We start from the raw sequence: 115343 nt of genomic DNA on the forward strand, positions 1-115343 counted from the left end.
TAAGCGCGAAACCCACCACAAGATGAGATTTCTTTAAAGGGTTGTGGAAGATTACCACGTTGATAGGCTATAGGTGTAAAGGCAGTAATGTCATAGCCAAGTAGTACTAATAACCCATAGGCTTATGTAGAAGTCTTGCGCTCGAAAGAGCGCAAGCACCAACTCTTTTGATTATTTACGATATAATTTTTACCAATATGTTAACTTATACAGTTGAAATATACTGAAACATTTTAAGGTGATTATCGCAATGGGGCTCACCTCTTTCCATCCCGAACAGAGAAGTTAAGCCCATTTGCGCCGATGGTACTGCCAATGGTGGGAGAGTAGGTCGTTGCCTTTCTTTGAAACCTCAATCTTTATAGATTGAGGTTTTTTTTGTGCCTTACTTTTTTTAATTTTCTCCCCTTTTTTTCTCAATAATAATTATGCTTGATCCTTTATTATACCAAAGCGCTAATTTTGTTCTAGCGACATCTTTCCCTGTTCTGGTTTCAAACACAGATTTTAAACCCTGCGATAAATCGTATGCTTTTTTTATCTCGGGATATAATTCAAATAAAATAACAGCTCTTTCTTTTTAATTCTTCGTCCACTTTTCTTGTGATTTAAAAAGTGTAAACCTGCTTCTCGCTAGTAGCTGACGCTTGGTTTCGCCATTTTCAAGAATTTCAGGTTTGTAAATAGTACTTGTGTTTTTTAATTTTGAAATTGCCTCATTTTCTACATCGATAATTTCTCATCTTAAACGAATTCGAACTTCTTGTATCGCTTCAGAAGCAAGCTTTTCAATATGAAATCTATCGGTTACTATTTCCGTTTTAGGAAAGCTTTTTTTGGCGATTAAATTCATTGCACCAGCCATATCCACTGTAACTTCCTTGACCATATTCCTTTAACAATCGCTATAATAGATCCTTTTTTTCCCTTTGCTGATTTATTCGTTAGAATCGTATAAAGTTCTCCATTAGATACACTTGTTTCATCTAAACTCAAATAATTACCTAGATTTTTACCAAACAATAACCAATCTTCGGCATGTTTTTTTTTGATGTCAACTTTTAAAATCACTTAGTTTATTTTTGTAAAGATATTGTAGTCTTTTTCCGTTAAACTTATAATAATCCCCGAATTTACTAGCGCTTACGGCATTTATATTAAGAGATATCTTTTAAAAAATCGGCAAACTCGTTGGTTATTCGAGTGCCTTTTACTATTAAAATCCAATCTCTTTTTATTTTTTTTTGCTTAAAAATAAGAAATCGCATTCGTCAACTTGAATTTATTTCAGGTTTGCATCCTGATTTGCCGTAGTTATTCTTTTACGTTGATTAATTTTATACTAAAAAAGTTCTCGATACAATTTTTTTAAGGAAAAAAATCACTCGAACTGACAGTTTATTTAATTTCTAAACAGGCTCTTAGAATTATAAAAATATAATACCATACTTTATCTCCAAGTTTTCTGCTACTTGATCCGTGACTGGATTTCATAAATAAAAACTAATTTATGAATTTACCGAAACTAAATAAATAGACTTAGCCCTGATTGAAGCAATTGTTTGAGCTCTTTTTTTGATTTTTCTTCAAAAAAAAGCGAGTGCGGAAAGCAGGTAATAGCTTCAAATAAAAAATAAACTATTCTTGTATCCTACAAAATAATCCTATAAAACAAAAAACCCCTAAACAATAATGTAATTGTTTAGGGGAAATAATTTTAATAGCAAGTATATTATAACATACTTACTTTTCCACTGCTAATATGATAAACGCCACCAACAATCTTAATTTCGCCGTTTTGCTCCATTTCTTTTAAAATAGGACTCTTTTCTCTAATTCGATCAATAGTTAATTTTACATTGTTTTCAATCGTTTTATTCAAAAATTCAGTATTAGATGAATTATATTCTCCTGAAATTTCAGACTCAGACTTTTTAACTGCCGGCTGAATATTCGATAACATCGAGGTAATATTACCTAACTCAACATGATCACACGCCGCCTTTACAGCTCCACAACTTTCATGTCCTAACACAAAAACTAACTTACTTCCTGCAACTTTACAAGAATATTCCATACTTCCTAAAATATCCGTGTTCTCAAAATTTCCAGCAACTCTAGCTACAAAAATATCACCAATAGTCTGATCAAAAATTAACTCAACAGGAACTCGAGAATCAATACAAGAAAGAACAATAGCTTTAGGATGCTGACTATCTGTGGTTTGAGTGATTAATGCTTTATGGTCAATGCTATGAACTTCATCTCTTATAAAACGAGAATTACCCTCAATAAAATCTTGTAACACAATCATTGGTGTTAATTTATCTTGAGCATCTTTGGTTATTGCTTTATTTCTGTATGGCATATTTTTTAGTTTTTAAATTCATCTTTTATATTTTCTTTTACCCATCTTACACACGAATCAAATGATGTAAATATGTGCTCTCGTGGAATGAAATCAGGAATGATATCAATTCTTTCCATCATGTATTTTGGTTGTTCTAGTAGATTCACAAATAAAACATCTATATTTTTAGTTTTTAAATCTTGTAACATATCTTCCATAGCGTACAATCCTGATTGATCCATATATTGCATTCTCCCTAAACGCATAATTACTGTTGAAGCTGTATCTGGAATTTGCAATGAAAGTGCTTGAAAATTACTGGTAGAACCAAAAAATAATGGCCCTTTAATATGTTTGATAAAAACTTCTTCCTTTAAATTTTGAGGGAAATTTATTTCATCTTCCCAAACTTCTTCATTTAATGATTTTACATCAGAACGTTCTGAAGTTAAATCACCAATTTTTTTCATAAACATTAAAGAAGCGATAATTAAACCTATTCCAACCGCATATACTAAGTTCCAAAAAGTAGAAAGTAACATAACAACAAGCATAATAATTACTTCTGAGCTAATTTTAAAAGGACCTATTTTAGCATCACGAGGTAAAAAAGGAATTGCTTTTAAACCTTTGTAATCCATCACTCCGATACCGACGGTAATTAAAATACCCGCTAATACTGCCGCAGGAATCATAGAAGCAATAGGACCTAATCCTAATAAAACAACTAATAACATTACACCAGCAACCATCCCCGATAACTTAGTTTTACCGCCAGAATTGATATTTACAACCGTACGAATTGTAGCTCCAGCTCCAGGAAGTCCTCCAAAAATAGCAGCAATACTATTTCCAATTCCCTGACCAATCAATTCTTTATTTGGTTTATGTTTTGTTTTGGTCATATTATCGGCAACTACCGATGTTAATAAGGAATCAATCGCTCCTAATAATGATAATGTTAATGCCGTAAAAATATAAGGAGTTATGCTTGATAAACTAAAACTAGTAAAAATTCCTAAATTTGGAATTGGAAATCCTCCAGGAATTTCTTCAATAGGACGATAATTTAAACCAAAACCTAAGGCAATACCTGTCATCACGACTAAAGCAACAAGTGTACTTGGTACTGCTGTGGTAATTTTTTTAAATCCGTAGATTATAAAAATAGTTCCTAAAGCGAGGATTAACTCTAGCCAATTAATATTTTCTAAAGCTCTTGGTAATACTTTTATCGTTCCTAAAACTCCTGAAGCTTCTTTTCCTGCAAGGGTTTTACTTTCCTTTAAAATATCAGCTTGTGTTGTTTTTTCAGATCGATTAATGGTTTCTTTAAAGTTTTCTAGTACCAAAATACCTTGACCAGCTTCATCTTTTAAGATGTTTTTTAAGATTAATTCTTCGGCTTGTGGTTTAAATTGCGCGACGAATTGAGTATCTTCTTTCGCATAATAACCAACTGCTGGTAAAATTTGTGTTACTAAAATGATAACTCCAATAGCGGTCATAAAACCAGAAACTACGGGATATGGAATATAGCGAATATATTTACCGAGTCCTAAAACTCCTAAGGCGATTTGAAACAATCCTGCAAGCAAAAATACGGTTAAAATAGCGGGTAATGCTTTGGATACATCTCCATCATTACTAGCGATAATACCAGCAATAATAATCATACTTACAGCAGTCATAGGAGCTGTTGGTCCTGAAATTTGAGTATCAGTACCTCCAAATAGTGCGGCAAAAAATGAAATAAAAATAGCTCCATATAAACCAGCACTTGGTCCTAAACCAGAAGAAACCCCGAATGCTAACGCTAATGGAAGGGCTACAATTCCAGCAGTAATACCACCAAATAAATCTCCTTTAAAATTTGAGAATAATTTTTTCATAAGTTAAATGTAATAAATTGTTTTATCTTTTTTAAAGCTTTAAAAAAATAAGCTAAAAAAAGATTTTAAAATGTTTGCAACCTGCACAAAATAGATTGCTTATATAAGGGTAAATATAAGAAAATTAGATACTTGTAAAATATAAAATTTTATAGAAATTCGGGAGGCTGTGTAGTAAGTTCCAAGTATTGAATACTATATTTTTTGAAGATGGCACTATAATTATTGCTTGCTTTATTTTGATAAAAATGATAGTTTGTAACTAAAATTTGATTAATTTCTTGATGTTCGTCTAATTCTTTTTCAAGTTCATTTTCTAATTGATTCTCGAGTTGATTTTCAGACTTATTGTCATTTTTATCGTTACTTTTATTTTGGTTTTCTTCTTGATTTTGATGTCTTAGTTTCTCTTTAGGATCCGTATTATTAATCTTTAATTGAGAATCGGTAAGAGAATTTTCGAGAGAATTTTCAAAGGTATTATCTAGTATCTGTAAGTTATTGGCAATACAAGAAACACCTTTAAGTATTAAAAATACGAAAAGAAAATAGTTAAAATAATTGTGTTTTAATTGTTTTGTCATTGCCCTACACTAGGATTGCTAAAATACCGAAATTTAAACTTTTTATGTTATCTTTTATCTTGTTTTTTATGTTATAATTGTTTTATTTTTTGGGCTACTACCCAACCAGTTTTTCCGTCTGCTAGTTTAATTTTATTCCAAGAATCTACGGTATCTAAAATTTGAACTTTTGTTCCTTCATGCAATATAAATAATTGTTCGGCATCCTGTGTAGGTGCATTTTTAACGTCAATTTTTTCTGAAAAAATAATAGCTTCCAGCATGTTTTTGGTTTGATTATATTGCTGATATGTAATAAGTAAACAACTAATCAACAGTAAAAAAGAAATGATGCTACTAGTAAAAAATAGCTTTTTTTTAGTCGGATTTCCAGAAAAATAATATCCTAAAAAAAGCATCGCCATTAAAAAAGAAAAGATAATTGTGAAGAATGCCCAAGTATTATAGTTAAATTTTTGCAAGAAATTTTCATTTATTTTTTGGCTTAAAGAACTTGGTAATTTTTCAATTCTATCTAAGGTGAGTTTTTTTGCGATACTTAAATTATTTTGTGCATCTTGATGTAGCGGATTTAACTGCAATGCTTTTTCATAATTATAAATTGCGGGTGCGACTTTATGCAATTTGTAGTAGGCGTTTGCGAGGTTAAAATATACATCTGCCGATACATTTTGTGTTTTTTCGATATCTTGATATAATTTTATAGCCTCTGTATAATTGCCTTTTTTATAGGAATTATTTGCGTTAATAAAAAGTTCTTCAGCAGTTTGTGCTAGCAGAATATTTGTTATTAAAAACAATAATAATACGCTAAATTGTTTCATCATAACTTATTATTTATTTATTATTTTGATTGCTTAATTGCTTGTCTAATAGGGTAATAATTTCTATTGCTTTTTCGTATTCTTCGGTCATTTGTAGGTTTGTGATTGGCGTATATCGTGCAAAATCACAATCTGTTAAAACAGTTGTAAAGCGTTGAATTGTGGCTGTATCCACTTTTTTTTCTTGAAGTAATGTTGTTATTTTATCATTATTAATATCAGATGTTTCAATTTTTAATTTGGCTTTTAAGAAGTTGTGCAAAGCATTTTCCAGTGCTTCATAAAAGGTTTCTTTGTTTCCGAGTTCTTTTTTTGCTTCGGATAAATATTTTTTAGCTAATCTATCGGCTTTACGTTGTTTATTTCCTGAAAAATCTTGTAATTGTTTTTCTTTTTTCTTGCTGATAAAAATAGCGATAGGCATACTTATAATCGGCAATAACAGCAATACATAAAACCAAAAAGATTTAAAAAAGTTTTTATTTTTTATTGTTTGAAAGTTTGTAGAAGTTTGAATATATTTAAAATCATCGCCTATAATTTGAACTTCTTTTTTTAGATTATTGCTTGATTTTTCAGAAATTGCTAGGGTTTTCCCTTCTAAAACGTCGACAAAAATATCTTTTGTGGTAATTGTTTTATAGGTTTTTTCTTTAGGGTTAAAGTAAGAAAAACTTGTTTTAGGGATTTTATATTTTCCTTTATATTCAGGAACTACGGTATATTTATCGGTAATTTTTCCTGTTAATCCGTTAGCGGTGATGCGCACATTTTCTTTTCTTTCAGGTTGATATACTTCAAGTTCTTTGGGTGTTATTATTTCTGGGATTTCAAATAATTTGAGATTTCCATTTCCGCTAACGGTTACATTTATTTCTGCGGATTCGTTTGCTTTTAGGGTATTTTTATTCAGTGCAATATCAAAGGAGAATGTCCCGACAGCTCCTGTAAAACTTTCAGGTTTATTGGCAATAGGCAATGATTTTGCTTGTATTGTTTTTTTAGCGGATGAAAATTCTCGTTGAATTTGTTTGGTGATTACGTTTCCAAAAAAGTCTGCACGTCCTGTTGGAACGGCTACAATAATATCCATTTTCATTGGATCAATTGTTAAGCGACCTTCTTTTGTTGGGACTAAAAGTGCTTTATGTAATGTTGCATATCGATAATTTTCGCCATTATATAGTCCTATTTTTACTTCAGGATTATTGGTTTTAATTTCTTGATTCCAGAAGCCATTATACTGCGGATTTTGTGTAATTGCATTGTCATAAATTCCTACATTTTGGCTAAAATACAGGCGATATTCTACATAAATTGCTTCACCAACATAGGGTTGTGATTTTGATATTTGAGCAACTAAATGAATATTTTGTTGTGCAATATAATTTGGATCATTCGGATTTTTAGGAATAGCACTTGCTTTTAGCACAATAATTTTGATGGGTTTTGATTGAATTATTTCGCCATCAATTTCAATACTTGCTGCTGGAATATTAAATTCACCTTCTTTTTTGGGCTGAATAATATAGGTATATGTTTTATTAAAGCTTCGTTTTCCGTTAATCCAGGATTGACTTACCGATTGACTTGGTCCTCCTACGATTTTAAAATTTTTAAAATTGGGTGGTTTAAAATTATCAGCACCTTGTTTACTGATTGAAAAATCGAGTCTTAATCGCTGATTCACGCCTAATTTATTTTTACTCACACTTGCTTTCAAAACATTTTTTTGTGTGTCTTGTGCATTAATTGTGTGTGTTATAAAACAGCATAGCAGTAGTAGGATGTATAATTTTAACTTCATATTTATTTTCAAAAAATGTAAAATTAGTAAGTGTTTAAAATCAGAAATATATAGTGTAATAGGTGTATTACCAATCTTTTTCTTGTTTTATTTTTCTTCCTTTTGCTTTTTTGGCGTTCATTTTCTTTTGTGTTTTTTTCTCTTCATTGTTCAAGCTTTCGAGTAATTGTTTCATTTGTTCTGGCGACATTTTTGCTTGATTTGGTTTTGATTTTTGGTCTTTTTTATCTTGATTTTCTGGATTTTCTTTTTTGTCGTCGCTTTTTTGGTCGTCTTTTTTATCCTGATTTTTTTTATCGTCTTTTTTATTTTTATCGCTGTCTTTTTTATCTTTATTTTTTTGGTCGTCTTTTTTGTCTTGATCGCCGTTTTTCTTATTATCTTTCTTATTATTTTTATCGTCTTTTTTATCTTTATTTTGTTGTTCTTTTTTAAGATTTTTTTGAGCGACGGCTAAATTATACCTTGTTTCATCATCTTTTGGATTTTTACGCAAGGCATTTTTGTAGGCATTTACGGCTTGTTGATATTGTTTTTGTTCGAGCATTGCATTTCCGATATTATGATATGCGTTTGCTTTTTCAAATTTATCGGAAGCTGTTTTTGTGGTGATTTCAAATTGGGTTACAGCTTCTTTATATTTTTTTTGTTGATAGAGTGTATTCCCAAAATTGTAACTTGCTTTTTTGTAGTTACTATTTTTGTCTAAGGCTTTTCGATATAGAATGCTTGCTTGTTCGAATTTTTCTTTGTTGTATAATTTATTTCCTTGACGCAATAAAGTTCTGGCTTCTCGTTGTAATTTCAGGGTATCTATTTGCGCTGTTATTTTTACAGATACCAGAAATAAGCTGATTAATAGAATATTTTTGAATGTTTTCATTTTGATAAACTAGCTTCTAGGTTTCTTTTTCGTTAAATAAATCTGCTTTTTTGATCCATTTTGTTTTTCTTTCAAGCAAGAATAAATCGATACTTAAAAATAGCAATCCAATTGCTAAAAACCATTGAAATTGGTCTTTATAATCGGAAAATTGTTTGGTTTCAAATTCACTTTTTTGAGCGTTTGTTATAATTTTTTCGATAGCTTTCACAGGGTTTTCGGTTCTGTTTCCGTCTATATATTTTCCATTGGAAGCGCTTGCGATTCCTTTTAAAACGTCTTCATTTCGTTTTGTGATAACAGTTTGTTCTTTGTTATCTTTTTTATATCCGATAAGCGAGCCATTTACTTTGATAGGAATTGGCGCTCCTTTTTGAGTTCCAACCCCGATGGTATATATTTTCACGCCATCATTTGCAATATTTTGGGCAATTTGTTTTGTTTCTTCTTGATGATCTTCTCCATCAGAAATTATAATTAAAAATCGGTTTGTTTGTTCGTCGTTATTGTAGTATGTTTTGGCTAAATTTAATGCTTGATTAATTGCTGTTCCTTGGCTTGAAACCATATCAGGATTGGCATTTTGTAAAAACATTTTAGCGGCTGCATGGTCGGTTGTAATTGGTAATAATGGATATGCATTTCCAGCATATACAATAATTCCGACTCTATCACTTCCAAGTTTATCGATAATTTTATCAATAATTTGTTTTGATTTTTCCAATCTATTTGGGGCAATATCTTCAGCGAGCATACTTTTGGAAACATCTAAGGCAAAGACGACATCTACGCCTTCTCTTTTTACGGTTTTTAGTTTTGTTCCCATTTTTGGATTTACTAATGAGATAATTAAAAAAGAGATTCCAACGAGTAAAAAAATCAATTTTAAAACAGCTTTAAAGTTAGAAGAGTTTGGTGCTATTTTCGCTAACATTTTAGCGTTTGTAAATTTTTTTTGCGTTTGTTTTTTCCACCATAAAGCTGATAAAAAAGTAATAATTATCAGAGGAATACTTGCAAAAAGGTAAAAATATATAGGTTCTTCTAGTTGATATAACATTTTATATAAAACTTTTAAATAGGGTATTTTTCAATAGGAATTCGAGTAGTAAAAGTACACCTGCGATTAGTACTAATAGTCGATATTTTTCGGTATAATTATAGTATTTAAATTCTTCTATTTTTGTTTTTTCTAGTTTATCAATTTCGCTATAAATTGCTTTTAGTTTAGCGTTATCGGTTGCTCTAAAATACTTTCCATCGGTTTGTTTGGCGATGTGTTTGAGTAATTTTTCATCAATTTCTACTTGTTGATTTCTAAAAGAAATTTCTCCAGTTCTTGGGTCTTTAGCCCAAGGAAACGGTGCCATTCCGTTGGTTCCAATTCCGATAGTATATACTTTTATGTTGTTTCCTTTAGCGAGTTCTGTGGCTGTTTTTGGATCTACAAATCCTGCATTATTTACGCCATCGGTTAAAAGAATGATTACTTTACTTTTTGCGTTGCTTTCTTTGAGTCGATTTACAGCTGATCCGAGTCCCATTCCGATGGCTGTTCCACCTTCTAATTGTCCCCATTTGATTTCAGAAAGTGTTCTTTTTATGATTGATTTATCACTGGTAATGGGTGTTTTGGTAAAGCTTTCTCCAGCATAAGCGACAATTCCTATTCGGTCATTTGGTCGGCTATTTACAAATTCGATAGCTACTTTTTTCAGCGCTTCTAATCGGTTTGGTTTGAGGTCTTTTGCCAACATACTTGCCGATACATCGATTGCCATGACAATATCAATTCCTTTATTTGATTTTGTTTTTTTGCTCACAGCTACATTTCTTGGTCTTGCCAAAGCGATAATCAAACACGTTAAAGCGGTTAATCGCAGTACATATAAAAGCGGTTTTAATTTGGGTAAAATTTGAGTATTTACTTTAAAACCTTTTACGCTAGATATCGTTAATTGTGCGGTATCTTTTTTTCGAGTATAGAAATTCCAAAAAGCGAACAACGGTATTAATAGTAGCAACCATAAAAATTCAGGACTATAAAATTCAAAATTATTCCACATCTTCTTCTGCGATTTCTTTTTTAGGTTTTAAATTATCGATGATATTTTCAGCATCTTTTCGGTCTTGTTCAATTTGGTGTGCAATAGGTTTCGATTTTGCAAATTTCACTAAATCAGATTCTTCTAATAATTTTTTTAATGTATGAATGGTTTTATCATCGGTTTGAATTGAGTTGATATTTTTAAAATCATTTAAAACGCTGATTAATTCGTTTGTAGTTACTTCTAGCGCTGGAATTTTCAATTCTTTTTCGATATAGTTTCGTACGATTTCGGTTAATTCGCTATAATATTTTTTAGTTTGATTATTTTGCCATAATAATTTTTCATCTAGTTCGTGTAATTTTTGAACGGCTTCTTGATAGGCAGGAATTTCAGGCTGATAATTTTCTTCAGGAAGTATTTTTTTCTTTCTACTTCTAAAATAATAAATACTACTTGCGATTAAAAGTAAGGCAATAATTGCCCACCAGATATAGTGTTTAAAATCATTATATTGATACGGTTCTTTTAGGATACTTTTTATCGGAAATTTTTTAATTTTTGTAGTATCGACAGCAATTGTAGCGACATTAACAAGCAGACTATCGGTTAAATAGGCTTGATTTTTAATGAAAATTTGTTGTTGTGGAATGTAAAAAGCACCGCTATCAAAACCTGTTAAAATATATTTTTTGACTAGTTTATTATTGATATTCGTTATTTTTACAGAATCAACAATTTCGAGTCCTTTTAAGTTTTCTAGTTTCGGGATGATAACATTTTCTGTTTCATTGACTGAAATTTTATATTGAAATTGTTCACCAATACGGATGTTTGTGGTATCAATTTCAACGTATATTTTGTTGGATTGTGCAATGGCAACATTATAAATCAGTAAGAATATATAAAATAATTTTGATATTTTAGTTTTCATTTTACGCAATCATATTATTTAAGATAGTATTTTGATGTTATCAATTTAAAATAGGCAATTTTATTTTTGTTTAAAATAGCCTAATAATTTTTTGACATAATTTTCATCAACTCGAGTATTGATAGTTCCTGCACCGCTTTTTTTAAAGGATGTTTCAAAATAATCTGCCAATCGTAAAGCGTTTGCTTTGTATTGATTTCGTACTGATTTAGCACTTGTATTCACTAAAAAAGTTTCGCCAGTTTCGGCGTCTGTCATGGGCACCATTCCTAGATTAGGAATTTCGGCATCATGTTTATCGTACACACGAATTCCTGTTAGGTCGTGTTTATTTCCCACTAATTTCAGTGTTTTTTGATACGTATCATCTAAGAAATCAGAAAGCACAAAAACAATAGCTTTCTTTTTGATTACGTTGGATAAAAATTTTAAAGCTTCTTGAATATTTGTTTGTTTACTTTCGGGTTTAAATTCGATTAATTCTCTAATAATTCTTAAAACGTGGCTTTTTCCTTTTTTGGGTGGAATATAAAGTTCCATTTTATCAGAAAACAGGATTAACCCAACATTATCATTATTTTGAATGGCAGAAAAGGCGAGTGTTGCAGCTATTTCTGTTAGGGTATCTTTTTTAAATTGATGCGAAGTACCGAAAGATTCTGAGCCAGAAACATCAACTAAAAGCATCATTGTTAGTTCTCTTTCTTCTTCAAAAACTTTGATATGTGGTTCATTATAGCGTGCGGTTACATTCCAATCAATGGCTTTTACATCGTCTCCGTATTGATATTTTCGCACTTCGGAAAAGGTCATTCCACGTCCTTTGAAGGTGGAATGATATTCTCCGCCAAAAATATGATTTGACAAACGACGTGTTTTTATTTCTATTTTACGAACTTTTTTTAACAATTCTTTCGTGTCCATCGTGTCTATTCTATTTTTCGTATGTTTCGGTGTCTTTTTTAAGGATTTAATTTGATAAAACCATAAAATTAAGGCACTTGTACTTCATTAATTATCGATGCAATAATATCAAGTGATGTAATATTTTCAGCTTCTGCTTCGTAGGTAATTCCGATTCTATGACGTAATACATCATTTACAATTGCTCGAACATCTTCGGGTATTACATAGCCTCTTCTTTTGATAAAAGCGTAACATTTTGCTGCTTTAGCTAAGTTAATACTTCCACGAGGCGACGCTCCAAAACTAATTAATGGTTTTAATTTTTCTAAATTATATCTTTCAGGATAACGGGTTGCAAATACAATGTCAAGAATATATTTTTCAATTTTTTCATCCATATATACTTCGTTGACAATCTCTCTAGCTTTTATAATTTCTTCGAGAGAAATTACAGGATTTACGGTTCCAAAAGTTCCGTTTAAGTTCTGACGCATAATTATTTGTTCGTCTTCAAGCTTTGGATAATCAATTACTGTTTTTAGCATAAAACGGTCCATTTGTGCTTCGGGAAGTGGATATGTTCCTTCTTGTTCTACGGGGTTTTGCGTTGCCATTACAAGGAATGGTTCTTGTAATTTAAAGGTAGTATCTCCAATGGTAATTTGACGTTCTTGCATTGCCTCTAATAATGCCGATTGCACTTTTGCGGGCGCACGGTTAATTTCATCGGCAAGTACGAAGTTCGCAAAAATAGGACCTTTTTTGATAGTGAAATCATTTTCTTTTACGTTGTAAATCATGGTACCGACAATATCTGCGGGTAATAAATCGGGCGTAAACTGTACACGACTAAAACTACCTTGTACGGCTTTTGATAACGTATTGATAGCGAGTGTTTTTGCAAGACCAGGAACTCCTTCTAGTAAAATATGTCCATTTCCAAGAAGTCCGATAAGTAAGCGATCAATCATATGTTTTTGACCAACGATTACTTTGTTCATTTCGTTTGTTAATATGTCAACAAAAGCACTTTCTCTTGCTACTTTTTCATTAATAGCTCTTACATCTACATCCATAGTAATTGAAATATGATTATAATTTATGAAACAAAGCTACAATAATAAGGAAATAATAGCTGTTAAAATATGGTTAAAGCTAAAAACTATACAGATGTTGTATAATTATTAATTTTAAAACAGATAAATAAATTTTTGTAGTTGTTTATCTTAAAAAAATAGTATTATTGTGAAAAAATTAACTTTTTTAATATGAATAAAAGAATTACGTTACCACGCTATTTAAAAGCACAAAAACTACAAATTTTCAGTTGTTTTTTATTGATGTTTTTTACTTCTATAGCATCAATTATTGGACAAACGATTAAAGGAAAGGTGGTTGATCAAAGTGGATTTGGAATTCCTTTTGTAAGCGTTTTAAAACAAGACACCGTAAACGGAGTAAGTACTAATGAGCAAGGAGAATTTTCATTAGATGTCGAAAAAATGCCTATTAGCTTGGTTTTTTCATCGGTAGGATTTACCACGTTAACCAAAAAAATCACTAAAAATACCTATATAACAGTTATTTTAAAAGAAGGAAATGTTTTAAATGAAATTATTTTAACAGGAAATCGTTCAAAACCACGAACAATTTTAGATTCAGCTGTACCAATCGATAATGTAAGTGTACGAGAATTACAAGCAACAGGGCAAACAAATATTGACCAAATGTTAATGTATGCAATTCCGTCTTATAATGCGAGTAGCCAAACCGTTTCAGATGGAACAGCCCATTTTGATCCAGCCGATTTAAGAGGTTTAGGACCAAGTAGAACCTTGGTTTTAGTAAACGGAAAACGTAAAAATCAAAGTGCTTTGGTGTATGTAAACGATACGCCTGGAAAAGGTGAAGTTGGGGTAGATATGAAAAGTATTCCAACTACAGCCATTGAACGAGTAGAGGTTTTACGAGATGGCGCATCGGCACAATACGGTTCAGATGCGGTTGCGGGAGTTATCAATATTATTTTAAAGAAAAACATCAAATTTACACAGGTAAATTTTACGTCAGGAATAACCAGTAAAGCCGATGGAGCAAATGCTTCCTTAGATGCAAATCATACGTTTACTTTTGGTGAAGGCGGTTTTGTAAATGCGTCGCTTGATTTGAGTTATCAAGATAAAACAAACAGAGCTGGCGAACCAGGAAAAGATGATTTATTTGAAGTAAATAATCAATGGACAAAAGACAATCCTGCTTTAGGAATGACTATCGGACAGGCAGAAATGAAAAAAGCGGCAATTTTTTTAAATGCCGAATATCCTTTAAATGAAAATACCAAATTATATGCTTTTGGAGGTTTTAACGCTAGGCAAGGAACAAGTTTTGCTTTGTATCGTCCGCCATATTGGATTACCAACGATTTTGGTTTATTAACACCAAAAGGAAAAACATACACAGGTTTTCAACCTACTTTTGAAACAGGAATTCAAGATGTTTTACTTACCGCAGGAAGCAAATTTAAGTTAGGCGAATTTAATGCCGATGCAAGTGCGAGTTACGGTAAAAACTCGGTAGATTACACCATCGGAAACACCATTAATGTCGATTTAGGCGCAAAAAGCCCTACTTCTTTTGATGCAGGAGCCTATGCTTTTAGCAATATTATTGGAAATTTTGACGTAAGCCGTTCATTTGGAACTGTAAGTGTAGGCTTTGGATTTGAAGGTCGTCAAGAAAAATTTGAAGTTATTCAAGGAGAAGAAGCTTCTTATTATAAAAGTGGCGCACAATCTTTTCCAGGATTACAACCAAGCAATGCTTTAAGCGAAACAAGAACAAATATTGGCGGATACACTACTTTAGACTGGGATATTTCAGATGATTTTTTAATTGGAGGAGCCGTTCGTTATGAAGATTATTCAGATTTTGGCGGAAACACTTCTTGGAAAGTGAACTCAAGATATAAATTAGGAAGCGCAATCGTTTTACGAGCATCTTACGGAACAGGATTTAGAGCGCCCTCATTACACCAAGTATATTTAAGCAATGTACAAACCTTAATTTCTGATGGAAAAATTTCTAACCAAGGAACTTTTAACAATGTAAGTTCTGTAATTAAAGACTTAGGCGTTGCTTCATTATTTGCAGAAACTTCTAAAAGTATTTCGGCAGGTTTAACAGTAAAAGCAGCTAAAGATTTCACTATTTCGTTAGATTATTACAATGTTAAAGTAGCAGACAGAGTTGTTTTTTCAGGAGAAATTGGCGGAAAAGATGACAACGGAAACCCAAATGCAGCAGTACAAAAAGTTTTAGAAGATAATAAAGTAACAAGTATCAAATTTTTTATCAACGCGGCATCAACCGAAACTTCAGGTTTTGATTACACGATGCGTTATAAAAATATTGATTTTGCCTCAGGGAAATTAGCTTTAAATTTAGCTTTAAACGTGAATAAAACCAAATTAGAAGGCGAAGTAAAAACACCGACTAAATTATCAAATTATAAAACGGCTATTTTTAATAGAAAAGAGCAATCAAGAATTATTAGCGCCCGACCAAACACGAAAGTTTCTTTTGGAACAAATTATAAATTAGATAAATTTAATGCCACCATAAACAACACGTATTTTGGCGAAGTAACTTGGCAACACGCTTCAGATGCTCAAAAAGACCAAACCTTTGGTGGTAAAGTTTTAACCGATTTATCTTTAGGATATGAGTTTTCTAAAGTAATTTCATTAACAGCACAAGTAAATAATTTATTCAACATTTACCCAGACACTATTGACACAAAAGGCGATGTTGTAACAAATTTAGGCGGTCGTTTTAAATATCCTTGGGAAGTAAATCAGTTTGGATTTAGCGGAACAATTTTTAAAGCAGGCGTAACTTTCAAGTTTTAGAACTTATTTAAATTAAGATTTTATATATATGTAAAAAGCACCTTTAAAAAAGGTGCTTTTTTGCTTTTTACGATAGTCTTATTTATATTCTTTTAACGATAATTTTTCATGTTCAAAAACAGCGTAAGTAAAATATTTAACCCAATCGCCTGTATTTATATACATACTTTTTTCTTCGGATGTTTCTTCGGATACTTTTTTAGATACATCAATTTCTAACGGAAGATGACGGTGTCCGAAAACAAAATAATCGTAATGTTTTGTTTCAAGTTTACGCTTGCAATATTGCACTAGCCATTCTTTGTCGTTGCCTAAAAATTTGGCATCATCATCACCAGAAATCATTTTATTTTTAACCGACATATATTGCCCAATACGAACGCCAATATCAGGATGCAACCATTTAAACATAAATTTAAACATGGGAAAAGTAAACACTTTTTTCATTCGTTTATAGCCTTTATCGTGCGGTCCTAAACCATCGCCATGCCCAATAAAAACTGTTTTTCCGTTGATGTTAAACACTTGCGGTTTATGATATACAGGAATGTTTAATTCTTTTTCAAAATAATCGACCATCCATAAATCATGATTTCCTACAAAAAAATAAATAGGAATTCCGCTGTCTTTAATTTCGGCAAGTTTCCCTAAAATACGCACAAATCCTTTAGGAACAACGGTTTTATATTCAAACCAAAAATCAAATAAATCGCCTAATAAAAAAATAGCTTCGGCATCTTGTTTCACTTCGTTTAACCAACGTAAAAATTTTTGTTCTCTAGGAAAACTGTTTTCAGGAGTTGGCGCACCCAAATGCTGATCGGAAGCAAAATAGACTTTTTTATTTGGAGTAGTGTTTATAGAAATCAAAATCGTAATTTTTGGTAAAAATAACTAATTTGAGCTACTTTTGTTAAAAACGCTACGAATACCATGGAAATAAATCCTTTTGATGATACTTATTTTATGAAACAAGCTTTACAAGAAGCTCAAACAGCTTTCGATAAAGGCGAAGTTCCTGTGGGTGCTGTTATTGTTTTTAAAGATAAAATAATTGCCCGTGCGCATAATTTAACAGAAATGTTAACCGATGTAACAGCACATGCAGAAATGCAAGCTTTTACGGCTGCATCTGATTTTTTAGGCGGAAAATATTTAAAAGAATGTATTTTGTATGTTACTTTAGAGCCTTGTCAGATGTGTGCAGGCGCAAGTTATTGGGCACAAATTGGTAAGATTGTGTACGGAGCTAGTGAGCCAAAATTAGGTTTTTCTGTTTTACAAACCAAGTTACATCCTAAAACTAAAGTTATATCGGGGGTTTTAGAGGAGGAATGTGGTTTTTTATTGAAGAAATTTTTTGCTGAAAAACGAAATTTGAATTAGTGGGTTGAGACGCGAATTTCACGGATTTTCGCTAATTTTTTTGAGGTTCGCATCTTTATTTGCCGTATTTCTCCTGTTGATGCGATGCTGAAATAAATTCAGCATGACGTTTATTTGCTTTGAAGCAACTATTTCCTAGCCCCGATTGAAGCAATTGTTTGAGCTCCTTTTTTGATTTTTCTTCAAAAAAGAGCGAGTGCTGAAAGCGGGAAATAGCTTCAAATATTAAAATAAGCTTTGCTGTTTATAATCACTTTCGTGTTCTAGAAGCCATTTTTTACGCCATAAACCGCCAGCATAGCCTGTTAATGAACCGTCTGAACCGATAACTCGATGACATGGAATTAATATCCAAATAGGATTTTTTCCGTTTGCCGATGCAACTGCTCGTATTGCTTTCGAGTTTCCTAATTGTTTTGATTGCTGTAAATAAGTGGTGCTTTTTCCGAACGGAATATTTAATAATTCTGCCCAAACTTTTTGTTGAAAATCTGTTCCTTGCGGATTTAATTTTAAATCAAAAGTTGTTCGTGTTCCTGCAAAATATTCGGATAATTGGGTAACACATTTTTGTAAATAAATCGGAATTTCAGTTGAAGAATTAATTTGTTCATCTACAACTGAAACCGATTGAATTCCGTTTTGGTTGCCAACAATTTTGGCAGTTCCTATGGGAGTTTTGTAATATGTGATTTGTGTGTTAGACACTAAAAATATCTTTAGAATTTTGAGTTGTAATTTCTGAAACTTCATCAAAAGTTAACCCATAAATGTCTACTAATTTATCAACAACATTGGTTATGTACGAACTTTCGTTACGTTTTCCTCGGTAAGGTGTTGGTGCTAAATATGGAGAATCGGTTTCTAAAACAATATCTTTTATGTCGATTTCATTTAAAAATTTATCAATTTTACCCTTTTTAAAAGTTGCAACTCCGCCAATTCCTAATTTCATATTATACGAAATGGCTAGTTTTGCTTGTTCTAAAGTTCCTGTGAAACAATGAAAAATCCCGAATAAATCATTGCTTTTTTCAGCTTCTAATACTTCAAAAACTTCATCAAAAGCATCTCGGCAATGAATTACAATCGGTAATTTTTTCTCTTTTGCCCACTGAATTTGTGTTCTAAAAGCTTCCTGTTGTTGGGTTACAAAGGTTTTATCCCAGTATAAATCAATCCCGATTTCACCGATGGCATAAAAAGGACGTTTGTCTATCCATTTTTTTACGTGTGCTAGTTCTTCTTTATAATTTTCTTTTACATAGGTTGGATGTAAACCCATCATTAAAAAAACATCGTTCGGGAAGTTTTTTTCTAAATCGAACATTCTTTCTGTGGATGAACTGTCAATCGCAGGAATAAAAAAACGAGAAACGCCTGCATCTTTTGCACGCTGTATCATTTCGGTTCTGTCTTGGTCAAATTCTTCGGAATATAAATGGGTGTGTGTATCGGTAATCATTTATGTATATTTACAATTAGCAAAACCACAAAAGTACGAGAAATGGCAAGTTTGAAGAAGATATTAAAGAAAAAGAAGTATTCAAAAATAAAACTCCGCAAAAAAGAAACGAATCACTTAGAATTAACTGCAAAAATAAACGGCATAAAAGGAACGTTTATTTTAGATACAGGCGCTTCAAATTCGTGTGTCGGTTTAGATTTGGTAAATCGTTTTAAATTGGTATCGGAAGAAAGCGAAGTGAAAGCAGCAGGAGCAGGCGCAATTGATATGGAAACTCGAGTTTCAGAAAATAATGTGTTGAAAATAGGGAAGTGGAAAACCACAAAATCTAACTTGGTTTTGTTTGATTTGGTGCATGTAAATACGGCGTTAATTCAACACGATGCTACAGAGGTTGATGGTATTATCGGGGCTGATATTTTAGAAAGTGGCAAGGCTTTGATTGATTATGATAAAAGTGTTTTATATCTGAAGAAAATTAATGAAAAGAAGCTCAAAAAATCAGCGAAAAAAGCTGCGAAAAAACAACGTAAAAAATTATTTAAAGTTCCGTTTTAAAAAACTAAACTTATTTATTGAAAAAAAGGAATCATTAAATTGATGTAATTGATTACTTCTAAAATAATAAGTCCAAAAGTTATAAAAACGCTATACAAAGAGATAGTTTCTAAGTAGTTATTTTTTCTTTTTTTAACGGGAATTACTTTTGATATAAAGAATAAAATATAAGATACAAAACCTCCTAGGATTGGTAAATAATAAATAATAGTTTGTCCTTCTCCTAAAAATTGCGATAGGTTTATCGAACTTCCAAAAATGTAAACAAATATCCAATTAACAGCAAAAAATAATATTTGGAGTATTAAAATACTCAAAATAGAAGTTGGAAAATCTTGTTTTTCGGTTTCATTATTGGAGTTTATATATATCAAAACATAAAAAGGCATAAAAGAATGTAATAATAATCGTATCCAAAAATTGATTTCTAATACGGGGAAATGAATCGTTAAAAATTGATAAGAAGATAGTATATCAAAAAAACTTAAAATAAATAAGGTTATTATACTTAAAGCAAGCATCGGAAAAAAGATAAATCCCATAATATTACCTTCCATTCCTTTTAAATAAGCACGTAAAGTAAACGCTGTTACGAACCAAGTAATTATCGAAATAAATATGTTTTTAGGAACAAAAACTTCCCAAAAATTAAAATCGACAAAAAAATTACATAGGTAAGTTATACTAAGTATAATTGTTAGGTATCCAACAGAAAAAAGTAGGTAAGGTTTTACTTTAAGTTTAGTAACATTGGTTTCTTCTTTGGTGAAAAAATACGCTTCTTTTTTAGATGAAAGTAGTATAAATACTAAAAACGAAAAAGGATTTAAAAGTATATTAATAATAGAAAGTAGTATTTGTAATATCAATTGAATAAGGCTTTAAATGTTCTGAATTAGAATGATGTAAAGTAGGTTTAAAAGATTTTAAAAACAAAAAAAGGCTCGTAATTTAAAATTACGAGCCTTTTTAATAATAAGAAATTTTGAGAAAATATTAAGCTAATACTTCTTTAATTCTTCTAACAGCTTCACGTAATTGTAATTCAGAAGCAGCGTATGACATACGAATACAAGCAGGTGCACCAAAAGCTTCACCAGTTACAGTTGCTACATTAGCTTCTTCTAATAATAACATAGAAAAATCACTTGCGTTGTTAATTTCTTTTCCTTTAATTGTTTTTCCGAAGTAAGCAGATACATCAGGGAAAATATAAAACGCTCCTTCAGGAATGTTTAATTTAATTCCTTCAACATCACTTAATAAATCTAAAACTAAATCTCTACGAGTTTTAAATTCATCAACCATGTATTGTATTTTACTTGGTTCAGCTAAAACAGCTGTAATTGCAGCACGTTGAGCAATACAGTTTGTTCCTGAAGTAATTTGCCCTTGCATTTTAGTACAAGCTTTAGCAATCCATTGTGGAGCACCAATAAAACCAATTCTCCAACCTGTCATAGCAAAAGCTTTTGCTAATCCGTTTACGGTAATAGTACGATCGAACATGTTTTCGATAGCAGCAAAACTAAAGTGTTTTGTACCATAGTTAATGTGTTCGTAAATTTCGTCAGATAAAATATAAATATTTGGGTGATTTTCTAATACTTTCGCTAAAGCTCTGTATTCTGCCTCTGTATAAATAGTACCACTTGGGTTATTTGGCGAGTTAAAGAAAATCATTTTTGTTTTAGGCGTAATTGCCGCTTCTAATTGCTCTGGAGTAATTTTAAAATCAGTATCAATAGAAGAAGGAATTTCAACAAATTTAGCTTCACATAAAGTAGCGATTGCTGAATAACTTACCCAATAAGGAGCAGGTAATAAAACTTCGTCACCTGGGTTTAATAAAACTTGTGCAATATTTGCAATAGATTGTTTTGCACCTGTTGATACTACAATCTGATTTGGTGCGTAGGTTAAATTATTATCACGCTTAAACTTTATACAGATAGCTTCTTTTAACTCTACATATCCATCAACTGGCGTGTATGAATTATAGTCTTGATTAATTGCTTCGATAGCGGCATCTTTAATAAAATCAGGTGTATTAAAGTCAGGCTCTCCTAAGCTTAAACTGATAATATCTTTTCCTTCAGATTTCAATTCTCTTGCTTTAGCAGCCATCGCCAAAGTTTGAGATATTGGTAAACTGTTAATTCTGTTTGATAATGCGTTTGACATTGATTATATTATTAAGGTGCATTTTGTTAAAATGCGTGTTGTTAAAGTATTTCTTATTTTGTAACTATTAAATGACGCATTATTTTAAGCAGCTTGTGGTTTTTCTCCTAAACTTCCTAATTGTTTAAAATGTTCGATGAACGCTTTTGTCATTGTTTTGTATTCGTTGTATGGCAGGTCAAATTCAGCGGCAGTTTCCTTGACTATTTTTGCTATTTTGTTATAATGAACGTGCGAAATATGCGGAAAAATATGGTGTTCTACTTGATGATTTAATCCACCAGTATAAAAATTAACCAACCAGTTTGTAGGTGCAAAATTAGAGGTCGTATATAATTGATGAACCGCCCAAGTGTGTTCTAAATTTCCATCTTTATCAGGCAATGGCATTTCGGTATTTGGAACTACGTGTGCCAATTGAAAAACAACGCTTAAAATCATCCCTGCGGTGTAGTGCATTATAAAAAAACCTAGTAAAACCTTCCACCAAGCGATGTCTAAAATCAATAATGGCAATACAATCCATAATGAATAATAAACAACTTTAGAAATGACTAATTTTGTCCATTCTACCTTCGGATTAGGGAATTTACCGTACGATAACTTACGTTTTAAATAACTACTCATTTGTTTTATATCAGTAGTAATAGCCCAGTTAATAGTTAATAATCCATATAAAAATATTGAATAAAACTTTTGAAATTGATGTACAGGCAACCATTTTGAATGTTTCGAAAAACGGATAATTCTCCCCGCGTCAATATCTTCATCATGTCCTTTAATATTGGTAAAAGTATGGTGCAATACGTTGTGCTGAACTTTCCAGTTATACACATTTCCTGCTAAAATATAAATACTGCTTCCCATTAATTTATTCAACCAATTTTTGCTTGAAAAAGAATCATGGTTTGCATCGTGCATTACGTTCATACCAACACCCGCCATACCAATACCTGTAACGATAACAAGTAAAAGCATCACCCATTGTGGCATCGGAATTGTTAAAATCAATATAAAAGGCACTAAAAAAAGCGAAAACATAATAATCGCTTTAGAATATAATTTCCAATTTCCCGTACGCTTAATATTATTTTCTTTAAAATAGGTGTTTACCTTTTTATTTAGAGTTCGAAAGAACTTTACGTTATTTGTTCTCGAGAAGTTTATTGTCTTCATGTGATTATGTGTTATATACAACAAAAATAAACTTTTTTGCGCTATGGTTATTGATTAGAAATTACTTTTTAACAAGAAACATATCTTTTGTTAGATAAATGCGTATTCCCGATTAGTTTTTTACTTTTGCACTGAAAAATATACTCAATCTCAATTTCAATTTTGATAGCAATGGAACTTATAAAAAAATACTTTACCGATTTAACGGAAACACAATTAGCACAGTTTTCAAAACTACAAGAATTGTATGAAGATTGGAATTTAAAAATTAACGTGGTTTCTCGTAAAGATATTGATGAATTGTATTTACGTCATGTTTTACATTCTTTGGGTATCGCAAAAGTAGTCGCTTTTAAACCAGGTTCAAAAGTCTTAGATGTTGGTACAGGTGGCGGTTTTCCTGGGATTCCATTAGCTATTTTATTTCCTGAAACCCAGTTTCATTTGGTAGATTCTATCGGAAAAAAAATAAAAGTAGTGAATGAAGTAGTGGCAGGTTTAGGTTTAGAAAACGTAAAAACGACCAACGGACGTGTGGAAGAAGTAAAAGATACCTACGATTTTATTGTAAGTAGAGCAGTGGCTCAAATGGAAACTTTCGTCGGATGGACAAAAGGAAGAATCGCTAAAAAGCAAAATCACGATTTAAAAAACGGAATTTTATATTTAAAAGGAGGCGATTTAAAAGAAGAATTAGAAAAATATACCTCGGCAACTATTTATGATTTACCTGATTTTTTTGAAGAAGACTTCTATGAAACCAAGAAAGTAGTGCATTTAGGGATGAAATTTAAGTCATAATTTTTTATAATTAAAGATTTATAAAAATTAAAAAATGCTGTTTTTAGAACATTTTAGTATGTTTCAAAAACAGCATTTTTTTATGATTTTTTTAGTGCTTAAAATTGTTTAACAACATCCAGAATTAGGAGCACAACTTGTTGATGCTTCTGCTATTTTTACTTTTGGTTTTTCAGGAATACCACATTTATCTTTATCTAAACAATCCGTTAGCGTGCTTGTTAATAGGAAATTCGTTCCGTCAAAATCTAAGCCATATTTCCCGATTGTTGTTCCTTGATATTCTACTTCAATATCTAAATCAGCAATATGTAGTACTTTTTCAGAAAGTTCAATAATATTCATTAATTTTTCAGGATGTAATCTGTGGTCATAATCATTGGCTTCCCATAATTGAAAATTAGCAATTTCTTCATTTCGAACTGTTCCACCACAATCAATAAAATTTTTAGTAACTCTTCCAACCTCGGTAACGTGAAAATGATTCGGTACAAGTTCACCGTTAGGTAATTTAAAACTAATATTTTCTAATGATGATAAATGCTTTTTAATTTCTGATAATTTCATGACTTTTTTAATTTTTAATCGTTTTATTACGATTGATTGTGATAATTTTTTTTAAGAGTATTGTTTTTTAACAACAATTACTGTTATTATTTTTTGAATTACAATTTTCTAAATTTATATTTTCGGAATTGGTATCATCAAGATTTAAAAACCCGTTTAATAGGTTTTTAATTTTCGTCCAATTTTCTTTATCGATGCAGTAGCAAACGCTTGTTCCTTCAATGCTTCCTTTGATTAATTTAGCATTTTTCAAGGCTTTTAAATGTTGTGAAATGGTTGCTTGCGCCAATCCGATTTCGTTTACTAAATCACCACAAACACAGGAATCAATTTTAAAAAGATGTTGAATAATAGCAATACGTGCAGGATGTCCAAGTACTTTTGCAATATTGGCAAGATCGTTTTGTGCTGTTGTAAATATTTCTGATTTAGTAAGTCCCATATATAATTATTGTATTGTAATATTACGATTAATATTACAAAAAAACAAGAGAACAGATATTTTTTTTAAAAAAACAGCAAAATAAGATTAAAAAATCATTAACAAATAATCAATATAACATTAAATAATACTACTTATAAAATAGCTTTTGTACCAGTTTCGGCTACTTCAAAATCATTTTGTACGGTACTGCCACTTACACCAATAGCGCCAATAATAATTCCGTCTTTATTTTTGATAGGCACGCCTCCTGCAAATGTAATCAGTCCGTTATTTGAATGTTCGATATTATATAAAGCTTCTCCAGGTTGCGATAATTTACCAAGAATATCGGTGTTTTTTCCGAACAGCGCTGCCGTTTTAGCTTTTTTCATAGCGATATCAATAGGACCAATAAAAGCGCCATCCATGCGTTCGAAAGCAACTAAATTAGCGCCCGAATCTACAATTGAAATACTCATTTTAGTGTTTAAAGCGTTTGCTTTTAAAGTTGCAGCAGCAAGTATTTTTTTTGCTTCGGATAAAGTGATATTCATAATTTAGGTTTTAACTTTTAGTTTTTCGGGTGATAATCAAAAATAAAAAAACCTTTCAATATCCCTTTTAAGGTGATATATTGAAAGGTTTTTTTAGATAATGATAAAATATATTTATTAATACCAACGTTTTTTCTTCTTTTTAGAAGCCTCAGACTTACGTCCTTTTTTATTGGTGCTAATCGTATTTGGTTGCTTTATATGTTTTGGTTTTACCAATAAAAAAGGGTGATCTTCAATAATTTTTATTGGGCGTTTTAAAACTTCTTGAATACTTTTAATATAGCTAGTTTCATCGGCACCACAGAATGAAAATGCAATTCCTGCTTTTCCAGCTCTACCAGTTCTACCGATTCTGTGAACGTAAGTTTCAGGAACATTAGGAATATCAACATTAATTACGGCATCAATTTTATGAATATCAATACCACGAGCGGCAACATCGGTAGCAATTAAAATATTCGCTTTATTGCTTTTAAAATCCTCAATGGCTTGGTTACGTAAAATTTGAGTTTTATCTCCGTGAATACTCGTTACTTTGTATCCGTTTTTGATAAGAGTTTGCTCTAATTTATCAACGCCAAATTTGGTGCGTCTAAAGATAAGAATACGTCCTTGTATGGTGTTTTTCAATAGGTATAAACATAAATCGACTTTATGTTTTTTAGGCGTGTAATATAATAATTGACCAATTTTATTAACGGTATTATCGGTAGGAATAACATTAACAACTTCGGGCTTATAAAGCATTTGTTTTGCCAAATCGCTCACTTTTTCGGGCATGGTTGCCGAGCATAAAAGTGTTTGTTTTTTACGAGGACAAAGTGCTTCAATCTTTTTTACATCGTGGATAAAACCCATGTCTAACATTAAATCGGCTTCATCTAAAACAAAGGTTTTTAGGTTGCTTAAATCAACAGATCCTTGTTCGTGTAAATCGATTAAACGCCCTGGTGTTGCTACTAAAACATCAATTCCTTTTGCTAAAACTTCTTTTTGTGCTTTGGTTGATATTCCTCCGTAAACAACTCCTGCAAGTATGTTTGTGTGTGCTGCGTAGGTACTAAAACTTTCTTGAATTTGTATGGCCAATTCTCTGGTTGGGCTTACAACTAAAGCTTTTATTTTTTTAGGGCCTCTTTCAGGAACAAGCGCTAATTCTTGCGCTAAATTATGGATAATCGGCAATGCAAAAGCTGCTGTTTTACCCGATCCTGTTTGTGATCCAACAATTACATCTTTTTTATCTAGTACTAACGGAATTACTTTTTGTTGTACTAACGTAGCTGTGTGATATTTTTCTTCACTAAGTGCTTTTAAAATATCGGTATTAAGATGTAAATCTGTAAACTTCATTGATTATTTTTTTTGCAAAGATACTGTAATTCAAACTTACATGAAATTTATAAGTTTTTTTGAGGGTTGGTTTTTTAAGCAAAGAATTTTAGCGATTATTTAAATTTCTTTAATCCCTATTTTTTTAAAATAATTCCAAGTTTCATTATAAAATAATTCGGGTCTGGTATGGTCTATTTCAGATCCATTTGGAAGGTAAATAATCATTCCTTGTCTAGCTCTGGTTAAGAGAACTCTGTAGGTGTTTTTAAGATATTCTTTGCTTATTTCTTGATTTATATTTTGCCATTTACTTCCTTTGAAATTTTGAAAACACCAGGCTTCATTTTTAATATAAAAGTTAGCTCCCCATGCCAAACAAGCCCAATCAATTTCTAAGCCTTGAATGTCAAATTCAGTAGCAATTTCTTCTAAAAAATAAGAAGACCTAATATCTTCTCTAGAGTTTAAGAACCAATTAGGCGCTTTTATTTCATTTTTGACATCAATTCCTAGCGGTTTTAATCTTCTTGCACCAGAAGAAGCAATTAAACCAGTTCTTTCAGAGCCTTTTGCTTTTTCTCTTAGCCATTTTTTTGCTTTAGATAAATCTCTGGTAACATATATAGGAAAATCATCTTTGATTTCTTTATATAAATTACGAGTTTCAGTGGTCTTTAATTCTAAAAGTTTATGAACAAAATCAGCTAATTTTTCAGATCTAAAAGACCTAACAGAAACGGCTAAATGTAATTCCATTTCAGAATTTGCATTTGCTTCAAGCCATTGTTTTTGATTGACTGTTTTTATATAATTTTGACTGTTCGTTATTAGGTTCGAATAATGAATATTCCAATCAGAATAATTATTTTTAAGCGCATTAATCCATTCATCAAGCCCTGCCTCTCCTGTATTTATTTCTTGACCACCGCCAATAAGACAAATAATCGTACACCAGTTTTTATGCCTATTCATTACATCAATCAAAAATTCAGGCTCTGACATGTTAAAATTTTCAATATTTTTTTTACGCTTCATAAAAGCACTGGCTTGTTTTTTATTCCAAGCTCTTTGAGCTTCATCAAATACAACAACTTTTTCTGTTGGTTGACTGCTTATTTTTAAGTATTCATCTCTAAAATGATGTATGTTTTGAATAAACGCATTGGTTTCTCTTTTGGCATTTTCTTTTGTTATTGCTTTTCCATTTTCTTTTGAGGTTTTAACTAAATCACGCGCTAAAGCTTCCCTAAGAACATCAACTAAAGGCCCATTTCCTGAAAGAAATACAGCGTGTTCATCTTCATCAATTTTCATTCTTTGATTGGCTATATTTAGTCCGGCCAGCGTTTTTCCTGCGCCTGGTACACCGGTTACAAAACAAATAGTTTTTTTGTTATTTATTTTGGCATTTTCAATTATTTTATTTAAACAATTTGTTGTTTTTGATAAATTTATAGTTCCGGAATCAGACCTTGATATTTCTTGTACATTATGACCTTTGTATAAAGCTTGTGCGGCTTCAATAATAGTTGGAGTCGGTTTATAAATGGAATTTTCCCAAGCATTAGAATCAACAATACTGTTAGCTTGGTTTAAAAACTTTTTTAAGACATCTTTTAAACTACTTTTATTCGTTTTTGCTACATCTTTAAGTTCGATTATTTGATGTATTTGCGGATCCTGACTTTCTGCGTTGGTAGCAACTAAAACAGGAATTAATTTCGCATTATGGCTGCCTTGATGAAAATTTTTTAAGTCGAGAGTGTAATCAAGTACTTGCGTTTTTGCATAACTTTCAAAACCTCCATCACCAACTTTAAATTCAACAACAAATATGGTGTCTTCAATAATAAGAATAGTATCAACTCGTTTACCCATTCTCGGAATGGCAAATTCAAAATAAATAAATCCCTCAAAATTGATTAGTTGATCTTTTAATATTTCAATTTGCTTAACCCAGGCATTTTTCTGTAAATCTTCTAAGTGTCTGTTGGAATGATTTAGACTTAATTTACCTAAAATGGAGTTTTTATCCTCTGTAATAAAATTTGAAATCGAATTTTTATAATACGCTCTATTCATTTTTATTGTGGTTTTTAAAATGCTTAAATATTAATTTATTGAGAGTTAAAATTAGTTTAAAAAAAGTAACCTCATTTTTCAGATTGCTTTTAATTATAAAATGCGCTATTCATAATTTATAGCAACTTATTTTTACAAACTAAATTCATATTTAAGCTTATCGAAGTTAACTGAAACTCTCCCAAAAACCCCAATCTAAAAAATCGACTGCTCCGACATTGTCGTAAAAGCCTCTAAAAATTTCATTCCTTTGTAAGAATTTCCTTTTTCATTTAATTTTGGACTCCAAACAGCAATACTATATTGATTAGGATATATGGCAATAATTCCACCACTAACACCACTTTTTCCAGCCAAACCGACTTTAAATGCAAATTGACCAGATTCATCATAAAAACCGCAAGTTTGCATCAAGGCATTAATTCTTTTTGATTGACTTTTGGTTAGTATTTGCTTGTTATTATGTGGAGCTTTACCGCTATTGGCTAAAAATAAAAATAATTCAGATAGATGCTCACAACTTAATTCTAACGAGCATAAATCAAAATAAAAATCGAGAACATCACTAGGTTCATTTTCAATATTTCCAAAAGATTTTATAAAATTACAAAGTGCTACATTTCTATAACCTACCGATTTTTCAGAAGCTGCAATTTTAGCCGAATAATGAATATCATTATTACCAGAAAGACTTCTAATAAAGGTTAATAAATCTTCTTTAGGATTTTTTAAATTACTGATAAGAACATCTGAAATTACAATTGCACCTGCATTAATAAAAGGATTTCGTGGTATTCCGTTATCATTTTCTAGTTGAAGTAACGAATTAAATGGATTTCCTGAAGGTTCAACACCAAGCCTTTTCCATAAATCTCCATCAAGGATTTTATACGCCAAACAAAGCGATAAAACTTTTGCAATACTTTGAATGGAAAATTTTTCCTGATAATTGCCTAATCCACACTTTATAGTAGATGTCGTAACAATATGAACACCAAATTTATCAGGATTTGAACTTGCTAATTCAGGAATATAAGAAGCTAAATTACCTTTGTTTTCAATAGCATCAACAGTTGTAAATACTTCTTGTATTATTTTTTTATAGTTCATTTTATTAAAATCGCTTTCATTAAAGATAGAAAACAAAACTAATAGAAAATTACTTTAATTAAATAAAAAAATATTTCTTCAGAGTGATAAACATTTGACACAAAAAAACCTCATCAATATTTGATGAGGTTTTAAAATAATCTTACTTATTCTTATCCTAAGAAAGGGTATTTATAATCGGTAGGCGTTACAAATGTTTCTTTAATTAAGCGAACAGAAGTCCAACGTAATAAGTTTTGAGCAGAACCTGCTTTATCATTTGTACCAGAAGCTCTAGCACCTCCAAAAGGTTGTTGTCCTACAACAGCTCCTGTTGGTTTGTCGTTAATATAGAAGTTTCCAGCAGCATTTTCTAACGCTTTAGAAGCTTTTTCAACAATGTATCTATCCGTAGAAAAGATAGCTCCAGTTAATGCGTATTCAGTAGATTCATCAACTAATTTTAATGAAGCTTCCCATTGATCATCTTCATATACAAAAATGGTCATCACAGGACCGAATAATTCAGTTGTCATGGTTGCGTATGTAGGAGATTTTGCTACGATAATTGTAGGCTCAATAAAGTATCCTACTGATTTATCATGACCACCACCAATAATTACTTCAGCATCGGCATCTGCTTTTGCAGCATCAATATAACTTGCTAATTTATCAAAAGAATTTTCATGAATAACAGCATTTACAAAGTTGTTCGTATCTTCAGGAGAACCCATTTTAATTTCAGCAGCTTGCGAAATTAAATGACCTTTAACCTCTGACCAGATAGAAGCAGGAATGTAAGCACGTGACGCTGCAGAACATTTTTGACCTTGGTATTCAAAAGAACCTCTAGTGATTGCGGTAGCAACTTGTAAAGGATTTGATGAATTATGTGCCCAGATAAAATCTTTTCCACCAGTTTCTCCAACAATTCTTGGATACGTTTTGTAGGTGTTTATGTTATTTCCAATTTGTTTCCAGAAATGATTAAATACATTTGTAGAACCAGTAAAGTGTAATCCAGAGAAATCAGGAGATGCTAATACAGTATCTGTAATCATTACAGGATCACCATAAACAACGTTTATTACACCGTCAGGTAAACCAGCTTCTTTAAATAAGTCTACAATTACTTGTGCCGAATATGCTTGATGACTCGATGGCTTCCAAACAACTACGTTCCCCATTAAAGCAGGAGCGGCAGCTAAGTTAGCAGCAATTGAAGTAAAGTTAAAAGGAGTAATTGCATATACAAAACCTTCTAAAGGTCTGTACTCAACTCTGTTCCATATTCCAGGGCTAGAGATTGGTTGATCTTTAAAGATATCGGTCATGTATTGTACATTGAAACGGAAAAAGTCAATCATTTCACATGATGCATCAATTTCAGCTTGGTGTACATTTTTAGATTGTGCAATCATTGTTGCAGCATTCATTCTTGCTCTATAAGGACCTGCTAATAATTCAGCTGCTTTTAAGAAAATTGAAGCACGTTCTGTCCAACAAGTGTTAGACCATTTTTCTCTTGCCGCTAAAGCAGTACTAATAGCAGCATCTATGTGAGATTTCTCACCATTATGATATTGTCCAACGATATGTTTATGGTCATGTGGAGGATTAATGTTACTGGTGTTTCCAGTTCTTACCTCTTCACCATTAATATGCATTGGCACATCAATATTGCTATTATACATAGCTTTATACGTTGCTAATAACTCTTCTCTTTCTGGAGATCCAGGAGCATATCCTTTAACAGGTTCGTTTATCGCTTCTGGAACATTAAAAAATCCTCTTGCCATTTTATATGTTGTTTGTTAATTTATAATAAAATTTATATAGCAAAGTTAACACTTATTTTTAGGAATTACTAAGTTGTTTTGAGTGTTGTTTAATGCGTTGTTAATCTAAATTAAATACAATATATGCAGATAATTTCGTTATTTTGAATAATTAGTTACTATTTTATGAAAAAACAGTCAGAAAAACAACGATTAGTATTTTCATACTATTTATTTTTTTTGATAAAATCATCAAGTAAAAAAAGAGGTTATTTTTTTGATTTTAGTTGTTTTTGAAGCATCAAAAAAATGATTAAATTATTTTGGTTATATTTAAGGTACTTTAAGTACTGTTTTGAAACAGTAGAATTAGGAAATAAAATTGAATAAAATATAAATATAAAAGAGAAAAATAACGGAAAAAAGAGAAATATGTCAGATTTTTTAACACTATTTACTAAGGAAATTAAAAATAACTTACCAGGCTATATTGCATTTTCGATTATTAATTTTGAAACAGAAGAAATTATTACTTCTCATTCTAGCAGGTCTGATTTTGATGTTTCAGCAGGATTAGCATCTAGTTTACAGGTTGCAAAATCAAACAGAAATGCCTTAACAGCTTCGGGTATTACTTCGGATATTAATGAAGTTTTGATAACACTTGATACTAAATTAGAAATCATGGATTTATCTGAAAATGAAGAATTTATGTGTTATTTAGCCGTTGATTCTTCTCTAGCAAATTTAGGAATGACTCGAAGTTTATTTAATAAATATAAGAAAGATATTGTTCGTGAATTGAACTAATTTTATCGAAGAAATAAATCAGAAAAAAGAACGTTTTTGTGTCCTGTTTTCTGATTTTTTTTTTAATTTAAACTGTTAATTGCACCTAATTGAAAGGTTGGAATTGTAACTAAAAATTCTTCAAAAGTTTCTAAATTCATCATTTTATAGCTTCCTTTCATCGCACCTATTGAGGAGCGTAAAAAACAAAATGATTCATATTTAAAAACTTCGTTTGGTTTTAAAATGGGAGTTTCTCCAATTACGCCTTCGCCTTCTACATAATCGATTTGGTTTAGGGTGTCAAAAATTTCCCAGAAACGTTCTAAAAGTTGCACGGTATTTTCTGATGTATTTTCAATAGAAATAGCGTATTTAAAATGATAATATTCTTCTGATTCGTACGTAATTACGTTTACAAAGTTCGTTTGAACTCCTATTTTTATACCTTTTGTTATTTGTTGTAACATACTTAAAATAAACTTTAGAAATAAAATTAAAAAATAAAATTTTACAGATATTTAGTCGTTTTTGCACTTATTTACTTACAAAAACTATCTTTTTTTGATTAAATTTGATTGAAATACCCATTTCCAACGCCAATAACTCGGTCGTAGTTTTCGCCAAAAGGCTTGTAATAAACAAGTACGGTGTATTCATTTTCAGTTTGATAAAAAGAGCCATCAACTTCGTGTAAATTCAGGGTTTTGTTTTGATTCAAAGTTACGTAACTATAATTGTAAAAACCTTGTTTTAGTTTAATTTCGGCATGATATTTTTCATCAATAGAATCGTATTTCATACTATTTTCTTCGGATATTTCATAATTATTAAACGCTCCATATACATATACTTTTTTATGTTGAAACGGTTCAAAAGAAGCTAATGAAAAATGAATGATACTATAATCGGCTTGTGTATTTGGGTCATTTGTTTCTAAACTTCGGATGACAAATTGTCCGTTAATATCAGGATTATAAGTATATCTTTTATCGTTTCTTTTTTCATCAGTATATAAAAAATGATGGTAAATTTCTTTTCTCTGTGTTTTGGCGATATATAAATTGGAATTTCGAATATGTTTGGTATCAAAATTTAAAAATTCATTTCCGCTCCAAAAATTAGTTTCAATCGTATGATTATACAATAATTGATTTGGTTTTATAAATTTAGGTTTTATGTTTTTTCGTAGCGTATTCCAGTCATTATTTTGAAATAAAGCGATATTTATTTCTTGTGTTGGGTTGTTAATTCTTAAATTTTGATGATGTATGGTAAATTGTACATTTTGCTGTTGATTTTTTGATTTTTCATGATTACTTTTAAAAACGGCAACGCCTACGGTTACAATTTTTTCATAGAAAACACATCTTCTTGAAAACACAACTTCATAATCTTCATTTAAAACACTGATTAAATAATTACCACTTTTAGTAATTTTAGTGGTTTCATTCGGTATTTCAACTTGATAATTTGTGTACGATTGCAGGGTGTTAAAAGCGTTGCTAACTTTGGTAATTACATCTTGATTAAATCCTTCAATATATTGATTGGACAACAAATTACTTGGTTTCCAGTCGTGTGTCATTTGTTCAATTTTATATTGATACTCTTTGGTATCGCCGTCTAAATCATCAAAAGATAAGCTTAAAACACTACCTAAGGGAACTATTGCCGAAAACTGGTTTGTAGCCTGTTTTGGTCGTAATTGAATCGTTTTAATGTGCTGTGCGATACCGCTAAGATGTGTTGCGCAACATAAAAATATAAAGAGGATTTTTGTCATATTACAAAGGTATCAAAATGTACGCCAATTACAACTTATTGTTTAGAATCAGTATAAATAGAAGATTGTTGAAAAGATATAAATATAAACACTTACTTGAAAAAACAAAATCTGTAAATTTGCTTGTTTTTAGAAAATCATTTAATCAGTTCCTATGTCAAAAGACATCCGTATTAAGAAAGGCTTGGATATCAAGCTCGTTGGCGACGCAGAGCAAATTACTACCGAACTTCCGTTGGGTAGCGATTATGCAATTAAGCCTGACGATTTTCATGGCGTTATTCCTAAAATTTTAGCAAAACAAGGTACCGAAGTAAAAGCAGGTGAAGCACTTTTTTATGATAAAAGTGATGCACGTATTTTATTTCCAAGTCCTGTTAGCGGTAAAATTACGGAAATCGTTCGTGGAGCTCGAAGAAAAGTTTTAGCAATTAAAATCACTGCTGATGCACAGCAGCAACACAAAGATTTTGGTAAAAAAGATGTTGATGCAATGTCTGGCGAACAAGTGAAAACTCACTTATTAGCTTCAGGTTGTTGGCCATTTGTAAAACAACGTCCGTATGACGTGGTTGCAAATCCAAATCAAGCTCCAAAAGCAATTTTTGTGTCAGGCTACGCAAGTGCACCACTCGCAGCAGATTATGATTATGTGCTAAAAAATAAAGAAGCCGAATTGCAAGCAGCTTTAACGGCATTAACCAAATTAACAAAAGGTAAGGTACATGTATCGGTTTCTGTTAATTCAACATTATCTCCTTTTAAGGCGATAAAAGGTGTTGAGTTACACAAGCTATCAGGACCGCATCCTATTGGTAATGTAAGTACGCAAATTGCACAAATTGATCCTCTTAATAAAGGAGAAGTTGTGTGGGTTGTAACGCCTCAAGATTTAATGATAATCGGTGAATTATTATTAACTGGGAAGTTTAACGCAAAACGTACTGTTGCTTTAGTTGGTGCTAAATTTAACAAGCCGCAATATGTATCTGCTTTGGCAGGAACGAATATTGCATCACTTGTAAAAGGAAATTTAAATGCCGATAATACTCGTATAATTAGCGGAAACGTATTAAGCGGTCTTCAAGTTGCACAAGATGGATATTTAGGATACTACGAAAATAGTATAACCGCAATTCCTGAAGGTGATGATTATGAATTTTTCGGTTGGAATAAACCTGTATTTAACAAGGTTTCTACCTCAAGAGCATTTACATTCTCTTGGTTAAATCCGAAGAAAAAATACGACCTAAATACCAATACAAACGGTGAACACAGAGCCTTTGTAGTTACAGGAGCGTATGAAGAAGTATTTCCGTTAGATATGTATCCGATGCAATTATTAAAAGCATGTATGTATAAAGATCTTGACGAAATGGAAGGATTAGGAGCGTACGAAATTGCACCAGAAGATTTCGCTTTAACAGAATTTATTTGTGTGTCTAAACAACCTCACCAGAAAATAATTCGTGAAGGATTGGACTTAATGAGAGAAGAATTAGGATAAGATATGGGCTTAAAACAAAACTTACATAAGTTAAAAGAAAAATATAAAGGTACGAAGATGGCACCTGCGTTTAACGCAATCCACACCTTTTTATACTTGCCTAATGAGACAACTCACGGAGGAACTCATATAAAGGCAGCCGATGATTTAAAACGTACCATGAATATCGTTATTATGGCGTTGGTACCGTGTTTACTTTTCGGAATGTTCAATGCAGGGTATCAACATAACGCTGCAGTTAATGGATTTACAGAAGGAATGTCTTTCTTTAGTGGAGATTTCTGGAATATGGATAATTTCTTAATCGGTTTCGTTAAAATTTTACCGTTAGTAATTGTATCATATGTAGTAGGATTAGTAGTAGAATTTATTTTTGCAGTAATCAAAGGACACGAAGTAGAAGAAGGGTATTTAGTAACAGGAATGTTAGTGCCTTTAATTGTACCAATCGATTTGCCTTTATGGATGTTAACTATTGCCGTTATTTTTGGTGTGGTTATCGGTAAAGAAGTATTCGGAGGTACAGGAATGAATATTTTAAATCCTGCATTAACGATACGTGCCTTTTTATTCTTCGCATATCCAACATGGATGTCAGGAGATAAAGTATGGGTAGCTGATGCTAGAGAATTAACAGGAACAGCAGATGCTATTTCTGGAGAAACAATCTTAGGAAGTTTGGCACAAGGGAAAGAAGTGGCGTACAGTACTTGGGATATGTTCTTCGGATTTATTCCTGGTTCGGTAGGTGAAACATCAACCCTATTAATTTTATTAGGAGCATTATTCTTAATTTTTACTAAAATTGGAAGCTGGAGAATTATGCTATCAGCAGTAGTAGGAGCATTGGTAATGGGATTCATTTTTAACCAAGTTGTTGGTTTCGGATGGATTGGCTCAGGAAGTAAATTTTACGATTTAATGAGTCTAGATTTCTGGAAACATTTACTAGTTGGAGGTTTTGCTTTTGGAGCAGTATATATGGCTACTGATCCTGTATCAGCATCACAAACCAATAAAGGAAAATGGATTTATGGTTTCTTTATCGGATTTATTTCGATTATGATTCGTGTATTTAATCCAGCATATCCAGAAGGAGTAATGTTAGCTATTTTATTAATGAACGTTTTTGCACCAACAATTGACCATTACGTGGTTCAAGGAAATGTCAAGAAAAGATTAAAACGTGCTAAAGTTAAAACAGCCTAAAAATCATGAGTAAAAAAACAGACAGTAACGGATATACGCTACTTTTTGCCATCGCAATGGTATTAATAGTAGGGGCATTGTTAGCTTTTACAGCATCATCACTTCGTCCAATGATTGAAGCGAATAAACGTGTTGAAAAACAACAAAACATTTTATACGCCATGGGCGTAAATGAAAATGATGAAACAAGTGTAGCCTTTGTTTCTAAAGATAAAGTAGCAGGTGAGTTTTCAAAATATATTAAAAAACAACTCATCATCGAAGGAACTAAAGTTACCCCAGATGATAAGGCGTATTTAATAGATATCAAAAAACAACAAACCGCTGCCAAAGCAGGAAAAATAAGAAAATTACCTTTGTTTATAGGTGAAAAAGATGGGAAAACTATTTACATCGCACCTATTAGAGGAAAAGGGCTTTGGGACGCTATTTGGGGATATATAGGTATGGATAAAGATATGACCATTGTAGGTGTTTTCTTTGACCATAAAGGTGAAACACCTGGTTTAGGTGCAAATATCAACCAACGTTATTTCATGGATGATTTTATTGGGGAAAGCCTAATATCAAAAAATGTATATGTTGGACTGAATATTACCAAAAGTAACAACGACCCAAAGAACGATGATAAAAAAGATAATCAAATAGACGCAATTGCTGGTGCTACGATTACTGGTGATGGTGTTTCTGCAATGATTAAATCTGAGTTAGCATTATATGTACCCTATTTTCAAAACTTAAAATAATTATGGGAATTTTATCAAAAAAAGACGCAGTATTAATTACAGACCCGTTATTAGATAACAATCCAATTACCATTCAAGTATTAGGTATTTGTTCTGCTTTAGCAATTACTGCAGAATTAAAAGCCTCAATTGTAATGGCAATTTCTGTATTATTTGTATTAGGTATTGGAAATGTGGTCATCTCTTTAATGAGAAATATTATTCCATCAAAAATTAGAATTATTGTACAGTTGATCGTAGTTGCTTCTTTAGTAATTGTTGTTGATCAGGTATTAAAAGCCTTTGCATACGAATTGAGTAAAACATTATCCGTATTTGTAGGATTAATTATTACCAACTGTATTATTATGGGACGTTTTGAAGCATTTGCTTTAGGAAACGGTCCTTGGAGAGCTTTCTTAGATGGAATTGGAAATGCCTTAGGATACGGTGCTATTCTAATAGCCGTAGGTTTCTTTAGAGAGTTGTTAGGTTCTGGTACTTTATTAGGATTTAAAGTGTTAGGAGACCCAATAGAACAAACAGGATTATACGCCTTAGGATACGAAAATAACGGATTTATGTTATTATCACCAATGGCATTAATCGTGGTAGGGATTATTATTTGGGTGCAACGTAGTAGAAACAAAGCATTAATCGAGGATTAAATCCTTTTAAAAATCTTTAGAAAATTTTGATCAAAAATATTCATTAACAAGTTTATAATATGTTAATAAATAAGAGTGTTTTGAATCAAAAAAAAGAATAAAGAGGGAAAAATATAAAAACATGGAACATTTAGAATTATTTTTCAAGTCGATATTTATTGATAACATGGTATTCGCTACATTCTTGGGAATGTGTTCGTATCTAGCAGTATCAAAAAAAGTAACTACAGCCGTAGGTTTAGGAGCTGCCGTTATTTTTGTACTTGCTGTAACAGTACCTATCAACTGGTTATTAGACCAATATTTATTGCAACCAGGAGCATTAAAATGGTTAGGAGCTGAATATGCTGATTACGATTTAAGTTTCTTATCATTTATCATGTTTATTGCAACCATTGCAACGATGGTACAATTGGTAGAAATTATTGTAGAGAAATTTGCACCAGCATTGTATAACTCTTTAGGTATTTTCTTACCATTAATTGCCGTAAACTGTGCAATTTTAGGAGGATCATTATTTATGCAATCGCGTGAAATACCAACCTTAGGTTTATCATTAACTTACGGAATTGGTTCAGGAATTGGATGGTTTTTAGCGATTTTAGCCATTGCTGCTATTCGTGAAAAAATTAGATATTCAAGCGTTCCTGCACCGTTAAGAGGCTTAGGAATTACTTTTATTATTACGGGATTAATGGCAATCGGGTTTATGAGTTTTGGAGGAATGCTAACAGGTGGAGATACACCAAAAAGCAAAGAAGCCCCAAAAACAACGACGGTTACTTCGAATGTAATTGATACTAAAACGAAGATAGGAAACGTAAAAGAGAAAGCTGAAAAATTAGCTGATAACCCTAAAAAAATTACAGAATAATGGTATTTTTAGAAGTAAGTACAGGAGGTACGGTAGCTGTAACAGTTATATCATTTTTAATAATTGTATTAATTTTAGTAGGATTATTATTATTTGTAAAGCAAAAATTAGCGCCATCAGGACCCGTAAAAATTACAATTAACGGCGATAAAGTAGTGGAAGTTGCCTCAGGAGGAACGTTATTATCAACCTTAGGAGCTGAAAAGATTTTCTTACCATCCGCTTGTGGTGGTGGTGGATCTTGTGTGCAATGTGAATGTCATGTAAATTCTGGTGGAGGGGAAGCTTTACCAACCGAAACACCACACTTTACTCGTAAAGAATTACAAGATGGTATCCGTTTAGCATGTCAAGTAAAAGTAAAACAAGATATGGATATTTCTATTCCAGAAGAAATTTTTGGAATTAAGAAATGGCAAGCAACCGTGGTAAGAAATTATAACGTAGCAACATTTATTAAAGAATTTGTAGTTGAAATTCCAGAAGAAATGGGCTACAAAGCAGGTGGATATATTCAAATTGAAATTCCAAACACTGTTGTAAAATATGCCGATATGGACGTTACAGCACATCCAAAAGAACATCCAGGAGAACCTGATAAGTTTAAAGGAGATTGGGAAAAATTCGGTTTATGGCCACTCGTTATGAAAAATGAAGAAACCGTAGAACGTGCGTATTCAATGGCTTCTTATCCTGCCGAAGGAAGAGAAATTATGTTAAATGTACGTATTGCAACACCTCCTTTTGATAGAGTAAAAGGTGGATGGATGGATGTAAACCCAGGAGTTGCTTCTTCTTATATTTTCAACTGTAAAAAAGGAGATAAAGTAACAATTTCTGGTCCTTATGGTGAGTTCTTTATTAATGAATCTGATGCTGAAATGTTATATGTAGGTGGTGGAGCAGGTATGGCACCAATGCGTTCGCACTTATATCAATTATTCAGAACCTTAAAAACAGGAAGAACTGTAACGTATTGGTACGGTGGTCGTTCTAAAGCCGAATTGTTCTATGTAGATCATTTTAGAGCTTTAGAAAAAGATTTTCCGAATTTTAAATTCTTTATAGCATTATCAGATCCAACAGAAGCGGATAACTGGAAAGTTAAAACAGACATACATGATGAAGCTGGAGACGGTTTTACAGGATTTATTCACCAAGTGGTAATTAATGAATATTTATCGAAACATGAAGCACCAGAAGATTTAGAATTATATTTCTGTGGTCCACCATTAATGAACAATGCTGTTCAAAAAATGGGAGAAGATTTCGGACTTTCTGATGAAAATATTCGATTTGATGATTTTGGAGGATAAATCTTTATCAACTAAAAAAAATCAAAAATTATATAAAACCGATACAGTAATGTATCGGTTTTTTTTGTGCTTAAAAATACAGGCATTTTATCCAAAGAAATATATTTATGGTATTTGGGCTTAGAAAACGTACCTTTGCGCCAAATTACTGTAAATGATTACTTTTCAAGATTTAGATTTATCAAATCCATTACAAAACGCCATTGAAGAATTAGGTTTTGTAAATCCAACACCAATTCAAGAAGAAGCCTTTCCAATAATACGTTCTGGTAAAGACGTGGTTGGTATTGCACAAACAGGTACGGGGAAAACCTTTGCTTATATGTTGCCAATACTTCGTGATTTGAAATTTTCAAAACAACAACACCCACGAGTGCTTGTAGTAGTGCCAACCCGTGAATTAGTAGTTCAGGTGGTTAGTGAAATTGAAAAGCTTTCAGAGTTTATGAGCTTACGCACTATTGGTGTATTTGGAGGTATTCCTTTAAATCGTCATAAACAAGCGGTGGCACAAGGTGCAGATGTTATTGTCGCAACTCCTGGTCGTTTATATGATTTGGCTTTAAGTAATACTTTAAAGTTAAAATCAATCCAAAAATTAGTGATTGATGAGGTAGATGTAATGCTTGATTTAGGCTTCAGATTTCAATTATTAAATATTTTTGAATTATTACCTGTACGCCGTCAAAACATTATGTTCTCGGCAACAATGACACAAGACGTAGAAGCGTTAATTGATGATTTCTTTATCGCTCCGAAAAAGATTTTTATCGCCGTAAGTGGAACGCCACTTGATAATATCAAACAAATTAGCTACGATATTCCTAATTTTTATACCAAAGTAAACGTATTACATGAGTTACTTTATAATAAAATGGAATATAGTAAAGTGTTAATCTTTACGCCAAATAAAAGAAATGCCGACCGATTATTTGAATGTGTAAAAGAAGAGTTTCCAACTGAATCGTGTGTAATTCACTCGAATAAAACACAAAATTATCGTTTGCGTTCTATCGAACAATTCAATAAAGGTGAAAAACGTATTTTAATTGCTACTGATGTAATTGCTCGTGGATTGGATTTAGCGGAAGTAACACACGTTATCAACTTTAATACGCCTTATTTCCCTGAAAATTATATGCACAGAATCGGACGAACAGGACGTGCAGAACATGAAGGAACAGCGATTCTTTTTTCAACAAAAGCAGAACAAGAAGCTAAAGAGCGAATTGAAGAATTGATGAATTATGAAATTCCAATGTTGGAAATTCCTGAACATGTTGAGATTTCTACACAATTAACCGAAGAAGAACGCCCGAAAGAAGATGGAGAAAGAGATAAGAACAGAACTTCTTTAGAGTATGTTCCTGGACCTGCTTTCCATGAAAAAAGCGAGAAAAATAGTAAAACAAATCAAGGAGGTTCGTATCGTAGAGAAATTGCGAAAAAGTATAAAAAACCTAAAACTCGAGGCGATAAAAACTATAATATGCGTAATAAGAAAAAATAATGAAAGTACTTACCAAACAAGAAATTCATAATTTAGGAATGAATATTGTCGGTAAAAAACTGCAAAAAATGGGGTATGAGTTTGTTGCTATCAATAGCGAACTGAAAAAACATCCGCAGTTTGTGTTGTTTAAAAAAGGCGAACCAACCATTTTTGTATTAGTAAAAACCACCAATAATATTCAATCGCCTCAAGATTACGATGTTTTATGGATGGAAACTTTTAAGGCACACGCCAAAAAACAAAATGCAAAAATTTGGTTTGCAGGCATTGGTATTGCAAATTCAGAAAGTGTGGAATTGCCTGTTTTTAAAGACCAACCGTATTATATCGCTTTTGATGATTTTATCAAAATATAATTTTAGCAAGATTTAAAATATTTTAAAAACACTCATTTTTTTGAAAAGTGAGTGTTTTTTCATGTTTTAATTTTAAAATTATGGGAAGCTATTTCCCGCTTTCCGCACTCGCTCTTTTTTTGAAGAAAAATCAAAAAAAGGAGCTCAAACAATTGCTTCAATCGGGGCTAAGTCTATTTATTTTGTGTTGTTTTTCTTTTTTTATTATTTTTCATTGACATAAGTTACGTATTCTGATTTGCTACATTTTTTATCAGTGCTAGTAATTTCTGGACTAAAATCTAAACAAGCTTCTCGATATATTTTAAATATTACAAACAACAAATTAAAAAGAGTTGTTCAATTGATAAATTTGTATTTTTGCATCTATATGGAAGAAACACGTGAAGAAATAGTTGAAAAAGCAGTTTTAATTGGTATTATAACTCAAAAACAAAACGAAAAACAATCTGAAGAATATTTAGATGAGTTGGAGTTTTTGACTTTAACAGCAGGAGGAGTTGCTGTAAAACGCTTTGTTCAGAAAATGGAAAAACCAAATCCTAAAACTTTTTTAGGAACTGGTAAATTAGAAGAAGTAAGAATGTATATCGCATCACATGGCATAAGTATCGCTATTTTTGATGACGAATTATCGCCTGCGCAATTGCGTAATATTGAAAATGAATTAGGATGTAAAGTATTAGATAGAACCAATTTAATATTAGATATTTTTGCAGGAAGAGCACAAACAAGTTCTGCAAAAGCACAGGTAGAATTGGCACAATGTCAATATTTATTGCCTCGATTAACCCGATTATGGACACACCTTGATAAGCAAAAAGGAGGAATCGGAATGCGTGGTCCTGGGGAAACAGAAATTGAAACTGACCGTCGTATTATTCGAGAAAAAATCACTTTATTGAAGAAAAAACTCGATACGATTGACCGTCAAATGGCAGTTCAACGTAAAAATAGAGGTAAAATGGTGCGGGTCGCATTAGTTGGATATACCAATGTTGGGAAATCAACCTTAATGAATGTCATCAGTAAAAGTGATGTGTTTGCAGAAAATAAATTATTCGCAACCCTTGATACCACGGTTCGAAAAGTCGTTATCAAAAACATTCCTTTTTTAATGACCGATACCGTTGGATTTATCAGAAAACTGCCAACGCAATTAATTGAATCTTTCAAATCGACCTTAGACGAAGTTCGTGAAGCCGATTTATTATTACATATTGTGGATATTTCACATCCTAATTTTGAAGATCATATTGCATCAGTAAATAAAATTTTAGACGAAATAGGAAGTGCCAACAAACCTACTCTAATGGTGTTTAATAAAATTGATGCTTACACTCATGATACAATTGAAGAGGATGATTTAATCACTGAAAAATCAAAAAATCACTACACTTTAGAGGATTGGAACAAAACTTGGATGAACGATTTAGGTGAAAAAAGTCTTTTTATATCAGCACTAAATAAAGACAATTTAGAAGCGTTTAAAGAACGAGTTTATGAAGAAGTTAAAAGAATCCATATTCAACGATTCCCTTACAATAATTTCTTATATCAAGATGATTTACAATAAAATAACATTTTATTAAACAAAAAAGCACCTAGAAAAATTTTTTTATGTGCTTTTTTTTAGTATATTTAGTATCATATTTATAATAACTATTTTAACCATTTTATTCCCCCTAAAAATGAAAAATAAAGTAACAATATATTCCAGTTTTAGCCTATCAAAATCAATTTTTGATATGGCTTTTCAACGCAAGATTCCAATAACATTTTATTTATAAGTCAAATCGCTTAAAGGCGTTCAATCTTTTTTCTCAAAGAAAAAAAATGAATTATTTGTTTAAAATTAAAATATATTGTGATGAAAAATATACTAATCATACTAATTACTGTTTTTAGCATTACACAGATTTTTTCCCAAAAAGTTTGTGTCGCTAAAAAAGAAACTGTTGTCGATGTTCATGCGCTTGCCCCTAATAAATGTAAAATTCATAAAGCGGTAAAAACAACCAAAAAAATAACAAGCCCAACCAAACGATACTTAAAAAAACGAGTTTACTTAAATAAAGTCGTTCATTTAGCAAGTAATCTTGAAAAAAATAGCCTTGCAACTATCAAAACAAGCAACAAAATAGATACCGACTTATTACTTGTTTTAAAAGAAGCATCAGCAAAAGAATATATTGCGTTCGATGTGGTAGAAAATATACCATTATTTGCTTCTTGTAATCAAAGTTCATTAGATAGAATGGAGTGCTTTAATAATCAAATGGAAAAACATATTATCGATAATTTTGAGTATCCAAGAGAAGCTTTGAAAAAAGGTGTTGAAGCAAATTTAGAAGTTCGTTTTGTTATTGATAAACATGGAAAAGTAAATAATATCAAAATAAAAAGCGATAATAAAGAGGATAATAAAAATAATGATATTCTTAAAAAAGAAGCGATGAGAATTGTTTTATTATTGCCTAAATTTACACCAGGGAAACAAAAAGGAGTTACGGTGCCTGTATTATATAAATTCCCCATGAATTTCACCTTAAATTAAAGAATATTTAAAGTGTTTTTATTGCTTTTCTTGCATGTTTATTTTTTTTAAGGCTAAAAAATAAATATCTTTGCCTTAATTAACTCTATTCGTGTTATTTGATTAGTTTAAAATTTAGTGTATAATACCCCCATATTATGAGAAACATATTCGTATTGATTTTAACTTTATTTTTGTCAATCAACATGGTAGCACAAGAAGTATGTGAATCACCAGATGAAATTGATCAGGATTTAAATAGTATTAGTGTTACTAAATGTACTATTAAAGAATCTAAAAATAAGAGAAATAAAAAATCAAGACAAATTTCAGTTACCGTATCGGCTAATAGAAGACACCTTAAGAAAAGAGAAATTTCTAGAAAAAAAGAAGTTACGAAGTTCAAAGGAGTAGGAGTTGGTATTGCTGAAGTTCAGCATGCTTCTAAAAATAAAATACAGGAATTAGCTCTTGAAAAAACGGTTTCTTCAAAAATAAATATTGCAGAAATTAACAGTAAACTATCTGTAGAAGAATTAAAAAAAGCAGCGAAATTTACTTCTGTTGATAAAATTCCTTTATTTAATGCTTGTAAAAAAGTAAATAAAAATAAACGTGCCGATTGCTTTAATGAAAATATGATACATCATATTTCTAAACATTTTCAGTATCCAAGTGGTGCTATTCAAGAATCAATACAAGGAGAGGTTTGGGTTCGTTTTATTATCGATAAAAACGGAGAGGTAAAAAACATTAAAACATTAGCTCCTAAAAATGGTGATTTATTAAGTAAAGAAGCTATTAGAGTTGTTTCTAAATTACCTCAATTTATCCCTGCGAAAAAAGATGGCGGACGTGTTTCTGTAAAATATGGCTTTCCGATCTCATTTGCTTTAGAACAATAATTTAAAATTTTAGGCTCTTAACTATAGTCAGAACCAAATTATCTCAACTAATTTAATTCAAAGAACATGTTAAAAAAAATAGTACTATTTTTTTTTGTAATCTTTAGTATTGCTTTATCAGCACAAGTTACTTTAAAAGGAAAGGTATATGATGAATACTTAGAGCCCTTTCCTAGTGCAATTATCAATTCATTAGATGGTGGTATTACAACTTCAGATATTAATGGTGATTTTACGCTAATCGCAACAGATAAACTTCCTTTTACAATTCAAATTTCAGCTTTTGGTTATCGAAAAGAAGTTGTTGAAATTACTGATTTAGAGCAAGAATTAAATATTGTTTTAAAAGAAAATACTGCGTTAGATGAAGTAGTAATTTCTGCCTCAAGATCACCTGAACGAGTTCTTGAATCACCAGTAACTATTGAACGAATGGGAGTTGTTGATATTAAAAATAATACTTCTGTTTCTTTTTATGATGGATTGACGAACTTAAAAGGAATCGATTCTCGGGAAGCTAGTTATGGTTTTAAATCAATCAATTCACGTGGTTTTTCTACGTTCGATAATACCCGATTTGTACAATTAGTCGATGGTGTTGAAACTTCTATTCCTGCATTAAATTTTTCGGCAGGTAATATTGTTGGTTTATCGGAGTTAGATGTGAAAGATGTTGAGATACTTCCAGGAGCTTCATCAGCTTTATATGGAGCAAATGCTTTTAACGGTATTTTATTGATGAGAAGTAAAAATCCATTTGATTATGCAGGAATAAGTACTTATTTAAAAACAGGTTTTATAAATCAAGAAGCTACTGCTGGTTCAGAACAATTTTATGATGTAGGTATAAGAATGGCATATAAATTTAGTAATTACTTTGCTGCAAAAGTGAATCTTACTGTTTATAAGGCTGAAGAGTGGCATGCAAATGATGCAACTAATACAACAGGGGTTGGAGGTGTTTTTAAAAAAGGAACGAGAGAAGATACGCCTGATTATGATGGTGTAAACTTTTACGGGGATGAGGTTTCTTATGAGTTACCCGTAATTGGAAATGTTAGTAGAACAGGATATGCCGAGACCCAACTTTATGATTATAATGGAGATGGTGTAAAATTTGACGGGTCATTTCATGTAAGACCTTTTGGAAATGATAAATTAGAGGTTATTTTAAATTCTCGATTTTCATTAGGAAATAATTTATATCAAGGTGCTAATAGATTTTCTCAAAAAGATTTTTTAATAGAACAGCATAAATTAGAATTTTTAGGGAAAAACTTCTTTGTTCGTGGTTCTTATACAGGTAACTCTATTGATAATAGCTCTGATTTACGTTTTGTGGGAATTGCTTTAAATGAAAAATATAATCCTAGTAAAAAGTGGTTCGGAGAATATGCAACTGCATTTTCAGGAAAGGTGCCTGGTTTTTCAGCAGGAAATGATAAAGACGCTAGAGCTTTTGCCGATAGAAATAGGCTACAGCCAGGTACTCCAGCTTTTAATCAAGCATTAGATGAAGTGCAACAAATATCTATTAATGAAGGTGGAGCTGGGGTAAAAGATAAAACAAAACTTCTTAATATTGATGCTAATTATAATTTTAGGGACCTAATTACTTGGGGAGAAATTCAAGTAGGTGCTTCTTATCGTACTTATAAGATTAATTCACAAGGTACTTTATTTACAGATAAAAATAATTCTATTGATTTTGATATGATTGGAGCATATTCTCAATTACAAAAGAAATTTTTAGATGATCGATTAAAGTTTACAGGATCTATTCGTTATGATAAATCAAAAAATTTTAAAGCCAACTTTTCACCAAGGATAGCTTTAAATTACGCAATACACGAAAATAGAATAATAAGAGTTTCATATCAAACAGGTTTTAGAACGCCAAGTACTTTGGAACAATATATCGGTTTAAAAACAGGACCAAATACGTTTCTTTTGGGAACGTCAAAGGAAAATATTAACCGTTTTTCGACAGAAGTTATTAATAAAAATAATACTAAAAATGTTATTACAGGAAAAGATGTTTTTGAGAAATCATTTATGTTAAATAATAAAGTACCTGTTCATATTAATCCAACTCCTATCGAATCAGAAAAAGTAACTTCGTATGAAGTAGGGTACAGAAGTATTATAAAACTAAGTGACACCAACGTCATGGAATTAGATGTTAATGGATATTACAATCAATATGAAAATTTTGTAGCTAACAAAACCGTGTTAATTCCCAATTACGGATCGGTAAGAAAAGGAGTGCCAAGTGATGCAGCTTTAAAAGCTTTTTCTAATAATGATGTTACAACCGTTTTATTAAACACCAATACTAGTGCAGATATAGATTCATATGGAATTGGAATTGGTTTAAACACAAAAGTTTTTAAATCGTTTAATTTTGGTGCGAATTATACATTAACAAAATTATTATTTAACCAAGAAGATGATTTCGATTTTCAATCAGGTTTTAATACACCAGAACACCAGTTTAAATTGATGTTTGGTAAGTCAAATTTATTTAAAAATTTTGGTTTTAATATAAATGCAAGATGGCAAGATAAATTTTTATGGGAATCTAATTTTATAAATGCAAATGTTAGCGCAAGAACAATTCTAGATGCCCAAGTAAATTATAGAATTCCTTCTTTTAAATCAACATTTAAACTTGGAGCTACTAATTTAACCGGAAAGGAATATGTTGTAGCACCTGGTTCAGGTCTTATTGGATCAATGTATTATATTTCTTGGACTATTAATTAGTAAAGAATTAAAATATCCTTATTTAATAAAAAAACCTAAACAATTAATTTGTTTAGGTTTTTTTAACGTAAAATTAATCTATTTTATGTTTTTTTATCAAGATAGCTTAATTTTATGTATCTTTGTACCCCCTCAAATTACCCCCCAAAACTAAAAATAATTTAAATAATTTAATTTTTTTATTATGAAAAAATTACTATTCCTAGCCTTGTTGCTTATTGTAAATTTAGTGGCAGTTGCTCAAAAAGTTTGTGAATCTCCAGACGAGAGTGCTGATATTGACCTAAATACAATTACAAAATGTGCTGTTAGTACCTTAGAAAAATCTGATAATAAACGATCTCGAAAAATAAGGGTTAAAGTATCTGCAAGAAAAAAAATGTTAAACACGAATAATTTGAGTACTTCAGGGATTAGTTCAGGAGTTAGCTCGGGGATTAATTCAGAAATTATAAAGACACGTCAGAAAATTGACCTTAAACAAAATATTGAAGAACTTAAAAATAAATTATCAAAAGAAGAAATTAAAGAAGCATTAACATTTCCAACAGTTGATGAAATTCCTTCGTTTAGTGCATGTAATGAAATAACAAAAGAAGAAGTATCGGATTGTTTTAATAACGAAATGATGAAGCATATTTCTGATCATTTTAATTATCCTGGGGAAGCTGTTAGACAGAGTTTACAAGGAGAGGTTTGGGTTCGTTTTATTATTGATAAAAATGGATATGTCAAAAACATTAAAACATTAGGACCTGATGATGCTGAAATATTGAACAACGAAGCAATTCGTGTCGTTTCATTATTACCAAGATTTAAGCCAGCAGAAAAACAAGGAAAAAGAGTTTCTGTTAAGTATGGTTTTCCTATTAATTTTTCTTTAGAAGAATAAAAATTTATATATTTATACTTAAATAAAATTTTAAAAAAAATGTTAAAAAAACACTTCATAATTATTGTTTTAGCATTGTCTAGCATCATTTCTTATGCGCAGATAGAAATAAAAGGTGCTGTTTATGATGAATATCTAGAGCCTTTTTATAACGCTAAGATTCGATTAGCAAATCAAACAAGTACCTCAAATGATGTTGGTGAATTTACATTTACGTATAATGATAAATTTCCTGTAACTTTAAAAGTAAGTGCTTTTGGGTATCAAACAGAAGAATTGATTATTCAAGAATATAAAAAATCAATTAATATTATTTTAAAAGAAAATTTATTACTAGACCAAATAGTAATATCTGCTTCGAGAGTTTCTGAAAAAATCATTGAATCTCCAGTAACTATTGAACGATTTGGACTAACTGATATTAAAAATACTTCTTCTAATTCTTTTTATGATGGTTTAGTAAATCTAAAAGGAATACAATCAAGAGAAGGAAGTTATGGATTTAAATCCATAAATACTAGAGGCTTTTCTGATTTTAGTAACTCTCGTTTTGTACAAATGATTGACGGTATGGATACCGCTTCACAGGCTTTAAGTTTTAGTACTGGAAATTTCTCAGGAGTTTCAGAATTAGATATTCTTAGTGTTGAAATTTTACCAGGAGCATCATCAGCATTATATGGAGCCAACGCTTATAACGGATTGATGCTTATGAATACCAAAAATCCATTCGATCATACAGGTATTAGTAGCATCTTTAAAAGTGGTTATATGAGTCAGAAAGAAGGAGGAAATAATCCTTTTTATGATACATCTATAAGAATGGCCTATAAATTTAACGACTATTTTGCCGCTAAAGTTAATTTTTCATACTATCAGGCTGAAGAATGGCATGCAAATGATTTAAGAAATAAAGAAATTGATACAAATAAGTTAATAAAAGGTACTCGACAAGAAACCTTAGATTATGATGGAGTAAATATTTATGGAGATGAAGTTTTTAGTGACTTATCAGACTATAATGATTATTTAAAAGAAGAAAAATCGGGCATAAAAGAAATTCCATTTGGAACACATTTAAGTAGAACAGGATATACCGAAGCTGAATTATTGAGAAATGATTTTAAAACCAATAATGCACGATTTTCAGGGTCGTTATATGTTAGACCTTTTAAAGATGAACGCTTAGAAATTCAATTATCTTCTAGATTATCGTCACGAAATAACCTTTTTCAAGGAGCAAACAGATTCGTGCAACGTAACTACCAAACAGAACAGCACAAATTAGAACTGAAAGGACATAACTTTTATCTTAGAGGGTATTATACTGGAAATAATTCTGGTAATTCATATGACTTAACAAAAACAGGAATGCTAATTGAAGAGAATACTATTAATAACTATGATTGGACAACTCAATATGTTAATCAAAGATATCTTAATGGAAAATCAATTAATGAGGCCAGAAAATTAGCAGATGCAAATAGGTTAAAACCTAATACAGGTGCTTTTAATAAAGAGTTTAGTAAAATTACGTCTACATTAATATCGGAAGGCGGAAGTGCTTTGTATGAAAAAAGTAATTATAAACATATTGATGGTAATTATAATTTTAAATCTCTTTTAAATAATTGGGCTGATGTACAAGCAGGTGCTTCTTATAGAAAATATAATCCAAATTCTAGAGGAACACTTTTTAATGATTATTCTCAGAAAATAGCAATAGAAGAATATGGTTTCTATTCTCAAATTCAGAAAAAATTATTGGAAGAGAAATTAAAAATAACAGCTTCACTTCGTTATGATAAAGCGACTAATTTTGATGGAAATTATTCTCCTAAATTAGCTTTAAATTATGCTTTTGGTAAAGAAAGAAATCATGTATTCCGAACGTCATTTCAAACAGGTTTTAGAAATCCAACAGTTCAGGAGCAATATCAATTTTTAGAATCAGCCAGAAAAAAAAATATAGGAACAGTAGCTGAGAACTTAAACCGAATTTCTTATGGTAATAATTATTATGAAGCTTGGGATGATGCTTCAAAATCTTATATCGGTAAGTATCGACCAATTTCTGGACAAGAGATTTTAAACAATTCATTGCTTACTAAAACTTCATACGGAGATAATATTACTTTTGAAAAATCGGATTATAAAGAAGTAATGCCAGAGCTTGTTAAAACAATAGAATTAGGATATCGAAGTATGTTTCGCATCAATAATAGCACTAATTTTGATTTAGATATTAATGCGTATTACAGTCAGCATGATGATTTTGTTTTTATACAAGATGTTGTTGTTGTTAACGCAGGAAAAGTATATCCTTATGGAAATAGAAAATTAACAGCTGCCGAGTTATTAGAACCTAAAAATGAGTTTGGATACACTAATGATGCTGGAGTTTTAGTCTTTGACGAAGTAGCGTATAGGGCTTTTACCTATGGTGATGTTAATGAGTTTAATATTGTAACGAATAGTAAATCTCAAATAGAATCGTATGGTTTTGCTTTAGGAATGCATACCAAATTATTTAAGAATTTTGATTTCGGAGTAAACTATAGTTTTAATGATTATCAATTTGAAGATAAAGATCATGGTCAATTTGATCCTAATTTTAATACGCCTAAGCATAGTGTAAAATTACAGTTTGGTAATACTAAACTGTATCGAAATTTCGGTTTCAATATTAATGCGAGATGGCAAGATGAATATAAATGGGTTTCGACTTTTGTAAAAGGAGATGTGTCAGCAAGAACTGTACTTGATGCACAATTAAATTATCGTATTCCCTCTATGAAATCTAAATTTAAAATTGGAGGAACCAATTTATTTGGAAAAGAGTACTTCGTAGCACCAGGTTCTGGTCAAGTAGGACAATTATATTATATTTCTTGGATTATTAATAATTAAATTATTTCAAGATTACTTTTAATTTTTAAGATTTTAAATAAAAAACCTGAACAAAATATTGTTCAGGTTTTTTTATTTTATACTCTTTATTTTGAAGTAAAAACTAAGAGAAAGTCTAAGAGAAAAGTAAGCAAAAAAGAGTTTGATATTTTAATCAAACTCTTTTTTTAAGCTTATAAAAATTTAATATGCTCTTTCATCATTCTTTTCGTAGAAGTTAATAAATGCTTGATTTACAACACGATTTCCTCCATCAGTAGGATAATCTCCTGTGAAATACCAATCACCTAAATTATCAGGACAGGCTTTGTGTAAATTAGTAACATTTTGAAAAATTACTTCAACATCAGTTTTAATATCTGAAGTTTTTAATAAGGCGGCAATTTTAGTAGAAATTTGTTCATCAGTAAAAGGAGCATATACTTCTTTCACATAATTTACAACATCTTTATCTTCGCTAACTTGTTGTTGTTTACATTTTTCATATACGGTATTAATAATATCATATTGATTGGTTTCTTTTAATAATGCTAAAGCGGCTTTAAAAGCGATAAAATCATTAATTTTCGCCATATCGATACCATAACAATCAGGATAACGAATTTGAGGAGCAGAAGAAACCACGACAATTTTCTTCGGATTTAATCTATCTAATATTTTGATAATACTTTTCTTTAAAGTCGTACCACGAACAATACTATCATCAATAATTACCAGATTATCGGTTGGTTTTACCACGCCGTAAGTAACATCGTAAACGTGTGCTACTAAGTCATCTCGACTACTATCATCAGTAATAAAGGTTCTTAATTTTGCATCTTTAATGGCAATTTTTTCAAAACGAGGTCTTTTTGAAAGAATATCGGTTACTTTTTCTTTGGATAATTTTGTTCCACCTGCTAAAATAGCGGCTGTTTTTTGCTGATTTAACACATCTTCAGCAGCTTCCATCATTCCAAAAAATGAGGTTTCTGCGGTGTTCGGAATGTATGAAAATACTGCATTTTCGATATCATCATCAATTGATTTTAAAACTTCAGGAAATACGTATTTTCCTAAATTTTTACGTTCTGTATAAATATCGGCATCGCTTCCTCTAGAGAAATAAATTCTTTCAAAAGAACAGGCTTTTTTAGGACGTTGTTCCAGAACTGGTTTCATAGAAGTTTCGCCACTTTTTTTGATGATTAACGCATGACCTCTATCAATTTCTTTAATTTCATCAATAGGAACATTAAATACGGTTTGAATCGCAGGACGTTCCGAGGCAACGACTACAACTTCATCATCTTGATAATAAAATGCAGGACGAATTGCCGATGGATCTCTTAATACAAAGGCATCACCGTGTCCTAATAAACCAGCCATGGCATATCCACCGTCCCAATTTTTTGCAGAACGCTGTAAAATTCGTTGAATATCTAAATGTTCTTCGATATAACCAGAAGCATCTTTTTTACTAAAACCAATTTCTTTTGCTTTGACATATAATTTAGAAACTTCATCTTCTAAGAAATGACCAATTTTTTCCATTACCGTAACGGTATCGGTTGCTTCTTTTGGGTGTTGTCCTAATTCGATTAGGTCATTTAAAAGTTGTTTTGAGTTGGTCATATTAAAATTACCTGCAACAAGTAAATTTTGATGTTTCCAATTACGTTGACGTAAAAAAGGATGTACATTTTCGATAGAATTTCCACCAAAAGTACCGTAACGAACGTGTCCTAAAAATAGGTTTCCTAAATAAGGAACATTATCTTCTTGCCATTTTATGTCGTCTGTTTTTTCTGGATTTTCTTGAAGAACATTGTTAATTCTATCGTTTATTTTACCAAAAATATCTTTAATTGGTTGTGGTTGGTTCGAACGTATTCTACTAATATAGCGTGTTCCTTGTGCTACATTGAATTTTATACTTGCCAATCCTGCACCATCTTGCCCACGATTGTGTTGCTTTTCCATTAATAAATACATTTTATTTACACCGTAAAAAGCGGTTCCGTATTTATCTTTATAATATTGTAATGGTTTTAATAATCGAACCATTGCAATACCGCACTCATGTTTAATAGCATCACTCATTTGAAAAAAATATTTAAAAGGGTATTGTGTTTATTCTACTTTTTTTGACTAAAAAATCCGCAGCAAAAAGCGCGGATTTTTATTTATGATAATTCAATATCAAACTGTGTTAATTCTTTAAAAGACTGCAGACGTGTTAGCACTTCGTCCTTTGTAAGTTCTTCCATTCGTTGTGTTCCAAATTTTTCAACACAGAAGGAGGCTAAATTAGATCCGTAAATAATTCCATTTTTCATGTTATCAAACGAGATATCTTCCGTTTTTGCTAAATATCCACAAAAACCTCCTGCAAAGGTGTCTCCAGCTCCTGTTGGATCAAAGACTTCGGCTAACGGTAATGCTGGTGCGAAAAACATTTTTCCTTCACTAAATAATAAAGCGCCGTGTTCTCCTTTTTTGATAACCACATATTTCGGTCCCATTTCATGGATTTTTTTCGCAGCATTCACTAACGAGTATTCTCCACTTAATTGACGTGCTTCTTCATCATTAATAGTAACAACATCGACACGTTTTAAAACAGTATGTAAATCATCTAAAGCAATATCCATCCAAAAATTCATGGTGTCTAAAACCACTAATTTTGGGCGTTTGCTCATTTGGTCTAAAACTGACGCCTGTGTTAAAGGATGTAAATTTCCTAACATTACAATCCCAGCATCTTTAAATTCCTCAGGAACGACAGGGGTAAAATGTTCTAACACATTTAATTCTGTAATTAAAGTATCACGAGAATTCATGTCGTTATGATATTTTCCGCTCCAAAAGAATGTTTTTCCTTCTTTTACAACTTCAATTCCATCGGTATTAATGCCTTTGTCGTTCATCATATCTAAATATGATTGCGAAAAATCGCCACCAACCACAGAAACTACGCCTGTTTTTACGCCAAATTGAGACGCTGCCAATCCGACATAAGTTCCTGAACCTCCTAATATTTTATCTGTTTTGCCAAAAGGTGTTTCAATAGCATCAAAAGCTACGGTACCAACTGCTAATAATTTGCTCATTTCTTGTTTTTTTACTGTAATTTTGCACTTTTAATAACGTGTCTTTTACACAGTGCAAAAATAGTTTTAAAAAATGACTATCAAAGAAATACAAGAAGAAATTATTGACGAGTTTTCTATGTTTGATGACTGGATGGAGCGTTATGAATATATCATTGACTTAGGAAAATCATTACCTATCATCAACGAAACCTATAAGTTAGATGAAAATTTAATTAAAGGATGTCAGTCAAAAGTTTGGTTATATTCCGAGCTTAAAAATGATACTATTCATTTTACCGCCGATAGCGATGCTATTTTAACCAAAGGAATTGTAGCCTTATTGTTAAGAGTATATTCGAATCAAACACCACAAGAAATTTTAAATGCCGATACCAAATTTATCGATGAAATTGGCTTGAAAGAACATTTAAGCCCAACACGTGCAAACGGTTTAGTATCGATGATTAAACAAATTAAAATGTATGCGATTGCACAACAATCAAAATTATCAAGCTAAATTAAATAGCGAAATAAAAAAATCAAATTAAAAATCTAAAGAAGTAGAAAGATGACCGATAAAGAATTAGACGAATTAGGCGATAAAATAGTAGGCGTTTTAAAAACAATTTACGATCCAGAAATTCCAGTAGATATCTATGAGTTAGGATTGATTTATGATGTATTTGTATCCGAGGAGAAGGACGCTAAAATTTTAATGACCTTAACTTCACCAAATTGCCCAGTTGCAGAAAGTTTGCCTGTGGATATTGAAAATAAAGTAAAATCATTAGAAGAGATTAATAATTGCGAAGTTGAAATAACTTTTGACCCTACTTGGACGCAAGAAATGATGAGCGAAGAGGCAAAGTTAGAACTAGGAATGTTATAAAATGTCAGAAGAAATTATAAATAAAATAGCAAACAGTCAATTAACAACTATTGATTTAGAAGACTTTTATCCGAAAGGAAATCGGGTTGTTTTTGATATTAAAGATTGGCTATATCAAGGAATCATCCTTCGAGAAAAAGACTTTCGAGAACACGTGAAAAATCATAATTGGCAACAATATGACGGTAATTATGTCGCTTTAAAGTGTTCTGATGATGCTATTATTCCATCTTGGGCATATTTATTATTAACGACAAAATTGACCGATTTCGCTAAAAAAGTAGTGGTTGGCGATTTAGAATTGCTAGAAACCGTACTTTTTAATGATATTATTACGAATTTAAATATCACAGAATATCAAGATAAACGACTCATCATAAAAGGCTGTTCTGATAAACCAATTCCGCAAAGTGCTTATACATTGTTGGTTAGCAAAATTCAACCTGTTTGTAAAAGCATCATGTTTGGGGAGGCGTGTTCAACAGTGCCTTTGTTTAAAAAAGTAATCAAAAAATAATAATATTTTTTTTTGAAAAAAAGTGACTTCTATAAAATAATGTTGTCTAATAAAAAGCGTAGTTTTGCGCTCTTAAAAAATAATAAAATGAAAAAAATAGTTTTAACATTAGCATTTGTATGTTCAATTATTTCTTTGCAAGCTCAAACAGTTGAAGAATTAAAAAAAGATCTTACAGCTAAAAAAGGTGAAATAAGTAAATTAGAAGGTGAAGCAAGTGCTTTACAATCTAAAATTGATGCTTTTCCAGGATGGAAATTCGGAGCATTTGGTACTATTGGAGCTAATTTCTCTGGATTTGACAGATGGTATTCGAATGCTGTTCCTAATTCATCAACAGGAAATATTGGTGTAACGGTAAATGGTTTCGCTAATTTAGATAGTGAAAAGTATTTTTGGAGAAACTCTGGAAATTTAAATTTAGGATGGATTAAGTTAGATGATAAAGATAACGCTAACGACGATACTAAATTTAAAGGAACTACTGATGTTTTTACCATCACTTCTTTATATGGTTATAAATTAACTAAAAAAATAGCTGTTTCTACTTTAGCAGAATACAGAACGTCTTTTATTAAAAACTTTAATGACCCAGGATATTTAGATGTTGGCGTTGGTATTACTTGGACACCTATTCCAGAATTAATAGTGGTAGCACATCCTTTAAACTACAACTTTGTGTTTAGTAAATCAGGTTCTGATTATGAATCTTCTTTAGGGGCAAAAATTGTAGCGGAATACAATAAGCAAATAGGTGATTTTAAATTCAGATCTAATTTATCTACTTTTCAAAGTTATAAATCATCAGATTTATCGAACGCAACTTGGATAAACTCAATTGGTTTTAACGTGTGGAAAGGAATTGGAATTGGATTAGAATCAGGATTAAGAGCGAATAAACAAGAAGCTTTTAATTCAGATTTAACAAATTATCCTTCTTTGTCAGCAACTCCTGGTAAAATTCAATCATACTGGTTGGCTGGTTTAAGTTACAGTTTCTAAATAAAAAGAGTATTATTATAATATAATTATAAGAAACCTCAAGCAGTAATGTTTGAGGTTTTCTTTTTTACGTATTTTAGCTAAAAATAAAATTAAATTAAATGACACTATTAATTATTTACGCTACAGTTTCTATTTTTTTCTCTTTTATATGTTCTATTTTAGAGGCAGTATTACTAAGTGTAACTCCTACTTTTGTAAATGTCAAAAAGAAAGAAGGCGAAGCTTTTGCAACACAATTAGAAACCTTAAAAAAAGATGTCGATAAGCCTTTAATTGCAATTCTTACATTAAATACGCTTGCGCATACGGTTGGTGCAATTTTAGTAGGAACAGAGGCTAAGAAGGTGTTTAATGATGATGGTTATGGTGTTTTTATTGTTTCTGCACTGATGACTATTTTAATTTTAGTCGCTTCGGAAATAATACCAAAAACAGTTGGTGCAACCTATTGGAAACAGCTTGCAAAATTGACAACAACAGCATTAAAAATTATGATTTTTCCATTAAAATGGACGGGTATTTTATGGATTTTACAATTGACAACCAAATTGATTGGCGCAAAAGGTGGACATGGAAGCGTTTTAAGTAGAGAAGATTTTTCTGTAATGACTGATATTGCCGAACAAGAAGGTGTTTTTCATGAAAATGAAAGTAATGTGATTCGAAATATGTTAAATTTTAAAGATATTCAGGTAAAAGATATTATGACGCCTCGAACAGTTATTAAAACTGCGGATGAGAATCAAACAATTCAATCTTTTTTTGATGCTAATAAGTCGTTACATTTTTCTAGGATTCCTGTTTTTAATCAGAATCCCGATACAATAACAGGTTATATTTTAAAAGATCAACTTTTTTTAGCATTAATTGATCAAAAAGGAAATGAACCTTTAAAGACAATTAAGAGAGATATTATAATTGCTGATAGAGATTTATCAATTCCTGGATTATTCAATAAATTAGTAGAAAAACGGGAACACTTAGCCTTAGTTGTTGATGAATATGGTTCTGTTAGTGGTCTTGTAACTCAAGAAGATGTTATTGAAACCTTATTAGGTTTTGAAATTATGGACGAAAGTGATAGCGTTGCTGACTTACAGAGTTTGGCAAGAAAAAATTGGAAAAAACGAGCCGAAAACATAGATACTATTGACGAATCTAATAGTGAATTAGAGAAGTAATAAGTGAATATTATTAAATAAAAAACTCAATACTTATAGTATTGAGTTTTTTATTTTTATAGCGGAACAACAATAGAACCGTTAAATTTTTCTCTAATTTTATTTAAAGCTCTATCGGCTTCTAGTTTTGTTCTGTAATCGCCAACTTGTATTTTCCAATCAGGCTGATCGTATTTAATTTTTGTGTAAATGGTAGGAAATTCACCACGAAATCGGCTTTGTAAACTTTTTGCTTTGGTTTCTAATCCATTATATAATTGAATTCGAAAGCCAGTTCCGTTGTTTTGATTGTACATTCTTTTCTTTTTTAGAAGAGAAGTAATGTCATTATTTTCTGGCTGTTTTTCTTGTGCTTTAGCAATAGAAATACCTATCGAAAGAGATAGTGCTAAGGTTAGTAAAATTCTTCTTTTTTTCATTTTATTAAAACTTTATACAAAAGTAACAACTTGTAATTTAATAGATTGTTCGCGTTACTTATTTAGAACAAATATAAATTATAAATTACCAATCTCTTAACATTTCACAATTTATATAGAAGTAGTACTTTTGCATAAGGTTCTATTTGTTATCTTAAAAATAACAACTTAGAAAAAACTGTACCAAAACAGATACAAAACTTATATTTAAAAGTATGAAAAGTGTGAAACATCACAGCGGATTAACCCAAACACTCGTAAGGAGTTTAGCTTTCTTTTTAGTTTTATTAGTAAGCTTTTCAGCTTTTTCACAAGATGTTGATGAGGCTCGTCAAAAAGAAGGGAAAAAATTATTTAAATCTTTATGTGCTTCGTGTCACAAGCTAGATAAAAAGCTTGTAGGGCCTAAGTTAGGCGACATAGAAAACCGAAGAGAAAACGCTTGGTTAAAGTCTTGGATTAAAGACAATGCTGCGTTTAGAGCTTCTGGTGATAAAGACGCAATAGAGGTTTTTGAAGAGTATAACAAGGCTGGAATGTCTGCTTTTCCTCAGTTAACTGATAAAAATATCGATGATATTCTTTATTATACAACTGTAGGTGAAATTAAGAAAGCAACTGATGTGGCTGTAGCTGCTGATGGTGTTAGTACTGAGAAAGGAGAAGCTCCAGGGTGGTTAATCTATATATTAGGTGCTGCGATTATTGTTGCTTTTTTAATTATCGCTAGTTTATTGAAAACAATTAGTGAGTTAAAAGGAGCGCCTAAAACTCCAGGAGCAGTTGGTCAAACAGCCGATTTATGGGAAGGACTTAAGAAAAATACATTCTTACAGATTTTAATCGTAATCTTTTTAGCGTTAGTTGCTGCTTATTTCCTATTTGGAACTCTATTTAAAGTAGGGGTAGATGAAGGATATCAGCCAATACAGCCAATCGCTTTTTCTCATAAAATTCACGCAGGTGATAATAAAATTGATTGTCAATATTGTCACTCATCAGCAAAACATAGTAAAACATCAGGTATTCCTTCAGTAAATGTTTGTATGAACTGTCATAAGAATATTTCAGAAGTAGCAGATGATACTAAGGTTGTTATGGATGATCATACATTAACTAAAACAGATTTAGATAAAGAAATCGCTAAGATATACGAAGCTGCTGGTTGGGACGCTGATAACTTAGAATATACAGGAGTAACAAAACCTGTTAAGTGGGTTAGAGTTCATAATTTACCAGATTTCGCATATTTTAATCACTCACAACATGTTACAGTTGCTGGTTTAAAATGCCAGAAATGTCATGGTCCTGTAGAGGAAATGGAAGAAGTATATCAATATTCGCCATTAACAATGGGCTGGTGTATTGATTGTCATAAAGAAACAAAGGTTGACTTAAAAGGAAACGAATACTATGCTAAAATTCATAAGCAATTAGCAGCAAAGTATGGCGTTGATCAAGTTACAATTGCTCAATTAGGAGGAAAAGAGTGTGGTAAGTGCCACTATTAATCAATTAGAAAGTAGAAAAACACGTATATAAATGGCTTTAAACAAAAAATACTGGCAAAGTGTTGAAGAACTAAAAGATAGTTCTGTTGTTGAAACGCTACGTAATAATGAGTTTGTACAAGATATTCCTACAGATGAGTTTTTAGGTGATAAAGATACATTAGAAACATCATCAACCTCACGTAGAGATTTCTTGAAATATGTTGGATTTACCACAGCAGCCGCTTCTTTAGCAGCATGTGAGGGTCCCGTAAGAAAATCAATCCCTTATGTAGTACAACCAAATGATATTGTTGTAGGTGTTGCTGATTGGTATGCAACTACAATAGCTGACGGTTTTGATTTTGCAAACGTATTAGTGAAAACACGCGAAGGACGCCCTATTCTTGTAATGCCTAATAAGCAAGCAGGAGGTGAAACAAACGCACGTACGCAAGCATCGGTTTTATCATTATATGATGCTCAATTACGTTTAAAAGAACCTAAAAAACAAGGTGCTGAAATTTCTTGGGAAGCTGCAGATAAAGAAATCATCGCAACGCTTAATGAATTAAAAGAAGCAAACGAATCAGTAGTGTTATTAACAGGAACGTTAGCAAGTCCTTCTACTGAAAAAGTTATTGCTGATTTTATCGCAGTATATCCAAACGTAAAGCACGTTGTTTATGATGCTATTTCAGAAAGTGCTACCGCTGATGCTTTTGAAGCAATGTACGGTACACGTGCTTTACCTAATTATGATTTTAGTAAAGCAGAGGTAATCGTTTCTATTGGAGCAGATTTTATTGGTGATTGGCAAGGTGGTTATGAAAAATCATATGCTGATGGTCGTAGAGCTGATTCTGGTAAAATGTCTTACCATGTTCAGATAGAAAGCAATATGTCGTTAGCAGGAGCAAATGCTGATAAAAGAATGGTTGTAAAACCTTCTGATCAGGTATATGCTTTGGTTAATTTATATAATGCTGTAACAGGAGAATCTCTTCCTTCAAAAGCAACAAAATTAGATGCTGAAATTAAAAAGCTAGCTAGCGATTTAAAGAAAGCAGGTTCTAAAGGGGTTGTAATTACAGGATTAAATGATAAAAACGCTCAGTTAATCGCTTTTGCAATTAATGAGAAGTTACAAAGTGAAATATTCGATACCAAAGCTGTTAATTTAACACGTCAAGGTAACGATACACAAGTAAGTCAGTTAGTTGCAGATATTAAATCAGGAAAAGTAAAAGGAATAGTAACCTATAATACGAATCCTTTATATACACTATCAAATGCTACTGATTTAGCAGAAGGAATTAAAAAATTAAAATTATCTGTTGCAATAGCTACTCAAAATGATGCAACAGCAAACGCTACACAATATACATTGCCTGCGCCTCATAACTTAGAGAGTTGGGGAGATGTAATGGCAACCAAAGGAACGTATAGTTTAATGCAGCCAACGATTTCACCATTATTTAATACACGTCAGTTACAAGATGTGTTATTAAAATGGTCAGGTAGCACTATAAATTATTACGATACTTTAAAGAATTTTTGGAGCACGACTGTTTTAGCAGGAGCTTCATGGAATCAAGCATTGCATGATGGTTTTTTCAAATCAGCAATAATTTCAGAAGAAGAAGCTTTTGAATCTACAGTAGTTATTAGTACTACAGTATCTCAGTTATTAAAAGCAACAAGTACTGCTTCAGGTTTTGAGTTAAACTTGTTTTCATCAACTGCTTTAGGGGATGGTAAACAAGCGAACAATCCTTGGTTACAAGAATTGCCAGATCCTATTACACGTGCTGCCTGGGATAATTACTTAACCGTTTCAATGGCTGATGCTAAAGAATTAGGTTTTGAAAATCCTGTAAAAGATAACGGTGCTATTGATGGTAATTACGCCACTATTACAGTAAATGGTGTTTCTATTGAAAAAGTTCCTGTAATTATTCAGCCAGGTCAAGCAAAAGGTTCTGTAGGTTTAGCTTTAGGATATGGTAGAACACAAGGTTTAAAAGAGGAAATGCAAGTAGGAATAAATGCATATCCTTTATATAAAAACTCAAATGCTGTTCAATATAATGTTTCTATTGAGAAAACTTCAGGATGGCATAAGTTTGCTTGTACACAAGTACAGAGTACACTTGCTGGTCGTCATGATATTTTAAAAGAAGCAACTTTACAACAGGTAAATAATAAAAACTTAGATCCAAAACATACTTGGAATAAGCCAGCAATGGTTTCTTATGACCATCAAGAAGTAGAAGCTAAAAGCATCGACTTATGGGATGATCATAATAGAGAGGTAGGGCATCACTTTAATTTATCTATTGATTTAACTTCTTGTACAGGATGTGGGGCATGTGTAGTAGCGTGTCATGCAGAAAATAATGTACCAGTTGTAGGAAAAGATGAAGTACGAGTGGGTAGAGATATGCACTGGTTACGTATTGACCGTTATTATTCTTCTACTGTTGTTGATAAGCAACATGAAGCTTCTATGACTATTGAAGAGTTTAAAGCTCAAAACCCTAGTTTAGCAAATAAAGATGTTGAACGAAAGTATACGGAAAAAGTTTTAGAATTAAGTAGAGGAGATTTATTTGATGCTTTAGAAAATTCAGCAGAAAATCCTGAAGTAGCCTTTCAACCAATGATGTGTCAGCACTGTAATCATGCTCCTTGTGAAACAGTATGTCCAGTAGCAGCAACATCACACGGTCGTCAAGGTCAAAACCAAATGGCTTATAACAGATGTGTAGGTACAAGATATTGTGCAAATAACTGTCCTTATAGAGTTCGTCGTTTTAACTGGTTTAATTATTCAGAAAACAATGAGTTTGACTTCAATATGAATAACGAATACGGAAAAATGGTGTTAAATCCAGACGTAGTAGTTCGTTCAAGAGGGGTAATGGAAAAATGTTCTATGTGTATTCAAATGACACAGGCAACAATTTTAAAAGCCAAAAAGGAAGGTAGAGCAGTACATAAAGACGAATTTGAAACAGCTTGTTCATCAGCATGTTCTACAGGAGCAATGGTGTTTGGAGATATAAATAATTCTGAAGATAAAGTAGCCTCTTTAAAAGAGGATGACAGAGCATTCCATGTGTTAGACTATATTGGTACAAAACCAAACGTAGTATATCAAGTGAAAGTAAGAAATACAAACGAAGCTTAATAATAAAATTAACAAGTATATAGATTTATGTCGTCTCATTACGAATCATCTTATAGAGAACCTTTAGTGTTGGGTAACAAAAGTTATCACGATATCACTGAAGACATTGCAAGACCTATAGAGGGTAAAGCAAATCAAAATTGGTATATCGCATTTTATATTTCTTTGGCAGCAATGCTCTGGGGATTTGGATGTATTTTCTACACCGTCGGTACAGGTATCGGTGTGTGGGGATTAAGTAAAAACATCGGTTGGGCATGGGATATAACCAACTTCGTATGGTGGGTAGGTATCGGTCATGCAGGAACCTTAATTTCGGCTGTACTATTACTCTTTCGTCAAAAATGGCGAATGGCAATTAACCGTTCCGCAGAAGCGATGACTATTTTTGCGGTATTCCAAGCAGGATTATTTCCGATTATTCACATGGGACGTCCGTGGAACGGATATTGGGTATTACCAATGCCGAACCAATTTGGATCATTATGGGTGAATTTTAACTCACCATTATTATGGGATGTATTCGCAATTTCAACTTATTTATCGGTATCATTAGTTTTCTGGTGGACAGGTTTATTACCAGATTTTGCAATGATTCGTGATAGAGCAGTAAAGCCTTTTCAAAAGAAAATATATGCTTTATTATCTTTCGGATGGTCAGGTAGAGCTAAAGATTGGCAACGTTTTGAAGAAGTATCATTAGTGTTAGCTGGTTTAGCGACACCATTAGTACTTTCAGTACATACAATTGTATCGATGGATTTTGCTACTTCTATTAACCCAGGATGGCATTCAACAATATTTCCACCTTATTTCGTAGCTGGAGCAATATTTTCAGGGTTTGCAATGGTACAAACTTTATTAGGTGTTATGCGTAAAGTTACTAATATGGAAGCGTATATTACACGTTTACATGTTGAGTATATGAATATTGTAATTCTTTTAACAGGAGGAATTGTGGCTGTAGCGTATGCAACAGAGTTTTTTATAGCATGGTATACAGGCTCACCTTATGAAAATTATACGTATTTATCATTTGGAGCAGAAGCAGGTGCATATGGATGGGCATTTTGGTCATTATTAATATGTAATATTATAATGCCACAGTTTTTATGGATTAAGAAATTAAGAAGAAGTTTTATTTTTTCTTTCATTATCTCGATCATTATTAACATAGGAATGTGGTTTGAGCGTTTTGATATTATCGCAATTGTATTGAGTAAAGGACACTTACCATCAACATGGTGGCGTTTTGAACCAACATTTGTAGATGTAGGTATTTTTGTAGGAACTATTGGATTTTTCTTTGTATTATTCTTATTATATGCAAGAACATTTCCTGTAATTGCACAAGCAGAAGTTAAGACAATCTTGAAATCTTCAGGAGAGAATTTTAAAAAATTAAGAGAAGAGAACAATGAGCACTAGTAAAGTAATTCACGCATTTTATAATGATGATGATATCTTAATGGATGCCGTTAAGAAAATCAAAGGAGAACATCATCACATTGAAGAAGTATTTTGTCCATTTCCAGTTCATGGATTAGACAAAGCTTTAGGATTAGCTCCAACACGTTTAGCAATTACTGCATTCTTTTACGGAATTACAGGTTTGTGCTTTGCTATTTGGATGACTAATTACATGATGATTCAAGATTGGCCACAAGATATTGGAGGTAAGCCTAACTTTAGTTGGTTTACAAATATGCCAGCATTTGTACCAATTATGTTTGAATTAACTGTGTTTTTTGCAGCGCATTTAATGGTTATTACTTTTTACATGAGAAGTAGAATATGGCCGTTTAAAGAAGCAGAAAACCCAGATCCAAGAACTACTGATGATCATTTTTTAATGGAAATTCCTGTTCATGATAATGAAGAAGAGTTAAAGGCTTTATTAGCAACAACAGGTGCAGTAGAAATTAACATAGTAGAAAAGCACTAATAGAGAGATATGAAGAGTTTTGTGAAAATAATCGTCGCTTTAGTTGTAATAACAAGTGTTATTTCATGTGGAGACAAACGTACACCACAATTACAATATATGCCAGATATGTATGTTTCTATACCTTATGATGCAAATGGAGCAGTAGGTTTAAATGGAGAAATGGTAGATAGATTACCCGTTGCTGGTACCGTAAGTAGAAAAGGTATTGTAGCTTATGATATTCCGGATACGAATGAAGGATATGAAAAAGCAAAGTTAGAGTTAAAGAATCCTTTAGCTACTACTGAAAAAAATTTAGCAAAAGGTAAAGAATTATACGGGATTTATTGTGCTACTTGTCATGGATCAAAAGGTGATGGTAACGGAGTTTTATCTCAAAGAGATAAATTTAATGGAATACCAAATTATAAAGAGAGAGATTTAAATCCAGGAAATATTTACCATGTTATTATGTATGGAAAAAATTTAATGGGATCTCATGCAGCACAATTACAGTACAAAGAGCGTTGGCAAGTTGTACAGTATGTTGAGAAATTAAGAACCGAATTATAATAAGTCTATAATAGATAGTTAAGATATGTACCAGTTTACAGGAAAATTAAAAATACTTGCTATTGCTCTTATGATTTTAGGAGCTTTAGGTACTGCCATCAGTTTTATGTCGGCACCTAAAACATTAGAAGAAGCAAAAGAGATTATAGCCAAACAGCATGCTGCTCATAGTAGCAACCATGCTACCGTTGATGCTCATAAAAAAGAAACAGCACCTAAAGAAGATGTTCATACAACAGCACATGCTGATGTTGTAAAACAGGCTGAAGAAGTTAAAAGTCATCACGTAAATGATAGCACATCAGCACATGCTGTTGTAGATACGACTCATATAGAATCAGTAGTAGAAAATCATAAGGAGGCTAAAGTAACACATACGATTACTAGTCAAGCACATACTGAAAATCATGACGCACATGCTGAACATGCTTTTCATCAAATGCAAAATCGTCCTTGGGCAGCATTTTTCGTAGCTTTAATGTTCTTTTTAGGAGTTACATTATTAGTGTTAGCTTTTTATGCAATTCAAAGAGTCGCGCAAGCAGGTTGGTCTGTAGTATTATTTAGAGTAATGGAAGCTATTACAGCAAATTTACACTACGTTAGTGTTATAATGTTAGTGTTTTTAATTGCTACTTTTATGCATATGAATCACTTATTTCCATGGATGGCAGAGGGAGTTTTTGATCCTCAAAGTCCAAACTATGATGCTGTTGTAGATGGAAAAAAATGGTTTTTAAATACGCCAGGGTGGTTAATTAGAAGCATTTTCTATTTAACGGTATGGAATGTATATCGTTTTGTAATTAGAAAAGGATCTATCAAACAAGAAAATGGAGATTTAAAATTACATATGAGAAATTATAATATTTCTGTAATTTTCTTATTTCTTTTTATGATTACCGAATCAATGATGTCTTGGGATTGGATTATGGGAATAGATCCTCACTGGTTCTCAACTTTATTTGGATGGTATGTCTTAGCTACTTTCTTAGTATCAGCATTAACAGTAATTGCTTTTGTAACTATTTATTTGAGAGCAAAAGGACACTTACCATTTGTAAATGATAGTCATATTCATGATTTAGCGAAGTATATGTTTGGTTTCTCTGTATTTTGGACATACTTATGGTTCTCTCAATTCATGTTAATTTGGTATGCTGATATTCCTGAAGAAACTACGTATTATTTACTAAGAATGAATGAATATCAAGTACCATTTTTAGCAATGGTAGTGATGAATTTTATTTTCCCAATATTATTATTAATCAATAGTGATTTTAAAAGTATTCCTTGGTTTGTAACTATCGGAGGAGTTGTAATTTTAGCGGGTCATTATTTAGATGTATTTATAATGATTATGCCAGGAACAGTTGGTGCTCAATACGGATTTGGAATTGGAGAAATAAGCGGTATTTTATTTTTCTTAGGATTGTTTATATTTGCAACTTTTAATGCATTTTCAAAAGCGAATCCATTGGCAAAAGGAAATCCATTTTTACACGAAAGTGAAACACACCATTACTATAATATCGAACACAGAGGTGAAGATAGTAATGAACATTAATAATAATTAATAAACAAATAGTTTAGATAATATGCTCGCTTTATTTTATATTTTCATAGCAATTGCAATAGGAGTTAGTTTCTGGCAAATTACACGTATCATGAATCTTCGTTCTGTTATAGCTACAGATAAAGACAACGAAACACAAGGTAAATTAGCCATAGGTTTTTTAATATTCTTATATGCAATGATGGTTTATTGCTTAATAGCAATGAATGTAATTATGCTACCAGAGTCTGCTTCTATTGAAGGGGAACATCATGATAACTTATTTGACATTACATTTTGGTTATTAGGTATTGTTCAATTTGGAATGCAATTTTTAATCTTCTTTTTTACTTATAAATATAGAGGTAAAAAAGAGAACAAGGCATTGTTTTATGCCGATAGTCATAAGTTAGAAATGATTTGGACGGTTATTCCTGCAGTAACAATTGTACTATTAATAGGGTATGGTTTGTGGGCTTGGAATAATATAATGTATGTTGGAGATGACGAAAACCCAATTGTAATTGAAGTTTATTCTAGACAATTTGATTGGCAAGCACGTTATGCAGGAGAAGACAATGAATTAGGTTTAGGAAATGTTAACTTTATAAAAGGTATTAACTCTATGGGAGTTGATATGTCTGATCCAAAATCACAAGATGACAAAAAAGTTACTGAAATGGTTTTACCAAAAGGTAAAAAGGTTGTTTTTAAATTCCGCTCTCAAGATGTATTACATTCTGCTTACATGCCTCACTTTAGTGCACAGATGAACTGTGTTCCAGGGATGGTTACTCAATTTGCATTTACACCAAAGTATACCACAGCTGAAATGCGTTTAAACTCTGAAGTTATTGCAAAAACTGACGGAATTAATAAAATAAGAAAAGCAAAAGGAGAAGATCCTTATGAGTTTGATTTTTTACTGTTATGTAATAAAATTTGTGGTGCATCTCACTACAATATGCAAATGAAAATCACTGTTGTTGAACAAGCAGATTACGACAAGTGGTTATCAGAACAAAAAACATTAGCGCAAGTTATTAAATAAGATATTTTTTAAAAGTATATATAGATTATGTCAGATCATCATCACAAAGAAACATTTGTAACTAAATACATCTTTAGTCAAGATCATAAAATGATCTCGAAACAATATCTTGTTACGGGTATATTTATGGGGGTTATAGGAGGCTTTATGTCTATGTTATTTCGTTTACAAATAGCATGGCCAGATACTTCTTTTTCAATTATAGAAGCATTTTTAGGGAACCATCAAACTGATGGAATTATGGATCCAGATATGTACTTAGCATTGGTAACAATTCACGGTACAATAATGGTATTTTTCGTATTAACTGCTGGTTTAAGTGGTACTTTTTCGAATCTATTAATTCCATTGCAAATTGGAGCTCGTGATATGGCTTCCGGTTTCTTAAACATGGTTTCATACTGGTTGTTTTTCTTATCATCAGTAATAATGATTATTTCATTGTTTGTAGAGGCAGGACCCGCATCTGCAGGATGGACAATTTATCCACCATTATCAGCATTGCCACAAGCAATTCCAGGTTCAGGTACAGGGATGACATTATGGTTAGTATCGATGGCAATATTTATTGCTTCTTCATTAATCGGATCGTTAAATTACATCGTTACCATTTTGAACTTACGTACAAAAGGAATGAAAATGACCAGATTACCATTAACAATGTGGGCGTTTTTTGTAACAGCAATTATTGGAGTTGTTTCATTTCCAGTATTATTATCAGCGGCGTTATTATTAATTTTTGATAGAAGTTTTGGAACATCATTCTTCTTATCAGATATTTTTATCTCAGGAGAAGTGTTACACTATCAGGGAGGATCGCCAGTATTATTTGAACATTTATTCTGGTTCTTAGGACATCCAGAAGTATATATTATTTTATTACCAGCATTAGGATTAACATCAGAAGTAATTTCAACAAACGCACGTAAGCCAATTTTTGGATACCGTGCAATGATTGGATCTATTATGGCAATTGCATTTTTATCAACAATTGTTTGGGGACATCATATGTTTGTATCAGGAATGAACCCTTTCTTAGGATCGGTATTTACTTTTACAACGGTATTAATTGCGATTCCTTCGGCAGTAAAAGCATTTAATTATGTAACCACGCTTTGGAAAGGTAACTTACAATTAAATCCAGCGATGTTATTTTCTATCGGATTAGTTTCTACCTTCGTAACAGGAGGTTTAACAGGATTGGTTTTAGGAGATTCTGCATTAGATATTAACGTACACGATACCTATTTCGTAGTAGCTCACTTTCACTTAGTAATGGGAGTATCTGCTTTATTAGGGATGTTTGCAGGAGTATATCATTGGTTCCCTAAAATGTATGGTAAAATGATGAATAAAACATTAGGTTACTGGCACTTTTGGTTAACAATAATTTCTGCTTATGGAGTATTTTTCCCGATGCATTTTGTTGGATTAGCAGGTTTACCACGTCGTTATTACACCAATTCAAACTTTCCAATGTTTGATGATTTAGCTGATATTAACGTATTTATGACTTTAATGGCATTTTTAGGAGGAGCGGCTCAGTTAATATTCTTAGCAAACTTCTTTATTTCAATGTACAGAGGTCAAAAAGCAACACAAAATCCTTGGAAATCGAATACTTTAGAGTGGACTACACCAGTAGAACATATTCACGGAAACTGGCCAGGTGCTATTCCTGAAGTTCACCGTTGGGCATATGATTATAGTAAAGTTGATGAAAATGATGAGTATGTTCATGGAAAAGATTTCGTGTTACAAACAACACCATTATTAGAAGGCGAAGAACCTTCTTAAGAATATAAAATTTAATAGATAAAAACTATTATAAAAGTTTAAAAGCCTTCCAAATATTGGAAGGCTTTTTGTTTTAGAACTGTTTTATATAGTATTTCTAATTTTTACGTACGAATATGTATCTTAGCAATAGTTATCGCAATAGTTAAGTAAAGCGTAACAATTATTACAAAACAACCATTTTATATCAAGTATATTTGTGCCAATATGAACGAGAACTTAAATCCTGAAAACACGAATTTATCAAATGAGGAATTAGATGTTGAAAAACAATTACGTCCACTTTCTTTTGATGATTTTGCAGGTCAAGATCAAGCGATTGATAATTTAAAAATATTTGTTGAAGCAGCCAATCAACGTGATGAAGCTTTAGATCATACCTTATTTCACGGACCTCCAGGATTAGGAAAAACAACGTTAGCTCATATTTTAGCTAATGAATTAGGCGTTGGAATCAAAGTAACCTCAGGTCCTGTTTTAGATAAACCAGGAGATTTAGCAGGATTGTTAACAAATCTTGATGAACGCGATGTGTTATTTATTGATGAAATCCATCGATTAAGTCCTATTGTTGAAGAGTATTTATACTCAGCAATGGAAGATTATAAAATCGATATCATGATTGAATCAGGACCAAACGCGCGGACTGTTCAAATTCATTTAGAACCGTTTACGTTAATAGGCGCAACCACACGTTCAGGGTTATTAACCGCTCCGATGAGAGCTCGTTTTGGTATCAGCAGTCGTTTACAATATTATTCAACCGAATTATTAACCACCATTATTGAGCGAAGTGCCTATATTTTAGGCGTGCCAATATCCATGGAAGCGGCGATCGAAATTGCAGGCAGAAGTAGAGGAACACCTCGTATTGCAAACGCTTTATTACGAAGAGTTCGAGATTTTGCTCAAATAAAAGGAAACGGAAGTATCACTATTGAAATAGCAACCTACGCCCTAAAAGCATTACATGTTGATGCCAATGGTTTGGATGAAATGGATACTAAAATTTTAAATACAATTATCGATAAATTTAAAGGAGGACCTGTTGGGTTGAGTACCATTGCAACGGCAGTTAGTGAAAATACCGAAACAATTGAAGAGGTTTATGAGCCTTTTTTAATTCAGCAAGGTTTTATAATGCGTACGCCAAGAGGACGAGAAGTTACCGATTTAGCATACAAACATTTAGGAAGAACAAGAGAAATAACTGAAAATTCAATAAAAAATTCAACGAGAAATTCAACGAAAGGCGAACTTTTTTAAAATGAAATTAAAAAAAATCATACCGATACTTGACTGGTTACCCAACTACAAAAAAACGCAAATTAGAGGTGATGTCATAGCAGGAATTACCGTCGCAACGGTCTTAATTCCGCAAGGAATTGCCTATGCTCTAATTGCAGGGTTACCACCAATTTATGGTTTATATGCCGCTTTAATTCCGCAATTAATATATGCGGTTTTTGGATCATCACGCCAAGTGGCAATCGGTCCTGTGGCGATGGATTCTTTAATCGTAGCAACAGGCGTTTCTACTTTGGCGTTAATTGGCTCTGAAAGTTACATTGCTATTGCTATTTTATTGGCATTAATGGTCGGAACAATGCAGCTTTTATTAGGCGTATTTCGCTTAGGATTTATTGTTAATTTTTTGTCAAGACCTGTAATTATTGGCTTTACATCCGCAGTTGCACTTATTATTGGACTCAATCAATTTCGGAATTTATTAGGTGTTGATTTTCTGCAAAGCGACCAAGTACATATTTTATTAGAAGATATTATTCATAGAATTTCCTCTTTTAATACAAATACCACAATTGTTGGATTCATCGCTTGTTTGCTGATTATAATTTTTAGAAAAATCAATAAAAAAATACCAAATGCACTCATTGTCGTTATTTTAGGAATTGTTGTTATTCGTTTTTTTGGCGATTATCTAAAATTAACCGACATCGCAATTGTAAAAAATATTCCATCAGGATTGCCTAAATTTAACATTCCTATTATTGATATCGCTTTGATAAAAGAATTATTTCCAATAGCATCAACATTGGTACTTGTTGGATATTTAGAAATTATTTCCATAGGAAAAACGCTCGAAGCCAAGCAAGATGAATACCGAATAGACCCAAATCAAGAATTAGTCGCCTTGGGTTTTAGTAATATTGTAGGCTCATTATTTCAATCATATCCAACAACTTCTAGTTTTTCGAGATCTGCAATTAATGAAGAAGCAGGCGGGAAAACAGGAATTTCAGCATTTGTATCGGTTATAATTGTTGTTTTAACGTTGCTTTTTTTAACACCTTTATTTTATCATTTACCAAGAACGATATTATCAGCAATTATTATTGTGGCGGTTTTTAATTTGATAAATGTATCCGAAGCTAAAAAACTTTGGAAGGCAAATCAGCTAGATTTTTGGTTGTTAATTGCTACTTTTTTAGCCACTATTTTCTTCGGAATTGAATATGGGATATTAATTGGAGCAAGTTTATCATTAATTATTTTGATTTATAGAACCTCAAGACCTTACGTTGCCGAATTAGGAAAAGTACCAAATTCAGATTTTTATCGAAATAAAAATAGGTTTAAAGAAGTTATTATCGATAAAGAAATATTAATTTTTCGTTTTGATGCCCAATTATTTTATGCAAATGCCAATTATTTTCGAGATAAATTAGACGAAATGGCACACGAAAAAGGGACTTCGCTAAAACTAATTGTATTGGATGCTGAAAGTATCAATCGAGTTGATAGTACAGGAATCGAAATGCTAAAAGAACGTATTCGATATTATCATAAAAGAAATATTGCCTTCTATTTTGCAGGTGTAAAAGGACCTGTTAGAGATGCTTTTTTTAAAGGAGGGATTTTAGAAGTGAGCAGTTTAGACCACTTTTTTATGCGTGATAATGGTGCTGTAAATTTTTTTAAAACAGGCGATAATCAAAATCAAAAAAAATACGCACAATATATTCATCAAGCGTATGAATAATTCAGAAAAGAAGTTGAAAAATAAATCAAAAAATAATTTAGTCAGAGAATAATTTAGAGATAATTCAGAAAAAAATAAGAAAATATAGATATGAAAATAGAGCAAATTTATACAGGTTGTTTAGCACAAGGTGCTTATTATATTGAAAGTGAAGGCGAAGTTGCGATTATTGATCCATTGCGAGAAGTGGAATCGTATATCAAAAAAGCAACACAAGATACTGCAAAAATCAACTATATTTTTGAAACTCATTTTCATGCCGATTTTGTAAGCGGACACGTAACCTTAGCCGAAAAAACAGGTGCGACAATCGTTTACGGACCAACGGCTCAAACTACTTATAAATCGCATATTGCTACTGATGGCGAGGTTTTTAAAATCGGTAAAATTACCATTACCGCATTGCATACACCAGGGCATACTATGGAAAGTACGTCGTATTTATTGAAAGATGAAAACGGAAAAAATCATGCTCTTTTTAGTGGCGATACCTTATTTTTAGGTGATGTTGGTCGTCCTGATTTAGCACAAAAAGGAACGCTTACACAAGATGATTTAGCAGGTTTTTTGTACGATAGTTTGCGTACTAAAATAATGGTTTTAGAAGATGATGTAATTGTATATCCTGCACATGGAGCAGGTTCGGCTTGTGGTAAAAACCTAAGCAAAGAAACCATCGGAACAATTGGAAATCAAAAGAAAACCAATTATGCGTTGCGTGAAAACATGACAAAACAAGAATTTATAAAAGAAGTAACTGACGGATTATTGCCGCCGCCAGCCTATTTTCCTTTAAATGTGAAAATGAATAAAGAAGGATATGAATCTATTGATGAAGTTATCAAAAAAGGTGCGATTAGTTTATCCGTAGCCGATTTTGAAAAAACAGCCAACAATACCGATGCTATTATTTTAGATGTGCGTCATCAATCAGAATTTATAAAAGGATTTATTCCACAATCAATATTTATTGGCTTGGGCGGAACTTTTGCTCCGTGGGTCGGTGCTTTAATTAAAGATGTTAAACAACCAATTCTATTGGTAACGCCCCAAGGAGAAGAAGAAACAACGATTACTCGTTTATCACGTGTCGGTTTTGATAATGTTTTAGGGTATTTAGAAGGAAGTTTTGAAGCTTGGAAAACATCAGGAAAAGAAATTGACAGCTTACGTTCTGTTTCTGCGGATGCTTTAGAAGAATCAATTGCTCAAAAAGCACTTGTTTTTGATGTGCGAAAACCTGGTGAATATGCGAGCGAACATATTGTAAATGTGCCAAATACACCGTTAGATTTTCTAAATGAACATATCGAAGAATTTCCTAAAAAAGCCGATTTCTATGTGCATTGTGCAGGCGGATATCGCTCGGTAATTGCAGCATCAATATTAAAAGCAAGAGGATATCATAATGTAATTGATGTATCAGGAGGTTTTGCAGCGATACGAAAAACAAGTATTGAGAGAACAGCTGCTGTTTGTCCATCAACTTTAAAATAATTTTTTTTAGAGGAACTGTTTTAAATAACAATTAAAATGAAAAAATATTTAGTATTCATCGCATTGATTTTTATGGTTTTGATATCATGTAAATCTCAAGAAAATAATATCAAAAATACTACAGTTTCTGATTTACAGTTACTTTTAAAAACTGAAAAAAAGATTCAATTGCTTGATGTTCGAACCCCTGAAGAATGTTCACAAGGTATTCTCGATAATGCTATTATGATAAATGTTTTTGCTGATGATTTTGAATATATAGCGTTAAGAAAATTAGACAAAACAATGCCTGTTTATATTTATTGTCGCTCAGGAAGAAGAAGTTTAGTGGCTTCAGAAAAGTTACAAAAAGAAGGTTTTAATACCTATAATGTGTTGGGAGGATATAGAGCATATCAAAAATTGACAGCAATAAAAAATTAATAAACAAGAAATTAAAAAGAAATCAATTAAGAAAGCATGACACAAGAAATTTATATAGAAAACTTAAAATGTGGCGGTTGTGCCAATACAATTATCAACGGATTAACAGCAATTAAAGGCGTTAATGAGGTAAAAGTTGATGTAGAAAAATCATTGGTTACTTTAAACACAACCGAAGAAAGTTTGATTTTATCCAAAGAAAAATTAGCAAAATTAGGCTATCCTGAAGTTGGAAGTGAAAATACAGTATTACACAAAGCAAAATCGTTTGTAAGTTGTGCTGTTGGTAAAATTAATAAATAATCGATTAATAAAAAATAGAAAATCCCAAGTTTTTAAGGCTTGGGATTTTTTTATAAATCATTAAAATTTATATTTTTTAAGGAATTTAAAACTTAAAAGTAACTCCTGCTAAAAAGTTAATCGTAGCTTGTGGATAATATCCTTGAATTTCTGTAGTTGTTCCAGCTTTTGACCAATCATCTAAATAAATATACCCTCTATCGACATATTGTTTATCAAAAACATTGTTTACAACCCCTGTAAATACAATCGATTTAAAAATTGATTTTGTTTTTAATTCATACATGATATTAAAATCACTTGTAAAATAACTGCTCAATTTTGATGCCTCGGTATCGGTATTACTCAAATATTGTTCGCCTACAAATTTCGATAAAAATGCTAGTTGAAAGTTTTCTGATGCTTGATAAGTCAATGAATTTCCTGTAACAATATTGGGAGAATTTGCAATATTGGTATTTCCTAATTCTTGTAATTTATCATTTCTGTTAGTAACGAAATCAATATTTTTATTTTGACTTACCGAAACATTTTGACCAATCGAAAATTTATCATTTACAACAATAGTAGCATCCATTTCTACACCAACTCGGTAACTTTTACCACTTGCACTACGCAACGCATCGCCAGTATCATCAATTTCACCTGTTAAAACTAACTGATTTTGATAATCCATAAAGTAAATATTGGTGTTTAATTTGATCGTATTGGTTTTTAAACGCCATCCTAATTCATAATCATTTAAACTTTCGTGGGTAGTTACTCCGCCTTTAAAGTCGCTTCGGTTTGGCTCTCTATTTGCTCTGGCAAAAGAAGTGTAAAAACTATTTTGATTGTTTAAAGTATAGGTAAATCCTAACTTCGGATTAAAGAAATTAAAGTTTTTATCAACGTTTAAATCTTTTCTTTTAGAGGTTAAACCGTTTGTTTTATAGCTGATAAATCGTCCTTGTAAATCAACAAAAGCTCTTAAATCATCGGTAATATTAAATGATATTTTCGTAAAAATATTCGCATCTTTTTTAGTAGATGTTCCATCGTAATAACGATCTCTGATGTTTGCATTATGAGCAAATTCTTTCGTCCAAATAACTTCTCCAAAATGATCATTTTCGTAGTAACTGTAAGAACCACCAGAAATAATTTCTAGTTGATCATTATTATAAGTGGCGTTAAAATTAGCTACATAAAAATCATTGTCTAACCAACGGCGAACAATTAAATCGGTGGCAGGAGTTCCGTACCAATCGGTTGCTGTGGCTTTTACCAAATTATTATATTTTGAAACAGCACTTTCTCCTTTAAATTGCTCAAAATATCCTTTTCCTTTGGTGTAATTTAAACCAAGATTTGTTGTCCAGTTTTGGCTTACTTTTTCGTTCCAATGCAATTGATAATGGTCTTGCTGAAAATTATCAATTTCATTATCGTATGTTAATGGATTTTGTCTTCTGTCTTCTTTTAATTGTTTTGCAGAAATTCCGTCCCAAGCTTGATAGGTTTCTTCTTTTCCGCCAAAGGCAATGGCTTTTATTAAAGTATTTTTATTGGTGTAACTTGCTTGTAAAAAGTACGATTTTAAATCGGTAGAAGCCCTGTCAATATATCCATCAGAATAAATATTTGATAAACGTCCAGCTAATTCAAAATGCTCGTTTATTTTTCCTGTGGTAAATTTTACGGTATGTTTTCTTGTTCCGTACGACCCAAAAGCATTCGAGATTTCTCCGCCAGCTTTATCAGAAATAGCATCAGTTAAAATGTTCAAACTTGCTCCAAAAGCACCTGCACCGTTTGTAGAAGTTCCTACGCCACGTTGCAATTGTAAACTTTGGGTTGAGGATGCAAAATCGCCTAAATTAACCCAAAAAGTTCCTTGACTTTCACTGTCGTTATACGGGATTCCGTTAATCGTTACATTTACTCGAGTAGCATCTGAACCACGAACGCTCATGTACGTATAACCAACGCCAGCTCCAGCATCCGAAGAAGAAACGACGTTTGGCAAATAGTTTAATAAAACAGGAATATCCTGCCCTAAATTACGTTTTTCAAGTTGTTTTTTTGATACATTAGAGTGTGTTACAGGAGCATTTGCTTGTACACGAACCGCATTTACTAAAACAGCATCTAATACTTTTTTTTCTTCGGATAATTGAATAATAACTTCTTTGTTTTTATTGATTTCGACTTCTTTTGTTGTGGTTTTAAATCCGATATAAGAAACCTCTAAAAGATGTGTTCCTTTGGATAAATTCAGTTTGAAGTTTCCTTTTTTATCCGAAGAAACTCCTTTTTTTGAGTTTTTAAGAACAATAGAAGCGCCATTTAAAGGTTCTTGATTATTGTTAATTATTTTACCAGATAAAATAAAACTTTGCGCATTTACGGCAAAACTGCTACATAATACGATTATAAAAGCGATGCTTTTAAGTTGTTGAATAAAAGACATTTGTCTCATTTTTTTATAAATAAAAATCGAATAAAAAGAGGCAATTATTCTTGTAATTAATAGTGAATAATTTAGGTCATCACAAAGATTTAACAGATGAAAATCTTTAATGACTTGTTTTACAAAATGGCGATTATCGCCTCCCTAAACAGCATTACCTGTTCTAGGTTCATTGGGTGTGATCTCAGCCGATATTTGGCACCCCTTAAAGAGAACATTGCAAAGGTATCATTCAATTTTTGAATGGCATAAAAAGAACGGCGTAATTTTTTGCTATTTATTTTTTGAAGATATAATTAAGTGAATTATGATTCTAAATCAGGTTTTTTTCGCAGTGATTTTTTGAATGCTTGCCGTTTTTTATTTTCATGTTTTCTTAGCACTGAATTTCTACTAGGTTTTGTTGCACGTCTTATTTTTGGTTTTTTCAAACCTTCTTTAATGATACATAAAAAACGTTTAATCGCTAATTCTTTATTTCTGTGTTGCGAGCGAGTTTCATCAGAAAAAAGTATTAAAATCTGCTCTTTTGTTAGGCGAGAAGCGAGTTTTGTGTAAAGTATTTCTTTTTGATTCTCTGATAATTCCTTTGAATTTAAAATATCAAAAGAAAGTTCAATTTTAGAAGATACTTTATTAACATGCTGTCCGCCTGCGCCAGAACTTCTAGTGGCTTTAAAATGTAATTCTTTAAGTAGTTCGGGAATATTCATCGTTTAAAAGAGTAGAAAAAGAATATAAATCTTTTTTATTAGCAAGTAATTCATCAATAATGGCAACAGCTTTTTTAAGACGAGTTTCTTTATCGCCTTTTAATAAAACGTACGGACGCTTATATTTTATCAACGTATTTTCAAAAGCTTGAAACATTTCTAAGCGTTCGCCTGGTTTGTCACGTAAATCATCGGCTTCCCAAGGCGTATCAATATACGTTAAAAAATAAATATCGTACGTATTTTCAATAGCGGCTCTATCTAAATTTTCATCAACAAAACCACCATAGTATTCTTCGGAATATACTTTTGTTTCTAGTAAATCAGTATCGCAAATTAATACCTTATCGGCTTTTTTTGATAATTCATTTTCTAGTTTTATTTGTCCTTCGGCAATGGGAATAATATCTTTTTGTTCGCAAATTTTACGCTCGTTATTCCATTTATCTTGCAAATATTCACGGGCAAATTCTGGAGCCCAAACAGTATTGTAATGTCGTGCTAATTGCCCAGAAAGAGTTGTTTTTCCAGTTGATTCAGGTCCGAATAAAACAACTTTTATAAGATTGCTTTTTTGTTGTTTAAGTCTTTTTTCCATGCTAAATAACCGCTAACGGCAATAAAAGTAAATATTAAATATTGAAAAGAGGTAAAGGTAAATCCTTTGTAAAAATAAAGCGGAACGGAAATAATATCGCCAATAATCCAATAAATCCAATTTTCGATTTTTCGCTTTGCCATCAGCCACATTCCTACAAAGAAAATTGCGGTGGTAAAAGTATCAACGTAAGCTGTCCAATTGTTCCATTTATCAAAATAAGTATAAACTGCATAGACAAAAACTAACGTTCCTAAAAAGATAAAAACACTGGTTTTCTTTTCTTTTGATGTTGTTTTTGAAATTGGATTTGCTTGTGAATTATCCACAGTTCTCGTCCAAAGATACCAGCCGTAAATGCTCATTATAAAATAGTAGGCGTTAATCATCATATCGCCTAATAATTGCCATTTGTACAATAAATAGACGAAAATAATTGTGCTAATCATTCCTGTTGGAAATACCCAAATTTTATTCTTTTTAGAATACCAAACCGATAGAAATCCGAAAATAACGGCGATAATTTCAAGCCAAATATCTAAAGATTCATAACTTTGATATTGACTAAAAAGAAAATCAAAAACAGTATTAAAATTAAAAACTTGGCTCATATTTGCTACGGTCAGATTTTACAATTTTTAATAAAATTATTCCGCTGTCTATTAATTCGAAAGCGTCTTTTATTTCCGAAGTTAACAATTGCATTACAGCATCATAATCGCCATAAACTTGTGTGCTTAATGGGTTTTCAAGAACTGTTAAACCTGAAGTTCTTAGTTTTTTGATAAAATTGATAATCGGTGCTTCAAATTCATTTTGAAGTGGCATTAAAGTAAGTTCTACGGATATTTTCATGTGTTTTTTGATATTTTTTATGTGTTTTTGATATATTTTATAATAAAAATTTAAAACAACAAAGATACTTTAAATAGCATACACACAAGTAAAGCCTTCGGTTTCTAAAAAGTGGATTCTATATTCATCAGTAATTCCTTCGTATAAAATTCTTCCTAAACTTTTATTGGTTTCAAAAGAGAAATCATCAATATAAATATTTTTTAAAAAGTGTAATTTCTTCTTTCCGTAAATTTTATATAAACTTTCTTTCGCACCCCAAACAACGGTTAATTTACTAACCAAAGCATCATGATTTGCTATAGATTTATAGGCTTCAATAGGCGTAAATTTATGGGCAATTTTTACAATTTTATCCCGCTGTTTTTCAATATCAATTCCAACAGGCTTATCATCAGAAATAATAATCCCCGAAAAAGTAAAGGAATGTGTGATTGAAATAAATTTTCCATCGTTTAAATGTGGCTTTCCAAATTCATCATATATTAAATCGTCATCCGTATATCCTGCTTGTTTTAATAACTGACGAACGCTTAAAAACCCCCTACGATGCAAGTCCGATTTCATGCTGTTAAGCCTATCAATACTTCGTTGGTTAAGTGTAATATTTTCCGATAATTCTTCAAAAGATTCTTCAATCTTCCAAATCAATACGTTAGTGTTTTGGTTTACTGTTATTGTTTTGTGAACAGGCATATTTTAGAAAGTTATTTCGTAATTTTGCAGTATAAAAATTTAGACACATAAATATACATAAATATGAGCAAAAAAACCGCTACATACGTCCCTTTTAAAGTGAAAGATATTTCTTTAGCTGATTGGGGAAGAAAAGAAATTAGATTGGCAGAAGCTGAAATGCCAGGATTAATGAGTTTACGTGAAGAATATAAAAACGAACAACCATTAAAAGGTGCAAGAATTGCAGGATGTTTACACATGACTATTCAAACTGCGGTTTTAATTGAAACTTTACAAGCGTTAGGTGCTGAGGTTACTTGGAGTTCTTGTAATATTTTCTCTACACAAGATCAGGCTGCTGCTGCAATTGCTGCAACAGGAACACCTGTGTATGCTTGGAAAGATATGACCGAAGAAGAATTTGACTGGTGTATTGAGCAAACTTTATTTTTTGGAGAAGATAAAAAACCATTAAATTTAATTTTAGATGATGGTGGAGATTTAACAAACATGGTTTTAGATCGTTACCCAGAATTAGCTGCTGGAATTAACGGATTATCTGAAGAAACTACTACAGGAGTTCACCGTTTATACGATAGAGTAAAAGCAGGAACTTTACCAATGCCAGCAATTAACGTAAACGATTCTGTAACAAAATCTAAATTTGATAACAAATACGGATGTAAAGAATCTGCAGTTGATGCAATTCGTCGTGCAACCGATATTATGTTAGCAGGGAAACGTGTAACTGTTTGTGGTTATGGTGATGTAGGTAAAGGTACAGCTGCTTCTTTTAAAGGTGCAGGTTCTATCGTTACGGTTACTGAAATCGACCCTATTTGTGCGTTACAAGCAGCGATGGACGGTTTTGAAGTAAAGCGTTTAGAAACTGTTGTTGGTAATTCTGATATTATTATTACAACTACTGGAAACAAAGATATTATTCAAGGGCGTCATTTTGAGGCTATGAAAGACAAGGTTATTGTTTGTAATATTGGTCACTTCGATAACGAAATTGACATGGCTTGGTTAAACAAAAACCATGGAAATACTAAAGATACTATCAAACCTCAGGTTGATAAATACAACATTGCAGGAAACGATATTATTGTTTTAGCAGAAGGACGTTTAGTAAATTTAGGATGTGCAACAGGTCACCCAAGTTTTGTAATGAGTAATTCATTTACAAACCAAACGTTAGCACAAATCGAACTTTGGACAAACAGAGATGCTTACCAAAATGAAGTTTATATGTTACCAAAGCATTTAGATGAAAAAGTAGCAAACTTACACTTAGCTAAAATAGGCGTAGAGCTTACTGAATTACGTGAAGACCAAGCATCTTATATTGGTGTAACTGTTCAAGGTCCATTTAAGCCAGAGCATTACAGATACTAATAAATAGTATTTAATAGTTTAAAAATAAAAAAGGTTCGTATGAAAATATGAACCTTTTTTTTATGTAATATGTTTTTCTGATATTACTTTTAAGCAGTAGGAATACGCTCGTCAATCATTTTTAAAGGCATATCTCCCATTAAACTAATCATGTCTAAAATATCTCTTACTTTTTCTTCTTCTTCAGCTTGTTCGGTGATAAACCATTGTAAAAATATTTCTGAAGTAAAATCACTAACTTTTCTAGCGGTTTTAAATGTGTGATGAATCGCTTTGGTTACTTCAATTTCTGCATCTAAAGAAGCTTCAAAAACAGCACGTAAACTTTCATATTCATGTGTAATTTCTGATACCCTAGGAGACTGTGCGTTTCCTCCGTTATCATTAATAAACTTAAATATTTTCATCATATGAGTTCTTTCTTCTTCTGCCTGATTGTAAAAATAAGTAGCACTATTTCTAAGTTCTCTTTGATCGCACCATGATGCCATAGCTAAATATTTTGAAGAAGCTTGTTGCTCCATCATTACTTGATTATTTAGTAAATCGACAACTTCTAGATTTAAAATTATATCTCTTCTTACTGAAATTTCCATAGTGGTTTTTTTTATTTATTAGGTACTATAAAGATACTCAATAAAGCGCTTCAAAAGCATTGAGGATGTAATTTAAAAGTAATCTTAGTAAAGGTGTTCCTAGGGAAAAGAATTATTTAAAAGTAGTTAATAAAGCTTCTTTTAGTGCTAATATTTGAGGAATATCAAGTAATAATACATGGTTATTATCTGCAACAAAAATTAGTATAAAATTATCTGTTGCTATGATATTCTCTAGTGCTAGGCAAGAAGAATTGTCTAGTATTTTTTTTCGAAAGGCTAATAGTTGACAAAAAGTAAAATCAATTACTTTATAGCCCAAGTTTAACCGATAGCTATTTCTAGCTTTAGATACTAAAATTTGAGAGGAGGTATGTTTAACGGTACAATTCACCCTACAAAGATACTTATTTTTAATCAATCTAAAGAAGAATGATTTATTTTATAAAATTTAATGCAAAAAATCCTGCAACTTAGTTACAGGATTTTTTTTAGATGAAATTTTCAGTTTCGAATTAAATATTCAAAGACTCAAATAATTCAATTAATTTAGGACTAGAAGGTCTAGGTGCATTCGCATCTACGATATTTCCTTGCGGATCAATTAAAATAAAACGAGGAATACTATTTACTTTATACGCTCCAGAAAAAGTTTGATCTCTTTTAGAATACAATTGAACTCCAGATAGGTTTTTATCGGCAACCATTTCTTTCCATTTTTCATAATCTCTTTCACTATCAACAGAAATACTTACAAATTCAATTTTTTTACCATGATATTTTTTTTCAACTTTCTGTAAAAAAGGGATTTCTTGTTTACATGGATTGCACCAAGTTGCCCACATATCAATATATACATATTTTCCTTTTAGGTCATCTAAAGAAGTGGTTCCGCCTTTATAATTTTCATAATTAACAAATTTAGGAGATACTGCTCCTTTTATTAATTTCGTTGCTGAATATGATTTATCAGCATAGGTTTTGTTTAAATAATTTGTTAATCCTGTGATATTTTTTTCTTGAAAAGCAACAAATGCAGAATCTAATGTCGTATTTTTCATATTAGTATTAAAATCATCCACAAAGCTGTTTACTTTGGCGTCAAATTTATCTTTAGATAAGTTATATAAATCTTTATCTTTAAAAAAATCTTCTTGTAATAGGATTACTTTTGCTAAGAAATTATTTTCATTAGCACCTTTTCCTGCAAATTTGGCGGTATTTTTAAAATCTTTGGCATCAATATTTAGGGTGATATCATCGCCATTTTTTAAATATAAGGTTGTTGCTTTTTGTCCGTTAGAAAGTCGATAAAAATCACTTTTTACGTTTAATGTATCTTTAAAAGCGCCATTTTCGTCAAGTTTAATGATTTTTTCAAATTCTAATTGTGGATTCGAAATTACAACAGATTCGGCATTTTTATTGTTTATTTTTCCTGAAAAAGTAACAAAATTATTAGGTTCTTTTTTACAAGAAATCATGGTGATGGCAATTGCCATTAAATAGATTATTTTTTTCATTTTGATTATTTTTTGGTAATTTAATTGATTTTAAAAGAATTTACTAAATTACTAATTTTTTTTTAGCCAAGCCAACCTTCACGGTCTAAGCTTCGATATTGTATTGCTTCTGTTAAGTGATCGGAATTTATATTTTCTTCGGATGCTAAATCGGCGATAGTTCTTGCTACTTTTAAGATTCTGTCGTATGCTCTTGCGGATAGGTTTAATTTCTCCATGGCAATTTTGAGTAATTGATTGCTTTGTTCTGAGAGTTTACAGTATGTACGTTGTTGTTTCACGTTCATTTGTGCGTTATAATGAACGGTTTCAGAGTTATTAAATCGAGTTGTTTGAATTTCACGTGCTTTTGTTACTCGTTTTCTAATTTCGACACTTGATTCTCCTTTTCTTTCTTCGGATAATTTATCAAAAGGAACGGGAGTTACTTCAATATGAATATCGATTCTATCTAATAAAGGTCCTGAAACTTTACTTAAATAGCGTTGCATTTCGGCAGGAGATGAGGTCATTGGTGAATCAGGATCATTAAAAAAACCAGATGGACTAGGATTCATACTTGCCACTAACATAAAACTACTAGGATAATTTACGGTAAATTTTGCTCTTGAAATGGTAACTTCTCTATCTTCGAGAGGTTGTCTCATCACTTCTAAAACACCGCGTTTAAATTCTGGTAATTCATCTAAAAAAAGTACGCCATTATGAGCTAATGAAATTTCACCAGGTTGTGGCAGGTTATTTCCGCCGCCAATTAAAGCGATATCCGAACAACTATGGTGTGGTGCTCTAAAAGGGCGAGAATATTGCAATCCTGTATTTTTCACTTTTCCGACAACCGAGTGTATTTTGGTCGTTTCTAAGGCTTCTTGTAGTGTCATCGGTGGTAATATTGAGGGCAATCTTTTGGCTAACATTGTTTTCCCTGCTCCAGGAGGACCGATTAAAATAATATTATGTCCGCCAGCTGCGGCAATTTCCATACAGCGTTTGATACTTTCTTGACCTTTTACATCAGAGAAATCAAATTCAGGAAAATCGATGTGTTTATAAAATTCAGCTCGGGTATCAACAATGGTTGGCTCAATTAATTTTGTGCCTTCCAAATGCTGAAGTACTTGTGAAAGATTTTCAACACCTAATATATTTATATCGTTAACAATAGCGGCTTCTTTTGCATTTGCAATTGGTAATATGAAATTTTTAAAACCTTCCTCACGGGCTTTTATGGCGATAAGTAACGCTCCTTTAATAGGATGTACGCTTCCATCTAAAGATAGCTCGCCCATAATAATATAGTCGTCAATATTTTTAGCGTCAATTTGATTGGAGGCAGCAAGAATTCCAACGGCTAAGGTTAAATCATACACAGCACCTTCTTTTCGAATATCGGCAGGAGCCATATTGATAATTATTTTTTTCCCAGGAAGTTTAAATCCGTTGTTGTTTAAGGCAGCCGAAATTCGATACGAACTTTCTCGAACTGCATTATCGGGTAAACCAACCAAATGATATCCGATTCCTTTATCAATATTTACTTCTACAGTAATTGTGGTGGCTTCAATACCAAAAACAGCCGATCCATACGTTTTTGTAAGCATATTTTTTTATTTTTTATTCAAGAAAATTCATGAAAAAAACATAAAAAAAGCCTCTTTATAAATATATTTATAAAGAGGCTTTTTTTGTTATTCGATAATTTTCAATAATTTTTATGATTATTTTTTATTGAAATTATCCAATCCTGTTTTCAACCAGTCATAATATTCAGAATGACTGCTATATTGTTGTGGTGAATTTAATAATTCTAATTCAGGACTCATTAATACATAAAATGGTTGCGAAGCTGTTTTAAAGTTTGCAACTTGTAGGGTTGCCCATTTATCACCATAGGTTCTAATTCTTTTTACTTTACCGTTTGGTTTGATAAAATCGAATTGTTCTTCTTTAGGTAAATGTCTTTCATGATCATCAACATATAATGAAATTAAGACATAATCATCATTTATTAATGAATAAATTTCTGGTTTTACCCAAATATTTTCTTCCATTTTACGACAGTTTACACATGCCCAACCTGTAAAATCTAATAAAACGGGTTTGTTCACCGATTTTGCGTAGGCAATTCCTTCTTCAAAATCTTTAAAACAATTTAATCCTAACGGACATTTGTTATCTTTTACATAAATACTATGGAATTTAGGTGGCGCAAAACCACTTAATAATTTATTCTGATTCCATGTAGGATTTTTTAAAACACCAGGTGCTAAATATATTGATAAGGCTAAACAACTTCCTCCTAATAAAAGTCTGAAAAAAGATATTTTACCATATTTTTTCCCCATAAGCCCTAGTAGATAGAGTGACATTAGTAAAGCAATTATCGCCCATATTCCGATAAAAATTTCTCTTTTGAAGAAATTCCAATGTCCTACTAAATCGGCATTTGATAAGAATTTAAAAGCGAATGCTAATTCTAGGAATCCTAAAACAACTTTAACGGTATTTAACCAACCACCCGATTTTGGTAAAGAAGTTAACCAACCTGGGAACATGGCAAATAAAGCAAAAGGCATCGCTAGAGCAAGTCCGAAACCAATCATCCCTGCCGATAATTGCATAGCGCCACCGTTAGTTCCTAAAGACCCCGCTAATAAAGAACCTAAAATAGGACCTGTACATGAAAAAGATACAATTGCTAAGGTTAAAGCCATAAAGAAAATACCAATAATACCTCCAATATTTGAGGCGCTATCCGCTTTATTACTCCAAGAGCTAGGTAATGTTAATTCGTAAAATCCAAAGAAAGAACCTGCGAAAAATACTAATATGGTAAAGAAAAATAAGTTCAACCACATATTGGTTGAAATACTATTTAAAATCTCTGGATCTAAGGTATCTAAATAGTGAAAAGGCAAACTTAATAAACCATAAATTAAGATGATAAAAGAACCATATAAGATAGCACTTCCAATTCCTTTTCCTCTTTTCTCGGTATGTTTTGTGAAAAATGATACAGTTAAAGGTACCATTGGAAATACACAAGGTGTTAAGAAAGCTAATAAACCACCAACAAATCCTAGTAAAAATATATTAAATAAGCTAGCTTCTTCACCTTCTTTTCCATTTTCGCTAGATTTTTTTGATGTACTTTTTAATAAAGCAGTGTTCTTTAAATTTAAGTTTAAAGATTGCGACATTGCTTTACTTTTATCATCAACTTCTGTCACGGTTTGTAAAACTTTTTGACCAGTTAACGAAAATGTAAAATCTTCATCAAAAGGTAAACAATATTCTTTACAAACTTGCGCGTCTAAATTCAGCGTTACTTGTGTTAAAGTGCTGTCGGAAACATTAATTCTTTGAACTAATTTCCCCTGATCGACAAAGAAAATTTCTTCTTTTCCCCAAATTTCACTAAATTCTGTTTCAGTTTCTCCTTCTATTGCTTTTCCTTTTACAACGTATCCACTTTGTCCTTCGGCAGGTGAAATAGTCATTGGTAAAGAGGCATCTTCAGGATTATATTGTGAGTATAAGTGCCAGTCTTCTGCGATTTCAATATCAAAAATCAAGTCATATTCTGTCTCCGAAACTTTTTCAACGGTAGGTGTTATAACAATTGGATTGTCATCGGATTGGGAAAAGACCGTTAAACCTAAGAATAATAAAAATAGCGTACATAATTTTTTCATTCGAGTTAGTTTATAAGGGGTTGTTTTTATTTAAAGGGTTATTCTTAATTTGTTATTCTTACTAATTTGGTTGTTTTTTCATTGGATAAAAAGCGTCTGTCTTGTCGTTTCCCAATAATCCAAATAATCTGATTATCAGCTGTACAGAGCAACCAGGTATTATTTTTATCAAAAACAGATAATTTTTCATCTTTAAAATATTTACTAACTTTTTTTTTGCCAGTCATTCCTTTTGGATAAAAGTAATCACCAGTTTTCCAAGTTCTAATGTAAAGGGGGTAATTTAATAAATTTTCAGCAACTATAATACTATTTTCGGTACTAATTATTTTTTCAGAAATATTTTCAAATACTAATTGGATTGGATTTGTAATTTTTCTGATGTTTTTGTTGATGCTAATATTTTGATTAGTAGTGTTTTCTGTTTTATTTGTTGATGAAAGTATTAAAAAGTTTCTGTTTTTTAGTAGTGTATGTGTTTTTGTTATTATTTTTTTACCTGATTGTGCATACATCAAGTTATAAACATCGTTCCAAGCGGTAAATTTATAATTTTTTAGAAGTTGATATAAATATATTTTTGGGTTGGATAGTTTTACTAATTTTGCGATATTAATTTTGATAAAATCATTTCCGTGCTTTGTTTCTTTAGTGATAATTTCAGCGGTTATTTCTTGTATTTTATCAGTAACAATTTCTTGTGATTGTTGTAAGAAATCGGTTGTTTTTTGATGCGTTTTTAACAAGCTTGGGTTTAGCTCTTTGAGAACGGGTATAATTTGATGTCTTATTTTATTTCGCACGTATTTTGTTTCGGCATTGCTGGCATCTTCTCGCCATTTTATATTATTTTCTAGGGCATATTTTTGAATTTCGGCTCTTGAAAATTTCAATAATGGACGCACGATATTTCCGTTTACCGCAGGGATTCCTGTTAAACCGTCCAAGCCTGTTCCTCTTGTTAAATTGATTAAAAAAGTTTCTAAATTATCATCGGCATGATGTGCTGTTAAAACATAATCAAACGCATGATTTTCACTTAATTTTTCGAACCAATCGTAGCGTAATTTCCGTGCGGATAATTGGGTTGATAATTGTTGTTTTTTAGCATATTCAAGCGTATCAAATTGAATTGAAAACACTGGGGTTTTTAATTTTTTACCTAAATTTTCAACAAAAACTTCATCTAAATTACTTGCTTCATTTCTCAATTGAAAATTGCAATGTGCTAGTGAAATATCGTATTTTAATTGTGCTAATAAATGGGTTAAAACCACGCTATCTAAACCGCCAGAAATAGCGATTAAAAGTTTTTTATCTTTTAAAAAAGGAAAATCAGTGTTAATATGTTTTGCTAATTCTTGTAGCATTTTTATTTCGAAGCTTTTTTAATTTTTAGTTGATTTTTCAGTTGATTTTCTAGCCAATAAACGACATCTTGTAGCATTTGGTTTTTGCATAAATCGTGTTGTAATTCGTGATATCCGCCTTTATAAAGTTTTAAAGTGGCGTTATTGGTAGCATTTGCAAAAGCTTCTGAACCTTTATAATCGATAATTTTATCGGCAGTTCCGTGTACAACGAGCATTGGAATTTCTAAGGATTTTGCATTTTCAATCGCCCATTTTCCTGAATCAATAAATGACAACGAAAAATTTGGGCTGATTTTATTGTGAACTAAAGGGTCATCCAAATATTTTTGAACTTCGAATATATCTCGAGACATATCCGCTGGATTTAGCTCATTACTTAGCGTTAAAGACGGGGCGATTTTCTGTAAAATACGTCCTAATGTAAGTTTCCAAGCGGGCGGAGTAAAGGCTAATTTCAGCATTGGGCTTGTCGCAACAACGCCTATTAAATTTTTATTTTTCAGAATATTTTTTGGAAGATTTTTTTTTCGAAGCGCATAATTTACAACGGCATTTCCACCCATCGAATGTCCGTATAAAAACTGTGGTTTATCGCCAAAAACTTCAGATGCTTTTTCGATTACTTTCGAAATACTTTCCAGAACGACATCAAAACCAGGATTGTGTCCTCTTTTTCCCGTAGTTTTTCCGTGTCCAAAATGATCAAAAGAAATCACACCAAAATTGGCATCGGTTAATTTTTGGGCAACATCTTGATAACGCCCCGAATGTTCTCCCATTCCATGAACAATTATCACGACGGCTTTTATAGATTTTTCATTTTCGGGTTTCCAAAACTGCCCGTAAAAATTAGTATCATAAAAATCGAAATTAAATTCTTGATGCGTCATTTTTGATTATTTTATTGTTTTTGCAACCACTGTCTGATATCTTTACGTAAAGAAACTTCAGGTTTTGGTAAAGGTATTGTTTTTCCAAATTGTTTACTTCTCTTAAACTTAGAAAAAGTAATTTTATGTTGTTTCCAAGCCTCAGGATATAAGTCTAAAAAAGCATTAAAAAAACTTTGTTCATTCACGTTTCCTTCTATAGTTGGAAGTACTGCTTTAAATTTTTCTTCTTGGTCAATAATCATTAATTCTATTGTTTTAGGTGCGTTTATGTAAGGGTTTTCTTCTTATTTATTGAAGTATAGGTAACTATTTTGAATGAAGTAACACATATTTCATTGCCTTTGCTTTTAGCAAACATTCTTCATATTCTTTTTCAGGAACAGATTTTGCGGTAATTGCACCACCCACCGAAAAAGACACATATTTGCTGTCTGAATTGTATAAAATACTTCGGATAATAACATTAAAGTCGAAATCTTCATCAGGTGTAAAATAACCAACTGTTCCAGAATATAAACCACGCTTGGTTTTTTCTTGTTGTTCAATAATTTTCATTGCCGATACTTTTGGCGCACCTGTCATGCTTCCCATTGGAAAAGTATCTTTTAGAATATCAATGATATGCGTATTTTTTTCAACTTCGGATACTACTGTTGAAATCATTTGATGCACTTGTTTAAAAGGATATATTTTACAAAGTTCTTCCACTTGAACGCTTCCTTTTTTGGCTGTTTTCGATAAATCATTGCGTACCAAATCGACAATCATAATATTTTCGGCACGTTCTTTTTCATCTCTAGCTAAATCGAAGGCAATTTTATCATCTTCTGTACTATTTTCTAAGCGTTTTGCAGTTCCTTTTATGGGTTGCGAAATTATTTTAAGCCCTTCTTTTTTCAAATATCTTTCAGGCGTTGCCGATAGCAGATAAAAATGTTCATGTTTAAAAAAAGTAGCAAAAGGTGGTGTTGATATTTCGTTTAAATTCTTGTAAATTTCATACGGATTGATACTTGTGTTTTCGGCATAAAATTCTTGACAAAAATTAGCTTCATAAATATCACCTCGATGAATATGCGTTAAAATAGTACTTACTTTTTGTAGGTATTCTTCTTTTTGAATGCGAGATTTTATGGTTATTTTTTCTTTCTTCGGATACTTTTCTGATGTATTCGCAACCCTTATTTTATGGCTATTGCTATTTTTTATTTGTTCAAAATCTTGCTGAATTTCGTCATCAATCATTTGTAAATAATGAAACTCAACCGTATTTCCTTTGATGAAAATTAATTTCTGAGGTTGAAAAAAATACAAATCAGGAAAATGTAAACCGTCAAAATTAGTAGAAGTAAGGTTTTCAACATCATTTTTTACATCATAAGAAATATATCCAAAAAGATAATCTTTCGTGTACGATTGATATTCTTTTAATTTTTCAAAAGCATTGTGAGTATCTGTTTTGATAGCCGTAAATTCTTCGACAGCCAAACAAGCGTCAAAAGAAGAATAACGTTGCTCATAATTGTTGGAATCTAACCAAATAGCCGTATCAAATTGTGCAGACCAAGCAAATAATTGTTCCTTAAAAACTGTTGGTGTTGTTATTTCAAAATTAAATTGGGTTCTTTTAGTCATTTTGCAAAAATAATTGGTTTTTTGACTCTTTCTTATCTCTTTCTTTTTATCTTTTTTGTTTTCTCAGAAATACTATAAAAATAAACAATTCTAGAAAATAAAAACGAAATATCATAAATAGGCTTAGCCCCGATTGAAGCAATTGTTTGAGCTCTTTTTTGATTTTTCTTCAAAAAAAGCGAGTGCGGAAAGCGGGAAATAGCTTCAAATAATTTTAAAACCAAAAAAAACCATCTAGCGTAAACTACATGGTTTTTTTTATTCTGATACGTAAGAATTTATTTCTTATATCTTAAAATCTCCTTTTGCTTTGTGCTCGCTATCTTCATAACGCTTGATACACGTATCTAAAATCTCGTACGCTTCATCAGCATTTCCCCAAGCTCCGATAATTACTTCCTTCTTTTCTAAGTCTTTATAAACTTTAAAGAAATGCGTAATTTCGTCTTGTAAATGAGGATTTAAGTCCGATAAATCATTGTATTTATTCCAAATAGGATCTGAAATAGGTACACAAATAATCTTTTCATCTGGTCCTTTTTCGTCCGACATGTGGAAAACTCCAATCGGTTTTACCTCCATAACACACATTGGAAATGTTGGTTCTGCACTTAAAACTAATACGTCTAACGGATCATTATCTAAGGCTAATGTTTCTGGAATGAAACCGTAATCACCAGGATACATCATTGATGAAAACAACATTCTGTCGAAACGGATTTTTCCTAAATCAAAATCGTATTCGTATTTATTTCTGCTTCCTTTAGGAATTTCTATTAAGACATCTACTGTCTTTTTCTCTTTTGAAGTCATATATATATTTCTTTTCTTCGTTATCTAAAATCGGATTGCAAAAATACTAATTTATTGTCATTTTTAATTAAAAAATAACGTTATCTTATTATTAATTCAATTTCTAAAACCTATTTTACAAGCTAATTAAAGACTTGGTTTTATCGCCAAACGTATTGAAAATTTCGGCGTAGGCGCTATTATTGAACCCGCTGGAGGCGTATAATTACTTCTCCAAATCGCATCAATTCGTAAAAAACGTAAGTTTCCGTATCCAATATTATCCAATCCAACGCCGTATTCATAATACACTTTATTAGGAGCGTTGTAATTAATATTCGATTTATTAATCGCAATATTTTTATCAGAAATAGTTCCGTAAGCAGCTCTAAATGTTAGCAAACTTCGCAGTTTTAATTTGTTTAATAACGGAATTCTATTTAAAATAAAACCGTTAAAATTGTGCTCAAAATGCGATGCTACATATTTATCCGTTACAAAATCGTAGTAATTTAGCAAGGCAAACGTGTTTTCAACCAACGTAAATGTTTGATTGGCAGGAATTATATTTAACAAGGCTATCGGCACAGTTCCGAATGTTTTTCCAGCTTCAAAAGTCGCATCAAAAATACCAAATTTCCCCAATAATACAGGCTGATTATATTTGAATTGTAGTTTATCATAATTATGCGAACCGTTGAAAAAATCTTTATATCCTCGGCGATAATTTACTAAAAAAGTAGGGTAGATGCTTCCTCCAAAACTTCTTTCAACACCAAGTCCATACACATATCTTCCAGGAGTGAAAGAAATATAAGTGCTTGAGGTTACGTCGGTTATTTTAGATTGTATGTTGTTATTTTCATCCCTATAATTGATTGAAAAATCAACAGGCGCTGCCGATTGTATTTGCGAATGTGCAAAATTAATACCGATATGCAGGTTTTTTTGTAGCTGATAATCAAAATTAGTGGCTATTTTTTCAACTTTAGATAAAAAGAAATTATCACCTCTCGAAAGTAAGCCACCCGTACCGATGCTTCCTCCTAAAAGTTGCGAAGTATTTAATAAAACGCTTCCTAATTGTTCAATATCTTTTTGATACGCCATACCCACGGAAATTCTTGGTGTGTACGATAAAAGATAGCGTGCTTCTGCGCCATATTTTATTTTTTTATCTTTAAATCCGTAGGCTAGATGTGCTTTTAAACGAAACCTATCCTCTCTTGATTTATAGGTTCTGAAGCCGAATTTAACCCGATATCCTTCCACTTGATTGTTTCCAATAACATTCCATAACGAACCGAATTGAATACCATATTTTGTATCAACATACCCACTTGCGAGCATATTGATAAGTCCTGTAATATTTTTTATTTGCTTTTTTTCTTTAACTTCTTGAATCAGTTTATAGGTTGATTTTTTATCATCATCTTGTTTTTCTTCCCAATAACGTGCTTCTTTTTTATATTGATTTGGCTTTATTTTTACGCGTTTTTGCGTATAAAAATTTTTCGCCAACGGCTTATTTAATATATGTTTATCGAAAATCGTATTTTTTTTAACCGTTAAACCTTTATTTTTATCACTTTTATCGATGACCGTAAAATCACCTTCGTATCCGTTTTTAGTGGAAATATAAATGCTATCATTTTTTACTTTAAATTCTTTTTCAAAAGATAAACTTCTGACAAAATTTAGGTTGATGCTTTCATGTACTTTCATTTTTATTTTGTTGATAGAAAAAGCGGTATCGGTAACCCAAAAATTTCCTTGAAAAGCTAAATCGCCATCTCTAATAGGAAAGAAATAAATATTGTATAATTTTTTCTTATTTTGAACGATACTATCGTATAAAACGTAATCGTAGGTGGCAAAACCATCCGTAGATAACGGACTTACAAATGATTTTTCTAACAAGGTAATGTTGTTTTTAAAGATGTCAATTTCTTCAAAAGTATTGGCAATTCGATTAAAAACAAAGCCTTCTGCGCCTAATCCTTCTATTTTTTCGGCTTCAATATCTTCTCTAAGAGTTTTGTTTTTATTGTCAGCATAAACGTTCGAAATTTGTTCTTTGATATAAATAGGAATGTAGTAATTAACGCCATCGCTGTCGTATTTGACATTGTTTTTGGTTTCTTGATATTCCGATTTAAAGATTCTTTTTAAAAAAGTGGTATCTAAATTATTCAGTCCAATTTCGGTGGTACTGTGTTTTTTGTATTGATAATAATCGACTAAATCAAGTCCATTTTTTCGTTTTCGTTTCCAGATTTCTTTTAAAATACGATAGGCAGGATTTTCTTTTTTCTTTAACCGTTTTTTCGGTTTGGTAACAATAATAATTTCATCAAGTTCGTTTGCGTCTTCTTTGATGATAATCTTTAAGTTTTTTGTTTGCTGATTTACGGGGAGAGTTTGAGTTTGAAATCCGACAAAAGAAATTTCTAAGATCCCAGATTTTGCCTTTGTCTTTAGATAAAATTCACCATTATTATTGGTCGTTGTTCCGTGAACCGTATTTTTTAAATAAACACTAACAAAAGGCATCGGATTGTTAAATTCATCAACAATTGTTCCTTCTAGCGTAAGTTGTGCGTATAAGATGTTGGTAATGAGTAATAGAAGTATTAATAGCTTATTTTTCATCTTTTTATGACTGTAAAATCCTTTTGACAGTCGCCAAAAGGATTTTTATTTTTATTCAAAAAATACTAAAATATATCAAAAAAATATATGTTTAAAATTTAATATCTGAATTAATTTACAAACAATTATTTGTTAATATATAATACGTCTTTTACTGCTTTAATAACATCGTTTGCGTTTGGCATCCATTCTGCTAATAAAACAGGTGAATATGGCGCTGGCGTATCAGCCGTTGTAATTCTTTTGATAGGAGCATCTAAATAATCAAATGCTTCATCTTGTATTCTAAACGTAATTTCTGAAGAGACACTTCCAAAAGGCCATGCTTCTTCTAAAATAACTAATCTGTTAGTTTTCTTTACCGATTCTAAAATCGTTTTATGATCCATCGGACGAACGGTACGTAAATCAATAACTTCAATAGAAATACCTTCTTTGGCTAATTCATCCGCAGCTTTGTAAGCTTCTTTGATGATTTTTCCAAAAGAAACAACAGTAACATCGGTACCTGCTCTTTTAATGTCAGCAACTCCAATAGGAATGATATATTCTCCTTCAGGAACTTCCATTTTATCGCCATACATTTGTTCTGATTCCATAAAAATTACGGGATCATCATCACGAATTGCTGCTTTTAATAAGCCTTTTGCATCGTAAGGATTCGAAGGAACAATTACTTTTAAACCAGGAGTGTTTGCAAACCAGTTTTCAAAAGCTTGTGAATGTGTTGCTCCTAATTGACCCGCAGCACCTGTTGGTCCACGAAAAACAATCGGACAATTAAATTGACCACCTGACATTTGACGAATCTTCGCTGCGTTATTGATAATTTGATCAATACCAACTAAAGAGAAATTAAAAGTCATGTATTCAACAATTGGGCGATTTCCATTCATTGCCGATCCAACTGCAATACCTCCAAAACCTAACTCGGCAATAGGAGTATCAATAACTCTTTTTGCTCCAAATTCATCTAACATTCCTTTGGAAGCCTTGTAAGCTCCGTTATATTCAGCTACTTCTTCGCCCATTAAGTAAATGCTTTCATCTCTTCGCATTTCTTCACTCATGGCCTCGCAAATAGCCTCTCTAAATTGTATAGTTTTCATACCTTATATTAGTCGTTGTTGTTTATCAAGATAGCAAAAATAATAAAAATACAGATAAGAAATAGGTTTTTAAGATAAACAAATCATCACTTATAGTATAGGCTACTGTTGTTAAAATGTAAGGTAAACGATAATTTATTATGCACGCATAGTAAATTTTAAAAAAAAAACGTAACTTGTGGGCTCAAAATTAAGTTTCTTAAAAACAACGATATATGAAAATATTAGTTTGTATTAGCCATGTACCTGATACTACCTCGAAAATTAACTTTACTGATAACGATACAAAGTTTGATACAAACGGCGTTCAATATGTTATAAATCCGTACGATGAATTTAGTTTAACTCGTGCCATGTGGTTTAAAGAAAAACAAGGCGCAAGTGTAACGGTTGTAAACGTTGGAGAGGCTTCAACAGAGCCAACTTTACGTAAAGCATTAGCAATTGGTGCTGATGATGCAATTCGTATAAATATTAATCCTACCGATGGTTTTATGGTGGCTAAAGAATTAGCTGAAGTCGTTAAAAATGGTGGGTATGATTTGGTATTAGCAGGAAAAGAATCTGCTGATTATAACGGGCAAATGGTACCAGGAATGTTAGCTTCTTTAGTAGATTTTAACTTTGTAAACGCTTGTGTAGGTGTCGAAATTGATGGAACAAACGTAACTTTAGAACGAGAAATTGATGGTGGAGAAGAAAAAGTATCTTCAGTTTTGCCAATGGTTATTGCAGGTCAAAAAGGAATGGTAGAAGAAAAAGATTTACGTATCCCTAATATGCGTGGAATTATGATGGCGCGTAAAAAACCATTATCAGTAGTCGAAGCAACAGGCGTTACAGCAAGTACTTCAACCAAAAACTTTGAAAAACCAGTAGCAAAAGGCGCTGTAAAATTAGTAGATACTGTAGATGCTTTAATTGATTTATTACACAACGAAGCAAAGGCAATTTAAGTATCTTTTGAAGTAAAGAGTCATTTTAAAAATCAAGATTTAAAACCATATTGTTGCAAAATTATTTTTGTGATAATCTAAAAAACATAAAAATATGTCTGTATTAGTTTTTGCCGATTCATCGGAAGGGAAATTTAAAAAAACTGCTTTTGAAGTAGTTTCATACGGAAAAAAAGTAGCCGAACAATTAGCAAGCGATTTGGTTGTTTTAACAATAAACGCAGGTGATGCTTCTGAATTATATACCTACGGAGCTCAAAAAGTTGTGGAGGTAAAAAATGATGTAGCATCATTCAATGCCAAAGCATACGCATCAATAATAACGCAAGTTGCCCAAGCAAAAAATGCCGATACCGTAATTATCGATTCAAGTATTGACGGTTTTACCGTAGCGCCTTTAGTAGCGGTAGCCTTAGAAGCAGGATATGCTTCAAATGTTGTTGCTTTGCCAAGTAGCACGAGTCCTTTTGTCGTAAAAAGAATTGCTTTTTCGAACAAAGGATTTAATAATACGGAGATTTCTACGGATAAAAAAGTAATTGGCGTTGCTAAAAATTCTTATGGAGCACACGAAAATCCAGTAAGTGGTTCGGTAGAAAGTTTTGAAGCTTCTTTACCTGAATTAGGTGTAAAATCAGAAAGTATAAGCAAAGCTAGCGGAACAGTAACTATTGCCGATGCTGATATTGTAGTTTCAGCAGGTAGAGGATTAAAAGGTCCTGAAAACTGGGGAATGATTGAAGAATTAGCATCAGTTTTAGGAGCAGCAACCGCTTGTTCTAAGCCAGTTTCTGATTTAGGATGGCGTCCTCACAGTGAACACGTTGGACAAACAGGAAAACCTGTAGCCTCTAATTTATATATTGCGATTGGTATTTCTGGAGCAATTCAGCATTTAGCAGGAATTAACGCATCAAAAGTAAAAGTAGTTATCAATACTGATCCTGATGCACCTTTCTTTAAAGCAGCAGATTATGGAATTGTTGGTGATGCTTTTGAAGTAGTACCACAATTAATAGAAAAATTAAAAGCGTTTAAACAAGCGTAATAAAAATACCAGAATTTTTATTTAAGTAAAAATTTTACTAAATTGCCCCCATTTAAAAGGCTGTCTAATAATTTGAAGCATATCGCCAAAAATTAGACAGCTTTTTTGTTATTTGTTGTTATTTATTTTATGAAATTTATATATGAGTTTAATAAAACTAACTATTAAAGGTATTTCGTATAGTCAAACTCAAAGTGGCGCGTATGCGTTAGTGCTAAGTGAAATATACGGCGAAAGAACATTACCTATTATTATTGGCGCTTTTGAAGCACAATCTATAGCGATTGCTTTAGAGAAAGAGATTCGTCCGCCACGCCCGCTAACACACGATTTATTTAAAACCTTTTCTGATCGATTTTCTATCAAAGTAACACAGGTTGTGATTCATAAATTGGTAGATGGTGTTTTTTATTCGAGCTTAATTTGTGAAAGAGATAACGTAGAAGAAATTATCGATGCACGAACTTCCGATGCAATCGCATTAGCTGTTCGTTTTAATGCACCGATTTTTACCTACGAAAATATTTTAGACAAAGCAGGTGTATATCTAAAATTAGACGAAGAATTAATTATTGAAGAAGATTTAGAAACTGATGAAATAGCGTTTTCCTTAGAAGATGAAATCGAAGAAGAAACAGCGAAAATAACAATAGCAGAATTACACGAAAAACTTAATGAAGCAGTTGCAAACGAAGATTATGAATCAGCTGCACAAATTCGTGATGAAATTAGTAAACGTTCTTAATAAATTCCTAATAAAATATAAAACACCTAAAATGAAGAGATTATTTACGCTTCTAATGCTTTGTGCATCAGTACTAACTTTTGGTCAAAGTATAGAGAAAAATTGGAACTTCTCATCAACAACAACCATAAAAGGAACATCTTTAGCATCACCTGCCGATACCAAAGATGTTTTAAATTTATCAAAAGGTGAATTCAATTATTTAATAATCAATAAAGATAATTTACAAGCTTCAGGAAATTATATTCATCAAAATAATTTATTGATTTTTAAGTATAAAGAACCAAAAGATACCGTTCGTTATTATAATATTATCCAATTGACCGATAGTGTTTTAACAATATCAGAACAAAATATTTTATATAATTTCACTTCAAATCCTCAAGAAACTTCTCAAGAAACTCTTCAAGAAATTATAGCTGAAGTTGCAGTTTTAAAAGTATCCGAAGACAACCAAGGCAACCAAGACAATGAAACTGATACCATAAATACAGCGAAAATAAAACCTAGTCAAGGATTTTCAATGCAGAGTTTATGGCGTGGTCTTTTAGGAATGATTTCTTTAGTATTGATTGCCTTTTTATTTTCCGCAAATAGAAAAGGAATTGATTGGAAAATAGTCGGGCTAGGATTGGCTTTTCAATTAATAATTGCGATTGGTGTTTTAAAAGTTCCTTTTGTACAAGCTATTTTTGAATTTATCGGAAAAGGATTTGTAAGTATTTTAGGGTTTACCCAAGCGGGAAGTGAATTTTTATTTCAGGGTTTAATTTCTGATATGGATACTTTCGGGTTTATTTTTGCGTTTCAAATATTACCAACGATTATTTTCTTTTCGGCATTAACATCTTTATTATTTTATTTAGGCGTGATACAAAAAGTGGTAAAAGCCTTGGCGTGGTCGTTAAGTAAAGTTTTGAAAATATCGGGCGCAGAGAGTTTATCAGTTGCTGGAAATATTTTTTTAGGACAAACCGAAGCACCTTTATTGATTAAGGCATATTTGGAAAAAATGAATAAATCTGAAATGTTATTGGTGATGATTGGCGGAATGGCAACCGTTGCTGGAGCAGTTTTGGCAGCCTATATCGGGTTTTTAGGCGGTGATGATGAAACTTTAAAATTATTTTATGCAAAACATTTATTAGCGGCATCTGTAATGGCAGCGCCAGGCGCAATTGTTATTTCTAAAATTTTGTATCCGCAAACCGAAGAAATTGTTACCGATATAAAAGTTTCTCAAGATAAAATTGGAGCAAATATATTAGATGCTATTGCCAACGGAACCACCGAAGGCTTACAATTAGCCATGAATGTTGGCGCAATGTTATTGGTTTTTGTGGCTTTTATCGCTTTGATAAACGGTGTTTTAGGTGGTTTAGGAGATTTTAATGGAATCAGTTATTTAGGTTGGGAATTTACCTCTTTAAATACGATTATTGAAAAATCAACAGCCTATACAGCACTTTCTTTAGAGTTTATTTTAGGATATATTTTCGCTCCTTTAATGTGGTTAATTGGAGTCGCTCGAGAAGATATGGCATTAATGGGACAGCTTTTAGGAATTAAATTAGCCGCAAGTGAATTTGTAGGATATATTCAATTATCAGAATTAAAAGATGTCGCAAATACAACACATTTAACCTATAATAAATCGATTATTATGGCAACCTATATGTTATGTGGTTTTGCAAATTTTGCTTCTATCGGGATTCAGATTGGTGGAATTGGCTCTTTAGCGCCAGGGCAACGAAAAACATTATCCGAATTTGGAATGAAAGCCTTAATTGGAGGAACAGTTGCTTCTTTAATGTCAGCAACGATTGCTGGTATGATTATTGGATAATTTCATCAAAATTAGAACAACAAATGCAACAATATTTAGACTTAGTAAAACACGTTTTAGACAACGGAAACGAAAAAGGAGATAGAACAGGAACAGGAACAAAAAGTGTTTTTGGGCATCAGATGCGATTCGATTTAAGTAAAGGTTTCCCAATGGTAACGACCAAAAAATTGCACTTAAAATCGATTATTTATGAATTACTTTGGTTCATAAAAGGCGATACAAATATTAAATATTTACAAGAAAATGGTGTTAAAATCTGGAATTCTTGGGCAGATGAAAATGGCGATTTAGGCCCTATTTACGGACATCAATGGCGCAATTGGAATAGCGATGAAATTGATCAACTAAAAGAAGTAATTGAAACCTTAAAGAACAACCCGAACAGCCGTAGAATGTTAGTTTCTGCTTGGAATCCGTCTGTAATGACCGATACTTCAAAATCATTTTCTGAAAATGTAGCCAACGGAAAAGCAGCATTACCACCGTGTCATGCGTTTTTTCAGTTTTATGTAGCCGATGGAAAATTATCATGTCAATTGTACCAACGAAGTGCCGATATATTTTTAGGAGTTCCTTTTAATATTGCTTCTTACGCTTTGTTTACCATGATGATTGCACAGGTTTGTGGCTATGAAGCAGGCGAATTTATCCATACTTTTGGTGATGCGCATATTTATAATAATCATCAAGAACAATTAGCTTTACAAGTATCTCGTACTCCAAAGCCACTTCCAACGATGAAAATAAATCCAGCAATCAAAAATATTGAAGATTTTACCTTTGAAGATTTTGAATTGATTAATTATGATTCGCATCCGCATATAAAAGGGGTTGTAGCGGTGTAATTTTTTATATCTTCGGAAATAAAAAAGGACTAAAACTCCTAAAAAAAGTAATAAATTAGCCGTTTATTAAATTAAAATTTATGATTACAATAATAGCAGCAATATCAAAAAATAATGCTTTAGGAATAGATAACGATTTAATTTGGCATTTACCTGCTGATTTAAAACGCTTTAAAAAAATTACAACTGGGCATTATATTTTAATGGGCAGAAATACCTTTGAAAGTATCGGTAAGCCGTTGCCAAACCGTACTACTGTTATTATCACCAGAAATAAAGACTACGTTAAAGAAGGCTGTTTAATTGCTGATTCTATTGAAAAAGCTATTGATTTATCAAAAGAAGAAACCGATATTTTTATTATTGGAGGCGCACAAATTTACAAGCAAGCACTTGAAAATAATTTAGTAGATAAGCTCGATATTTGTTTGGTACATCATGATTTTGAAGCCGATGTGTTTTTTCCAGAAATTGATTTGAATATTTGGGAACAAATATCCAAAGAAGATTTTAAAGCCGATGAAAAAAATAAGTACGATTATAGTTTCGTTTCGTATCTAAAGAAAAAATAATTTAGAGTCTGTTTAAATTTCATTTAAAAAAGTTTTATAGCAGAAAAATATAAAATCGAATCCGTCAAACTGAATTTATTTCAGTTTCGCATCCTGATTTGCTAGAGTTTTTAATTTTATGCGATGCTGAAATAAATTCAGCATGACGATAATTTAGTTTTTTTGATAATAGCATCTGATAAAAATATGTCAATACAACTTACATCAATAATTAAAACTTACGGAACACAAAAAGCCGTAAATGATATTTCTTTTGAAGCTAAAAAAGGAGAAATCGTTGGTTTTTTAGGGCCTAATGGTGCAGGGAAATCAACGACCATGAAAATTTTAACAGGTTTTATTCCTCCAAGTGAAGGAATGGTTTTTGTAAACGGAATCGATGTACTTAAAAACCCTATAGAAGCGCAAAAAAATATTGGCTATTTGCCGGAGCATAATCCGTTGTATTTGGAAATGTATGTGCGTGAATATTTACAATTTCAAGCAGCTATTTATAAGGTTTCAAAAAATAAAATAGCCGAAGTTATTAAAAAAGTAGGTTTAACATCCGAAGCACATAAAAAAATAGGAGAATTATCAAAAGGATATCGCCAACGAGTTGGCTTGGCAGCGGCTATTTTACACGATCCTGAAGTGTTAATTTTAGACGAACCCACCACAGGTTTAGACCCAAATCAATTGGTTGAAATTCGAGAATTAATCAAAGAACTCGGAAAAGACAAAACGGTATTATTTTCTACGCACATTATGCAAGAAGTAGAGGCAGTTTGTAACCGCGTAATTATTATCAATAAAGGCGAAATCGTTATTGATAAACCAATTTTAGAACTTAAAACAAGTAAAGAACAAGTTATAAAAGTAACCTTTGATTATAAGCTAGAAGAGCAGTTTATACAGCGTTTACCGAATATTGTTCACTATAAAAATACCGTTGAAAATAATTGGATACTTACTTTTGAAACATCCGAAGATATGCGTCCTGTAATTTTTGATTTCGCTCAAGAAAATGGTTTAAAAATACTAGGTTTAAATACCGAAAATAAAAATTTAGAAAGCTTATTTCGAGAGCTTACAAATTAGTATAATTCGCACTGAACCATACTTTTTTCCAAACTCTTTTTAAGAGTAAAAAAACAACATTTTCAACATAAATATCCATATTTGAATTGTCTATTTTGCGTATCATTTCCTCGGATACATCAGCGATATATAAAATATTTTTGTAAGTGCTAAAATCATCAATAATGACGTTTTTAATAGCATGATATAGTATTTTTTTCAAATCCGAAGGCGTACTTTCTACAGGTATTTCACAATCAAAATTAGCTAGCTTAAAATCTTTATTAAGTTGTAAAATCAATTTAAAATAAAGGTTGTTTTTAGTGCTATCCGCTAATAAATCGTGGCTGTTTTGATGTTTTTTTGGCGTCTTTTCTAGCATTTTAATTTAATTTAATTTATAACTAATATGTTGATCTTTTAAGCTTTCTAAAAAGTCATTTGTTATTTTAATTTTTGTATTTCTGCTTGGAAGGTTGAGTTCTATTTTTTCTTCCATATCTAAAATGGTAAAATGTAAATTTTGAGTTCCTTTATTGAGGGTACATAAATGCTGTAAATTTTTAATTCGAGATTCGTTTACTTCTTTTAAAGGCATTTTTAGGGTTATTTTTTTACACATTTTATCCATAATGTCGTGTAATAATAGAAAATCAGTAAAGGTAATTCTTGGTTCTCCTTTGATGCCTTCTCTACTTGTCCAGCCTGGTTTTATCATTGTTTTGATGTATAAAAAGGAATTTACAACGAGGAAATGTTTGAATCTTAAATATTCTTCTCCAAAAATTCTAAATTCAAAATTTTCGTTATAATCTTCAATAAAAAACGATGCCCAGCCTTTACCAGCTTTCGAAATTCGATGTTGTACATCGGTAATAATTCCTGCAAAAGTGAGTGCTTTTCCTTCTTGTTTTGTCAAATCGTTATAATACGAAAGATTGGCATTGCAAAAAGTCAATTCATTTTTAAAATCATCAAGCGGATGTGCAGAAATATAAATTCCTACGACTTCTTTTTCTTTTCCTAATAATTCCATGGTTCCCCAATGTTCGCAAAAAGGAATCATTGGTTCGGGCATTTCTTCTTCAGATCCTCCACCAAATAACGATACTTGTGCTGAATTTTGATTTTCTTGATATTTATTTCCAAAGCGCAATGCTTTTTCTATAAATTTTTGATTTTTTTCATCTTCTACAAAATATTGAGCTCTGTGTGTGTTTGTAAAAGAATCGAAGCCACCTGCTAAAATCAGTCCTTCAAAAGCTTTTTTATTTGCGACTCTTAAATCTACCCGTTTTGCGAGATCAAAAACAGATGAAAAATGACCATTTTTTTCACGTTCACTAATAATTGCTTTTACGGCACCAGCTCCAACGCCTTTAATTGCTGCCATTCCGAAACGAACAGCACCTTCTTTATTAACTGAAAATTTAGAAAATGATTCATTTACATCAGGTCCTAAAACGGTAATTCCAGCGCGTTTACATTCTTCCATAAAAAAGGAAACCGATTTAATATCATTCATATTATTTGAAAGTACGGCTGCCATATATTCGGCAGGATAATGTGCTTTTAAATAAGCTGTTTGATACGCAATCCAAGCATAACAAGTAGAGTGAGATTTGTTAAATGCGTAGGACGCGAAGGCTTCCCAATCCGTCCAAATTTTTTCTAATTTTTTCTCATTATGTCCGTTTGCAATGGCTTGTTTTACAAATTTAGGCTTCATTTTATCGAGTACCGCAATTTGTTTTTTACCCATTGCTTTTCTCAAAACATCGGCTTCACCTTTGGTAAAATCGGCTAATTTTTGCGACAATAACATTACTTGCTCTTGATATACCGTAATTCCATAGGTTTCTGATAAATATTCTTCCATGGCAGGTAAATCATATTCAATTTCTTCATCTCCGTGTTTTCTTCGGATAAAAGAAGGAATATATTCCATCGGTCCAGGTCGATACAAGGCATTCATGGCAATTAAATCTTCAAAAACAGTGGGTTTTAAAGAGCGCATGTGTTTTTGCATTCCTGGAGATTCATATTGAAAAATACCAACAGTTTCTCCTCTTTGGAAAAGCTCGTAGGTTTTTACATCATCTAACGGAAAAGTTTCAGGATCTAAAAGTACATCATGACGTGCTTTTACAATTTTAACGGTATCCTTAATTAAAGTTAGCGTTTTTAATCCTAAGAAATCCATTTTTAATAAACCAGCATCTTCTACAACCGAGTTATCAAACTGTGTTACATACATGTCAGAATCTTTTGCCAAAGCAACGGGTACAAACTTGGTAATATCATCGGGTGTAATAATAACACCACAGGCATGAATACCAGTATTTCGAACAGAACCTTCTAAAATTCGGGCTTTGTTAATGGTTTCCGCCATTAAATCCGAACCGTTAGAAAGCCTTTTAAGCTCGTTAACTAATTCAATTTCTTCGGTTCTAAGTTTCTCTTTGAGTTGTTTATCATCCAAAGAAAATATTTTCTTTAGCTTCATTCCCGGGATTAACTTGGCAATTCTATCGGCTTCAAAAAGCGGTAAATCTAACACGCGAGCGGTATCTCTAATAGAAGATTTTGCCGCCATAGTTCCGTAAGTAATAATTTGTGCAACTTGATTTGCACCATATTTATCAATTACATAATCCATAACTCGACCACGTCCTTCATCATCAAAATCAATATCAATATCGGGCATTGATACACGTTCAGGATTTAAGAAACGCTCAAAAAGTAAATCGTATTTAATGGGATCAATATTAGTAATCCACAAGCAAAAAGCAACTACCGAACCTGCCGCAGAACCACGACCAGGACCTACAGCAACATCCATATTTCTTGCTTCTCGAATAAAATCTTCCACAATTAAAAAATACCCAGGATAGCCTGTTTTTTCAATAACAGATAATTCAAAATCTAAGCGTTCTTGAATACTTTCGGTAATTTCTCCGTATCGTTTTTTTGCTCCAACATACGTTAAATGACGTAAAAAATTATTTTCACCTCGTTTTCCTTTGTCTTTGTTATCTTCTTCATCTTTAAATTCTTCAGGAATATCAAAGGCAGGTAATAAAACATCACGAGCTAGGGTGTAGGGGGTTACTTTATCAACAATTTCTTGAATATTGATAATTGCTTCAGGAATATCTGCAAACAATTTTTTCATTTCCTCGGATGACTTAAAATAATACTCATCGTTTGGTAAACCGTAGCGATAGCCTCGTCCTCGACCGATGGGCGTTGCTTGTTTTTCGCCATCTTTTACACATAATAAAATATCGTGTGCATTGGCATCTTCTTTAGATAAATAAAACGTATTGTTAGAGGCAACGGTTTTTACGTGATGTTTTTTCGAGAATTTTAAGAGTGTTTCGTTGACAACACTTTCATCTTGTTGATGATGACGCATTAATTCGATGTATAAATCATCACCAAATTGTGCCTTCCACCAAAGTAATGCTTCCTCGGCTTGTGCTTCACCAATATTTAATATTTTACTAGGAACTTCCCCATATAAATTTCCTGTAAGTACAATAATATCTTCTTTGTATTGTTCAATTACTTTTTTGTCAATTCTTGGGATATAATAAAATCCATCAACAAAAGCGATAGACGACATTTTTGCTAAATTGTGATAGCCATTTTTATTTTTTGCTAACAAAACAACTTGATATCCGTTATCTTTTTGACTTTTATTGGTATGATCGGTGCAAATATTAAATTCGCAACCAACAATTGGTTTTAAGGGTTTTTGGGTTGGTTTTTCACCTTTTTCAATGGCTTCAATATTGGCTATTTCTACGGATTTATTATGATTTATAATGGCTTGTACAAAATGAAAAGCGGCCATCATATTTCCTGTATCGGTCATTGCTACTGCTGACATGTTATCTTTTGCGGCGGCATTTACCAGATTTCCAATCTGAATCGTAGATTGTAAAACCGAATATTGTGTGTGATTATGAAGATGTGCAAAGGTGGCATTTTCTAATTTTGCTAAGCCTTCATCAGTACTGATGGTTGTTGTACTACCTTTTTCTTTTTCAATTCTTGCTCGAATTTTATCACTTTCTTTTTTTAGATTTAAGTGATTTAATCCGATTACTTGAATTGTACTTGGATTATTTTTGGCATACGCATCAAAAAAATCATCAGAAACTTGTAATTGTTCTTTGGTAAATTGACGCAAACGAATCAATTCTAAAAAACAACGGGTTGTTGCTTCTACATCGGCAGTTGCGTTGTGAGCATCACCAAAACCAACACCGAATAAATGTTGATGTAATTCAGTTAATGTTGGTAATTTAAACTTACCGCCACGACCACCTGGAATTTGACACATGGTCGCAGTTTGTTCGGTACAGGTATCTAAAACAGGTAAATTTGTTAGGGTTGTTTCAACGCCTAAACGATGAAATTCACACGCCATAATATTTACATCAAACCCAAGATTTTGCCCAACAATAAATTTGGTTTTGCGTAAAGCTTCATTAAATAACGTCAGTCCTTTTGATAATTCAATTCCTTGTTCCTGAGCTAAATCGGTAGAAATACCATGAATTTGCTCGGCATCATACGGAATATTAAATCCATCAGGTTTGATAAGAAAATCGTTATGCTCGAGTAAATTTCCTAATTCATCATGTAATTGCCACGCAATTTGAGTAGCTCTTGGCCAATTGTCAGTATCTGTAAAAGGAGCTTTCCAATTTTTAGGTAATCCGGTGGTTTCGGTATCAAAAATTAAATACATCTAGCGTGTTGGGTTGAAGTTTTTAATAAAAATAAAGTGTAAAAATACAAAGAAATTATCATGTTCATAGTCGAGGTTTGAATCATTCCCTTGAATAACTCTTTAAGTAGATTTTATATAAGTAACATTTTTTTTGATTAAATTAAATTAATAACTTATTGTTAACTAGGTGTTAAGTTTTTTTTTTGATAAAAAAAAGCAATTTATAGTTGATTTATAAACACTTTTTAAAAGTATATTTGCCGATATATTTAAATATAATATTTTTTACAATGAAAGAAGGAACAATTAAGTTTTTTAACGAGTCTAAAGGTTTTGGATTTGTTACTGAAACAGGAACAAACACTGAATATTTCGTACACGTATCAGGTTTAATCGATGAGGTTAGAGAAGGTGATACGGTAGAGTTTGATCTTAAAGAAGGAAAAAAAGGATTAAATGCTGTTGATGTTAGAGTTTTATAATATTTAATCGCAACTTATTTTCTTAAGAGCTTGTTTTTCAGGCTCTTTTTTATTGCAATAAAGTTAAATTTTTGCAATTTAGTCAAAAATAAATTATAAATTTGTCGCCACTTATCACGAGATGATAAGATTTATTAATATAAAGGTCGAGAACCTTAAAAATTAAAATTATGCCTGTAAAAATTAGATTACAAAGACACGGAAAGAAAGGAAAACCTTTTTATTGGGTAGTAGCTGCTGATTCAAGAGCTAAAAGAGATGGTCGTTACTTAGAGAAAATTGGAACGTATAATCCTAATACAAATCCTGCAACTACTGACTTAAACGTTGATGTAGCTGTAGCATGGTTAGAAAAAGGAGCACAACCAACTGATACTGCTAGAACTATTTTATCTGATAAAGGAGTTTTATTAAAAAAGCATTTAGCTGGTGGAGTTAAAAAAGGCGCTTTAACACAAGAACAAGCAGATGCTAAATTTGCTGCTTGGTTAGAAGAAAAAACTGGAGTAATTGCTACTAAAGTTGATGGTTTAGCAAAAGCTGAAGCAGATGCAAAAGCAAAAGCTTTAGAAGCTGAAAAAGCTGTAAACGATGCACGTATCGCTGCAAACAATCCTGTTGCTGATAGCGAAGAAGTTGTTGCTGAAAATGCAGATAGCGAAGAATAAAAAAACGGTACTATAATGATGATGCAAAAAGAAGATTGCTTTTATCTTGGCAAAATCGTTAAAAAACATAGTTTTAAGGGAGAAGTCGTTATCAAATTAGATACCGATGAACCCCATCTTTACGAAAATTTGGAATCAGTTTTTGTCGATTTAGGCAATAATCTGGTTCCTTTTTTTATTGAAAAATCTTCCTTAACAAGAAGCACTATGTTTCGCGTAAAATTTGAAGATGTAGATTCCGAAGCTGATGCAGATGCAATTATGAGAGCAGGAATTTATTTACCCTTAAATTTATTGCCAAAATTATCAGGAAATAAGTTTTATTATCACGAAGTTATCGGCTTTACTATTGTCGATAAAAATTTTGGAGAAGTAGGAACACTCGTTTATATTAACGATAAAGCCGCACAACCGCTTTTCGAAATTGAAAATGGAGATACCGAAATTTTTATTCCAATGATTGATGACTTTATTAAAAATGTCGATAAAGTTAATAAAATTATTGAAGTAGAAACTCCCAAAGGATTAATTGAACTCTATTTGGAAGCTTAATAAAAAACAAACCTTGCTAGTTTCATTAAGAAAAAGCAAGGTTTTTATCGGGGGATGCCACAAATATATCTAGGTTAAATAGACTCAAAGTCCTAAATCATACAATTTGGACGATTCCGAACCAACTTTTAACACTTTTTCTAATTAGTTTAACAAAATTAAATTCTTAGTCTGAATATTTTTTGTTAAACTATATCCTAAAAGGAATAAAGTAACTTAAAAGAATTTTAGAAATAAATACAAAACTTCATAAATAAACTTAGCCCCGATTGAAGCAATTGTTTGAGCTCTTTTTTGATTTTTCTTCAAAAAAAGCGAGTGCGGAAAGCGGGAAATAGCTACAAATAATCCCACCTCAATTTCTAAAAACAATACTTTATAATTTCTAGAATATTCGTTTTCATAAAATAAAAATGTACTTTTACAATCCTTAATTTATAGCAAAATGAGCTTATTACAAGAATTACAAGATAGAAGCGCAAATCAATGTGAACTTTGTGCCTCAAAAGAAAATTTATCAATTTATGAAGTGCCACCAATGTCAGTCGGAGGAATTGACGGAAGCCTGTTAGCATGCGAAACCTGTATCGAACAAATTGAAAACCCTGAAAAAATAGACGCAAATCACTGGCGATGCCTAAATGACAGCATGTGGAGCGAATTTAGAGCCGTAAAAGTAGTTGCTTGGAGAATGTTATCAAGACTTCGAAAGGAAGGTTGGCCACAAGATTTACTAGATATGTTATATTTAGAAGAAGAAGATTTGCGCTTTGCAAAAGAAACTGGAGACCACTTAGACGAAAGTGAAAAAATTATTCACAGAGATGCAAACGGTGCTATTTTACAAGCAGGAGATTCTGTTGTTTTAATCAAAGATTTAAAAGTAAAGGGTTCTAGCATGGTCGCTAAACAAGGAACTGCCGTTCGTAGAATTTCTTTAGATCATGAAAATGCAAACTATATCGAAGGAAAAGTAGGGCCTACGCAAATTGTAATTATTACCGATTATGTAAAGAAAATGGCTGAAAAAGAGTAGTTTTAAACACTTTTTGAACATGTTTTACTTTTTAAAATACAAAAAAGCTGAAGTTTTAAAACTTCAGCTTTTTTGTTTATATAACTATTTTATTACTTGCTGATTACTTTTCAGTATTGTAAAATACTTTGTAATATTTCATCTTTTTGTCTTCATCGTAGCCTTGCTCTAAATAATCTGAAGAAGCATCAGGCGCATCAATATCAATTTTAATTTGAATATTTGTATCCAACTTTATTTCCGTTTTAAACTTGCTTTTCTCTTTCTTTAAAACAACATCTGAAACTTCAAAATTATTGCGGATTAAAACATCATTCAATTTTTCAAAATGTTTTTTGTAATCCTCAAACATTCCTTGATGCTTTTCATCTTCAAAAACCTCCTCTTTAAAGCCTTGGTAATCAACAGATTCATTCTCTTTGAAATAATCAACCGTACTCGCTAAAAAATTACTCTGCTCTTTTTTTCCAAATTCTGGTTTGATGATTTCTTCTGAAAAATCTTTACACATCTCTAAATAATGCTGTGTATGTAAGTTTCTGTCATCAGCAAATTTAGCGTTTAAGAAATTTTTAATCCAATATTGAGCATCGTAATTGTTGTTGTCCACCGATAAAATAACCGTTCCCTCAGCATCCGTAGAATTGACAATTAAACAACCTTTGTCTAATTTTTTTGTTGAAATTCCTTTCTGAACAACCACATCAAAACTATCATCATCTAAATAGGTTTGTAGAAAATCAACCTTACTTTCAATTTTGAAAACCCCAACCGCATTGGTTAAAATATCTTTATATTCAATGTTTTCAAAATAAACAACTAATACATCGCCCGTTTTTATATTGGCAGAATTTGATTGCTCATATAAATGATTCACAATGTTTTTCGAATGCTCGATAAATGATTCAGTATCATCAAAAATATCAGAAGTATATTTGTTGATTTCGTTTAAACGAACATCTGCATGATGTTTAAAACGATAACTTTGTGTTACCGTTCCAAAGTTTTTTAATAAAAATGGCATCAGTAATTCGTAACTTTCTTCATCGAAACGAACTAAACTTTCTGAAAATTCATTTTTTCCACTATTGTATTTATTCGCAACTTTATGAATGATACATTTACTAATTTCGGCACGAGTTCTTTTAATCATTTTCTAAGTAATTGTAGATTATTGAAGTACAAAAATAAAGAATCTAAAGGTTTAATTTTAGTTGTTCGGGAAGTAATTTAAAAGTCTTGCGGTGAAAAGGCGTAATGCCAAATTCCCGAATCGCTTCTCGATGTTCTTTGGTTGGATATCCTTTGTTTTTCTGCCAATTGTACTGCGGATATTCTTGATGAATTTTCGCCATATATTCATCTCGATATGTTTTTGCTAAAATAGAGGCGGCAGCAATACTCATAAATTTGGCATCGCCTTTTACGATAGTTTCATGCGGGATTTCTTGATATGGATTAAATTTATTTCCATCAACAATAATAAATTCGGGTTGTGGAGAAAGTTGTGCAATCGCACGGTGCATCGCTGTTATTGAGGCTTGCAAGACATTTATTTCATCAACTTCTTGATGATTTACAAAAGCTACGGCATAGGAAATCGCATATTTTTCAATATAAGGACGTAATTCTTCACGTTTTTTTTCGGAAAGTTGCTTGGAATCGTTTAAAAAATCGTGTTTGAAATTTTCAGGCAAAATAACGGCTGCAGCGACCACAGGACCACTAAGGCAACCTCTACCAGCTTCATCTGTACCTGTTTCTAAAAGGTGTTGGCTATATTTTAATTGTAACATGATACAAATTAACAGTTTTCAAAGAAATTATTCGTGATTTTTGTCGTTTAATTATTTTACTTTTGCCCTTATGAAAAGAATTTTTGTAGTATTTTTTTGTTTATTAGGAACTCAATTGTTTTATGCTCAAATAAGACAACTAAGTAATGGTTTGGGAGATTTTAATCAGCAAAATCAAGGAAATCAAAGAAATCAAACAGGTTTTAATCAAAATTTAGATTCTATTTCTGATGCTGAAATCAGCGTACAACTCAACGGAAAAACCAAATATACCGACTATAAAATACTATCATTTAAAAATGATACTACTATTGTTGATACTACTTTAACTTTAAAAAAACATTATAAATTCAATCTTTTAAGAAAAGATAATTTTGAATTGTTAGAATTTCATAATCAAGGACAAACATTCACGAATTTAGGCTATAATTTTACGGATATTTCTCAATTTCCTGATATTGGTTTTCGTGCTAAGCATTTCAATTTTTTCGAAAAAGAAGATGTTAATTATTATCACGTTCCAACGCCCACCACCGAAGCAATGTACAGAACAGGTTTGGAGCAAGGGCAGGTGTTAGATATGTTATTTACCACTAATTTTTCAAAACGATTCAATGTCGGAGTTGCTTATAAAGGACTTCGTTCCTTAGGAAATTATAGACGTTCCTTAGTGAGTTCTGGAAATTTTCGATTAAGTTTCAGATACGAAAGTCCTAAAGGAAATTATGCAATCAGAGGGCAGGCGGTGAATCAAGATATTTTAAATCAGGAAAACGGCGGTTTAACCAGCGATGCTTTACAAGCTTTTTTAGATGATGATCCTACTTTTAGTGAAAATAGAGGTAGGCTAGATGTTGCCTTAAATGATGCCGAAAATAAATTAGATGCAAAGCGTTTATATTTTGAACATACGTTCAAATTATTAGCTTCAAAAGATAGTGTACGACAACAAGATTTTTCAAATTTAAAAATCGGACATTCTTTTACTAGAGAATCAAAACATTACACATTTACGCAAATTACAGCAACGCCTATTGTTTTCGGAAATACTATTTTAGCTAATAATATCAATGATAAAACCGATTATTTACGTTATAATAATACTGTTTTTTTAGATTTTAATTCGAAATATATTTTAGGGAAATTTAGCGTAAAAACAGGCTACACAACGTATAATTATGGCTACGAAAATTTACAAAATAATTTGGTAGGCATCACTAAAAATAAATTAATAGGAAAGGCAGTTTCTTTTGGAGCGAGTTGGAATGGAAAAATTAAGAACTTTCATGTAAATGCGATTGCAAACCTAACGCCAGGTAGCGGAAGGCTTTCTGGAAATAATTTAAAAGCCGAAGCTTTTTACAAAAAAGATAGTCTTATCACTTTAAAAGCGCATCTAGAAATCAGTAATAAATTACCGAATTTTAATTTTTTATTGCATCAAAGTAGTTATAACGACTATAATTGGGAACATAATTTTGAATCGGTAGGTACTAGAAATTTAGGTGGAACTTTAACATCGAAATGGATAAATGGTTCTTTGGATATTACAAATATTGATAACTATACCTATTTTGATGAAAATAATTTGCCAAAACAATTTTCAGGAAGTGTTAATTATCTAAAAGCAAAAGTTTCAAAAGAGTTTACTTTCGGGAAATTTGCGTTGGATAATACCTTGATGTATCAAAAAGTAGCCAATGGAAATGAGGTTTTCAGAGTGCCAGATTTTGTAACACGAAACACGTTTTATTATTCCGATAATTGGTTTAAAGGAAAGCCGTTATTTGTACAAATAGGAGCGACGTTTAAATACTTTTCGAAGTATAAAATGAATGCGT

101 protein-coding genes and 2 rRNA genes (1 of these 103 running past the window's edge) are annotated in these 115343 nt (G+C 31.7%); 52 read left to right on the plus strand and 51 right to left on the minus strand.

Annotated elements, in window-relative coordinates; genetic code table 11:
- Positions 1-130: ribosomal RNA gene (locus tag L0U72_RS00005) — 23S ribosomal RNA — on the plus strand; the annotation flags it as partial.
- Between the two features lie 104 nt (positions 131-234).
- Positions 235-343, plus strand: a 5S ribosomal RNA gene (gene rrf, locus L0U72_RS00010).
- 396 nt (positions 344-739) lie between these two features.
- On the opposite strand, the gene L0U72_RS00015 is transcribed toward rrf, so the two are convergent.
- The 12 genes from L0U72_RS00015 to L0U72_RS00070 all read right to left on the minus strand — a co-directional run bounded on the left by L0U72_RS00015 (position 740) and on the right by L0U72_RS00070 (position 13304).
- Positions 740-889 carry a transposase gene (locus L0U72_RS00015; RefSeq protein ID WP_233898071.1) on the minus strand — a complete coding sequence of 50 codons (150 nt, stop codon included), beginning with the start codon at positions 887-889 and terminating at the stop codon, positions 740-742.
- 843 nt (positions 890-1732) lie between these two features.
- Positions 1733-2368 carry a carbonic anhydrase family protein gene (locus tag L0U72_RS00020; protein ID WP_101918234.1) on the minus strand — a complete coding sequence of 212 codons (636 nt, stop codon included), beginning with the start codon at positions 2366-2368 and terminating at the stop codon, positions 1733-1735.
- 5 nt (positions 2369-2373) lie between these two features.
- Positions 2374-4242: a SulP family inorganic anion transporter gene (locus L0U72_RS00025; RefSeq protein WP_233898072.1), complete on the minus strand. Its 1869-nt coding sequence runs from the start codon at positions 4240-4242 to the stop codon at positions 2374-2376.
- 149 nt (positions 4243-4391) lie between these two features.
- Complete coding sequence (locus L0U72_RS00030) at positions 4392-4826, minus strand: hypothetical protein (protein WP_233898073.1); 435 nt, start codon at positions 4824-4826, stop codon at positions 4392-4394.
- Between the two features lie 71 nt (positions 4827-4897).
- Complete coding sequence (locus L0U72_RS00035) at positions 4898-5653, minus strand: tetratricopeptide repeat protein (RefSeq protein ID WP_233898074.1); 756 nt, start codon at positions 5651-5653, stop codon at positions 4898-4900.
- Between the two features lie 10 nt (positions 5654-5663).
- Complete coding sequence (locus tag L0U72_RS00040; RefSeq protein ID WP_233898075.1) at positions 5664-7457, minus strand: BatD family protein; 1794 nt, start codon at positions 7455-7457, stop codon at positions 5664-5666.
- A gap of 67 nt (positions 7458-7524) precedes the next feature.
- On the minus strand, positions 7525-8340 hold the full coding sequence (locus L0U72_RS00045) for a tetratricopeptide repeat protein (protein WP_233898076.1): 816 nt from the start codon (positions 8338-8340) through the stop codon (positions 7525-7527).
- Between the two features lie 16 nt (positions 8341-8356).
- Positions 8357-9400, minus strand: a complete 1044-nt coding sequence (locus tag L0U72_RS00050) for a VWA domain-containing protein (protein WP_233898077.1) — start codon at positions 9398-9400, stop codon at positions 8357-8359.
- Position 9401: 1 nt separating this feature from the next.
- Positions 9402-10406, minus strand: a complete 1005-nt coding sequence (locus tag L0U72_RS00055) for a vWA domain-containing protein (RefSeq protein WP_233898078.1) — start codon at positions 10404-10406, stop codon at positions 9402-9404.
- Positions 10396-11322 (minus strand): BatD family protein, encoded by a 927-nt coding sequence (locus L0U72_RS00060; RefSeq protein WP_233898079.1) that lies wholly within the window; start codon positions 11320-11322, stop codon positions 10396-10398. The genes L0U72_RS00055 and L0U72_RS00060 overlap by 11 nt, the downstream gene beginning before the upstream one ends.
- 60 nt (positions 11323-11382) lie before the next feature.
- Positions 11383-12246, minus strand: coding sequence for a DUF58 domain-containing protein (locus L0U72_RS00065; protein ID WP_233885472.1), 864 nt, complete (start codon positions 12244-12246; stop codon positions 11383-11385).
- Positions 12247-12314: 68 nt separating this feature from the next.
- Positions 12315-13304 carry an AAA family ATPase gene (locus L0U72_RS00070; RefSeq protein WP_101918205.1) on the minus strand — a complete coding sequence of 330 codons (990 nt, stop codon included), beginning with the start codon at positions 13302-13304 and terminating at the stop codon, positions 12315-12317.
- Positions 13305-13496: 192 nt separating this feature from the next.
- On the opposite strand from L0U72_RS00070, the gene L0U72_RS00075 reads away from it, so the two are divergent.
- The gene (locus tag L0U72_RS00075) at positions 13497-16136 is read left to right on the plus strand and encodes a TonB-dependent receptor (protein ID WP_233885469.1); all 2640 of its coding nucleotides are present in this window, start codon (positions 13497-13499) and stop codon (positions 16134-16136) included.
- A gap of 78 nt (positions 16137-16214) precedes the next feature.
- Here the strand turns inward: L0U72_RS00075 and L0U72_RS00080 are convergent, their stop codons facing one another.
- Positions 16215-17006: a UDP-2,3-diacylglucosamine diphosphatase gene (locus L0U72_RS00080; RefSeq protein ID WP_233898080.1), complete on the minus strand. Its 792-nt coding sequence runs from the start codon at positions 17004-17006 to the stop codon at positions 16215-16217.
- 63 nt (positions 17007-17069) lie between these two features.
- Here L0U72_RS00080 and L0U72_RS00085 point away from each other — a divergent pair, with 63 nt between their 5' ends.
- Entirely contained in the window at positions 17070-17522 is a 453-nt protein-coding gene (locus tag L0U72_RS00085) for a nucleoside deaminase (RefSeq protein ID WP_233898081.1), read from the plus strand.
- Between the two features lie 225 nt (positions 17523-17747).
- Here L0U72_RS00085 and L0U72_RS00090 read toward each other — a convergent pair whose 3' ends face one another.
- Positions 17748-18230: a methylated-DNA--[protein]-cysteine S-methyltransferase gene (locus L0U72_RS00090; RefSeq protein WP_233898082.1), complete on the minus strand. Its 483-nt coding sequence runs from the start codon at positions 18228-18230 to the stop codon at positions 17748-17750.
- Positions 18223-18987, minus strand: a complete 765-nt coding sequence (locus L0U72_RS00095; protein ID WP_233898083.1) for a TatD family hydrolase — start codon at positions 18985-18987, stop codon at positions 18223-18225. The genes L0U72_RS00090 and L0U72_RS00095 overlap by 8 nt, the downstream gene beginning before the upstream one ends.
- Before the next feature lie 42 nt (positions 18988-19029).
- On the opposite strand from L0U72_RS00095, the gene L0U72_RS00100 reads away from it, so the two are divergent.
- Entirely contained in the window at positions 19030-19548 is a 519-nt protein-coding gene (locus tag L0U72_RS00100; RefSeq protein WP_317206232.1) for a retropepsin-like aspartic protease, read from the plus strand.
- 14 nt (positions 19549-19562) lie between these two features.
- Here the strand turns inward: L0U72_RS00100 and L0U72_RS00105 are convergent, their stop codons facing one another.
- The 3 genes from L0U72_RS00105 to L0U72_RS00115 form a co-directional block, all read right to left on the minus strand.
- Positions 19563-20417: a hypothetical protein gene (locus L0U72_RS00105; RefSeq protein ID WP_233898084.1), complete on the minus strand. Its 855-nt coding sequence runs from the start codon at positions 20415-20417 to the stop codon at positions 19563-19565.
- A gap of 127 nt (positions 20418-20544) precedes the next feature.
- Positions 20545-21732, minus strand: a complete 1188-nt coding sequence (locus L0U72_RS00110) for a pyridoxal phosphate-dependent aminotransferase (protein ID WP_233898085.1) — start codon at positions 21730-21732, stop codon at positions 20545-20547.
- Positions 21733-21816: 84 nt separating this feature from the next.
- Positions 21817-22908 carry a fatty acid desaturase family protein gene (locus L0U72_RS00115; RefSeq protein ID WP_233896773.1) on the minus strand — a complete coding sequence of 364 codons (1092 nt, stop codon included), beginning with the start codon at positions 22906-22908 and terminating at the stop codon, positions 21817-21819.
- A gap of 171 nt (positions 22909-23079) precedes the next feature.
- Between L0U72_RS00115 and rsmG the strand changes: the two genes are divergently transcribed.
- A complete protein-coding gene (rsmG, locus tag L0U72_RS00120) occupies positions 23080-23709 on the plus strand; it encodes a 16S rRNA (guanine(527)-N(7))-methyltransferase RsmG (RefSeq protein ID WP_233885451.1) in 630 nt (209 codons plus the stop codon).
- 108 nt (positions 23710-23817) lie between these two features.
- Here rsmG and L0U72_RS00125 read toward each other — a convergent pair whose 3' ends face one another.
- The 7 genes from L0U72_RS00125 to pruA all read right to left on the minus strand — a co-directional run bounded on the left by L0U72_RS00125 (position 23818) and on the right by pruA (position 31562).
- The gene (locus L0U72_RS00125) at positions 23818-24276 is read right to left on the minus strand and encodes a DUF6428 family protein (protein ID WP_233898086.1); all 459 of its coding nucleotides are present in this window, start codon (positions 24274-24276) and stop codon (positions 23818-23820) included.
- 67 nt (positions 24277-24343) lie between these two features.
- Entirely contained in the window at positions 24344-24718 is a 375-nt protein-coding gene (locus L0U72_RS00130) for an ArsR/SmtB family transcription factor (protein WP_233885441.1), read from the minus strand.
- Between the two features lie 134 nt (positions 24719-24852).
- Complete coding sequence (locus L0U72_RS00135) at positions 24853-25254, minus strand: GlcG/HbpS family heme-binding protein (RefSeq protein ID WP_233898087.1); 402 nt, start codon at positions 25252-25254, stop codon at positions 24853-24855.
- A 117-nt stretch (positions 25255-25371) separates the two neighbouring features.
- On the minus strand, positions 25372-26610 hold the full coding sequence (locus L0U72_RS00140; protein ID WP_233898088.1) for a DEAD/DEAH box helicase: 1239 nt from the start codon (positions 26608-26610) through the stop codon (positions 25372-25374).
- Positions 26611-26709: 99 nt separating this feature from the next.
- Positions 26710-28674, minus strand: coding sequence for a DUF2075 domain-containing protein (locus L0U72_RS00145; protein WP_233898089.1), 1965 nt, complete (start codon positions 28672-28674; stop codon positions 26710-26712).
- A 195-nt stretch (positions 28675-28869) separates the two neighbouring features.
- Positions 28870-29784, minus strand: a complete 915-nt coding sequence (locus tag L0U72_RS00150) for a glutaminase (RefSeq protein WP_233898090.1) — start codon at positions 29782-29784, stop codon at positions 28870-28872.
- Positions 29785-29936: 152 nt separating this feature from the next.
- Positions 29937-31562: an L-glutamate gamma-semialdehyde dehydrogenase gene (gene pruA, locus L0U72_RS00155; RefSeq protein WP_233898091.1), complete on the minus strand. Its 1626-nt coding sequence runs from the start codon at positions 31560-31562 to the stop codon at positions 29937-29939.
- Positions 31563-31973: 411 nt separating this feature from the next.
- On the opposite strand from pruA, the gene L0U72_RS00160 reads away from it, so the two are divergent.
- Positions 31974-32351: a hypothetical protein gene (locus L0U72_RS00160; protein ID WP_233898092.1), complete on the plus strand. Its 378-nt coding sequence runs from the start codon at positions 31974-31976 to the stop codon at positions 32349-32351.
- 62 nt (positions 32352-32413) lie between these two features.
- Here the strand turns inward: L0U72_RS00160 and apaG are convergent, their stop codons facing one another.
- Together apaG and L0U72_RS00170 are read right to left on the minus strand one after the other, a co-directional pair.
- Entirely contained in the window at positions 32414-32800 is a 387-nt protein-coding gene (apaG, locus tag L0U72_RS00165) for a Co2+/Mg2+ efflux protein ApaG (protein WP_101918188.1), read from the minus strand.
- Between the two features lie 98 nt (positions 32801-32898).
- Positions 32899-34116 (minus strand): type IX secretion system plug protein, encoded by a 1218-nt coding sequence (locus L0U72_RS00170; protein WP_233861299.1) that lies wholly within the window; start codon positions 34114-34116, stop codon positions 32899-32901.
- A gap of 154 nt (positions 34117-34270) precedes the next feature.
- Between L0U72_RS00170 and L0U72_RS00175 the strand changes: the two genes are divergently transcribed.
- The 14 genes from L0U72_RS00175 (at position 34271) to L0U72_RS00240 (ending at position 52293) form a co-directional block, all read left to right on the plus strand.
- Positions 34271-35623, plus strand: coding sequence for a Na(+)-translocating NADH-quinone reductase subunit A (locus tag L0U72_RS00175; RefSeq protein WP_193699569.1), 1353 nt, complete (start codon positions 34271-34273; stop codon positions 35621-35623).
- Between the two features lie 3 nt (positions 35624-35626).
- A complete protein-coding gene (locus L0U72_RS00180) occupies positions 35627-36832 on the plus strand; it encodes an NADH:ubiquinone reductase (Na(+)-transporting) subunit B (RefSeq protein WP_193699570.1) in 1206 nt (401 codons plus the stop codon).
- 5 nt (positions 36833-36837) lie between these two features.
- Positions 36838-37578 carry a Na(+)-translocating NADH-quinone reductase subunit C gene (locus L0U72_RS00185; protein WP_193699571.1) on the plus strand — a complete coding sequence of 247 codons (741 nt, stop codon included), beginning with the start codon at positions 36838-36840 and terminating at the stop codon, positions 37576-37578.
- A 2-nt stretch (positions 37579-37580) separates the two neighbouring features.
- Entirely contained in the window at positions 37581-38225 is a 645-nt protein-coding gene (locus tag L0U72_RS00190; protein WP_101918183.1) for an NADH:ubiquinone reductase (Na(+)-transporting) subunit D, read from the plus strand.
- Between the two features lie 121 nt (positions 38226-38346).
- On the plus strand, positions 38347-39099 hold the full coding sequence (gene nqrE / locus L0U72_RS00195) for an NADH:ubiquinone reductase (Na(+)-transporting) subunit E (protein WP_233898093.1): 753 nt from the start codon (positions 38347-38349) through the stop codon (positions 39097-39099).
- Entirely contained in the window at positions 39099-40415 is a 1317-nt protein-coding gene (gene nqrF / locus L0U72_RS00200; RefSeq protein ID WP_233885421.1) for an NADH:ubiquinone reductase (Na(+)-transporting) subunit F, read from the plus strand. The genes nqrE and nqrF overlap by 1 nt, the downstream gene beginning before the upstream one ends.
- A 157-nt stretch (positions 40416-40572) precedes the next feature.
- On the plus strand, positions 40573-41925 hold the full coding sequence (locus L0U72_RS00205; RefSeq protein WP_233898470.1) for a DEAD/DEAH box helicase: 1353 nt from the start codon (positions 40573-40575) through the stop codon (positions 41923-41925).
- On the plus strand, positions 41925-42284 hold the full coding sequence (locus tag L0U72_RS00210) for a Na(+)-translocating NADH-quinone reductase subunit F (protein ID WP_101918180.1): 360 nt from the start codon (positions 41925-41927) through the stop codon (positions 42282-42284). The genes L0U72_RS00205 and L0U72_RS00210 overlap by 1 nt, the downstream gene beginning before the upstream one ends.
- 370 nt (positions 42285-42654) lie before the next feature.
- Positions 42655-43860 (plus strand): GTPase HflX, encoded by a 1206-nt coding sequence (gene hflX, locus L0U72_RS00215; RefSeq protein WP_101918179.1) that lies wholly within the window; start codon positions 42655-42657, stop codon positions 43858-43860.
- A gap of 294 nt (positions 43861-44154) precedes the next feature.
- Entirely contained in the window at positions 44155-44841 is a 687-nt protein-coding gene (locus tag L0U72_RS00220; RefSeq protein WP_233898094.1) for an energy transducer TonB, read from the plus strand.
- Positions 44842-44978: 137 nt separating this feature from the next.
- The gene (locus L0U72_RS00225) at positions 44979-45725 is read left to right on the plus strand and encodes an energy transducer TonB (protein ID WP_233861294.1); all 747 of its coding nucleotides are present in this window, start codon (positions 44979-44981) and stop codon (positions 45723-45725) included.
- A 66-nt stretch (positions 45726-45791) separates the two neighbouring features.
- Entirely contained in the window at positions 45792-48491 is a 2700-nt protein-coding gene (locus tag L0U72_RS00230; RefSeq protein ID WP_233898095.1) for a TonB-dependent receptor, read from the plus strand.
- 184 nt (positions 48492-48675) lie between these two features.
- Complete coding sequence (locus L0U72_RS00235; protein ID WP_193699575.1) at positions 48676-49383, plus strand: energy transducer TonB; 708 nt, start codon at positions 48676-48678, stop codon at positions 49381-49383.
- A 39-nt stretch (positions 49384-49422) separates the two neighbouring features.
- On the plus strand, positions 49423-52293 hold the full coding sequence (locus tag L0U72_RS00240) for a TonB-dependent receptor plug domain-containing protein (RefSeq protein WP_233898096.1): 2871 nt from the start codon (positions 49423-49425) through the stop codon (positions 52291-52293).
- A gap of 183 nt (positions 52294-52476) precedes the next feature.
- On the opposite strand, the gene L0U72_RS00245 is transcribed toward L0U72_RS00240, so the two are convergent.
- Both L0U72_RS00245 and L0U72_RS00250 read right to left on the minus strand, forming a co-directional pair.
- Positions 52477-54375: an amidophosphoribosyltransferase gene (locus L0U72_RS00245; RefSeq protein ID WP_233898097.1), complete on the minus strand. Its 1899-nt coding sequence runs from the start codon at positions 54373-54375 to the stop codon at positions 52477-52479.
- Between the two features lie 83 nt (positions 54376-54458).
- Positions 54459-55385, minus strand: coding sequence for a PfkB family carbohydrate kinase (locus L0U72_RS00250; RefSeq protein ID WP_101918172.1), 927 nt, complete (start codon positions 55383-55385; stop codon positions 54459-54461).
- A 73-nt stretch (positions 55386-55458) separates the two neighbouring features.
- On the opposite strand from L0U72_RS00250, the gene L0U72_RS00255 reads away from it, so the two are divergent.
- From L0U72_RS00255 to L0U72_RS00275, 5 genes are all read left to right on the plus strand, one after another.
- Positions 55459-55884, plus strand: coding sequence for a SufE family protein (locus L0U72_RS00255; protein WP_101918171.1), 426 nt, complete (start codon positions 55459-55461; stop codon positions 55882-55884).
- Positions 55885-55935: 51 nt separating this feature from the next.
- On the plus strand, positions 55936-56256 hold the full coding sequence (locus L0U72_RS00260) for a DUF59 domain-containing protein (protein WP_101918170.1): 321 nt from the start codon (positions 55936-55938) through the stop codon (positions 56254-56256).
- A gap of 1 nt (position 56257) precedes the next feature.
- Positions 56258-56773: a DUF2480 family protein gene (locus L0U72_RS00265; protein ID WP_233896788.1), complete on the plus strand. Its 516-nt coding sequence runs from the start codon at positions 56258-56260 to the stop codon at positions 56771-56773.
- An 87-nt stretch (positions 56774-56860) separates the two neighbouring features.
- Complete coding sequence (locus L0U72_RS00270; protein WP_233885410.1) at positions 56861-57775, plus strand: DUF3078 domain-containing protein; 915 nt, start codon at positions 56861-56863, stop codon at positions 57773-57775.
- Positions 57776-57876: 101 nt separating this feature from the next.
- Positions 57877-58959: a CNNM domain-containing protein gene (locus L0U72_RS00275; protein WP_101918168.1), complete on the plus strand. Its 1083-nt coding sequence runs from the start codon at positions 57877-57879 to the stop codon at positions 58957-58959.
- Between the two features lie 56 nt (positions 58960-59015).
- Here L0U72_RS00275 and L0U72_RS00280 read toward each other — a convergent pair whose 3' ends face one another.
- Positions 59016-59378 carry an SPOR domain-containing protein gene (locus L0U72_RS00280; RefSeq protein ID WP_101918167.1) on the minus strand — a complete coding sequence of 121 codons (363 nt, stop codon included), beginning with the start codon at positions 59376-59378 and terminating at the stop codon, positions 59016-59018.
- A 215-nt stretch (positions 59379-59593) separates the two neighbouring features.
- Here L0U72_RS00280 and L0U72_RS00285 point away from each other — a divergent pair, with 215 nt between their 5' ends.
- The 13 genes from L0U72_RS00285 to L0U72_RS00345 all read left to right on the plus strand — a co-directional run bounded on the left by L0U72_RS00285 (position 59594) and on the right by L0U72_RS00345 (position 76188).
- Positions 59594-60889, plus strand: coding sequence for a c-type cytochrome (locus L0U72_RS00285; protein WP_233898098.1), 1296 nt, complete (start codon positions 59594-59596; stop codon positions 60887-60889).
- Positions 60890-60920: 31 nt separating this feature from the next.
- Complete coding sequence (locus tag L0U72_RS00290; RefSeq protein ID WP_233898099.1) at positions 60921-64061, plus strand: TAT-variant-translocated molybdopterin oxidoreductase; 3141 nt, start codon at positions 60921-60923, stop codon at positions 64059-64061.
- A gap of 27 nt (positions 64062-64088) precedes the next feature.
- On the plus strand, positions 64089-65489 hold the full coding sequence (nrfD, locus tag L0U72_RS00295) for an NrfD/PsrC family molybdoenzyme membrane anchor subunit (protein ID WP_101918164.1): 1401 nt from the start codon (positions 64089-64091) through the stop codon (positions 65487-65489).
- Entirely contained in the window at positions 65479-66006 is a 528-nt protein-coding gene (locus tag L0U72_RS00300) for a DUF3341 domain-containing protein (RefSeq protein WP_101918163.1), read from the plus strand. The genes nrfD and L0U72_RS00300 overlap by 11 nt, the downstream gene beginning before the upstream one ends.
- 21 nt (positions 66007-66027) lie before the next feature.
- Positions 66028-66561: a c-type cytochrome gene (locus tag L0U72_RS00305; protein ID WP_317206233.1), complete on the plus strand. Its 534-nt coding sequence runs from the start codon at positions 66028-66030 to the stop codon at positions 66559-66561.
- A 25-nt stretch (positions 66562-66586) separates the two neighbouring features.
- The gene (locus L0U72_RS00310; RefSeq protein WP_233898100.1) at positions 66587-68128 is read left to right on the plus strand and encodes a quinol:cytochrome C oxidoreductase; all 1542 of its coding nucleotides are present in this window, start codon (positions 66587-66589) and stop codon (positions 68126-68128) included.
- A gap of 31 nt (positions 68129-68159) precedes the next feature.
- Entirely contained in the window at positions 68160-69167 is a 1008-nt protein-coding gene (locus tag L0U72_RS00315) for a cytochrome c oxidase subunit II (RefSeq protein WP_101918161.1), read from the plus strand.
- A 27-nt stretch (positions 69168-69194) separates the two neighbouring features.
- Positions 69195-70964, plus strand: coding sequence for a cytochrome c oxidase subunit I (locus L0U72_RS00320; protein ID WP_233885398.1), 1770 nt, complete (start codon positions 69195-69197; stop codon positions 70962-70964).
- 207 nt (positions 70965-71171) lie between these two features.
- A complete protein-coding gene (ruvB, locus tag L0U72_RS00325) occupies positions 71172-72230 on the plus strand; it encodes a Holliday junction branch migration DNA helicase RuvB (protein WP_233898101.1) in 1059 nt (352 codons plus the stop codon).
- 1 nt (position 72231) lies between these two features.
- Entirely contained in the window at positions 72232-73965 is a 1734-nt protein-coding gene (locus L0U72_RS00330; RefSeq protein ID WP_101918158.1) for a SulP family inorganic anion transporter, read from the plus strand.
- A 90-nt stretch (positions 73966-74055) separates the two neighbouring features.
- Complete coding sequence (locus L0U72_RS00335) at positions 74056-75462, plus strand: MBL fold metallo-hydrolase (protein WP_233898102.1); 1407 nt, start codon at positions 74056-74058, stop codon at positions 75460-75462.
- A gap of 36 nt (positions 75463-75498) precedes the next feature.
- Positions 75499-75885: a rhodanese-like domain-containing protein gene (locus tag L0U72_RS00340; protein ID WP_233885382.1), complete on the plus strand. Its 387-nt coding sequence runs from the start codon at positions 75499-75501 to the stop codon at positions 75883-75885.
- Positions 75886-75921: 36 nt separating this feature from the next.
- Positions 75922-76188, plus strand: coding sequence for a heavy-metal-associated domain-containing protein (locus tag L0U72_RS00345; RefSeq protein WP_232112677.1), 267 nt, complete (start codon positions 75922-75924; stop codon positions 76186-76188).
- Between the two features lie 85 nt (positions 76189-76273).
- Here L0U72_RS00345 and L0U72_RS00350 read toward each other — a convergent pair whose 3' ends face one another.
- The 6 genes from L0U72_RS00350 to L0U72_RS00375 all read right to left on the minus strand — a co-directional run bounded on the left by L0U72_RS00350 (position 76274) and on the right by L0U72_RS00375 (position 81502).
- Entirely contained in the window at positions 76274-78640 is a 2367-nt protein-coding gene (locus tag L0U72_RS00350) for a TonB-dependent receptor (protein ID WP_233898103.1), read from the minus strand.
- Between the two features lie 305 nt (positions 78641-78945).
- Positions 78946-79353: an alternative ribosome rescue aminoacyl-tRNA hydrolase ArfB gene (gene arfB, locus L0U72_RS00355; protein WP_233898104.1), complete on the minus strand. Its 408-nt coding sequence runs from the start codon at positions 79351-79353 to the stop codon at positions 78946-78948.
- Positions 79331-79951, minus strand: a complete 621-nt coding sequence (locus tag L0U72_RS00360; protein WP_233898105.1) for an AAA family ATPase — start codon at positions 79949-79951, stop codon at positions 79331-79333. Before L0U72_RS00360 ends, arfB begins: the two co-directional genes overlap by 23 nt.
- On the minus strand, positions 79912-80562 hold the full coding sequence (pnuC, locus tag L0U72_RS00365; RefSeq protein WP_233885370.1) for a nicotinamide riboside transporter PnuC: 651 nt from the start codon (positions 80560-80562) through the stop codon (positions 79912-79914). Before pnuC ends, L0U72_RS00360 begins: the two co-directional genes overlap by 40 nt.
- Complete coding sequence (locus tag L0U72_RS00370) at positions 80546-80806, minus strand: hypothetical protein (RefSeq protein WP_232120264.1); 261 nt, start codon at positions 80804-80806, stop codon at positions 80546-80548. The genes pnuC and L0U72_RS00370 overlap by 17 nt, the downstream gene beginning before the upstream one ends.
- A 69-nt stretch (positions 80807-80875) precedes the next feature.
- Positions 80876-81502 (minus strand): 4'-phosphopantetheinyl transferase family protein, encoded by a 627-nt coding sequence (locus L0U72_RS00375; RefSeq protein WP_233896809.1) that lies wholly within the window; start codon positions 81500-81502, stop codon positions 80876-80878.
- A 63-nt stretch (positions 81503-81565) separates the two neighbouring features.
- Here L0U72_RS00375 and ahcY point away from each other — a divergent pair, with 63 nt between their 5' ends.
- On the plus strand, positions 81566-82882 hold the full coding sequence (gene ahcY / locus L0U72_RS00380) for an adenosylhomocysteinase (RefSeq protein ID WP_233898106.1): 1317 nt from the start codon (positions 81566-81568) through the stop codon (positions 82880-82882).
- An 89-nt stretch (positions 82883-82971) separates the two neighbouring features.
- Here ahcY and L0U72_RS00385 read toward each other — a convergent pair whose 3' ends face one another.
- From L0U72_RS00385 to L0U72_RS00435, 11 genes are all read right to left on the minus strand, one after another.
- Entirely contained in the window at positions 82972-83478 is a 507-nt protein-coding gene (locus L0U72_RS00385; RefSeq protein ID WP_233885364.1) for a ferritin, read from the minus strand.
- A gap of 515 nt (positions 83479-83993) precedes the next feature.
- Positions 83994-85001 carry a TlpA family protein disulfide reductase gene (locus L0U72_RS00390; protein WP_233898107.1) on the minus strand — a complete coding sequence of 336 codons (1008 nt, stop codon included), beginning with the start codon at positions 84999-85001 and terminating at the stop codon, positions 83994-83996.
- A gap of 62 nt (positions 85002-85063) precedes the next feature.
- Entirely contained in the window at positions 85064-86602 is a 1539-nt protein-coding gene (locus L0U72_RS00395; protein WP_101918145.1) for a YifB family Mg chelatase-like AAA ATPase, read from the minus strand.
- Positions 86603-86719: 117 nt separating this feature from the next.
- A complete protein-coding gene (locus tag L0U72_RS00400; protein WP_233898108.1) occupies positions 86720-88696 on the minus strand; it encodes a protein-disulfide reductase DsbD family protein in 1977 nt (658 codons plus the stop codon).
- Between the two features lie 44 nt (positions 88697-88740).
- On the minus strand, positions 88741-90066 hold the full coding sequence (gene tilS, locus L0U72_RS00405) for a tRNA lysidine(34) synthetase TilS (RefSeq protein WP_233898109.1): 1326 nt from the start codon (positions 90064-90066) through the stop codon (positions 88741-88743).
- Positions 90067-90068: 2 nt separating this feature from the next.
- Positions 90069-90959: an alpha/beta hydrolase gene (locus L0U72_RS00410; protein WP_233898110.1), complete on the minus strand. Its 891-nt coding sequence runs from the start codon at positions 90957-90959 to the stop codon at positions 90069-90071.
- A gap of 11 nt (positions 90960-90970) precedes the next feature.
- Positions 90971-91204, minus strand: coding sequence for a hypothetical protein (locus tag L0U72_RS00415; RefSeq protein WP_058885970.1), 234 nt, complete (start codon positions 91202-91204; stop codon positions 90971-90973).
- Positions 91205-91268: 64 nt separating this feature from the next.
- Entirely contained in the window at positions 91269-92597 is a 1329-nt protein-coding gene (locus L0U72_RS00420) for an anthranilate synthase component I family protein (RefSeq protein WP_233898111.1), read from the minus strand.
- A gap of 285 nt (positions 92598-92882) precedes the next feature.
- Complete coding sequence (locus tag L0U72_RS00425; protein WP_233898112.1) at positions 92883-93410, minus strand: inorganic diphosphatase; 528 nt, start codon at positions 93408-93410, stop codon at positions 92883-92885.
- A 126-nt stretch (positions 93411-93536) separates the two neighbouring features.
- Entirely contained in the window at positions 93537-96041 is a 2505-nt protein-coding gene (locus L0U72_RS00430; protein ID WP_233898113.1) for a DUF5686 family protein, read from the minus strand.
- A 125-nt stretch (positions 96042-96166) separates the two neighbouring features.
- The gene (locus tag L0U72_RS00435) at positions 96167-97150 is read right to left on the minus strand and encodes a pyruvate dehydrogenase complex E1 component subunit beta (RefSeq protein ID WP_101918136.1); all 984 of its coding nucleotides are present in this window, start codon (positions 97148-97150) and stop codon (positions 96167-96169) included.
- Positions 97151-97365: 215 nt separating this feature from the next.
- On the opposite strand from L0U72_RS00435, the gene L0U72_RS00440 reads away from it, so the two are divergent.
- The 7 genes from L0U72_RS00440 (at position 97366) to gldA (ending at position 104245) form a co-directional block, all read left to right on the plus strand.
- A complete protein-coding gene (locus L0U72_RS00440) occupies positions 97366-98106 on the plus strand; it encodes an electron transfer flavoprotein subunit beta/FixA family protein (protein WP_193706261.1) in 741 nt (246 codons plus the stop codon).
- A 94-nt stretch (positions 98107-98200) separates the two neighbouring features.
- The gene (locus tag L0U72_RS00445) at positions 98201-99154 is read left to right on the plus strand and encodes an electron transfer flavoprotein subunit alpha/FixB family protein (RefSeq protein WP_233885328.1); all 954 of its coding nucleotides are present in this window, start codon (positions 98201-98203) and stop codon (positions 99152-99154) included.
- Positions 99155-99296: 142 nt separating this feature from the next.
- Complete coding sequence (locus tag L0U72_RS00450) at positions 99297-99899, plus strand: bifunctional nuclease family protein (protein WP_193699587.1); 603 nt, start codon at positions 99297-99299, stop codon at positions 99897-99899.
- A 31-nt stretch (positions 99900-99930) separates the two neighbouring features.
- Positions 99931-101745 (plus strand): NupC/NupG family nucleoside CNT transporter, encoded by a 1815-nt coding sequence (locus L0U72_RS00455; RefSeq protein WP_233896828.1) that lies wholly within the window; start codon positions 99931-99933, stop codon positions 101743-101745.
- A 23-nt stretch (positions 101746-101768) separates the two neighbouring features.
- Positions 101769-102593 carry a thymidylate synthase gene (locus L0U72_RS00460; RefSeq protein ID WP_233898114.1) on the plus strand — a complete coding sequence of 275 codons (825 nt, stop codon included), beginning with the start codon at positions 101769-101771 and terminating at the stop codon, positions 102591-102593.
- Between the two features lie 80 nt (positions 102594-102673).
- Positions 102674-103165: a dihydrofolate reductase gene (locus L0U72_RS00465; protein ID WP_233898115.1), complete on the plus strand. Its 492-nt coding sequence runs from the start codon at positions 102674-102676 to the stop codon at positions 103163-103165.
- Between the two features lie 186 nt (positions 103166-103351).
- Positions 103352-104245, plus strand: coding sequence for a gliding motility-associated ABC transporter ATP-binding subunit GldA (gene gldA, locus L0U72_RS00470; protein WP_233898116.1), 894 nt, complete (start codon positions 103352-103354; stop codon positions 104243-104245).
- Here gldA and L0U72_RS00475 read toward each other — a convergent pair.
- Both L0U72_RS00475 and dnaE read right to left on the minus strand, forming a co-directional pair.
- Positions 104235-104606: a hypothetical protein gene (locus tag L0U72_RS00475; RefSeq protein WP_233898117.1), complete on the minus strand. Its 372-nt coding sequence runs from the start codon at positions 104604-104606 to the stop codon at positions 104235-104237. The genes gldA and L0U72_RS00475 overlap by 11 nt on opposite strands.
- 6 nt (positions 104607-104612) lie before the next feature.
- Positions 104613-108986, minus strand: coding sequence for a DNA polymerase III subunit alpha (gene dnaE / locus L0U72_RS00480; RefSeq protein ID WP_233898118.1), 4374 nt, complete (start codon positions 108984-108986; stop codon positions 104613-104615).
- A gap of 272 nt (positions 108987-109258) precedes the next feature.
- On the opposite strand from dnaE, the gene L0U72_RS00485 reads away from it, so the two are divergent.
- The 4 genes from L0U72_RS00485 (at position 109259) to L0U72_RS00500 (ending at position 111706) form a co-directional block, all read left to right on the plus strand.
- Entirely contained in the window at positions 109259-109450 is a 192-nt protein-coding gene (locus L0U72_RS00485; protein ID WP_058885915.1) for a cold-shock protein, read from the plus strand.
- A gap of 170 nt (positions 109451-109620) precedes the next feature.
- Positions 109621-110118: a 30S ribosomal protein S16 gene (locus L0U72_RS00490; RefSeq protein WP_233861269.1), complete on the plus strand. Its 498-nt coding sequence runs from the start codon at positions 109621-109623 to the stop codon at positions 110116-110118.
- Positions 110119-110139: 21 nt separating this feature from the next.
- On the plus strand, positions 110140-110670 hold the full coding sequence (rimM, locus tag L0U72_RS00495) for a ribosome maturation factor RimM (RefSeq protein WP_101918225.1): 531 nt from the start codon (positions 110140-110142) through the stop codon (positions 110668-110670).
- A gap of 445 nt (positions 110671-111115) precedes the next feature.
- Positions 111116-111706 (plus strand): PhnA domain-containing protein, encoded by a 591-nt coding sequence (locus L0U72_RS00500; protein ID WP_101918126.1) that lies wholly within the window; start codon positions 111116-111118, stop codon positions 111704-111706.
- A gap of 103 nt (positions 111707-111809) precedes the next feature.
- On the opposite strand, the gene L0U72_RS00505 is transcribed toward L0U72_RS00500, so the two are convergent.
- Positions 111810-112859, minus strand: coding sequence for a nucleoid-associated protein (locus tag L0U72_RS00505; RefSeq protein ID WP_233898119.1), 1050 nt, complete (start codon positions 112857-112859; stop codon positions 111810-111812).
- 43 nt (positions 112860-112902) lie between these two features.
- Positions 112903-113502 (minus strand): ribonuclease HII, encoded by a 600-nt coding sequence (locus tag L0U72_RS00510; protein WP_233896837.1) that lies wholly within the window; start codon positions 113500-113502, stop codon positions 112903-112905.
- Between the two features lie 70 nt (positions 113503-113572).
- Here L0U72_RS00510 and L0U72_RS00515 point away from each other — a divergent pair, with 70 nt between their 5' ends.
- Positions 113573-115343, plus strand: partial view of a putative porin gene (locus L0U72_RS00515; protein ID WP_233898120.1) — the 5' portion only. 221 nt of this gene lie beyond the right edge of the window; only the first 1771 of its 1992 coding nucleotides appear in the window; its start codon is at positions 113573-113575; its stop codon lies beyond the right edge, outside the window.

The organism is Tenacibaculum piscium (genome assembly GCF_021390755.1).
Classification (GTDB): Bacteria; Bacteroidota; Bacteroidia; order Flavobacteriales; family Flavobacteriaceae; genus Polaribacter; species Polaribacter piscius.

What these genes read in the sequence shown, in the direction of transcription:
- L0U72_RS00015 (WP_233898071.1), bottom strand. Translation starts at nt 889, where the DNA reads ATGGTCAAGGAAGTTACAGTGGATATGGCTGGTGCAATGAATTTAATC.
- L0U72_RS00020 (WP_101918234.1), bottom strand. Translation starts at nt 2,368, where the DNA reads ATGCCATACAGAAATAAAGCAATAACCAAAGATGCTCAAGATAAATTA.
- L0U72_RS00025 (WP_233898072.1), bottom strand. Translation starts at nt 4,242, where the DNA reads ATGAAAAAATTATTCTCAAATTTTAAAGGAGATTTATTTGGTGGTATT.
- L0U72_RS00030 (WP_233898073.1), bottom strand. Translation starts at nt 4,826, where the DNA reads ATGACAAAACAATTAAAACACAATTATTTTAACTATTTTCTTTTCGTA.
- L0U72_RS00035 (WP_233898074.1), bottom strand. Translation starts at nt 5,653, where the DNA reads ATGATGAAACAATTTAGCGTATTATTATTGTTTTTAATAACAAATATT.
- L0U72_RS00040 (WP_233898075.1), bottom strand. Translation starts at nt 7,457, where the DNA reads ATGAAGTTAAAATTATACATCCTACTACTGCTATGCTGTTTTATAACA.
- L0U72_RS00045 (WP_233898076.1), bottom strand. Translation starts at nt 8,340, where the DNA reads ATGAAAACATTCAAAAATATTCTATTAATCAGCTTATTTCTGGTATCT.
- L0U72_RS00050 (WP_233898077.1), bottom strand. Translation starts at nt 9,400, where the DNA reads ATGTTATATCAACTAGAAGAACCTATATATTTTTACCTTTTTGCAAGT.
- L0U72_RS00055 (WP_233898078.1), bottom strand. Translation starts at nt 10,406, where the DNA reads ATGTGGAATAATTTTGAATTTTATAGTCCTGAATTTTTATGGTTGCTA.
- L0U72_RS00060 (WP_233898079.1), bottom strand. Translation starts at nt 11,322, where the DNA reads ATGAAAACTAAAATATCAAAATTATTTTATATATTCTTACTGATTTAT.
- L0U72_RS00065 (WP_233885472.1), bottom strand. Translation starts at nt 12,246, where the DNA reads ATGGACACGAAAGAATTGTTAAAAAAAGTTCGTAAAATAGAAATAAAA.
- L0U72_RS00070 (WP_101918205.1), bottom strand. Translation starts at nt 13,304, where the DNA reads ATGGATGTAGATGTAAGAGCTATTAATGAAAAAGTAGCAAGAGAAAGT.
- L0U72_RS00075 (WP_233885469.1), top strand. Translation starts at nt 13,497, where the DNA reads ATGAATAAAAGAATTACGTTACCACGCTATTTAAAAGCACAAAAACTA.
- L0U72_RS00085 (WP_233898081.1), top strand. Translation starts at nt 17,070, where the DNA reads ATGGAAATAAATCCTTTTGATGATACTTATTTTATGAAACAAGCTTTA.
- L0U72_RS00095 (WP_233898083.1), bottom strand. Translation starts at nt 18,987, where the DNA reads ATGATTACCGATACACACACCCATTTATATTCCGAAGAATTTGACCAA.
- L0U72_RS00100 (WP_317206232.1), top strand. Translation starts at nt 19,030, where the DNA reads ATGGCAAGTTTGAAGAAGATATTAAAGAAAAAGAAGTATTCAAAAATA.
- L0U72_RS00110 (WP_233898085.1), bottom strand. Translation starts at nt 21,732, where the DNA reads ATGTCAAACGCATTATCAAACAGAATTAACAGTTTACCAATATCTCAA.
- L0U72_RS00115 (WP_233896773.1), bottom strand. Translation starts at nt 22,908, where the DNA reads ATGAAGACAATAAACTTCTCGAGAACAAATAACGTAAAGTTCTTTCGA.
- rsmG (WP_233885451.1), top strand. Translation starts at nt 23,080, where the DNA reads ATGGAACTTATAAAAAAATACTTTACCGATTTAACGGAAACACAATTA.
- L0U72_RS00125 (WP_233898086.1), bottom strand. Translation starts at nt 24,276, where the DNA reads ATGAAATTATCAGAAATTAAAAAGCATTTATCATCATTAGAAAATATT.
- L0U72_RS00130 (WP_233885441.1), bottom strand. Translation starts at nt 24,718, where the DNA reads ATGGGACTTACTAAATCAGAAATATTTACAACAGCACAAAACGATCTT.
- L0U72_RS00135 (WP_233898087.1), bottom strand. Translation starts at nt 25,254, where the DNA reads ATGAATATCACTTTATCCGAAGCAAAAAAAATACTTGCTGCTGCAACT.
- L0U72_RS00140 (WP_233898088.1), bottom strand. Translation starts at nt 26,610, where the DNA reads ATGAAGTTTACAGATTTACATCTTAATACCGATATTTTAAAAGCACTT.
- L0U72_RS00145 (WP_233898089.1), bottom strand. Translation starts at nt 28,674, where the DNA reads ATGAATAGAGCGTATTATAAAAATTCGATTTCAAATTTTATTACAGAG.
- L0U72_RS00150 (WP_233898090.1), bottom strand. Translation starts at nt 29,784, where the DNA reads ATGAACTATAAAAAAATAATACAAGAAGTATTTACAACTGTTGATGCT.
- pruA (WP_233898091.1), bottom strand. Translation starts at nt 31,562, where the DNA reads ATGGCAAGAGGATTTTTTAATGTTCCAGAAGCGATAAACGAACCTGTT.
- L0U72_RS00160 (WP_233898092.1), top strand. Translation starts at nt 31,974, where the DNA reads ATGTCAGATTTTTTAACACTATTTACTAAGGAAATTAAAAATAACTTA.
- apaG (WP_101918188.1), bottom strand. Translation starts at nt 32,800, where the DNA reads ATGTTACAACAAATAACAAAAGGTATAAAAATAGGAGTTCAAACGAAC.
- L0U72_RS00170 (WP_233861299.1), bottom strand. Translation starts at nt 34,116, where the DNA reads ATGACAAAAATCCTCTTTATATTTTTATGTTGCGCAACACATCTTAGC.
- L0U72_RS00175 (WP_193699569.1), top strand. Translation starts at nt 34,271, where the DNA reads ATGTCAAAAGACATCCGTATTAAGAAAGGCTTGGATATCAAGCTCGTT.
- L0U72_RS00180 (WP_193699570.1), top strand. Translation starts at nt 35,627, where the DNA reads ATGGGCTTAAAACAAAACTTACATAAGTTAAAAGAAAAATATAAAGGT.
- L0U72_RS00185 (WP_193699571.1), top strand. Translation starts at nt 36,838, where the DNA reads ATGAGTAAAAAAACAGACAGTAACGGATATACGCTACTTTTTGCCATC.
- L0U72_RS00190 (WP_101918183.1), top strand. Translation starts at nt 37,581, where the DNA reads ATGGGAATTTTATCAAAAAAAGACGCAGTATTAATTACAGACCCGTTA.
- nqrE (WP_233898093.1), top strand. Translation starts at nt 38,347, where the DNA reads ATGGAACATTTAGAATTATTTTTCAAGTCGATATTTATTGATAACATG.
- nqrF (WP_233885421.1), top strand. Translation starts at nt 39,099, where the DNA reads ATGGTATTTTTAGAAGTAAGTACAGGAGGTACGGTAGCTGTAACAGTT.
- L0U72_RS00210 (WP_101918180.1), top strand. Translation starts at nt 41,925, where the DNA reads ATGAAAGTACTTACCAAACAAGAAATTCATAATTTAGGAATGAATATT.
- hflX (WP_101918179.1), top strand. Translation starts at nt 42,655, where the DNA reads ATGGAAGAAACACGTGAAGAAATAGTTGAAAAAGCAGTTTTAATTGGT.
- L0U72_RS00220 (WP_233898094.1), top strand. Translation starts at nt 44,155, where the DNA reads ATGAAAAATATACTAATCATACTAATTACTGTTTTTAGCATTACACAG.
- L0U72_RS00225 (WP_233861294.1), top strand. Translation starts at nt 44,979, where the DNA reads ATGAGAAACATATTCGTATTGATTTTAACTTTATTTTTGTCAATCAAC.
- L0U72_RS00230 (WP_233898095.1), top strand. Translation starts at nt 45,792, where the DNA reads ATGTTAAAAAAAATAGTACTATTTTTTTTTGTAATCTTTAGTATTGCT.
- L0U72_RS00235 (WP_193699575.1), top strand. Translation starts at nt 48,676, where the DNA reads ATGAAAAAATTACTATTCCTAGCCTTGTTGCTTATTGTAAATTTAGTG.
- L0U72_RS00240 (WP_233898096.1), top strand. Translation starts at nt 49,423, where the DNA reads ATGTTAAAAAAACACTTCATAATTATTGTTTTAGCATTGTCTAGCATC.
- L0U72_RS00245 (WP_233898097.1), bottom strand. Translation starts at nt 54,375, where the DNA reads ATGAGTGATGCTATTAAACATGAGTGCGGTATTGCAATGGTTCGATTA.
- L0U72_RS00250 (WP_101918172.1), bottom strand. Translation starts at nt 55,385, where the DNA reads ATGAGCAAATTATTAGCAGTTGGTACCGTAGCTTTTGATGCTATTGAA.
- L0U72_RS00255 (WP_101918171.1), top strand. Translation starts at nt 55,459, where the DNA reads ATGACTATCAAAGAAATACAAGAAGAAATTATTGACGAGTTTTCTATG.
- L0U72_RS00260 (WP_101918170.1), top strand. Translation starts at nt 55,936, where the DNA reads ATGACCGATAAAGAATTAGACGAATTAGGCGATAAAATAGTAGGCGTT.
- L0U72_RS00265 (WP_233896788.1), top strand. Translation starts at nt 56,258, where the DNA reads ATGTCAGAAGAAATTATAAATAAAATAGCAAACAGTCAATTAACAACT.
- L0U72_RS00270 (WP_233885410.1), top strand. Translation starts at nt 56,861, where the DNA reads ATGAAAAAAATAGTTTTAACATTAGCATTTGTATGTTCAATTATTTCT.
- L0U72_RS00275 (WP_101918168.1), top strand. Translation starts at nt 57,877, where the DNA reads ATGACACTATTAATTATTTACGCTACAGTTTCTATTTTTTTCTCTTTT.
- L0U72_RS00280 (WP_101918167.1), bottom strand. Translation starts at nt 59,378, where the DNA reads ATGAAAAAAAGAAGAATTTTACTAACCTTAGCACTATCTCTTTCGATA.
- L0U72_RS00285 (WP_233898098.1), top strand. Translation starts at nt 59,594, where the DNA reads ATGAAAAGTGTGAAACATCACAGCGGATTAACCCAAACACTCGTAAGG.
- L0U72_RS00290 (WP_233898099.1), top strand. Translation starts at nt 60,921, where the DNA reads ATGGCTTTAAACAAAAAATACTGGCAAAGTGTTGAAGAACTAAAAGAT.
- nrfD (WP_101918164.1), top strand. Translation starts at nt 64,089, where the DNA reads ATGTCGTCTCATTACGAATCATCTTATAGAGAACCTTTAGTGTTGGGT.
- L0U72_RS00300 (WP_101918163.1), top strand. Translation starts at nt 65,479, where the DNA reads ATGAGCACTAGTAAAGTAATTCACGCATTTTATAATGATGATGATATC.
- L0U72_RS00310 (WP_233898100.1), top strand. Translation starts at nt 66,587, where the DNA reads ATGTACCAGTTTACAGGAAAATTAAAAATACTTGCTATTGCTCTTATG.
- L0U72_RS00315 (WP_101918161.1), top strand. Translation starts at nt 68,160, where the DNA reads ATGCTCGCTTTATTTTATATTTTCATAGCAATTGCAATAGGAGTTAGT.
- L0U72_RS00320 (WP_233885398.1), top strand. Translation starts at nt 69,195, where the DNA reads ATGTCAGATCATCATCACAAAGAAACATTTGTAACTAAATACATCTTT.
- ruvB (WP_233898101.1), top strand. Translation starts at nt 71,172, where the DNA reads ATGAACGAGAACTTAAATCCTGAAAACACGAATTTATCAAATGAGGAA.
- L0U72_RS00330 (WP_101918158.1), top strand. Translation starts at nt 72,232, where the DNA reads ATGAAATTAAAAAAAATCATACCGATACTTGACTGGTTACCCAACTAC.
- L0U72_RS00335 (WP_233898102.1), top strand. Translation starts at nt 74,056, where the DNA reads ATGAAAATAGAGCAAATTTATACAGGTTGTTTAGCACAAGGTGCTTAT.
- L0U72_RS00340 (WP_233885382.1), top strand. Translation starts at nt 75,499, where the DNA reads ATGAAAAAATATTTAGTATTCATCGCATTGATTTTTATGGTTTTGATA.
- L0U72_RS00345 (WP_232112677.1), top strand. Translation starts at nt 75,922, where the DNA reads ATGACACAAGAAATTTATATAGAAAACTTAAAATGTGGCGGTTGTGCC.
- L0U72_RS00350 (WP_233898103.1), bottom strand. Translation starts at nt 78,640, where the DNA reads ATGTCTTTTATTCAACAACTTAAAAGCATCGCTTTTATAATCGTATTA.
- arfB (WP_233898104.1), bottom strand. Translation starts at nt 79,353, where the DNA reads ATGAATATTCCCGAACTACTTAAAGAATTACATTTTAAAGCCACTAGA.
- L0U72_RS00360 (WP_233898105.1), bottom strand. Translation starts at nt 79,951, where the DNA reads ATGGAAAAAAGACTTAAACAACAAAAAAGCAATCTTATAAAAGTTGTT.
- pnuC (WP_233885370.1), bottom strand. Translation starts at nt 80,562, where the DNA reads ATGAGCCAAGTTTTTAATTTTAATACTGTTTTTGATTTTCTTTTTAGT.
- L0U72_RS00370 (WP_232120264.1), bottom strand. Translation starts at nt 80,806, where the DNA reads ATGAAAATATCCGTAGAACTTACTTTAATGCCACTTCAAAATGAATTT.
- L0U72_RS00375 (WP_233896809.1), bottom strand. Translation starts at nt 81,502, where the DNA reads ATGCCTGTTCACAAAACAATAACAGTAAACCAAAACACTAACGTATTG.
- ahcY (WP_233898106.1), top strand. Translation starts at nt 81,566, where the DNA reads ATGAGCAAAAAAACCGCTACATACGTCCCTTTTAAAGTGAAAGATATT.
- L0U72_RS00385 (WP_233885364.1), bottom strand. Translation starts at nt 83,478, where the DNA reads ATGGAAATTTCAGTAAGAAGAGATATAATTTTAAATCTAGAAGTTGTC.
- L0U72_RS00390 (WP_233898107.1), bottom strand. Translation starts at nt 85,001, where the DNA reads ATGAAAAAAATAATCTATTTAATGGCAATTGCCATCACCATGATTTCT.
- L0U72_RS00395 (WP_101918145.1), bottom strand. Translation starts at nt 86,602, where the DNA reads ATGCTTACAAAAACGTATGGATCGGCTGTTTTTGGTATTGAAGCCACC.
- L0U72_RS00400 (WP_233898108.1), bottom strand. Translation starts at nt 88,696, where the DNA reads ATGAAAAAATTATGTACGCTATTTTTATTATTCTTAGGTTTAACGGTC.
- tilS (WP_233898109.1), bottom strand. Translation starts at nt 90,066, where the DNA reads ATGCTACAAGAATTAGCAAAACATATTAACACTGATTTTCCTTTTTTA.
- L0U72_RS00410 (WP_233898110.1), bottom strand. Translation starts at nt 90,959, where the DNA reads ATGACGCATCAAGAATTTAATTTCGATTTTTATGATACTAATTTTTAC.
- L0U72_RS00415 (WP_058885970.1), bottom strand. Translation starts at nt 91,204, where the DNA reads ATGATTATTGACCAAGAAGAAAAATTTAAAGCAGTACTTCCAACTATA.
- L0U72_RS00420 (WP_233898111.1), bottom strand. Translation starts at nt 92,597, where the DNA reads ATGACTAAAAGAACCCAATTTAATTTTGAAATAACAACACCAACAGTT.
- L0U72_RS00425 (WP_233898112.1), bottom strand. Translation starts at nt 93,410, where the DNA reads ATGACTTCAAAAGAGAAAAAGACAGTAGATGTCTTAATAGAAATTCCT.
- L0U72_RS00430 (WP_233898113.1), bottom strand. Translation starts at nt 96,041, where the DNA reads ATGAAAAATAAGCTATTAATACTTCTATTACTCATTACCAACATCTTA.
- L0U72_RS00435 (WP_101918136.1), bottom strand. Translation starts at nt 97,150, where the DNA reads ATGAAAACTATACAATTTAGAGAGGCTATTTGCGAGGCCATGAGTGAA.
- L0U72_RS00440 (WP_193706261.1), top strand. Translation starts at nt 97,366, where the DNA reads ATGAAAATATTAGTTTGTATTAGCCATGTACCTGATACTACCTCGAAA.
- L0U72_RS00445 (WP_233885328.1), top strand. Translation starts at nt 98,201, where the DNA reads ATGTCTGTATTAGTTTTTGCCGATTCATCGGAAGGGAAATTTAAAAAA.
- L0U72_RS00450 (WP_193699587.1), top strand. Translation starts at nt 99,297, where the DNA reads ATGAGTTTAATAAAACTAACTATTAAAGGTATTTCGTATAGTCAAACT.
- L0U72_RS00455 (WP_233896828.1), top strand. Translation starts at nt 99,931, where the DNA reads ATGAAGAGATTATTTACGCTTCTAATGCTTTGTGCATCAGTACTAACT.
- L0U72_RS00460 (WP_233898114.1), top strand. Translation starts at nt 101,769, where the DNA reads ATGCAACAATATTTAGACTTAGTAAAACACGTTTTAGACAACGGAAAC.
- L0U72_RS00465 (WP_233898115.1), top strand. Translation starts at nt 102,674, where the DNA reads ATGATTACAATAATAGCAGCAATATCAAAAAATAATGCTTTAGGAATA.
- gldA (WP_233898116.1), top strand. Translation starts at nt 103,352, where the DNA reads ATGTCAATACAACTTACATCAATAATTAAAACTTACGGAACACAAAAA.
- L0U72_RS00475 (WP_233898117.1), bottom strand. Translation starts at nt 104,606, where the DNA reads ATGCTAGAAAAGACGCCAAAAAAACATCAAAACAGCCACGATTTATTA.
- dnaE (WP_233898118.1), bottom strand. Translation starts at nt 108,986, where the DNA reads ATGTATTTAATTTTTGATACCGAAACCACCGGATTACCTAAAAATTGG.
- L0U72_RS00485 (WP_058885915.1), top strand. Translation starts at nt 109,259, where the DNA reads ATGAAAGAAGGAACAATTAAGTTTTTTAACGAGTCTAAAGGTTTTGGA.
- L0U72_RS00490 (WP_233861269.1), top strand. Translation starts at nt 109,621, where the DNA reads ATGCCTGTAAAAATTAGATTACAAAGACACGGAAAGAAAGGAAAACCT.
- rimM (WP_101918225.1), top strand. Translation starts at nt 110,140, where the DNA reads ATGCAAAAAGAAGATTGCTTTTATCTTGGCAAAATCGTTAAAAAACAT.
- L0U72_RS00500 (WP_101918126.1), top strand. Translation starts at nt 111,116, where the DNA reads ATGAGCTTATTACAAGAATTACAAGATAGAAGCGCAAATCAATGTGAA.
- L0U72_RS00505 (WP_233898119.1), bottom strand. Translation starts at nt 112,859, where the DNA reads ATGATTAAAAGAACTCGTGCCGAAATTAGTAAATGTATCATTCATAAA.
- L0U72_RS00510 (WP_233896837.1), bottom strand. Translation starts at nt 113,502, where the DNA reads ATGTTACAATTAAAATATAGCCAACACCTTTTAGAAACAGGTACAGAT.